The following is a 111983-nucleotide window of genomic DNA, read 5'->3' as shown; positions in this document are numbered from 1 at the left end:
TCTACCACATGCGTGGCGTGACGGCCGGCATCCTGTGGGTGGAAGCGATCCGCGTGGCGCAGGAAAAATTCGGCAAGGGCAAACCGATCACGGGCGAGCAGATGCGCTGGGGCCTGGAAAACCTGAACGTCGACGATGCGCGCCAGAAGGCCGTGGGCGCGCTGGGCATGTTCCCGACCGTGAAAACTAGCTGCGACGACCATGAAGGCTCGGGCGCCGTGAAAGTGCAGCAGTGGGATGGCAAGAAGTGGACCGCCATCACGCCGAAATGGATCGTCGGCGACAAGGCCCTGGTACGCAAACTGGTCGAGGAATCGTCCGGCAAGTACGCCGAAGAGAAAAAGATCACGCCGGCGTGCATGAAGTAAGCCGCGTTCGGGATGGTGTCGGGTTACGCGCTACGCGCTAACCCGACCTACCTGGATACGACGTAGGTCGGATTAGGTCGCAGGCCGTAATCCGACAAGCACCAACATCACATGAAAACGAAGCAGCCATGACACCCACTGCCACGCAAACACCGGACACCGCACCGCCCTATCTGTCGGTGAACAATATCGAAGTCATCTACGACCACGTGATCCTGGTCCTGAAGGGCGTGTCGCTGCAAGTCCCGCAGGGCAAGATCGTGGCGCTCCTGGGCGCCAACGGCGCCGGCAAGTCGACCACCCTGAAAACCATCTCGACCCTGCTGCGCGGCGAACGCGGCGACGTCACCAAGGGCGAAGTCCAGTTCAAGGGCGAGCGCGTGGACCAATTGACGCCGAATGAACTGGTCAAGCGGGGCCTGTCGCAAGTGATGGAAGGCCGCCACTGTTTTGGCCACCTGACCATCGAGGAAAACCTGCTGACGGGCGCCTACACGCGCAGCCTGTCGCGCGGCGAACTGAAAGACGCGCTGGACAAGGTCTACCACTACTTTCCGCGCCTGAAAACGCGGCGCAGCAGCCAGGCCGGCTATACCTCGGGCGGCGAACAGCAGATGTGCGCCATCGGCCGCGCGCTGATGGCCAAGCCGTCGATGATTTTATTGGACGAGCCGTCGATGGGTATCGCGCCGCAGATCGTCGAAGAGATCTTCGGCATCGTCAAGGATTTGAACCACAAGGAAAACGTCTCTTTCCTGCTGGCCGAACAGAACACCAACGTGGCGCTGCGCTACGCCGACTTCGGCTACATCCTGGAAAACGGCAGAGTCGTGATGGAAGGGCAAGCGCAGGAACTGGCCAGCAACGAAGACGTCAAAGAGTTTTACCTGGGCGTGTCCAGCGCCGGGCGCAAGAGCTTCCGCGACATGAAGTTCTACCGCCGCCGCAAGCGCTGGCTGGCCTGATATCGGAGCTGCCGTCATGGACCTGGAACGGGCGAAGCAAGTGTGCCGCGGCTTTCCCGGCGCGACCGAAGACATCAAATGGAGCAACGTGCTGGCGTTTTCTGTCGGTGGCCGCCTGTTCGCGTTATGCGGCGCGGAAGCGCACGGCACGCGCGGCATGAGCTTCAAGGTCGATGCGGAGCGCTTCCTGGAACTGACGGACCGTCCCGGCTTTCGCCCGGCGCCCTATCTGGCGCGGGCCAAATGGGTGCTCGTCGCCAGTCCCGACGCCCTCGACGACGACGAAATGGCCGCCCTGCTGCACCGCTCATACAGCCTGATTTTTGCGGGGCTGACGAAAAAAATGCAACGTGACATTGGAGAATCCGCAACATGACCGATACGCTCGACAGTCTGGAAGCACGCGCCCCCGAAGCGCGCGAACGCGAATTGATGGCCGGCCTGCCGCAGCTGATCGCGCGCGCGCAACAGGCGCCGGGCTGGGCCCGCATCCTCGATGGCGTCAACGCGGCCGACATCAGCAGCCGCGCCGCGCTGGCGCAGCTGCCCGTCACGCGCAAGTCCGACCTCAAGCAATTGCAGCACGACGCGCTGCCGTTCGGCGGCTTGAACACGACGCCGAAGAACGCCCTGTCGCGCGTCTTCGTCTCGCCCGGCCCCATCTTCGATCCGGAAGGCCGCGGCCCCGACTGGTGGCGCTTCGCGCGGCCCATGTATGCGGCCGGCGTGCGCGCCGGCGGCTTGCTGCAGAACTGCTTTTCGTATCACTTCACGCCGGCCGCCTTCATGGTCGAAGGCGGCGCCGCGCGCATCGGCTGCACCGTCATCCCGGCCGGCATCGGCCAGACGGAAATGCAGGTGCAGGCGATGGTCGACCTGAAACCGGATACGTATATCGGCACGCCGTCATTTTTAAAACTGATCATCGAGAAGGCGCGCGAAATGGGCGCCGACATCAGCAGCGTCACCAAGGCCGTGATGGGCGCCGAAGCCCTGCCCGAATCCCTGCGCAGCTGGTTTGCCGCGAACGGCGTGCCGCATGTGTTCCAGACCTATGCCTCGGCCGATATCGGCAGCATCGCCTATGAGACGGCCAGCAATGGCAAACTCAATCCGGGCATGGTCGTTGATGAAAACATACTGCTGGAAATCGTCCATCCGGGCAGCGGCATTCCCGTCGCGCCGGGCGAAGTGGGCGAAGTCGTCGTCACCGTCTTCAATGCCGACTATCCGCTGATCCGCTTTGCCACGGGCGATCTGTCGGCCGTGCTGGTCAATACGCCTGAGTCGCCGTGCGGACGCACGAATACGCGCATCAAAGGCTGGATGGGACGCGCCGACCAGACCACCAAGGTGCGCGCCATGTTTGTGCATCCATCGCAGGTGCATGAAATCGCCCGCCGCCACCCGCAGATCAAAAAGGCGCGGCTGGTGGTGTCTGGCCGCATGGCCAACGACGAAATGACTTTGCATTGCGAAGTCGATAATCCTCATGACGCCAGCGGCACCGAGGCCATCATCGGCTCGATCCGCGAACTGACCAAGCTGCGCGGCGACGTGGTGCTGGTGGCCGTGGGCAGCCTGGCCCAGGATGGGAAAATAATCGACGACATGCGCGATTACAGCTAGGCGTAGCGCACGGATGGCGTTTGCGGGATAATACCCGCATTCATCATCAGCCCCATTCATCGCCATGCAAGAGTCCATGCAAGAATTTCATCACAATCGTGCCCGTGACCTGATCAAGAACGCGGAACTGCTGTTCGACCAAGACGCCGTGCAGGCGTCGATCACGCGCATGGCCGATGTGCTCAACACGCGCTTCAACGCCGAGGACTCGAAAGAGTTCCCACTGGTGCTGGGCGTGATGGGCGGCGCCGTCGTGTTTACGGGCAGCCTGCTGCCGCAACTGAGCTTTCCGCTCGAATTCGACTACATCCACGTGAGCCGCTACGGCGACGACGACAAGGGTGGCGAAGTGGTGTGGAAAGTCATCCCCCGCTCGAACGTGGCGGGCCGCACCGTCATCGTGCTCGACGATATTCTCGACGAAGGCGAAACCCTGGCGCACGTCAAGCAGCGCTTGCTGGACATGGGCGCTTCGGAAGTGATCCTGGCCGTGTTCGCCGACAAGGCCATCGGCAAGAAAAAGCCCGTGCAAGCCGACATCGTCGGCCTGGTCATCCCGAACCGTTTCGTCGTCGGCTTCGGCATGGATGCGTATGGCTACTGGCGCAACCTGCCGGGCCTGTGGGCCATCAAGCCTGAGGATTTGAAGCAGGAGTGATGGAAGTGTTGTCGGATTACGCGCTGCGCGCTAATCCGACCTACCTGTGCCCGGTGGCGTAGGTCGGATTAGGCCAAAGGCCGTAATCCGACAACTACCACCAGTGTTACAGCTTCAACCGCGCGCGCGCCGCATCGTATTCGGCTTTCAGGCGCGCCACCATCTCTTCCACGCTCGGCACGTCGTCCATCAAGCCCACGCCCTGGCCCGCGCCCCAGATGTCGCGCCAGGCCTTGGCGCTGCCGGAGCCGAAATTCATCGCGCTCTTGTCCGCTTCGGGCAAGGCTTCCGGATCGAGTCCGGCCGCTTCGATCGATTTTTTCAGGTAATTGCCGTGCACGCCAGTAAACAGGTTCGTGTAGACGATGTCCGCCGCGCTGGAATCGACGATGGCGTCGCGGTAGCCGTCGCTGACGTTCGATTCCTTGGTTGCCAGCCAGCGCGAGCCGATGTAGGCAAAGTCGGCGCCCATCGCTTGCGCGGCCAGTACGGCGTCGCCCGTGGCGATGGAGCCGGACAGCGCCAGCGGACCGTCGAAGAATTTGCGCACTTCGCCCACCAGCGCGAACGGTGACAGGGTGCCCGCGTGGCCACCGGCGCCGCTGGCCACCAGGATCAAGCCATCGACACCGGCTTCCAGCGCCTTTTTCGCGTGGCGGATCGAAATCACGTCATGCAGCACGATGCCGCCATAGCTGTGGATGGCGTCGAGCATTTCCTTGGGCGGCGCGCGCAGCGAAGAAATGATGATGGGGATCCGGTGTTTCACGCACACTTCCACGTCATGCGCGAGGCGGTCGTTCGACTGGTGCACGATCTGGTTGACGGCGATCGGCCCCACTTTTTTATCGGGATTGGCGGCCTGGAAGGCGGCCAGTTCGGCCTGCAGCTCCGTGAGCCAGGTGTCGAGCAATTCGGCGGGACGCGCGTTCAGGGCCGGGAAGGAACCGACGATGCCGGCCTTGCACTGCGCCGCGACGAGGGCCGGGCCGCTGGCGATGAACATCGGCGAAGCGATAACGGGTAAGGAGAGGTTTTGCAACGCAACAGGCAATGCCATGGCGGACTCGCTGGAAAGTTAATCGGGATGAGAAACACACTGAGGTTGATTATAGTTCAGAAAAAGTACGATCGTGCTGAATTTATCGCGACTGCGCTTCAACCTTCGTTAAGCAAGTACTCACCCTCGACGCGTGCCGCCGTGGCCCGCATCAACTGGGAAACGGCCCAGTCGGCCAGTGCGGCCGCCTCCTGGTGCAGGAAGCGCCGGTTGGCCTCTTCGAAGACAGGCATGCCGCGCAGCAGGGCCGGTATCTCGGCGAGGGCGATGCGCTGGCGTTCCAGCAGCAGGAATTTGAGCAGCACTTTCACCGCGTTCTGCGCATTGCGCACGGGATCGGACGACAGGTAATCGAGGCGCGAATAGGCGCGCTGCAGGGCACCGGTCGTATCCTGGAACGGCCGCCCGTGGCCGGGGATCACCACGCGCACGTCCAGACCGGCGATCAGATCCAGGGTGGCGCGCGCTTCACGAAAGCCGGAGCCGCCATCGAGTTCGGGGAAGATCACGCCAAAGCCGTTTTCCCACAGCGCGTCGGCGGAGATCAGGATGCCCTCGTCGACGCAGTAAAAAATCAGCGAGTGCGGGTCATGGCCTGGGGCTCCCAGCGCTTGCCAGCGCATGTCGGCCAAGGTCAACGTGTCGCCGGGCGAGACGGTGGCGTCAAAGCCGAAGCGCGGACATTGCTGGCCCGTGGCCTGGAAACTGAGGGCGTCCACATCCCAGGCGCGCACCTTGTCCGCCTCCGACACGGGAATGGCCGTATGACAGCCGTATTGTGCCTGCAGCAGCGCGTTGCCGCCGCAATGGTCGGAGTGCAAATGGGTGTTGAACAGGCGGTCCAGGGGACGGCCGGCAAGGCTATGGCGCAGCAGGGCCAGGGTTTGCGGCGCATGCGTGACATAGCCGCTGTCGATCAGGGCCGTGTCGTCCCGGCCCTGGAACAGGATGTTGTTCGACGAGAGCCAGCCGCGTTCGAACACCTGCATGGCATCGGGGAACAGCGCTGGCGATCGCGGCATGGCTTCCTCAGTAGTCGGGCTCGAAATCGAGCAGGGATTCGCGTCCTGGCAATTCGGCCCACACGGCGCGCTTGAAGTCGTCGTCGGCCTTGCTCCAGGCGATGATCTCGTCGAGCGTGCGCAAACAACCTTCGCACAAGCCGCTGTTGCGGTTCATCTTGCACAGGCTGACGCAGGGCGACGGTACCGGCGACGGCAAGGGAAGCGCAACGGCTGGCGGAGGTGGGGTAGCGACCATCATGGAGCGGCATCGGTAAACGTGAAGGCTTTCATTATGCCGCGAAACCGCGCCGGCGAGTCGGCGGCATCGGCATGTAATGTTTCTGTGGATATATTTTCCAAAATAAAAATGATCAAAAACACATCTTCCGGAAATTTATTTTGCGGTGCATTCTCACTCTGCGGGTGCCCGTCCTACAACATGATCAGGCCAGATCCTGCTTGACTTGAGATATTACACAACTATACTACCATCCATACAGATGGCAAATGGATGCCACGTGGAGTTTATGGAGAGATATGGCCAAGCAAGACAGCAAGCCCAAAATTGGGGAATCCGAGAAAATCACGATCAACCTCGGCTTGATCGACCTGGGGCAGATCGATCTGCTGGTCCAGGAGGGATTTTATTCCAACCGCACGGATCTGATCCGTACGGCCATACGCAACCAACTGGGTACGCACGCCGACGTGGTGAAACAAACCGTCGCCCGTAAAAGCCTGGTATTGGGCATGCAGCATTACTCGCGCGCCGACCTGGAGGCGATCCAGGCAGCCGGCCAGCGCCTGCAGATACAGGTGCTGGGACTGGCCAGCATCGCCAGCGACGTCTCCGTGGAACTGGCACTGGCCACCATCGAGTCGATTTTCGTATTAGGTGCCCTGCACGCCAGCACCGTCGTCAAGACGGCGCTCGCAGGGCGAATTCACTAGCGTATTGGTTCGCGGCGATGACCCGGCCGATGCGCGGCACCGTTAAGGATGGTCATGAAACTACCTCTCAACATGTTGGCGCAGATGCGCGCCGCAACCCGTAATCTGATGGGCAGCGGCCCCGCCGCCGCCACCGAAGCGATCCAGCAAGCGCTGTCCGCCGCCGGCCTGGCGCCGCAAACGGCAGCCACGCAAACGCCGCCACCGCAGCCGATGCGCGACATTAATCCGCCACCTGCGCCGCCACCTGCGCAAGCCCGAGCCGAGCAGCCGCAAGCCGCCGCCGCACCAGAAACGCCTGCCGCCCCTCCCACGCCCGCACAGGCGGCGCAGGACTTCGCGCAGGATTTCATGTCGCGCCTGGGCGTGCCCGCCGGCCTGGGCCAGCACAGCTTCGACATGCCCAGCTTCGAACTGCCGAATTTCCACTCGCCCGGCTTCAACGCACCGGCCGCCACGCCGGTGGAGATCCCCGCAGGTGCGCAGTTCATCGACGGCGTGTACCGCAACCATGCGGGCACGCGTTCGTACAAACTGTACATCCCCAGCAGCTATCACGGCCAGGCCATGCCGCTGATCGTCATGCTGCACGGCTGCACGCAAAATCCCGACGACTTCGCGGCCGGCACGCAGATGAATGCGCTGGCCGAAGAAAAGGAATGCTTTGTCGTCTACCCGGCGCAAACGCAGGGCGCCAACAGTTCGCGCTGCTGGAACTGGTTCAACGCCATCGACCAGCAGCGCGACCAGGGCGAACCGTCGCTGATCGCCGGCATCGCCCGGCAAGTGATCGACGAATACCCGGTCAACGAGCGCGAAGTGTTCGTCGCCGGCCTGTCGGCGGGCGGCGCCATGGCCGTCATCGTCGGCACCTTGTACCCGGATTTGTTTGCCGCCGTCGGCGTGCATTCGGGCTTGCCTTTCGCTTCGGCGCAGGACTTGCCGTCGGCGCTGGCCGCCATGAAGGGCGGCGCCATGCCCAATGCCCAGCGCAAGGCGCCGGCCGGCGGCGTGCCCATCATCGTCTTCCACGGCGACCGCGACACCACCGTCAACCCGCGCAATGGCGATGAACTGATCGCCCAGGGCGTGCGCAGCCAGGCGGGCGGCAAGGCGGCGAAAGCCGCTTCCATCGACGGCAGCGTGCCGAATGGCCACCGCTATACGCGCACCACGCACAGCCAGGCCGATGGCTCGCCGCTGGGCGAGCACTGGGTCATCCACGGCGCCGGCCATGCGTGGTCCGGCGGCAGCGATAACGGCAGCTATACGGATGGAAAAGGGCCGGACGCGAGCCGCGAGATGCTGCGCTTCTTCAAGACCGTCAGCTGATGTTGTCGGTGTAGGGCGCGATCTGCCGCTGCTTGTCGGCGATCTCGCACACGCCATCGGCATAGCGGTGGGAGATGGCGATGAACTGGTCCTGGATCTGCAAAAAGGCGTCGACGATCTCGGCGTCGAAATGCGAGCCGCGTCCTTCGACGATGATCCGCACGGCCTGCGCATGGTCCATGCCCTGCTTGTAGATGCGCCGGCTGATCAGGGCGTCGTACACGTCGGCCAGCGCCATCAAGCGCGCCGAAATCGGGATGTCTTCGCCAGCCAGCCCTTGCGGGTAGCCGCTGCCATCCCATTTTTCATGGTGGCTGTAGGCGATCTCTTTCGCGTACTTGAGGAAATCGACTTCGATGCCCAGCTCGTGCTCGGCCGCCAGGATGGCGTCTCGCCCCAGGGTGGTGTGCGTCTTCATGATGGCCATTTCGTGCGGCTCGAAACGCCCCGGCTTGAGCAGGATATGGTCGGGGATGCCCACCTTGCCGATGTCGTGCAGCGGCGCCGTCTTGAACAGCAGTTCGATATTCTTGTCCGTCAAAAAATCGCGGAAGCGCGGCAAGCCGCGCACCTTCTCGGCCAGCGCCTTCAGGTAGTGCGAGGTGCGGCGGATATGGTTGCCCGTCTCGCTGTCGCGCGTCTCGGCCAGCGAGGCCATGGCGTGGATGGTGACGTCCTGCAGCGCCGCCACTTCCTGCACGCGGCGCTCCACTTCCGTTTCCAGGTACTGGTTCTGGTCGCGCAGGAAATCCTGCATCTGCTTCATCGCCAGCTGCGTCTTGATGCGCGCCAGCACGATGGGCGCCGAGATCGGCTTGGTGATGTAGTCGACGGCGCCCAGGGCCAGGCCCAGCTGCTCGTCGGCCACTTCGCTCATGGCCGTAACGAAAATCACGGGGATGCCGGCCGTGGCGGGATCGGCCTTCAGCGCGCGGCACACGTCGTAGCCGCTCATGCCCGGCATCATGATGTCGAGCAGGATCAGGTCGGGCTGGTCGCTGCCGGCGGCGATCTTCAGGGCGCGCTCGCCATTGACGGCGATCTTGGTGCGGTAATCGTCCTCCAGCACCGCGCGCAGCAGATCGATATTGTCTGGCGTGTCGTCGACCACCAGAATGGTTGGCTTGCTTGCCGACGCTCTCATGCCCATCCTTCGTTCCGCATCATTATCCTTGTCACAGTGTCAGCTCCAGCGCATCGGCCACCTCGCCCAGCTGCGCCAGCGCACCTTCGAAATCGTATTGTCCCAGCATGCGCTTCAACTGGCGCGCGTGCTCCGCTTGCCCCGCCGCGACCAGCACGGGGCCGATGCCGTCGAGGTGCTTGACGGCTTGCGCATCGTCCTGCAGCAGCAGCTGCGACAGTTCGCGCAAGCCCGCTTCCAGGCGCGCCCGGTCCACCGGCGCCACGTGCGCCACCGCCGCGCCGCCCGCCTCGGCCGCATGGCCGCGCGACTGCATGGCCAGCACGATCTTCGGCACCAGTTCGTCGAGCGCCAGGGTGCAGGCGGCCAGCGCCTGCGGCAAGCCGTCGTGCGAGCCCAGGCTGAGCAAGTGCTCGACCCGCGCAGCGCTGTCGGCCAGGCCGCCGGCGCCGATATTGCCGGCCAGGCCCTTCAGGGTATGCGCTTCGCGGATCGCCGTTTCCAGCTGGTTGTTCTCGATGGCGGCAACGATGCGCTGCATGGCGTCGAACTGGGTTTCCACGAAGCGGTCCAGCAATTTTCGCATCAAAGCGGCATTGCCGCCCACGCGGCGCATGGCTTCCGCCATTTTCAGGCCGGCGATCACGGGCAGCTCCGCTTCCGGCTGCGCCACCACCGCCGCCATTTCCTGCGGCGTGGCCGGCGCGATCCAGCGCGCCAGGGTGCCGAACAGCTGCGCCACGTCGATCGGCTTGGCGATGAAATCGTTCATGCCGGCGTCCAGGCATTTTTCCTTGTCGCCCACCATGGCGTTGGCCGTCATGGCGATCACGGGCAAATTCGAATAACGGGGATCCTGGCGCAGCTTGCGCGTCGCCTGGTAGCCATCCATCACCGGCATCTGGCAATCCATCAGCACGCCGTCATAGGCGTTTTCCGCGATCTTCGCCAGCGCGATGGCGCCATTGCTGGCGATGTCGACGCGAATGCCGGCGTCGTTCAGGATATGCTGCGCCACTTCCTGGTTCACTTCATTATCCTCGACCAGCAGCAGCCAGGCGCCGCGCAGGGCGCGTTCGTCGTCGCGGTAGCTGCTCTGGCGCTGCGTCTTGCGGCTCTGCCCCGTCACGCCGCCAAACACGAAAGCAATCTGGTCGAGCAGGGTCGAGGCGCTGATCGGCTTGTTCAATACGCCGTCGAGCGGCAAGTCGCGCTGGCGCGCCGCCTCCAGCAGTGCTTCGCGATGGAAGGCCGTGACCATGATGCAGGCCGGCGTCGCATCGATGCCGGCGGCATCGGCGCGGATGCCGGCCAGGGTATCGAGGCCGTTCATGCCCGGCATTTTCCAGTCCATCAGCACCAGGCCGTACGGACGACCCTCGGTGCGCGCCTGCGCCACGGCGCCGATGGCCAGCGCGCCGCCAGACACGGCACGCGCCTCGAAGCCCAGCGCCGTCAGCATGCTGACGAAGATTTCACGCGCGCTGGGGTTGTCGTCGACCACCAGCACGCGCAGGCCGTGGAATTGCTGTGGCAATAGCAAATTATCGCGCGGCACGGCGGCCAGGCCGAAGCGGGCCGTGAAGAAAAAGGTGCTGCCCACGCCCGCTTCGCTGACCAGGTCGATCTCGCCTTCCATCATTTCCACCAGCCGCTTGCTGATGGTCAGCCCCAGGCCCGTGCCGCCATGGTGGCGCGTGGTGGACGTGTCGGCCTGCGTAAAGGCCTGGAACAATTTGCTGCGCTGGGGCGGCGTGAGGCCGATGCCCGTGTCGCGCACGTCCACGCGCAGCACAGCCGCATGCTCTTCCAGCTGCTGCAGGCGGATGGTAACGACGATCTCGCCCTTGTCCGTAAATTTGATGGCGTTGTTGGTCAGATTGATCAGCACCTGGCCCAGGCGCAGCGGATCGCCCTGCAAGGCGTTCGGCACGTCGGGGGCGATGTCGAACAGCAGTTCGAGTCCCTTGTCCTGCGCGCGCATCACGGACAGGTCGGCGATCTGCGCCAGCACGTCCTCGAGGAAGAAATCGACTTTTTCAAAGGCCATCTTGCCCGCCTCGATCTTCGAGAAATCGAGGATGTCGTCGATGATGGCCAGCAGGTTCTTCGACGCCGATTCCACCTTCTCCAGGTAGTTGCGCTGGGTCGACGTCAGTTCCGTCTGCAGCGCCAGGTGGGTCATGCCGATGATGCCGTTCATCGGCGTGCGGATTTCGTGCGACATATTGGCCAGGAAGTCCGACTTCATCTTGGTCGCATCCTCGGCCACCTCGACGGCGTGACGCAGGTCCTGCTCGACGGCCAGGCTGGTGCTCATGTCCTTGAGCGCCTGCAGCAATTCGCCCGTCTCGTCGCGCGACGTCACTTCGATGACGGAACTGAGGTCGCCATTGGCCACGCGCGTGGCGATCGCCACCGCCTCGCCCAGCGGACGCGTGATCGAGCGCGCCGACCAGGCAAAGGCGAGCCCCGTCAGCAAGGCCGCCAGGCCGATGCCGCCCATCAGCAGCAGCGAGGTGTCGATGTCGTTGCGGATCCTGGCCGCGCTGTCGCGGATCAACTGCTGCTGCAAGTCGTCGAGCTGGCCCACATACAGCAGCACTTTTTCCAGCACCGGCAAGGTCTGCGTCTGCATGGCCTGCTCGGCGCGGGCATGTTCGCCGCGCTCGACCAGTTCGAACATCGCCTTGAGCGACACATAGTAGTCGGCGCGTGCCAGGTGCATCTGTTCCAGCAGGCGCCGTTCCTCGGGCCGCCCATCGAGGCCGTCGAGGATGCGCACCTGCTCGTCGATGCCTTGCTTGATCGCTTCCAGGCGCGCCTGGTTCGCCTGGCGCAGCGCCAGCTCGTGCTGGTTCGGCAGGTTGCCGATGCGCGTGGCCGCTTCGCGGGCCAGCCCGTGGATCTTGCTGGTGGCCTTGGCGGCGACCCAGTCGCGCTGCAGGATATCGTCGGTCTCGGCGCGGATGGCATAAATGCGACTGCCGGACAGGACGATGACGACCAGCATCAGCACGATCAACATGGCATAACCGGCATTGATGCGCACGCCGATACTGATATCCCTGAAGCGCATGACTTTCCTATAAGAAATTCTTGAAAGTCGAAGTCTGAGCGTATTCCCCTACAAAATGCAAGGTCTTTTGCAAAGGAAAAGGTATGCCGATGCGCTTATTTGGCCGCAGTCGGGGCTTTTTCAGGCGACGTCAAAGTGGCGATATGGGCTTGCAGGCAGTCGGGACACCAGCATCCCGCAGCGCTGCCGGGCACGGGAACGGCCGGCGGCAGGGCCAGACACCAGCACGGTTGCTTGGCGTCCGGGTCGAGCTGGCCGCACTGGAAGGCGGCGCCGCACAGGCTGCACTGGCTCATGGCTGTGTGTGAATTGGCAAGTGTGTGTCATGCCGCGCCGGGATGGGACGCAGATGTAACGGGCAGTAAAAGGGCTGGCTGGGGGACATATCGGGCCAGACTATAGGATCATCAGGGAAAATACAACAAGATCGCCCTATAATGCCTCCAAGATTTTCTTCTTCCCTGTAAAATCGCACAAATCTATTTTCCGGACTCGCCATGAATCAACTAGCTAACTTGAACCTGGACATGAATGACGACTTGACGGCGGTGTCGCCGCAAATCAAGGCGCAGATTCTGGCCGAGGCCCTCCCTTACATCCGCAATTTCCACGGCAAGACCATCGTCATCAAATACGGTGGCAATGCCATGACGGACGAACGCCTGAAGCACGGCTTCGCGCGCGACGTCATCCTGCTCAAGCTGGTCGGCATGAACCCGGTCGTGGTGCACGGCGGCGGACCGCAGATCGACAACGCGCTGAAAAAAATCGGCAAGCAAGGCACCTTCGTGCAAGGCATGCGCATCACCGATGAAGAAACCATGGAAGTGGTGGAGTGGGTGCTGGGCGGCGAAGTGCAGCAGGATATCGTCATGCTGATCAACCATTACGGCGGCCAGGCCGTGGGCCTGACGGGCAAGGATGGCGGCTTGATCCGCGCGCGCAAGATGCAGATGCCGGACCGCGAACATCCAGGCGAATTCCTCGACATCGGCTTCGTCGGCGAGATCGACGCGATCAACCCGGCCGTCGTCAAGGCGCTGCAGGACGACGCCTTCATTCCCATCATTTCGCCGATCGGTTTCGGCCAGGATGGCCAGGCCTACAACATCAACGCCGACGTCGTAGCGGGCAAGATCGCGGAAATCCTGAAAGCGGAAAAGCTGATCATGATGACCAACATCGCCGGCGTCCAGGACAAGCAGGGCAACCTGGTGACCGACTTGTCGGCGCGTGAAATCGACGAGATGTTTGCCGATGGCACGATCTCGGGCGGCATGCTGCCGAAGATCTCGTCCGCGCTCGACGCCGCCAAGTCCGGCGTGAACACGGTGCACATCATCGACGGCCGCATCGAACACTCATTATTGCTGGAAGTGTTGACCGAGCAGGCTTTTGGTACTATGATCCGTTCGCACTAAAAAATAATTCGGCGCAATTCACCCAGCGCCGATTTTTTATGCCCTTGTAGCTCAGTGGTAGAGCACTCCCTTGGTAAGGGAGAGGCCACGTGTTCGATCCACGTCAAGGGCACCATCGACTTATCCCCGTATCTGAAAAATGTCCATGGCGGCGTTGCCTCTCCTCGCCGTACATTCGTACTGTCTTCGTCAGTCCGCCTTGCCCTGAACACTTTTCCATCTGCTCTGCTATCTGTCGCCCGCATCTCGTCCGCGTTTCAATACACCCGCTCGACCTTCAAGCCCTTCTGACGCAATAGCTCCGGCACGCTTTTCGCTCCGACCAGGTGCAGCACGCCGATGGCGGCCAGGCTGGACTTTTCGCGCGCAAGCAAGTTGGCGATGCCGTCGGCCAGGGCCGGGTTGCGGCCGTCCAGCAAGACCTTTTGCACGAACTGCGCGGCGAACGAGGGGTCTGTTGCCGCTTTGGCGGCCAGCTTGTCGAAGATGGCCGCGTCGGCCGTGCGCCACGCATCGGCGATCTCGCGCGCTTCCTGGCTTTGTTCCTGGTCTTCGATCGAGGCCACGCCGTCTTCCAGGAAGCGACACTGGTCGAGCGGCGACATGGCGCCGAACAGCGCCATCTGGCCTTCCATCGATTCGAGTTCCACCACGGGGATCTTGCGCGCCTTGGCTTGCTGCGACAGATAATTGTCGACGGCCAGATCGGAGCGGTAGCCAAGCGTGGAAAATTCGCCGATGGCCAGCACGCTGGCCAGCATCCACGGCTTCATCGGCGCCACCGCTGCGGGCGCGATGCCGTATTTTTGCAACAGCGGCGCAAGACGCGGCGCCAGGGTCTGGCGGCAGTCAGGCGGCACTTTGCTGCCCGGCGTCTCCATGCCGTATTTCAGCACGGCGCTGACGGCCTTGCGCGGATCGGCGCCGGGATCGATCTCCAGCGCCAGCGCGCCGGCGCCTTCCAATGCCTGCGTCACGGTCGGCTCGAGCGGATAAAAGTCGGGCGCGCCGACGTGGATGGTACCGAACAAAAACAGAGTGTGGCTGGCGTCCTGCACCTTGAACAGGGCGCCCCGGTTTTGTGCCACGGAAGGCGCTTCGGCCAAGGCCGACTGCAACGGCAGCAAGAATAATCCGCAAAACATCACTATAATCTGGCGTCGCATGGTTTTCCTGATTGTTGAATTTTTCATCTTCTCTCGCTAGCAAAGACTCCTGTGCCTGTGTCCCATCTTAACCGCTCGTCGCCGGTCTGGCTGTTTGACCTCGACAACACGCTGCACAATGCCTCGCACGCCATCTTCCCCACCATCACGGCCAATATGAATACCTATATTGCCCGCGTACTGGGCGACGGCGTGACGCCGGCCGACGACGCCATCGTCAATGCGGCGCGCGCGGCCTACTGGCGCCGCTATGGCGCCACCTTGCTGGGCATGGTCAAGCACCACCAGGTGCAGGCCGCGCATTTTCTGCACGAGACGCATGCGTTCGACGATTTGCGCGCGATGATACGCGCCGAGCGTGGGCTGGGGGCTTTACTCAAACGCCTGCCTGGCCGTAAAATTTTACTCACCAACGCGCCGCTGCGCTATTCGAGCGACGTGATGCGCCACCTGGGCTTGCGCCGGCACTTTTCACACCACGTCGCCATCGAGTCCATGCATGTGCACCGCCAGCTGCGGCCCAAGCCTTCGACCCTGATGTTGCGCAAACTGATGCGCAAGCACCACATCCGCCCTGGCCGCTGCATCCTGGTGGAAGATACGCTGGCCAACCTCAAAGGTGCGAAAAAACTGGGCCTGCGCACGGCCTGGATCACGCAATACCTGAAAATGGCCGATCCGATCGGCGTGGCGAAGTTGCCCAAGGCGTTAAATCGCCCCGCTTACGTCGATGTCAAAGTAAAATCTGTCCGGCATTTGGCACGCCGCCTTCACCGTCTGCGTTGAAGGGGATTCCTGGGCTTCCGGTTGACACTGGAAGCCGCACCGCTAGCGGCGGTGACGGACCTCCCCATCAAGGCAGCATTTTTTTTAACGACAAGAGAAAATATGGCAAGCACACCGCCGGGCCAACGCAGGCTACAAATTCTTCAGGCCCTCGCCGCAATGCTGGAGCAGCCGAAAGGCGAAAAGATCACCACCGCCGCACTGGCGGCCAGACTGACCGTATCGGAAGCGGCCCTGTACCGCCATTTCGCCAGCAAGGCGCAAATGTTCGAAGGGCTGATCGAATTCATCGAGTCGAGCGTCTTCGGCCTGATCAACCAGATCGCGGAAAAGCACAGCGACGGCATGACGCAGACGCGCGACATCATCGGCATGCTGCTCAATTTCGCCATCAGCAATCCGGGCATGACGCGCGTGCTGATCGGCGATGCGCTGGTCAATGAGGACGAGCGCCTGCAAGTGCGCATGAACCAGTTCTACGACCGCGTGGAACTGGCGCTCAAGCAGGCCTTGCGCGTGGCCGCCGCCGAAGGCCATGGCAAGGAAAGCGAAGTGGCGGCGCGCGCCACTCTGATCGTCAGCTTCGTCATCGGACGCTGGCACCGCTACGCCAAGAGCGGCTTCAAGATCAATCCATCCCAGGAAGCGGCGCTGCAAATCGCCATGCTGCTGGGGTAAGTCACCGCCGCGGCTGTTCCCATGCATACCGACTGCTTCGCCCTGCTCGACGACGCCAGCACCCCGGGCGCCGGTTCGCGCCTGTACACGGGCCTGGCGGCGGTCTTGCGGTGCAGCGAGGGGGGACAGTGGCCGGCCCTGCTCGAAGGGCTGCAAGAGGCCTTGCAACGCGGCCAGTACGCCGTCAGCGTGTGCAGCTACGAGCTGGGGGCCCACTTGCTGGCCATGCCGCCGCGCGCGGCCGGCCTTGATACGCCGCCGCTGGCGCAAGTGCTCGTCTTCGAGCATTGCACGCAGCTGTCGCAGGACGAGGTGGCGCAGTGGCTGGACTCTCGCGTCGACGCGGACGCCGCGCCGGCCGGCGTGGCCGGTATCCGCGCGAACGTGGATCAAGCCGAATTCACGCGCGCGCTGCACCGCATCCACGACTACATCGTGGCCGGCGACACCTATCAGGTCAACTACACGTACCGTTTGCGCTTCGACGCCTTCGGCTCGCCCCTGGCCCTGTATGCGCGGCTGCGCGCGCGCCAGCCCGTGCCCTACGGCGCGCTGGTGGTGCTGCCCGATGGCGGCGCCCTGCTGTCGCTGTCGCCGGAGCTGTTCGTGCGCCACGCGCAAGGCGAGCTGACGGCGCGTCCCATGAAAGGCACGGCGCCAGCCGCCCCAGCCGAACAGGTGGAAGAAAACGCGCGCCGCGCCAGCGCCCTGGCCAACGACCCGAAGAACCGCGCGGAAAACCTGATGATCGTCGACCTGCTGCGCAACGACATCGGCCGCATCGCCGTCACGGGCTCCGTCAAGGTGCCGGCCCTGTTCGAGGTGACGCGCTACAGCAGCGTGCTGCAAATGACGTCCACCGTGCAGGCACGCCTGCGCGACGATGCCAGCCTGGCCGACATCTTCCAGGCCTTGTATCCGTGCGGCTCGATCACGGGCGCGCCGAAACGCCGCACCATGGAAATCATCGCCGAACTGGAACCGGCGCCGCGCGGCATCTACACGGGCGCCATCGGCTGGTTCGATCCGCCAGCCGCCGGCGCCGCCCACGCCGTGGGCGACTTCTGCATGTCCGTGCCGATCCGCACCCTGGCCTTGCAGCCGGCGGGCCCTGACGGCATCCGGCGCGGCGAGATGGGCGTGGGCGCCGGCATCGTCCTGGACAGCGACCCGCACGAGGAATTTGCGGAATGCCAGCTCAAGGCCCGCTTCCTGACGGGCCTGAGCAACGACTTCGAACTGTTCGAGACCCTGCACGCGAGCCGCGACCATTGCTGCCGTCTGCAAGAGCGCCACTTGGCGCGTCTGGCCGCCTCCTGCGCCTATTTCGGTTTTGCCTGGGATGCCAACGCTGCCCGCGCCGCGCTGCAGGCGGCCTGCGCGGCACGCCCCGACGATGTCCCTTTCCGCCTGCGCCTGGCGCTGCGCCAGGATGGCCAGTTGACGACGCAAAGCGGCGCGCTCAGCGCTTTGCCGGGGACGGTCAACGTCATGCTGGCGCCCGATACAACGACGGCCGGCGACCTGTTCCTGCGCCACAAGAGCAGCGTGCGCACGCGCTATGACGCGGCCTGGCGCGCGGTCGAGGCGCAAGGCGGCTTCGACATGCTGTTCTTTAATGAACGGGGCGAGCTGACGGAGGGCGGACGCTGCAATGTCTTCGTGCAGCTGGACGGCCGCTGGCATACGCCGCCCCTGTCCTGCGGCCTGCTGCCCGGCGTGCAGCGCGCGGCCATGCTGGCCGATCCTGCCTGGAACGCGCAGGAAACCATCATCACGCGCGCCATGCTGGCGCGGGCCGAAGCGATCGTCGTGTGCAATGCGCTGCGCGGGGCGATCCCCGCGAAGCTGGTTATTTGATATCTACCTGCATCTCGTAACCACCGTAGATCATCCGCTTGCCATCGAACGGCAATTTTTCCGGATCCATCATCTCGGCCAGGCGCGGGTCTTTCATGACCTTGTCGTTGATTTCATCGCGCTTGGCGCGCGATTCATACACGATCCAGGAAAACACCACCACTTCGCCATCCTGCAAGTCCACCGCCTGCGGGAACGAGGTCAGCTTGCCCGGCTTGACATCGTCGCCCACGCATTCGCGAAATTCCAGCGCGCCGTATTCGCGCCACACGGCGCCGCAACTGCGCGACATGGCCAGGTAGTCATCGAGCCTGGCTTTCGGTACGGGCACCACAAATCCATCGACATACGCCATGATGTTCTCCTTTGTTGTGACAAACGCGAACAACCAGCTTAGGACAATGATGGCAAGAGGACAAGCGCGGCATTAAAAAAGCAGGCGTTCCAGCCTGCTTCGGTGCCGGCAACTTACAGCGCCAGCGCTTTTTCCACCGCGCCAACGAGTTTCTTGTCGTCCGGCGTCACCTTGCTGGGGAAGCTTTCCACCACTTTGCCGTGGCGGTCAATCAGGTATTTGTGGAAATTCCAGGCCGGGGTCTTGCCCGTCTGCTTGATCAGGTCCACGTACAGCGGATTCGGCGCAGGGCCGGAGACGACCGACTTCGAAAACATGGGGAACTTCACGCCATAGGTGTTGTAGCAGAAATCGGCGATTTCCTTGCTGTTGCCCGGTTCCTGCTTGCCGAAATCGTTCGACGGGAAGCCCAGCACCACCAGGCCCTTGCTGCCGTACTTGGCGTACAGCGCCTCGAGCCCTTCATATTGATTGGTAAAACCGCAATAACTGGCCGTATTCACCACCAGCACGACCTTGCCTGCGTACTGGCACAGGTTTTGCGGCGCTTCATCCTGCAGGCGGTTGAAGGTCTGCTTGAGGATGGCCGGGCAGGCGGCGGGTGCAGCGGCAGCTGTCGCGGTGTCGGCGGCATGGGCCGGCATGGCCAGGCTGGCGCCGGCGGCAAGGGTGGTCAGTGCAAACAGCTGGGCAAAGGTCTTGAACATGAAGGGCACCATGGTTGAACGGAAAAAAACCATTCTATGTCAAACGCCGCGCGCGCGTACAAGACGAACAACAACAGCGATGGCTTGAGCGACATCAATGACCGTGCAGTACTTGCCCAGCGCACAGTTTTTTTACCTATGCTCGGCCTTCCTGTCCCTTTCCTCGCCTTGTGGAGCTGCCATGCCCTTCCCGCACCTGACCGCATTACCCACCGCCCTGCTGGCCGCCAGCCTGCTCATCCTGGTGCCGGCCTGCGCGCACGCCGCCACGACGGCCAAAGCCGCCAAGCCCGCCGCGACCAAGGACGCGCCCGCCCTGCCCCCCTACCAGGCTGACCTGAGCCAGACCACGGTGTCCGGCCTGTCCTCGGGGGGCTTCATGGCGGCGCAGTTTGCCGTCGCCTACTCGGCCACGGTGGCCGGTGCCGGCATCATCGCGGGCGGCCCGTATTTCTGCTCGGGCCAGCCGGGCCGCTTCCCCTACATTCCCTACCTGACGAATGCCTTGAGCACCTGCATGAATCCGGGCAGCGCGCAGGTGGCGCCGCCCGTCGCCAGCGAATTGCTGCGCGCGGCGAACGATTTTGCGCGCGAGCGTCTCATCGACGACACGGCCAACCTGAAACGCCAGCGCGTATATCTGTTCAGCGGAACGAAAGACCAGACCGTGACGCGGCCGGTGGTGGAGCAGGTGGGGAAATTCTATCAACTGGCCGGTACGCCGGCGGCGCAGATCCGCTTCGTCGACACGCTAGTCGCGGGCCACGCCATCCTCACCGACAGCAACGCCGACAAGCCTTGCGCCGTGACGGAGTCGCCGTTCATCAACGACTGCGACTACGTGCAGGCGCGCGACATTCTGCAGCACCTGTACCCGGATTTGCAGCCGTCGGCGACCGCCCTGACGGGCAAGTTGATCGCCTTCAACCAGCGCAGCTTCATCCAGAACGCGTACTCGAGCATGAACAATACGGGCTACGCCTACATTCCGAAAGCGTGCAACAGCGAGAGCTGCCGCGTGCACGTGGTGTTCCACGGCTGCCTGCAAACGACACAGGCCATCGGCGACCGTTTTTATACGAGCACCGGCTATAACCAGGTGGCGGACGCCAACAAGATCATCGTGCTGTATCCGCAAGCCGAACCGAGCCCCGTCTACCCGTACAACCCGAAAGGCTGCTGGGATTTCTGGGGCTACACCAGCATCAATCCGATCGACCCGGATTTCTACCGCAAGAGCGGCACGCAGATGGAGGCGGTCAAGGGCATGCTGGACCGGTTAGGATCGGCTCGCAACAGCCATCGATAACGGACGTAACGGATGCTTGAGAAAATCGTAGCGAGCGGCAACGATTTCTGGCTAAGAAGCGCAGCTGTACTTTAGTACAGCGAGCATCGCAGGCCGGAAAGCGCGCCGCGCAGTAGATTTAATCAAGCATTCTATATCCCGCCCATGCAGATATATTTGATGACGAGATAGTCTTCGATACCGTAGGTCGACCCTTCACGGCCCAGGCCCGATTGCTTAACGCCGCCGAAGGGCGCGATCTCGTTCGAGATCAGGCCCGTGTTGACGCCGACCATGCCCGTTTCCAGGCCTTCGGCCACTCGCCAGATGCGGCCGATGTCGCGCGAATAGAAGTAGGCGGCCAGGCCGAACTCCGTGTTGTTGGCCAGGCCGATGACTTCCTCGTCCGTCTTGAAGCGGAACAGGGGTGCCAGCGGACCGAAGGTTTCTTCGGTGGCCACGCGCATGTCGTTCGTCACGTCGGCGATGATGGTCGGCTCGAAGAAGCCATTGCCCAGCGCATGGCGCTTGCCGCCGGCCAGCAGGCGCCCGCCCTTGCCCAGCGCGTCGGCCACGTGTTCTTCCACCTTGGCCACGGCCTTGGCGTCGATCAGCGGGCCTTGCGTGACACCGGCCTCGATGCCATTGCCCACCTTCAGCTTGGCCACGGCGGCCACCAGCTTTTCGGCAAACGCTTCATACACGCTGTCCTGCACGTACAGGCGGTTGGCGCAGACGCAAGTTTGGCCCGCGTTGCGGTATTTCGAGGCGATGGCGCCTTCCACTGCGGCGTCCAGGTCCGCGTCGTCGAAGACGATGAACGGCGCATTGCCGCCCAGTTCCAGCGACAGTTTCTTGATCGTCGGCGCGCACTGCTCGGCCAGCAAACGGCCCACCTGGGTCGAGCCCGTAAACGTCAGCTTGCGCACGATGGGGTTCGACGTCATTTCGCCGCCGATGTCTTTCGGTGCACCCGTGACGATGCTGAACACGCCGGCAGGCACGCCCGCGCGCTCGGCCAGCACGGCCAGCGCCAGCGCGGAAAACGGCGTTGCTTCCGCCGGTTTCAATACCATCGGGCAACCGGCGGCCAGGGCCGGGCCGACCTTGCGCGTGATCATGGCGGCGGGGAAGTTCCACGGCGTGATGGCGGCGCACACGCCGATCGGCTCCTTGGTGACGACCAGGCGGCGGTCCGGCCACGGCGATTGCAGGGTGTCGCCCGCGACACGCTTGCCTTCTTCCGCAAACCACTCGATGAACGAAGCGCCGAACTGCACTTCGCCCTTCGCTTCCGGCAAGGGCTTGCCCTGCTCGGTGGTCATGATCAGCGCCAGGTCGTCGGCGTTTTCCAGGATCAGGTCGTGCCAGCGGCGCAGCACGGCCGCGCGTTCCTTGGCCGTCTTCTTGCGCCAGGCGGGCCAGGCGACATTGGCCGCCTCGATGGCGCGGCGCGTCTCGGCTGCGCCCATCAGGGGCACCGTGCCGATATGCTCGCCCGTGGCGGGATTGTTCACGTTAATCGTCTGGCCACCATCGGCATCGACCCAGGCTCCATTCACGTAAGCCTGGTGACGCAACAAGGTAGGATCTTTCAACTGCAGCATATGGATCTCCGGTCTGGTTTGAATTATCGACGAGGGATACTATGCCACAGCGCGGCCGATTCCGCAGGCGCGGAACGGATTTACTCGACCTTGAAAGACGACAGTTTCGGATCCGGCGCCGGGTATTCCAGCTTCATGCCCTGCAGGGTTTCCAGCAGCAGGGAGGCGACCACCAGATTACGCTGGGTCTTGGAGTTCGATGGCACCACGTACCACGGCGCGTGACCGGCATCCGTCTCGCGGATCGCCGTTTCATAGGCGCGCTGGTAGCCATCCCACTTCTTGCGCTGGGCGATATCGTTGGGGTCGAACTTCCACTGGCGGTCGGGATCGTCAAGCCGCTCCTGCAGCCGTCCCCGTTGCTCGTCCTTCGAGATGTGCAGGAAGATTTTCAGGATGACGGTGCCCGTTTCGCTCAGCATGCGCTCGAAATCGCGGATCTGCGCGTAGCGGCGCTGGCATTCGGCCTTGTCGATCATGTCCTGCACGCGCGTGATCAGCACATCTTCGTAATGGCTGCGGTTGAAGATGGCGATCTCGCCCTTGACGGGCACGTGCTGGTGCACGCGCCACAGGTAATCGTGCGCCAGTTCGATATCGGTGGGGCCCTTGAACGCGATGGCACGGATGCCCATCGGGTTGATATTGCTGAAGATGGCCTTGACCGTGCCATCCTTGCCCGACGTATCCATGCCCTGCAAGACCAGCAGCACCTTCTTTTTGTGCTGCGCGTACAGCATGCTCTGGCACTCAGCGATCTGCGCCGTCAGGGCCACGGTTTCCTCGCGGTCCATGGCCTTGCACTGGGCCGGCGTCAGCTTCTTGTTCGCCGCCTTGGTGGCGGCGCCCAGCAGGCGCTTGCCGGCAAAATCCTCGTTCAGCTCGAAGTCCTTGCCGGCGCGGAATTGCGTGCGCGCCTTCATGCCGCCACCGCCAGCTTGCGGTGCTCGATTTTTGTGCAGTGATCCATCACCACGTCCAGGCCCGCCGCCCGCGCCAGCTGCGCCGCCTGCCCGTTGACGATGTCGAGCTGCAGCCACAGACAGCCGGCCTTGACGGCGATGGCCTCCTCGGCAATGGGTACGATGTCTTCGGATTTGCGGAAGCAGTCGACGATGTCGATGCGCGCCGGCGCGACGGCAGCCGCCGCCTCCGTCAGATTGGCGTAGGCGCGCTGCCCCAGCACGTCGCGCCCGGCCAGGGCCGGATTGACGGGCAGCACGCGGTAGCCATGGCGCAGCAGGTAGTCGGCCACTTCATGGCTGGCGCGTTCGGGCTTGTCGGACATGCCGACGATGGCGATGATGCGGCTGTCTTGCAGGATGCGGGCGATGTTGGACATGGTTTCTATAGTCAGGCGTGCGACATTGCCCGCCTAGCGTAGCAGAAAAAACCTACTGCGCGGCGCGATTTGCGGCCTCCGATGCTCACTGTGCATTCGCACAGCTCCGCCTCTCAGCCACAACTCACATCCGCTCGCTACGGTTTTCTCAGCAGGACGTTACTGAGAACGCACGGCCGCCATCTTCGCCACGAAAGCCTGCGCGCGCGCCGTCACGGCCGCGTAATCACCCGTGGCGCCCGGGCCACTGAGGCTGCTGCCGATGCCCACGGCCACGGCGCCGCTGGCAAACCATTCATTGAGGTTCTCCACCGTCACGCCGCCCGTCGGCATCAACGGCGCTTGCGGCAGGGGCGCGCGCAGGGCCTTGATGTAGGCGGGGCCGAACATCTCGGCGGGGAAGACCTTGACGATGTCGGCGCCCGCCTGCAGGGCCGTGACGATTTCCGTCGGCGTCATTGCGCCCGGCATGGACAGCACCTGGTAGCGCTGGCACAGCGCGATGGTGTCCACGTTGACGCTGGGAGAAATGATGAACTGGGCGCCGGCCAGGATGGCGGCGCGCGCCGTCTCCGTATCGAGCACGGTACCCGCGCCCAGCAGCACGTCAGGGCCATGGCGTTCGCGCAGCTTGCGCAGCACGCCCAGGGTGTCGGGCGTGGTGAACGCCACTTCCAGCGCCGTGATGCCGCCGGCGATGCACGCCTCGGCGATCTGCAGCGCCGCATCGGACGAATCGGCACGCACGATGCCGACCATGCCCCGTTCGAGGATGCCATTGAAAACCATGTGTTTTTGCATATGCTCTCTCCTGTCAGGCCGGCAGGGCGCCAAAGCGCACTTCCGGCAAACCGCGCACGCCCACCTGGCGCGCATGAAACAATCCGCCGGCCAGCGGTTCGCCCGCCAGCTGGGCCGGGGTCAAGTTCTCCTGCGCCGTCGTGACGAACAATTCGTCATAGTGCGGGCCGCCCAGGCTCACGCAGCTGGGCTGCGAGACGGGCAGGCTGATCTTGCGCTCGATGCTGCCGTCCGGCGCGAAGCGCAAGACCCTGCCCGCGCCCCACTGCGCGCTCCACAGGTAGTCATCCGCATCGATGGTGGCGCCATCGGCGGCGCCCGGTCCCGGGTCGAGCACGGCAAACACGCGCACCCGGCTCGCGTCGCCGCCCAGGTAATCGTCCCAGCGGTAGATCGCCCTCTTCATCGAGTCGCAGAAATACATGGCCGTACCATCGACGCTGAAGCAGATGCTGTTCGAGATAGCGATCTGCGGCAGCGGCAAGCGCTCCAGGGTCAAGTCCAGGTTGAGGCGGTAAAAGCTGCCGATCGCATCGCGGCACGGGCGTTCATCGAGCGTGCCGAAGACAAAGCGTCCCTGGCGGTCGCAGCGGCCATCGTTCAGGCGCGTCATGGGCAAGTCGCCCTCCACCGTGTGCAAGCGCGTGACGGCCCCGCTGCGCGCGTCAAACCACGCCAGCCCGGAGGCCAGTCCCAGCAACAGCACCTCGTCGCTGTCCGTCAGCGCGAAACACGCCAGGCGCTCGGGCATGGCCCAGCTCTGGCGCTCGCCCGTGGCCAGCACCAGCGCATGCAGCTGGCAGCCTTCGATATTCGTCCAGAAAACGCGGCCGCTGCGTTCGCACCAGCGCACACCCTCGCCCAGGAAGTTTTGCGCATCGACCAGTAATTGCGCCTGTGTCCCCATCATTTTTTTTCCTTCCCTTCAATGTGACTCGCGCGGAACGGCCGAACCCCGGCAGCCGACGAGGAAGTCCAGGTCCGCGCCTTCGTCGGCCTGCGTCACGTGCTTGATGTACATAGACTGGTAGCCGCCCTTCATGGCCGGAAGCGGTGCGCTCCACTCGGCGCGCCGGCGCGCCAGCTCTGCTTCGTCGACGTCCAGGTGCAAACGGCGTCCCGCCACGTCCAGTTCGATCATGTCGCCATCGCGCACCAGGGCCAGCGGCCCGCCCACAGCCGCTTCCGGCGCCACGTGCAGCACCACCGTGCCGTAGGCCGTGCCGCTCATGCGCGCGTCCGAGATGCGCACCATGTCGCGCACGCCCTGCTCCAGCAGTTTTTTCGGCAGTCCCATATTGCCCACTTCGGCCATGCCCGGATAGCCCTGCGGGCCGCAATTTTGCAGCACCATCACGCAGCTGGCATCGATATCGAGCGCGGGATCGTCGACACGCTTTTTGTAGTGCTCGATGCTGTTGAAGACGACGGCGCGGCCGCGGTGCTGCATCAGCTCGGGCGAGGCGGCGGATGGCTTGATGACGGCGCCGCGCGGGGCCAGGTTGCCATGCAGGACGGCGATGCCGCCTTCGTCCTTGAATGGCTGCGCCAGCGGCGTGATCACCTCGGGGTTGAAATTTTCCGCTTCGGCCACGTTGACGGCCATGGTCGCGCCCGTGACGGTGAGCGCCTCGCCATGCAATTTTCCCAGCAAGTCGCGGATGATCACGGGCAGGCCGCCCGCATAGTAAAAATCTTCCATCAGGTACTGGCCCGACGGCATCAGGTTCAGCAGGCAGGGAATGTCGCGCCCCAGGCGGTCCCAGTCGCCCAGGCGCATGTCCACGCCGATGCGCCCGGCGATGGCCAGCAGGTGGATCACGGCATTGGTCGAGCCGCCGATGGCGCCGTTGACCATGATGGCGTTTTCAAACGCTTCGCGCGTGAGGATCTGCGACAGTTTCAGGTCTTCATGCACCATGTCGACGATGCGCCGGCCCGTCAGCTGCGCCTGCAGCTTGCGGCGCGCATCGACGGCGGGAATGGCCGCGTTGCCGGGCAAGGTCACGCCCAGCGCTTCGACCATGCTGGCCATGGTCGAAGCCGTGCCCATGGTCATGCAATGGCCGGCGGAACGCGACATGCACGATTCGGCCTGCTTGAATTCGGCCGAGGTCATGCGCCCGGCCCGCACGTCCTCGGAAAATTTCCATACGTCGGTGCCCGAGCCGATCGGCTTGCCCCGGTAATTCCCGTTCAGCATGGGGCCGCCCGACAGCACGATGGTGGGCAAGTCCACGCTGGCCGCGCCCATCAGCAGGGCCGGGGTGGTCTTGTCGCAGCCCGTCAGCAGCACCACGCCGTCGATCGGGTTGGCGCGGATCGATTCCTCGACATCCATGCTGGCCAGGTTACGGAACAGCATGGCCGTCGGGCGCAGATTCGTCTCGCCCAGCGACATGACGGGAAATTCGACGGGGAAGCCGCCCGCCTCAAGCACGCCGCGCTTGACCATCTCGGCCAGGTCGCGGAAATGGCCATTGCAGGGCGTCAGCTCGGACCAGGTATTGCAGATGCCGATGACGGGACGGCCATCGAAGGCGTCGCTGGGATAGCCCTGGTTCTTCATCCAGCTGCGGTGAATAAAACTGTCCTTGTCGTCGCCACCAAACCACGATTGCGAACGCAAGGGGCGCTTGTTCTTGTTGCTGCTCATACTGTCTCCTGCGGGGAAATCAAGCCGCGCGCGGCGGCGATCAGCAGCGCACCGTGACCGGCCAGATTGGCTTGCTGCTGGTCGTCGACGATGATGCGCTTGCCATAAAAAAATCCGTGTTCTTCGATCAGCAGCCCGAGCGCCTGGCGCAGCATGGGCTTGCCGGTAATGACGAGCGGCGTATCGGGCCGCATCTGGATGGCGGTGCTGTTGCGCAGCGCCAGCAGGTCGCCGCTGAGGACCGCGCCCATCAGGAAATTGGCCCGCTCATTGCATTCGATGGCGCTGAACTGGCCCAAGGTGCGCACGCTGAAGCAGGCGCGCGCCAGCCCCGTTTTTTGCGCCGCGGCCGCGCCGGCCAGCAGCATTTTCGGCACCAGGGTTTGCGCAAAACCGCCATCGACCGATTGCTTGATCAGGGTGTGCTGCGTGATCGCCTGCAGCAGCTCGCCGGCAATGGTGGTGCTGCAGCCGAGGATGCGGCGCTGCTCGTCCACACTGATCAACTTGGTATGCGAACCGGGCATGATCAGGGTCGCCGCGCCCCGCAATTGCAGGCGCTCGAGCAGCGCGACGACTTCCGTCTCTTCGCCGCGCATCATGTCCATCGCTTCGACGTTATGCAGGCCGACGGCGCCATGCTGGTTGCGCACGCCGGGAATCAGCCACAGGGGCTGCGCCAGCACGTCGGGCAAGTCCACCGCCTGCATGCCTTGTGCCAGCTGGGCCAAGCCTGCGGGCGCCGGCAAATGCGGCACTTCCTGGACGCCCATGGGCGAAGTAATCATGCCCGAGGCCAGCGCCAGGTTTACCTCGGACGGCGCGATGCCGGCGCTGGCCAGCACGCTGGCGATGGTCTCGCGCAGCGCCTGTTTTAGCGCGCCGTTATGGCCATCGATGGCGGTATTGCGCACGCCCGTTTCCAGCTGCGCCTGGGCGACGACGGCGCCTGCGCGCCACAGCAAGGTACGCGTATTGGTGGTGCCGGCATCGATGGTGAGTATGTTCATGGACAGGTTCGCAGCGTCGGTCAGGACAAAAATGAATGAGGGAAAAACTACCCCATGGTAGAACTGCCCCGCATATCTGACCAATCACTTATTTGACATCATTGATACCGGTTCGGATATGTCAAACGCATCGATATCCTGCACGCCCAAACGGTAGGCAAGATTGAAGCGCCTCACTTGTCCCGGCTGCAATTGCACACCCTGCGCCAGCAGGGAAAAACAGCGCGCATCGGAATATAAATGGCAACTGTCCTGGGTGCTGGAAAAACGCAGGACCCGCCCCGAAGCGGGGTCGGCAACCCGCGCCGCCTCGCGCAGCTGGCCGCTGCCCGTCCAGTAAAAATCATGCCGGAATCCCGGCAAGTGCACGAGCGCGGGCCAGGCCAGGCGTGTAGCGAGCGGCGCCGGCTGGCGGAAGTCGAACGCGCTGCCCGCCACATCGAGCGGAGCGCTGCACGAATGCCCGCCGGGCCAGTAGCGGTCGGCGGCCAGACGCAGCACATGATCACCCACGGCGGCGCGGCCGCCCTGCAGATTGAACAGGGGCGCGGCCAGCGCAAAACGGGAAACCGTCTCGGCCGTGGCGACGCAGTCGAGGTGCAGGCTGCCATCCTCGTCAAGCCGGTAGGCCAGGCGCACCGACAGGCCGTCGTGCGCCAGGTGCAGCAGCAAGTGGCCGTCGTCCGGCGGCGCGCACTGCCAGACGGTGGACGAGCGTGCCGCAGGGGGCGCGGCGCCCAGCACGTCGGCCAGGCGGCCATAGCGGTCGGGCGCCCACCAAGCCCGCACGCTGGCATCGTGCGCGTCGATGGCCACGCGCATGCCGCGCGCATTGCGCAGCAGATGCATCATGGCGCCTGCCCGGGGGCTGGCGGTGGCCGGCTGCGCTGCTGGAATTCGCGCGGCGTGCAACCGAGTTCGCGCTTGAAGACGGCATGCATGTACTGCACCGTGGTAAAGCCGCAACGCACGGCCACCTCGGCCACCTGCCCTGGTCCGCGCGCCAGCAGGGTCTTGGCCGCATCGAGCTTGAAATGCAGGATCTCGTCGTGCACGCTGCGCCCCAGCTCGTGGCGAAAATGCGCTTCGAGCGAGGAACGCGACACGCCCACGTAATCGGCCACCTGCTCCGTCTTGATGCCCTGGCAGGCGTACTGGCGGATGAAGTGGCGCGCCTGCATCACCTGCGGATGCTGGAAGGGCTGGTGGCGCGTGGAGGCGAGCACGTTCAGGCCGGCCGGCGGCACGAGGATGCGCGTGCCGGACAGGCGCGCGCCATTCAACATCTGATGCAGCAAATGCGCGGCCGTGCGGCCCATTTCTTCCGTGCCCTGGATGACGGAACTCAATGGAATGCGCGTGAGCATGCGCGCCAGCGGGTCGTTGTCGATGCCGATCAGGGCCACCTGCTCCGGCACGGCGATCCCCGCGTGCATGCACGCTTGCAGCAGCTGGCGCGCGCGCGCGTCGCTGACGGCGATGATGCCGACGGGTTTTTCCAGGCTGTTGAGCCAGGCAATCTGCTGCTCCACCGCTTCGTCCCAAGACGGCGCGCTGGTGGCGACGCCCCGGTATACGTCGGCGCGCATGTGGTCGCGCTCCATCAAGGCGCAAAACGCCGTTTCGCGTTCCTGCGCCCAGCGGTTGACATCAGCCTCGGGCAGGCTGAAACAGGCGAAACGCGTCAGGCCCGCTTCCACCAGGTGTTCATAGGCCAGCTTGACGATCTTGAAATTGTCGGTCGCCACATAGGGGATGCCGGCCGGGTAATCCTCGGCGCGCGCATACGAGCCGCCCACGGCCACCACGGGCAGGCGGCTGTGGGCCAGCGCTTCGCAGACGGCGGGATCGTCGAAATCGGCGATGATGCCGTCGCCCTGCCAGCGTTCGATGCCGGGCAGGCGGCAGCGAAAATCCTCTTCCAGGAACAGGTCCCACGACACCCGCGTCGTGTTCAGGTAGGCGGCGATGCCCGCGATGATGTCGCGGTCGTAGATTTTATTCCCGTTAAACAGCAGCGCGATCCGGTGCGCGGTCGGCAATTTCATGCTGGTGTCTCCTCCATGTGGCAGCCAGGCCTTTCGGGGCCTCGAAAAACCGTAGCGAGCGGTGCAATATCGCCTTGAGTAGCGCAAGCGTACGGAGGTACGCTGAGCAACGCAGAAGCGATAGTGGGACGCGCAGTAGGTTTGTCGAGGTTCCCCGCTATCGGCGTCCGGCGCGCGTGCTAACATCGACCCACACGGCCAAAGTGAGGATACTGCCTTTCACGATCATCTGCCAGTAGGTGTCCACGTCCAGCATGGACATGCCGTTATCGAGGCTGGCCATCACCAGCGCGCCGATCAGGGCGCCGTACACGGTGCCCGAGCCGCCGCGCATCGAGGTGCCGCCGATGAAGCAGGCGGCAATCGCATCGAGTTCGCTGAAGGTGCCGGCCGATGGGGAACCTGCGGCCAGGCGGCCCGTGTTGATCAGGCCTGCCAGCGCGCACATCAGGCCCATGATGCCGAAGATCCACAACTTGACGGCTTTTACGTTGATGCCGGACAGGCGCGTCGCTTCCATATTGCTGCCGACGGCGTAGATGCGGCGGCCGAACACGGTCTGGCTCGTGATGTAGCTGAACAGTCCCAGCAAGGCCAGCAGCAACAGCACGGGCAGCGGAATGCCTTCATAGCCGTTCAGGGTTTGCACGAAGGCATACAGCACGGCGCCGATGACGGCCAGGCGCAAGCCGTCGGCCCAGGGCGCCGTCTGCGGCAAGCCATGCTGGGCGCGACTGGCGCGCGCGCGCCACGTCAAAAAGGCGGCCAGCAGGAACAGGCCGATGCCCAGCACGATGCCGGGGACCGCGGGTAGGTAGCCCTGTCCCAGGTAGACCATCGGCTCGGAGACGGGCGCGATCGTGATGCCGCCCGTGATGCCCAGCAGGATGCCGCGGTACGCCAGCATGCCGCCCAGCCCGACGATGAAGGACGGGATGCCCCGGTACGCCGTCAGATAGCCATTGAGCAAACCGATCACCAGGCCGCAGCCGAGTACGGCCGCCAGGTTCAGCGCCAGCGGCCAGTGCTGCGTGACGTCCAGCACGGCGGCGATGCCGCCGAGCAGCCCCAGCAGGGAGCCGATCGACAAGTCGATCTCGCCGGCGATAATCACCAGCACCATGCCGCAGGCGAGGATGCCGGTGACGGACATCTGGCGCAGCAGGTTAGACAGGTTGCGCGGCGTGAGGAAACTGCCCTCCGTCTTCCATGAAAAGAAAGCCCAGATCAGCGCCACGGCGATCAGGAGGGCCAGCATCTTGTATTGGGTGAACAGCTGTTTGATACTGTGCGGTTTCATGCTGCGGTTTCCTTGTTTGCGATGTTGGCGGCGGGCGCCGGGCGCTGGTCGAGCGCCGCCGCCAGCACGGTTTCCTGGCTCAGGCCATCGTTGATAAAGTCGCCGCGCAGGCGGCCTTCGCCCATCACCAGCACGCGGTCGGACACGCCCAGCACTTCGGCCAGTTCCGACGAGACCATGATGATGGCCACGCCCTGGTCGGCCAGCGCCAGCATCAATTTGTAGATTTCATATTTGGCGCCCACGTCGACGCCGCGCGTGGGCTCGTCGAGGATCAGCACGCGCGGACGCGTCAGCAGCATCTTGGCCAGCACGGCCTTTTGCTGGTTGCCGCCCGACAGGCTCGTGATGGACAGCGACGGGCTGGCCGCCTTCAGTTCCAGCTTCGCGATCTCGCCGCGCACGGCCGTCAATTCCGCCTCGCCGTCGATGCGCGTGGCGCGCGCGAATTCCTCCAGCACGGCCAGGGTGATGTTCTGCCCCACATCGAGGTCGGGCACGATGCCGTGGTGCTTGCGGTCTTCCGGCACCATGGCCAGGCCCATGGCGATGGCCTTTTGCGGCGAGCGGGTATCGATCTTGCGGCCATCGAGCCACACTTCGGCCTGGCACGGCCCCTGATAGGCGCCGAACAGGGCCGAGACGAGTTCCGTGCGCCCCGCCCCCACCAGGCCGGCGATGCCGAGGATCTCGCCCTTGCGCAGGCCGAATGACACATCGTCGACCCGCTTGCGCTGCGGGTTGTCGGCGTCGATGCAGGTCACGTGGCGCGCCTCGAACAGCACTTCGCCGATAGGTGCCGGCTGCGCGCGTTGCGGGTACAGCTGGCTCATTTCACGGCCCACCATCTGCGCGATGATGCGCTCGACGTTCATCTGCGCCATCGGCGTGGTGGCGATATGCTTGCCGTCGCGGATGACGACGATGGTGTCGCAAATGGCCGCCACTTCATCGAGCTTGTGCGAAATGTAGATACAGGTGACGCCCTTGGCCTTCAACGCGCGCAGGATATCGAGCAACACGGCGATTTCCGACGCCGTCAGCGACGACGACGGCTCGTCGAGGATCAGCAGGCGCGCATTCTTGTTGAGCGCCTTGGCGATTTCCACCAGCTGCTGGTGGCCGCCGCCGTAATTCATCACGGGCTGCGCCACGTTTAGTTCGGGAATTTTCAGTTCGCGCAGCAGCTCGTCGGCGCGCTTGTACATGGCCGCGTAGTGCATGCGCCCGCCGGGCAGGGTGAGTTCGCGGCCCATGAAGATATTCTCGGCCACGGACAGCTGCGGCACCAGCATCAGTTCCTGGTGGATGATGATGATGCCCGCGTCTTCCGTGTCGCGGATCGATTGCGCGCGCAGGGGCTGGCCATCCCACAGGATCTCGCCATCCCAGGTGCCATGCGGGTACACGCCGGACAGCACCTTCATCAGGGTCGACTTGCCGGCGCCATTCTCGCCGCACAAGCCGATGCACTCGCCGGCCCGCACCTGCAGGTCGATGCCGTCAAGCGCGCGGACACCGCCAAACTGTTTGACGATGCCTTTCATTTCAAGCAGATAGTCGGACATGCTCACTCTCGTTGCGGATACGGGGGAAATGTCGGATTACGCGGCGCCCATGGCGCCGCTAATCCGACCTACGGCCGGTGCGGACGGCCGACACCGCCACCGGCGTTTCCGGAGCCGGCGATTGTCGGATAACGGCCGATGCGGGCAATCGTAGGTCGGCTTGGCGCGCAGCGCGTAAGCCGACATCAAGCGGGTAATCAATTACCCAGCTGCGCCTTGGTATAGAAACCGTCATCGACGAGAATGTTCACATTCGCCTTGGTCAGCGGCGTTGGTTTCAGCAGCACCGTGCTGACCTTTTTCAGGCCGTTGTCATAGCTGGAGTTGTAGGCCGGCTTTTCATTGCGCGCCAGTTGCACGGCCAGCTTGGCCGCTTCCGCAGCGATGGTTTTCAACGGTTTGTAGACGGTCATCGACTGCGTGCCGGCGATGACGCGTTTCACGGCCGCCAGATCGGCGTCCTGGCCCGAGACCGGCACCTTGCCGGCCAGTTTTTGCGCGGCCAGGGCCTGGATGGCGCCGCCGGCCGTGCCGTCGTTCGAGGCGACGATGGCGTCGATCTTGTTGCCGTTGGCCGTCAGCGCGTTTTCCACGATGGACAGCGCTTCGGTGGCGCTCCAGTCCTTCACCCACTGCTGGCCGACGATCTTGATGTCGCCCTTGTCGATGAACGGTTTGAGCACCTTCATCTGGCCTTCGCGCAGCATCTTGGCATTGTTGTCGGTCGGCGAGCCGCCCAGCAGGTAGTAATTGCCCTTCGGTTGCAGCTTGGTCACGCCTTCGGCCTGCATCTCGCCCACTTTCTCGTTGTCGAACGAGATATACGCATCGATATCGGCGTTCAGGATCAGGCGGTCATACGACAGCACCTTGATGCCGGCCTTTTTCGCTTCCTTGACGGTGTTGTTGAGGACCGTGGCGTTGAACGGCACGATCACCAGCACGTCCACGCCGCGCGAGATCAGGTTTTCGATCTGCGAAATCTGGCGCTGCTCGCTGGCGTCTGCCGACTGCACGAAGACCTTGGCGCCCTGCTTTTCGGCGGCGGCGATGAAGAAATCGCGGTCGCGCGTCCAGCGTTCCACGCGCAAATCGTCGATGGAAAAGCCGATTTTCGGGTTTTTCGCATCGGCCAGGGCGGCGCTGCTGCTCAATGCCAGCATGGCGGTCATGATGGCTGCACTGATGATCTTGTTCATTGTGTGTCTCCTTGTGGATTTTATTAACAACGTTTTTTAACTGCGGGTACTGCTGAAAAATTTTATGTCTGTGGTGGTGTCGGCTTACGCGCGGAGCGCTAAGCCGACCTACATCAATGGTTGTGGCGTGGCAGGGTCTGGCCCACGGCGCGGTATTTCAGCGCCAGCTCCATGCAGGCGCCCGTTTCCAGCTGACCCACGCTGGCGCGGTAGATTTCCTGCCACGGCGTGGCGCTGTCGTTGACGGGCGGCGGCAGTTCCTGCGCGCGGCGCGCCAGTTCGTCAGCATCGACCAGCATGTCGCACTGGCCGCCGTTCAAGTCCACGCGGATGATGTCGCCCGTGCGCAGCAGCGCCAAACCGCCGCCCACGGCGCTTTCCGGCGACGCGTTCAGGATCGAAGGACTGTCCGACGTGCCCGACTGGCGCCCGTCGCCCAGGGTCGGCAGGTTCAGAATGCCGGCCTTGAGCAAGGCGTCGGGCGGCTGCATGTTGACCACTTCGGCCGAACCGGGCCAGCCCACGGGACCGGCGCCGCGCATGACCAGCATGCAGCTGTCGTCGATGTTGAGCGCGGGGTCGTTGATGCGCGCGTGATAGTCGCTTGAACCATCGAAGACGATGGCGCGCGCCTCGAACACGCCCTCGCTGCCGGGACGCGACAGGTAGCGCTCGCGGAAAGTAGGCGAGATCACGCTGGTCTTCATGATGGCGAAGTCGAACAGGTTGCCCTGCAAGGCCATGAAGCCGGCCTTTTCCTTCAGCGGCGCGGCAAACGGGCGGATCATCTCGCGGTCCGCGCTCTCGCGCCCCGCCAGGTTCGCCGCCATGCTCTGGCCCGTGACCGTCAAACGGTCCGCGTGCAGCAAACCCGCCTGCTGCAACTCCCACATCACGGCCGGCACGCCGCCGGCGCGGTGGAAGCGCTCACCCAGGTATTTTCCGGCCGGCTGCATGTTCAGCAGCAGCGGCACGTCGTAGCCGTGTTCCATCCAGTCGCTCGAGTGCAATTCCACGCCCGCATGGCGCGCCATGGCCATCAGGTGCGGCTGGGCGTTGGTCGAGCCGCCGATGGCCGCGTTGACGATGATCGCGTCCAGGAACGCCTCGCGCGTGAGAATGCTCGACGGGCGCACGTCGTCATGCGCCATGGCGACGATGCGGCGCCCCGTTTCATAGGCGATCTGGCCCCGCTCGCGGTACGGCGCGGGGATGGCCGAGCAGCCCGTCAGGGACATGCCCAGCGCCTCGGCCAGCGCATTCATGGTCGATGCCGTGCCCATGGTGTTGCAATGGCCGGCCGATGGCGCCGAGGCGGCCGCGATCTGCAGGAATTTGTCGTTGTCGATCAAGCCGGCGGACAGCTGGCGGCGGCCCTTCCAGATGGCCGCGCCGGAACCCACCAGTTCGCCGTCCATCCAGCCGTCGAGCATGGGGCCGCCCGACAGCACGATGGCGGGAATATCCACCGTGGCGGCGGCCATCAGCTGGGCCGGCGTGGTCTTGTCGCAGCCCGTCGTCAGCACCACGGCGTCGATCGGGTAGCCGTGCAAAATCTCCACCAGGCCCAGATACGCAAGGTTGCGGTCCAGCGCGGCCGTGGGACGGCGGCAGTTCTCGAAGATCGGGTGCAGCGGGAATTCCATCGGGATGCCGCCCGCATCGCGGATGCCGTCGCGCACGCGCTGGGCCAGTTCCAGATGGATGCGGTTGCAGGGACTGATATCGCTGCCGCTTTGCGCAATGCCGATGATGGGCCGGCCCGAACGCAGTTCCTCGGCCGTGATGCCGTAGTTCATGAAGCGTTCGAGGTACAGCGCCGTCATGTCGATGTGGTCGGGATTGTCGAACCAGTCCTGCGAGCGGAAGCGCCGCGCCTGGCGGTTGCCTGCGGTGCTCATGCGCCGTACCATCCTGCGTCGACGTAGTATTCGCGTCCCGCGCACTTGGCCGCGTTGTCCGACGCGAGGAACAGCGCCAGCGCCGCCACGTCTTCCGGCTCCACGCGCAGCTGCAGGCATTGGCCCTGCAGGATCACGGCTTCCGCTTCCGGCGTATGCCACAGCTTTTCCTGGCGCGGCGTGCGCACGGCGCCGGGAATGATGCAGTTGACGCGGATGCCGTCGACGCCCAGGTCGCGCGCCAAGCCACGCGTCAGGCCCTCGATGCCGGCTTTGGCCGTCATGTAGATCGACAGGCGCGCTTGCGCCAAATGCCAGGAAATCGACCCCAGGTTGAGAATCACGCCGCTGCCCTTGGCGCGCATGGCCGGCGCTACGGCCTGGGCGCAGAAATACTGGTGGCGCAGGTTCACGGCCATGCGCTCGTCCCAGTAGGCGGGCGTGACGTCCTGCAGTTCGTGGCGGTCGTCATTGGCCGCATTGTTGACGAGGATATCCGTGGCGCCCGCGCTGTGTGCGATCTCGGCGAAGGTGGCGGCCAGCGCGCCCAGGTCCGTCAGGTCGCAATAGCGGAAAACGGGCGGCTGCGGCAGGTGGGCCAGCTTGTCCTGCAGCGCCAGCGACGCCTCGCGGGCGATGTCGAGAAAGGTGACGTGGGCGCCCTGGCGCGCGAACGCCTCGACGATGGCCACGCCGATGCCGGTGCCGCCGCCCGTGATGACGACCCGCTTGCCGGCCAGGCTGGGATAGATTGCATGTTGCATGGTATCTCTCTTTTTAGAAACGCATAACCAAACCTACTGCGCGTCGAGATTTGCGGCCTCCGATGCTCACTGTGCATGCGCACAGCTCCGCTTCTCAGCCACAACTCTCATCCGCTCGCTACGGTTTTGTTAAGCGTTCCAAGTTAATAAATAATCAAAGCAAGCCACGCTGGGCCAGGTTCTGGTACAGCGCGCGCACGCCGAACGTCCAGGGAGGAATCGCATCGCAGCGCTGCACTTCGTTGACCAGCGCGCCCAGCGAGGCGCTGGCAATCGTCACGCGGTCGCCCAGGTGGTGCGTAAAGCCGCCGCCCTGCGCGCCGCGGTCCTTTACGGGCGAGAACATGGTCCCGAGGAACAGCATGAAACCGTCCGGATACTGGTGGTACTGGCCTGCCGTCTGGCGCACCAGGTCAAGCGGGTCGCGGCTGATTTCGCGCATGAAGCTGGCACCTTCGAGCACAAAGCCGTCGTCCGCGCCTTCGATCAGCAGCGACACTTCCGCCTCGCGCACGGTGTCGAGCGTGAAGTGCTCGTCGAACAGGCGGATGAAGGGGCCGATGGCGCAGGAGCCGTTGTTGTCCTTGGCCTTGCCCAGCAAGAGGGCGCTGCGCCCTTCGATGTCGCGCAGGTTGACGTCGTTGCCCAGGGTCGCCCCCAGCACCTCGCCACGGCTGTTGACGGCCAGGACGATCTCGGGCTCCGGGTTGTTCCAGGCGGACGATGGCAGCAAGCCCACTTGCGCGCCGCAGCCCACCGACGACATCGGCTGCGCCTTGGTAAACACTTCCGCATCGGGGCCGATGCCCACTTCCATGTATTGCGACCAGGCGCCGCGCTGCTGCAGCTGCTGTTTCAGGCGCTGCGCCGCGTCCGAGCCAGGCGTCAGTGCCGACAAGTCGCCGCCCAATGTCATTTGCAGGGCGGTGCGCAAGCTCGCCGCGCGCGCCGCGTCGCCGCCCGCCTGCTCCTCGATCACCCGTTCGAGCAGGCTGACGGCAAAAGTCACGCCGCAGGCCTTGACGGCCTGCAGGTCGCACGGCGCCAGCAGCAGCGGCTCGCCGGCCGGCGCGGCCAGCGCCTGCTCCAGCAGCGACTGCACGGGGCCGAGCGCGATGCCGGGCGCATGGCGGACGATCTCGAGCGCATCGCTGCGCTCAAACAGCTCGGCCACCGTCGCCACCGTCTGCGTGATGTCGACCACTTCGCCGCCGCGCACGGCGACGACGCACGGGCCGTCACGCCAGATGCGGCCGACAAGGAGGGCCTGCGCCAGGTCGGCGGGCAACAGGGAGGCGGGGGAAATCGGCTGCATGGCAAGCTTTCAAAAGGTCGTGACGGGATGGCCGGTGTTCAAGTTCGGACCGATTCTGCGCGCCGCCCTGTGTCGCCGCAATTACGAAAATCACCAAATTGAATGATGATTATTGGTATTGCAGCGCACCAAAAAAAGCCGCCGCGCGGCCCCTGTTTCCGCCCTCTCAGCAGGCGGAAAGGCGTGCCATGGCGCATTGCATCAATTGACCCGTCGATATCGTTTTGGATATCAGCAATGCGAAAAAAGTGATTGGTGAGGGATGGATGGACAAACTAGTATCAGCCGTGGCCTGCAATCGGCCATTCGCACGGAGCCCGCCCACTGGACGACGGCCCTGGCACATTCAACTATCGAAGACGGTGGAGACCTGAAATGAAAACAACAATGAAAATGCTGACCGCGAGCCTGGCGCTGGCCATCTCCGGCATGGCGGTAATGCCCGTGGCAAGCGCCGCAGACAAGGGCGCAATCGGCATTTCGATGCCGACCAAATCGTCCATGCGCTGGATCGCCGACGGCGACAACATGGTCAAGGTATTCAAGGAGCGCGGCTACAAGACGGACTTGCAGTTTGCCGACGACGATATCCCGAACCAGCTGGCGCAGGTGGAAAACATGATCACCAAGGGCGCCAAGGTGCTGGTGATCGCCGCCATCGACGGCACCACCCTGTCGAACGTGCTGCAAAAAGCGGCCGACAAGGGCATCAAGGTCATCTCGTATGACCGTTTGATCCGCGGCACGAAAAACATCGATTACTACGCCACCTTCGACAACTTCCAGGTCGGCGTGCTGCAAGCGGGCTATATTGAATCGGCGCTGAAACTCAAGGAAGGCAAGGGCCCGTTCAATATCGAACTGTTCGGCGGCTCGGCCGACGACAACAATGCGCACTTCTTCTACAACGGCGCGCTGTCGGTGCTGAAACCCTACATCGACAGCGGCAAGCTGGTGGTGCGCTCGAAGCAGATGGGCATGGAAAAGGTCGCCACCCTGCGCTGGGATGGCGCCGTGGCGCAGGCCCGCATGGACAACCTGCTCAGCGCCTACTACGGCAATGCCCGCGTCGACGCCGTGCTGTCGCCATATGACGGCTTGAGCATCGGCATCCTGTCCTCGCTCAAGGGCGTCGGCTACGGCACGCCGAAGCAGCCGTTCCCGGTGGTGACGGGCCAGGATGCGGAAATCCCGTCGGTGAAATCGATCATCCGCGGCGAACAGGCATCGACCGTGTTCAAGGACACGCGCGAACTGGCCAAGGTCACGGCCAACATGGTCGACGCGATGATGAGCGGCAAAACGCCGACCGTCAACGATACGAAGACCTATAACAACGGCGTGAAAGTCGTGCCGTCCTACCTGTTGAAACCGGTCACAGTCGACAAGGCGAACTGGAAGCAGGTGCTCGTCACCGGCAGCGGCTACTACACGGAAGCGCAAGTGAAATAAGCATCCAAGGTACTGAAGGCCCGGCGCAGCCGGGCCTTTCGCTTCACGCACTATCAAGAACAAGACTGCCGCACGACCGATGCCGACCAGCGCGGCCGTGCCAGAGAGGTTATATGACGAACACTATCCTGGAAATGCGCGGGATACGCAAAACATTCCCGGGCGTCGTTGCGCTCGACAATGTCAACCTGCGGGTACGCAGCGGCGAGATCCACGCCATCGTCGGCGAAAACGGCGCCGGCAAATCGACCCTGATGAAAGTGCTCAGTGGCGTCTACGGCCATGGCAGCTATACGGGCGACATCGATTACCTGGGCCAGACGCGGCACTTCCGCGGCATCAAGGACAGCGAAGAAATCGGCATCATCATCATCCACCAGGAACTGGCGCTGGTGCCCCAGTTGTCGATCGCCGAGAATATCTTCCTCGGCAACGAACCGTCCAGCATGGGCGTCATCGACTGGGAATACGCGCAAAGCAAGACGCGCGAACTGCTGCACAAAGTCGGCTTGAAAGAGTCACCTGACACCCTGATCACCAACCTGGGCGTGGGCAAGCAGCAGCTGATCGAGATCGCCAAGGCGCTATGCAAGGACGTCAAGCTGCTGATCCTCGACGAGCCGACGGCCAGCCTGAACGAAAGCGACAGCGCGGCCTTGCTGGACCTGCTGCTGGGCCTGAAAGCCCAGGGCATCGCCTCGATCCTGATTTCGCACAAGCTCAATGAAATTTCAAGAGTCGCCGATGCCATCACGGTGCTGCGCGACGGGAACACGGTTGACAGTTTCGACTGCCGCGTGGAGCCCGTCAGCGAAGACCGCATCATCGAAAAAATGGTCGGACGCGAAATGGCCGACCGCTATCCGCCGCGCACGCCGACGATAGGCGAGACCATTTTCGAAGTGCGCGACTGGCGCGTCTTCCATCCCGAGCATGCCGACCGTCCCGTCATCAAGGGCATCAATATGCACGCGAAAAAGGGAGAGATCATCGGCATCGCCGGCTTGATGGGCTCCGGGCGCACGGAACTGGCAATGAGCATTTTCGGCCGCGCCTACGGCCAGCGCATCAGCGGCACGGTGCTCAAGAATGGCCAGGAGATCGACGTCAGCACCATCGGCAAGGCGATCGCGCACGGCCTCGCGTATGTGACGGAAGACCGCAAGGGCCTGGGCCTGATCCTCGAGGAAGACATCCAGAAAAACACCAGCCTGGCCAACCTCGATGCGATTTCCAAACACATGGTGATCGACGAGCAGCGTGAATTCAGCGTGGCCGAGGATTTCCGCCGCAAGCTCAAGACACGTTGCTCGAGCGTGGCGCAGAAGGTGGTCAATCTGTCCGGCGGCAACCAGCAGAAAGTGGTGCTGGCGAAGTGGCTGTTTTCGCGCCCCGACGTGCTGATCCTCGATGAACCGAGCCGCGGCATCGACGTGGGCGCCAAGTACGAGATCTACAGCATCATCAGCGACCTGGCCGCGGAAGGCAAATGCATCATCATGATCTCGTCGGAAATGCCGGAATTGCTGGGCATGTGCGACCGGATCTATGTCATGAACGAAGGCCGCTTCGCGGCAGAACTGAGCGCGGCAGAAGCATCGCAGGAGCGAATCATGCGCGCGATCGTTACACACGGAGAAAACAATGGACAATAAATTGACAGCAGGCGCGCCGGCAGCAGCAGCGCCAGCGGCCGCGCCGCAAGCGAAAAGCTATGCCGGCTTTTTGAAGAACAATATGCGCGACTACGGCATGCTGCTCTCGCTGATCGTCATCATGGGCTTTTTCCAGTACATGACCGACGGCACCCTGATGCAGCCGCTGAACCTGACCAACCTGGTACTGCAAAACAGCTACATCGTCATCATGGCGCTGGGCATGCTGATGGTCATCGTGGCCGGCCATATCGATTTGTCCGTCGGCTCGGTGGTCGGCTTCGTGGGCGCCCTGGCGGCCGTCCTGATCGTCAACTACAACATGAATTTTGTCGCCGCCAGCATCCTCTGCCTGCTGGCCGGCGCCGTCATCGGCGGTGCGCAAGGCTATTTCGTCGCCTTCTTCAAGATCCCGTCCTTCATCGTCACCCTGGCCGGCATGCTGGTGTTCAAGGGCCTGACCCTGGCGCTGCTCGCTGGCCAGTCGGTCGGCCCCTTCCCGGAAGGCTTCCAGATGCTCAGCTCCGGCTTCCTGCCCGACCCGTTCGGCGGCGAAAACCTGCGCGGTCTGTCTCTGCTGCTGGGCGTGATCGCCGCCGCGGCGCTGATCATCACCTCGCTGCGCAGCCGCGCCAAGCAACTGAAGCACGGCATGGAAAACGAGCCGCGCGCTTTCTTCCTGCTGAAAAACGCGGTCTTTGCCGCCGTGATGGTGTATTTCAGCTATCTGCTGGCGTCGTACCGCGGCTTCCCCAACGTGCTGGCCGTCATGTCGCTGCTCATCGTCGCCTACACCTTCATTACCAACCGCACCGTGCTGGGCCGGCGCGTGTATGCCGTGGGCGGCAACGAAAAGGCGGCGCGCCTGTCCGGCATCAAGACGGAACGGGTCAGCTTCTACACCTTCGTCAACATGGGCATGCTGGCCGCGCTGGCCGGCCTGATCTTCGCGGCGCGCCTGAATACGGCCACGCCGAAGGCCGGCACGGGTTTCGAGCTGGACGTGATCGCCGCCTGCTTCATCGGCGGCGCCTCGGCCTCGGGCGGCGTGGGCAAGGTGATGGGTGCCGTCATCGGCGCCTTCATCATGGGCGTGATGAACAACGGCATGTCCATCATGGGCATCGGCATCGATTACCAGCAGGTGATCAAGGGCCTGGTGCTGCTGGCGGCCGTCTTTATCGACGTGATTAATAAAAATAAATGAGAAGAACAAGGAAGCACAGGTTCGAGCCTTAGGGGGCTCTGGCCGGCGCTTGCGCCGGCCTTTTTTATGCGGCGGCTAAGCGCGCCGCACGGTCGCCCCACCACGCCGCTTCCTCGAACACGGAAAAGCCCGACAGATCGGCATGCGCGAACAGGATGGCGCCGTCGTGCTCGCGCAGCGCTTTCAGCCCCGCATTGCTGCGAAATCCCGGCAACGGTGCCGCCATGGCGTGGCCGCGCACGGTGATGTCGACCCGTTCGACGCAATTGGCAAAATCGCGTCCATACGCCGTCTTCAAATCGACGCTGGCCAGCGCCAGCAATTCTTCGGGCGTGGCCGTATCGAGCCATTTGCGCGCTTGCTGCGGCGTGCGGTCGGATAAGGCCACGTAGGCGCTGAAGACGGTTTTCTCGGGCGGGCGCACGCGGATGTCCTGGTGCGTGGAGACGACATAGCCGAGGCCCGGCTCCTGGTACACGACGTTGTCCCAGCACAGCGGTGCATGCGGCAGTTCGTCGGGAAAGCGTTTAAGTAAAAAATTGGCCACCATCCACGGCGCATACGCGGGCGTGTGGCACTTCGCGTCAAAGCCATAGGCGGCGATGTTGTCCACCACACGCGCCGCGACATACAGCGGCATGGCGCAGATGGCCTTGCGCGCCTTGACCAGGTAGGTGCGCGGCTGGCCGTCGACCAGTTCCAGGCACAGCGCCTCCACGCCGCTGGCCGTCGTCGTGAGGGAAACCACCGTGCCCGCATGGCGTTGGACGCCCGAGGCCTGCTCCATGGCCGTGGCGACCGGCTGCATGCCGCCCGGCCAGGTCAGCCAGGCGCCATTGCCCGCGTTGGCCGCTTGGCCCCAGCGGCTGCAGTAGTAATGCAGGCCGGCCCAGGCCGAGACCTGGTCGTAGCGCGTGCCGTAGTCGTCGCGGCAGCAGTAATTCAAATACCAGTGCAAGGTGGGCGAGGTATAGCCTTCGCGTTCCATCCACTGTTTTAAGGTGATGCTATCGAGCGCCTGCCAGGCCGGGTCTTGCGACGATTCCACGGTAGGAAAAACGAAGACGCGCTTGCCATCGTTGCCATGCGCCTGGCGCAGGCGCCGCACATCGGAAAAGAAGCGCTCGTGCTGCGCCAGTTCATCGGCGGAGATGCCTTCGGTGGGAATGAAGCCATCCTGCCACTGGCCGTTGAACAGCAAGCGCTCCTCGGGCGCATGCAGGATGTAGCGCTCGTCGTAAGTGGGCTTTTCCGCCTGCGGATCGCGCTCGATGATGCCCAGGTCGAACAGGATTTCGCGCACATGCGTCGATTCGGGCGACGGTAGCGGCAGGTAGTGGCCACCGGTCGGATAAGCGAGATCGCCGAAATGGCCGCCGGCCGCGTTGCCGTAGGGCTGGGGGCCGTCGATCATGAGGAAATCCTTGTGCCCCAGTTTATTCAGACGCCAGGCGGCCGTCAGGCCGGCGATGCCCGAACCGAGGATGGCCACGTCGGTGCGCAAGGTGCGTGAAGGTGGCGGCAGCGCCTTGCGTTCACGCAGCAGCTCACGCAAATAGTGGCCCTCGCTGCGGCCCGGGTACAGCACCTTGGGCGTGATTTCCTGCCAGCGCAGGTAGGCGGCGATGCTGCCGATGCCGGCGGCGGCCGCCGCTGCCGTGCCGCCGGCGGCCCACAGCATGAAGGAACGGCGCTGCATCAGCGGATCACCCGGTTCCAGTCCTGCTCGAATTCATGCACGAGCGACTGGGTATTGAGGCGATTCGGTGCCATCGGCAGCGGCTGCATGTCGGGCGGGAAGATGAACATTTCACGCGTGGTGTCCGCATTCAGGTAGCGCATGGGCAGGCGGTATTTCGTCGGCGGTGTGTAGTCGAGCTGCGGCGAGGCGAGGATAAATCCCCATTCGCCGAACGAGGGCACGTAGGCGTGGTAGGGCCAGGTGCGCATGCCCACTTCGCGCAGGGTCGAATTGATGGTCCAGTAGGCGTGCGGGGCAAAGAACGGCGACGTCGATTGCACCACCATCAAGCCCTTGGCCGCCAGGTGCTTTTTCACCAGGTCGTAGAACGGCACCGAATACAGTTTGCCGAGCGCGAAGCTGGACGGATCGGGGAAATCGACGATGGCTGCATCGAACATGTCGCCGTTGTTGCGCAGCCAGACGGCGGCATCGACATTGACGACGGTGACGCGCTTGTCCGAGAACGAATTATTATTCAGCTTGGCCAGTTCCGGGCGCGTGGTAAACGCGGCCGTCATGGCGGGGTCGAGGTCGACCACAGTGACGTGTTCGATGTGGGGATAACGGAGGATTTCGCGCAGGGCCAGGCCATCGCCGCCGCCCAGCACCAGCACGCGGCGCGCCCACGGCAGCGCTTCCAGCACCGGATGCACGAGCGCCTCGTGGTAGCGGTACTCGTCGCGCGAGGAAAACTGCAGGTTGCCGTTGATGTACAGCCGCGTATCGTCCTTCCAGCGCGTGATCACCAGGCGCTGGTAGGGCGTGGTGGTGGAGTACACGATCTGGTCGCCGAACAGGCCATGTTCTCCCCAGGCCACCATGCGGTCGGACATGGCAAAGCCGGCAATCAGCAGCAGCATCACGGCGCAGGCGCGCAGCAAACGCCCCGTGAGGTTCTTCAGTTCCGCGCGGAAGACATAGATGCTCCACAGGCCCACGCCCACGTTGAGCATGCCGAACAAAAAGCCCGTGCGCACCAGGCCCAGATACGGCGACAGCACGAGCGGGAACAGCAGGGAGACGGCCAGCGCCCCCAGGTAGTCGAAGGTGAGCACGCGGCTGACCAGTTCGGAAAATTCCGTCTGGCGCGTGTTCAGGGCGCGCATCACCAGCGGCACTTCCATGCCGACCAGTGCGCCGATCAGGAACACCATCACATACAATAAGGTGCGAAATGGCGCGGCCATCCACGAAAAGGTCATGAACAGGATGGCGGCCGACAGGCCGCCGATCAGGCCCACGGCCAGTTCGATGTCGACGAAGCGCGAGAGCACGTCGTCGTCCTTCACGTACTTGGAAAAATGAGCACCTATGCCCATGGCAAACAGGTAGCAGCCGATGATGGTGGAAAACTGCAGGATGGAGTCGCCGAGCAGGTAGCTGGACATGGCGCCAGCGATCAGTTCATACGCGAGGCCGCAGGAGGCGACCACGAAGACGGACAAAATCAGAATCTTTTTGTTCATTGGACTTTTTTTTGTTCTAATATGCGTTGACGTTATCAAATACTCATTGCGAGGAAAGCCGTGCCCGCCATCCTAAACTATCTGATCCATCTTATACTGGCCGCCGCGCTGCTGATTGCCTTTTTTATCATCTACACGCGCGTCACGCCGTATAACGAAGTGCTGCTGATCCGCCAGGGCAACCAGGCGGCGGCCCTGTCGCTGGGCGGCGCGCTGCTAGGCTTTTCCGCCACCATCGCCTCGTCCCTGATGCACACGGCCGACTACCAGCAATTCTTTGCCTGGGCCTTCGGCGCCATGGTGGTGCAATTGCTCGCCTATGTGGTGACCACGCGTTTGCTGCGCATGTCGAAGGACCAGATCGAATCGAACAACAGCGCTTTCGGCGGCCTGCTGGGCGCCATTGCCCTGTCGATCGGCGCCATCAACGCCGCCTGCATTTCCTGACACCGCTTTATCTTTTTCAAGGACATTCATCATGAGCCTCGGCAGCTTTATCAAGAAGCAGTTTATCGACGTACTGCAGTGGAACGAAGAGACGGAAGGCGTGCTGGCCTGGCGCTTCCCCATGCAGGATTTCGAGATCCAGAACGGCGCCATCCTGAATGTGCGCGAATCGCAGGTCGCCGTCTTCGTCAATGAAGGCAAGATCGCCGACGTCTTCGGTCCCGGCACGCACAAGCTGACGACACAGACCTTGCCGTTGCTGACCAACCTGAAAAACTGGGACAAGTTGTTCGACTCGCCATTCAAGTCGGACGTGTATTACTTCAGCACGCGCGTGCAGACTGGCCGCAAGTGGGGCACGCCGCAGCCGATCACCATCCGCGACAAGGATTTCGACATGATCCGCGTGCGCGCCTTCGGCATGTACTCGTACCGCATCGCCGACGCCCGCACCTTCTTCACCGAGATCAGCGGCACGCGCGAAGTCTACACGCGCGACGAGGTGGAAGATCAATTGCGCGGCATTCTGATGTCGAGCATGGCCAGCTCGCTGGGCGGCGCGAACGTCCCCTTCCTCGACATGGCGGCCAACCAGGCGCTGATGGCGCAGGAAGTCAAGGATGGCCTGGTACAGGCGTTTGCCCGCTATGGCGTGGGCCTCGATGAATTCAACGTGGCCAGCATCAGCCTGCCCGAGGAATTGCAGGCGGCGCTCGACGAACGCATCTCGGCCGGCATGAAGGGCGGCCTGGGCGCCGACAAGATGAGCGGCTACACGAAATTCCAGGTGGCCAATGCGATCCCGCTGGCGGCGCAAAACGAAGGCGGCATGGCCGGCATCGGTGCGGGACTGGGCGCCGGGCTGTCGATCGGCCAGGTGATGGCGCAAAGCATGGGCGGTGCGCTGCAGCAGCCGGCGCCGGCGCCGGCGGCGCCGCCAGCCCCTGCGGAGGAACCGATCGAGGCGCGCCTGGAAAAACTCAAGGGTCTGCTCGACAAGGGTCTCATTTCGCCGGCCGACTACGATGGCGCCAAGGCTGAACTGCTGAAAAAACTGATCGGCTAAGCGCGACTGCATGCAAACTGTTTCCTGTCCCAGCTGCGGCGCGGAAGTCCGCTTCCGCTCGCACGCTTCCGTGCTCGCCGTGTGCGAGTACTGCCACAGCACCATCCTCAAGGACGCCGATTCCGTCAGGGACGTGGGCAAGATGTCGGCCGTCCTGGAAGACTATACGCCGATCCAGATCGGCACGGCCGGCGTGCACGATGGCATGCACTTCACGGTCGTCGGGCGCATCCAGCAGCGCTACAGCGCCGGCACGTGGAACGAGTGGTATCTGCTGTTCGATGACGCCAGCACGGCGTGGCTGGGCGACTCGTCCGGCCTGTACACCCTGACGCGCGTGCGCAGCACGCAAGACACCCTGCCCGTCTTTGGCGAGCTGGCGCCGGGCAAGCGCTACACGATCTGCGGCGAGCCGTACACGGCGGCCGAGATCCGCAACGCCGAATGCATCGCCGGCCAGGGCGAATTACCGTTCAAGGTGGGCGCCGGCTGGCGCATCCAGGTAGCGGACTTCCGCAACTACGCCAGCTTTGTCACGCTCGACTACACGGATGGCCCGCAACCGGTCGTCTACCAGGGCGTTGCCGTCACCCTGGACAGTTTGAAGTGCCAGTTGCTGCGCGACGATGACGCCATCGCCAAAAGCGCCGGCAAGTACCGCGGCAAGCTCGATGCGCTCGACTGCCCGTCCTGCGGCAGCGGCATCCACTATGTGCCCGGTGCAGCGGCGCAGCTCGTGTGCCCCGCCTGCCACGCGCAGCTCGACGCCAGCGGCCCGGAAGCGCAGGTGCTGGCCATCGGCAAGCAGGTGCACGACAACGCCGACATCTCCCTGGAACTGGGTGCCGGCGCGAAGATCAGCAATGTGGACTTCACGGTGATCGGCATGATGCGCCGCGCCGACGACGAAGGCAGCGAGTGGAACGAATACCTGCTATACAACGCGCGCGCCGGCTTCTTCTGGCTGGTGGAGACGGACGATGGCTGGTCGCGCTCGAACGTGCTGCCGAACTGGCCCAACTGGGCGTCGCTGGACGCCGATACCTGCACGCTCGATGGCGCCACATACCGCAAACTGTATGACTACGGCTCGCAGGTTGTATATGCGGCGGGCGCCTTCAACTGGAAGGTGGCCGTCGGCGACAGCACGCATGTGCATGAATTCGAACAGGGACAGACCAAACTGGCGGCCGAGATCACCGGCGAGGAAATGACCTGGTCGCGCTCCGTGCCCGTCGCCCACGACCAGATGGCCGCCTGGTTCGGCGCCGCCTTCCATGGCGGCGACCAGGTGCAGAATATCCAGCTGAGCCACCGCGGCATCGCCAAGGTCTTCATCGTCATCGTGCTGGTATTGAACGCGATCCCGATGTTCGTCTCGTTCTCCAGTACCTTGATGTGGAGTTTGCTGGGCTGCCTGGCGCTGTTCCTGCCCGCCGCTTTTCTCGACAAGAATGCAAAGAATCCCCCATGAGTAAATATGTGATCTATGCCCTGATGGTGACCTTCAGTGTCACGGCCGCCAACTGGGTGCGCATGTTCAAGGTGGCCGGCAGCGGCAGCGGCAGCAGCTGGAGTTCGCGCACGGGCAGCGGGGGCGGCAGCTATGGCGGCGGATCCAGCGGCGGGAGCCACAAATAAGCATGGCGTCCACACCCCATCTGCCCCTGGGCACCCATCTGCTGGCCGACCTGTCGGGCGTCACGCCGGAACGCCTGCGCGACTGCGCCGCGCTCGAGCGCCTGCTCCGCAACGCCGCCATCGCGGCCGGCGCGCAAGTGCTGCACGGCCATTTCCACAGCTTTGGCCCGGGCCAGGGCGTCACGGGCGTGCTGCTGCTGGCCGAATCGCACATCTCCATCCATACCTGGCCGGAATGCGGCTTTGCCGCCGTCGATATCTTCATGTGCGGCGCGGCCCGGCCGCAGCTGGCGCTCGATATCATCAAGGAGGCGCTGCAGGCGGCGCATTGCCAGCTGCAATCCGTACGCCGCGCGCCGCCCGGGCATTCCTAGCGCCGCTGGTGGATCGCGTGGGGATCGCTTACACTGTCGGCTCATTCCCCCAACCGTGACTCCCATGCGCCGTTCCGCCCTCCTTGCCCTGCCCCTGCTGCTGCTGGTTTCCGCCTGCGATGACTACACGGCGCCCAGCCTGTACCAGGCCACCACGCCCGAGTGCAAGACGTGGACGGAGGGCTCGCGCTTCGAGCTGCCGCGCGGTATCAGCATCTACGCCACGCCGCCCGTCACCCTGAAGGAAGGCGGCACGGAACTGGCGCTGATTTTTACCTTGCCCGTCGGTACGCAAGCCAGTTTTACGCGCCTGTCCTTCCTGCTGGAAGAACCGAAACAGCCGCCCTTCGCGCAGGCCAAGATACTCACCATTTACCAGCGCGGCATGAACCAGAAGGCGGAGATCGTCGACGTCATCGAGCAGCTGCCCATCATGTTTTCCGCCGTCGGCAACAGCAAGGAAACCCAGTGGCGCCTGCGGTTGCAACTGCCGCGCAAGCTGCCGCAGCGCTTCGATCTGTCGATGCCCGACATGCTCGTCGGCGGCAAGCGCTACCCGGTGCGCACGTTTACGTACCGCTATTTCCCCGAGCGCCAGGCTTACGGCATGTGCAGCTGAGCCACACCCTCTGTTGACGGCGGCGCAGGCCGCTGGCACACTGGTGTTTTCCATCACACAACAGGAGTAGACAACATGCGCCATTCGGATACTGCCGTGCTGTCGGCTGCCTGATCACCGTTTTTCCCCGCTAAGATTTTTAGCCCGCACTTCCCCATACGCTGATCGCGTAGCCGACGTTCCCCTTCTTTCGTGCCAGTCATCGCGACTGGCGGTGCCTGCACGCGCAGGCTACACGTCCGCATGCGGACGACAGAATTTGGAATCACGCTACCATGATCGCATTCGATTTTGCACAACTACGCCTTATCGGGCTGCAGCAGGCCATCGCCAGCGCAGCCACCCAGCTCGACATCTCTTCCCCCGCCGCGCAGCTGATGCGCGTTTGCGCCGTGCACCGCGACAGCATCGGCGTGCACGACGGCATCCTGGAACAGCCGGCGCAGATCCTGCCACGCCTGCTGCACGAACTGCAGGCGCTGGACACCATCCTCACGGTGGGCGACTGGGTCGCCGCCGAAGCCGATGGTCACGGCACGCTGTGGATAACGGCGCACTTATTCCCGGTCACGCAGATTGCGCGGCGCGGCAATGACGGCCGGCGCCAACTGCTTGCCAGCAATGTCGATACGGCCCTGCTGGTGATGGGACTGGACGAGGATTTCAATCCGCGCCGCCTGGAGCGCTATCTGGCCATCGTGCTGGCGGCGCAAGTGGCGCCCGTGGTCGTGCTGAGCAAGGCCGACGTGGCCGACGACGTGCCGGGCAAGCTGGCGCAGCTCAAGCACCGTCTGCCGCCCCACGTGCCGCTGTGTGCCATCGATACGCGCCATGCGTATGACGTGGCCATCCTGGAACCGTGGTTGAGCGCCGGCCAGACCCTGGTGCTGCTCGGTTCATCGGGCGCCGGCAAGTCCAGCCTGACCAATACCTTGTGCGCGGTGGAGCAGGCAACCAACGGCGTGCGCCATGGCGACGGGCGCGGCCGCCACACGACGACGGCCCGCTCGCTGCACCTGTGCGCCAGCGGCGCCTGCATCATCGACACGCCGGGGCTGCGCAGCTGGCGCGCCGATGCCGATGCGCAAACCTTGGCGGCCACGTTTGACGACATCGCGGCGCTGGCGGCGACGTGCCAGTTCCGCGATTGCCGGCATGCCAGCGAACCCGGTTGCGCCGTGCGTGGCGCCGTCGATGGGGACCGCCTGCGCAATTATCACAAGCTGCTGCGGGACGCGCACCGCATCGACGAGACGCCGCTTGAGCGCATTGCAGCGCGCGCCAAGTGGAAGACGGTATTGAAGGCGGGACTGGAAAGGGGCAAGGACAAGCGCCGCTAATTTTTACTGAAATTCGTTTGCTGAAAAAAAAGGCAGCCCGAAGGCTGCCTTTCTTGCGCGGCGCAAATTGATTACATCTTGCGCAGCTTCTGGATCGCTGCCAGTTGCGCAATTGCGCTGGCCAGCTCGGCTTGCGCTTGCGCGTAGTCGATGCCCGAATCCTTGTTGTGGATATTTTCTTCCGCCAACTTCTTCGCTTCCAGCGCTTTCGCTTCGTCGAGGTCGTGACCGCGAATCGCGGTATCGGCCAGGACGGTCACGGTATCCGGTTGCACTTCCAGCAGGCCGCCGGCAACGAAGACGAACTCTTCTTCAGCCTGGCCGACTACCTTGATGCGGACCGCGCCCGGACGGATGCGGGTAATCAAAGGCGTGTGGCGTGGGTAGATACCCAGCTCGCCCTGTTCACCCGGCAACGCGACGAATTCTGCTTCGCCTGAAAAAATCAGTTCTTCAGCGGAAACCACGTCAACGTGAATTGTGTGTGCCATGTGTGTCCTATCGGGTTGAAGAACCCCGCCGTGTAACGGGCGGGGTTAGGCCCAGACTTAACTTAGTTAAGTTTCTTGGCTTTTTCGATTGCTTCTTCGATCGTGCCGACCATGTAGAACGCTTGTTCCGGCAGGTGATCGAGTTCGCCCGAAGCGATCATTTTGAAGCCCTTGATCGTGTCTTTGAGCGAAACGTATTTACCAGGCGCGCCGGTAAAGACTTCAGCGACGTGGAAAGGCTGCGACAGGAAACGCTGCATCTTACGTGCGCGGGCGACCAGCAGTTTGTCTTCCGGTGCCAGCTCGTCCATACCCAGAATCGCGATAATGTCGCGCAATTCCTTGTAGCGTTGCAGGGTCGTTTGCACGGCACGCGCGGTGTCATAGTGCTCTTGACCAACGATCAACGGATCCAGCTGACGCGAGGTCGAATCCAGTGGGTCCACGGCGGGGTAGATACCCAGGGAAGCGATGTCACGCGACAGCGCAACGGTCGAATCCAAGTGAGCAAACGTGGTAGCAGGCGACGGATCGGTGTAATCATCGGCTGGAACGTAGACGGCCTGGATCGAGGTGATCGAACCGGTCTTGGTCGACGTAATACGCTCTTGCAGACGGCCCATTTCTTCAGCCAGGGTCGGTTGGTAACCCACAGCCGACGGCATACGGCCCAGCAGTGCCGATACTTCGGTACCAGCCAGCGTAAAGCGGTAGATGTTGTCGACGAAGAACAGAACGTCTTTGCCTTCATCACGGAACGATTCAGCGATCGTCAGGCCGGTCAGCGCAACGCGCAGACGGTTACCTGGCGGTTCATTCATCTGACCGTAGACCATCGCGACTTTGGAGTTCTCCGGGTTTTCCAGATCGACCACTTTCGCGTCAGCCATCTCGTGGTAGAAGTCGTTACCTTCACGAGTACGCTCACCAACACCGGCGAACACGGACACGCCGCTGTGCGCTTTGGCGATGTTGTTAATCAGTTCCATCATGTTCACGGTCTTGCCTACGCCAGCGCCGCCGAACAGACCAACTTTACCGCCTTTTGCAAACGGGCAAACCAGGTCGATCACCTTGATGCCGGTTTCCAGCAGTTCTTGCGATGGCGACAGTTCGTCGTATGCGGGAGCGGTGCGGTGGATCGACGCGATCTGCTCGTGCGACACGGGGCCGCATTCGTCGATCGGATTGCCCAGCACGTCCATGATGCGACCCAGGGTTGCTTTACCGACTGGCACCATGATAGGTTTGCCGGTGTTCTGGATCATCATGCCGCGACGCAGGCCATCGGACGAGCCGAGTGCAATGGTACGGACAATGCCGTCGCCCAACTGCTGTTGTACTTCCAGGGTCAGTTCCGAGCCTGCCATCTTCAAGGCATCAAATACCTTAGGCATCGCGTTGCGGGGAAACTCAACGTCCACCACAGCGCCGATACACTGAACGATTTTGCCATCAGCCATGTTCGTTCCTTCAATATAGTTAAATTCGTTTAAACCGCAGCCGCACCGGCGACGATTTCGGAGAGTTCTTTGGTAATCGCAGCTTGGCGGGTCTTGTTGTAGATCAGCTTCAATTCGCCGATCACACTACCCGCGTTGTCGCTTGCAGCTTTCATCGCGACCATCCGTGCCGATTGCTCGGACGCCAGATTCTCCGCGACAGCCTGGTACACCAGCGCTTCTACATAGCGCTCCAGCAATTCGTCGATGATGCTTTGTGCATCCGGCTCGTAGATGTAATCCCACGAGTGAGCGCTCTTGTCGGCGACCATCTTGTCGGCCGTCAATGGCAGCAACTGTTCGACCACTGGTTCCTGCTTCATCGTATTGATGAATTTGGTGTAGCACAGGTACACTGCGTCGAGCTTGCCAGCCTGGAACTCTTCGAGCATGACCTTGACAGGTCCGATCAATTTTTCCAGGTGGGGCGTATCACCAGTCTGAATGGCAGAGGCGACGATCTTGACGCCGATGCGATTCAAAAAACCCAAACCCTTGTTACCGATGGCAACTGCTTCAACCCGGTTGCCAGCTGCTTCCAGCTCGCGCGACTTCGACGTCACCTGGCGCAGGATGTTGGTATTCATGCCGCCGCACAGACCCTTGTCGGTCGTCACAACGATGAAACCCACTGCCTTCGCTTGCGTGCCCTGGGCAGCTGCCAGGAACGGGTGCGTGTATTCCGGATTGGCATTCGCCAGATTGGCGGCGATATTCCGAATCTTGTCACTGTAGGGACGGGCGGCCCGCATCCGGTCTTGCGCCTTGCGCATTTTGGACGCGGCGACCATTTCCATCGCCTTGGTGATCTTCTTCGTATTCTCTACGCTCTTGATCTTGCCTCGTATCTCTTTGCTTGATGCCATGAGTCCTTACTCCTTCTGCGCGTAGGGCGGCGCCTCACTCGAGGTGGGCGCCGCCTGGCCGCTTAATATGCGCCGGATTTCTTGAAATCAGCAATGGCCGCCGACAGAGTTGCTTCGCTGTCTTTGTCGAGTTGCTTGGTTTCTTCGATCTTGGCCAGCAGAGCAGCTTGCTTGGTCTTCATGTAAGCGTGGACACCAGCTTCGAACGACAGCACTTGCTTGACTGGCACGTCGTCCATGAAGCCTTTGTTCACCGAGAACAGCGATACGGCCATCAGCGAGATCGACAGTGGCGAGTATTGGGCTTGCTTGAGCAATTCCGTTACGCGGGCACCACGGTCCAGCTGCTTGCGGGTCGATTCATCGAGGTCCGAAGCGAACTGCGCAAACGCGGCCAGTTCACGGTACTGCGCCAAGTCGGTACGGATACCGCCGGACAGGTTTTTGATGACCTTGGTCTGGGCGGCGCCACCGACGCGCGATACGGAAATACCGGCGTTAATTGCAGGACGGATACCGGCGTTGAACAGCGAGGTTTCCAGGAAGATCTGACCGTCGGTAATCGAAATCACGTTGGTTGGAACGAATGCGGACACGTCGCCAGCTTGCGTTTCAATGATCGGCAGTGCCGTCAGGGAACCGGTCTTGCCTTTGACGGCGCCGTCGGTGAACTTCTCGACGTAGTCGGCGTTCACGCGTGCTGCGCGTTCCAGCAGGCGGCTGTGCAGGTAGAACACGTCGCCTGGGTACGCTTCGCGACCTGGTGGACGGCGCAGCAGCAGCGAGATTTGACGGTATGCAACAGCTTGTTTGGACAGATCATCGTAGACGATCAGTGCATCTTCACCGCGGTCACGGAAGTATTCGCCCATGGCGCAACCGGAGTACGGCGAGATGTATTGCATGGCGGCCGATTCCGAAGCGGAAGCGGCGACGACGATGGTGTATTCCATCGCGCCGTGCTGTTCCAGCGAGCGCACGATGTTCTTGATCGACGAGGCTTTTTGGCCAATCGCGACGTAGATACATTTCATGCCCTGGCCTTTTTGATTGATGATCGCATCAATCGCCACAGCCGACTTGCCGGTTTGACGGTCGCCGATGATCAGTTCGCGTTGGCCGCGGCCAACTGGAACCATCGCATCGATCGACTTCAGGCCGGTTTGCATCGGTTGCGAAACGGATTCACGGGCGATCACGCCCGGGGCGATTTTTTCAATCGCGGCCGTCAGTTTGGTTTCGATGGCGCCTTTGCCGTCGATCGGCTGGCCCAGCGCGTTGACAACGCGGCCGAGCAGCTCAGGACCGACTGGCACTTCCAGAATGCGGCCGGTGCATTTCACCGTGTCGCCTTCGGAGATGTGCTCGTAGGCACCCAGAATCACGGAACCGACGGAGTCGCGTTCCAGATTCATTGCCAGGCCAAACGTGTTGCCTGGGAATTCCAGCATCTCGCCTTGCATCACGTCCGACAAACCGTGGATGCGGCAGATACCGTCGGCGACGGAAATAACCGTGCCTTGATTACGCACTTCAGCGCCGCCGTCAAGACCTTGGATCCGGCTCTTGATCAACTCGCTGATTTCAGATGGGTTGAGTTGCATACTAACTCCTAAAAGTGTTTCTCTCAGCTTGCGCGAGGGGTAAGGGTCTGTCTAAGCTGGCCTGCCGAAGCGCGTGTCTTACGACACCAGTGCAGCGTGCAGTTGCTGCAACTTGGCGCGCACCGAGGTATCGAGCACCTGGTCGCCAACGACCACGCGCACGCCGCCGAGCAGCGATGGATCCACTGTGACGGCAGGGTTGAGCTTACGACTGAATTTCTTTTCCAGCGTTGCGACCAGCTCGGCCGTTTGGCCTTCGCTCAGATCGAAAGCGCTCGTGATCTCGGCGTCAGCCGCACCTTCCAGGCCATTTTTCAAGGCATGGAATTGCGCGCCGATTTCCGGCAGCAGGCTGATGCGGCCATTTTCGATCAACATCGTGACGAAGTTTTTCACTTCCTCATTGAGCGGCGATTTCAACAACGACAGGATGGTGGCGGCGACGTCGCTTTCCGAAACTTTCGGATTGCGCGCGTACGCCTGTACCTCGGGGTGGCTACCGATCTGTGCCAGTTCGGACACCAGCTCGGACCACGCCGCGAGGTTGCTTGACTCCTTACCAGCTTGGGCTACGCGGAACAAAGCTTCCGCGTAGGGACGGGCGACGGTTGCGAGTTCTGCCATGATTACAGCTCGACAGCAAGACGCTGCAACATTTCGGCGTGAGCCGTAGCGTTAACTTCACGCTTCAAGATCTGCTCGGCACCCTTGACAGCCAGGTCAGCCACCTGAGCGCGCAATTGTTCGCGTGCTTTCGACAGTTGCTGTTCGGCGTCCGACTGGGCTTGCGCAATGATACGCGCAGCTTCAGCTTGTGCATTTTGCTTGATCTCTTCAGCAACCAGCTGCGCGCGCTTTTCAGCGTCCGCAACGCGTTGCGACGCTTCTTCACGTGCACTGTTCAATGCCTCTTGCGCACGCTTTTCAGCGACTGCCATCGAAGCTTGACCTTGATCGGCCGCAGCCAATCCATCCGCGATTCGTTTGGCACGCTCATCCAGCGCATTGTTCAGCGCTGGAAATACGAACTTCATCGAGAACCAGACCAACACCGCGAAGGTGATCATCTGGCCGATGAGCGACATATTGATGTCCATACCTTTGCTCCTAACTAAAAGTTTCTCCTAGGGTTGGAGCGAATTACTGAGCAACAGCCGTCAGAGCGGACAGGAACGGGTTAGCGAACGTGTACAGCAGAGCAACACCAACGCCGATCATCGAAATAGCATCCAGCAGACCAGCGATAACGAACAGTTTGGTTTGCAGTTGTGGCATCAGTTCTGGTTGACGTGCCGAAGCTTCCAGGAATTTGCCACCCAAGATAGCGAAGCCCAGAGCGGTGCCGATTGCGGCCAGGCCGATGATGATTGCTGCTGCCAGAACGGTCATGCTTTGTACTTGTGCGATCAGAGCTTGCATAAAATTCTCCTAAATTTAAAAACGAAAGATACTAAAAAAACAAAATATAAAGTTAATGATTAATGTTTCTCAACCGCAAGGCTCAGATACACAACCGTCAACGCCATAAACACAAAAGCTTGCAAAGTTACAATCAAGATATGGAAAATTGCCCATGGACCACCCAACGCCCACTGTGCCCACCAAGGCAACAACGCGATCAAGATGAAAATCAGTTCGCCGGCATACATATTGCCGAACAGTCGCAGCGACAGGGAGATCAGTTTTGCAACCAGCTCAACCATTTGCAGCAAGAAATTGACAGGTGCCAAGGCGATCGTGCCGATCAGGCCGCTCGCGTGGAACGGTGCCGTGAACAGTTCCTTGATCCAGCCGCCCAGGCCCTTGGCCTTGATCGAGAAGGCGATCACGCACAGCACGACCGACAGCGACATGGCGAAGGTGTGGTTGACGTCGGCGGTCGGCACGGCGCGCAGTTTATGCACGCCAAACCAGCTCAGAATCTTCGGCAACAGGTCAACCGGCAGGAAGTCCATCGCGTTCAGCAACCAGACCCACACAAAAATAGTGATGGCCAGCGGCGCGATGACCTTGCTTTTCGCGTGGAAGGCCCCATTAATAGTGTCATTGACGATTTCCATGACCATTTCGACGAAGTTTTGCAACTTGCCAGGGACACCAGCCGTCGCGCGGCGCGACGCCATATAGAAAACACCCAGGAAAACAAAGCCCAGAATGGCCGAAATCCAGAACGTATCCAGATTGATCATGCCGTCGGCACTTCTCAGGTGGGCCAGATGGTGACTGATGTATTCTGTGGCGTTGGCCGGGGCAGCATGGCCCGCTTCAATAGCGTGTTCTGTGGTCATAATGAATTTAGATTTGTCGTTTCAGAGCTCAACAGGCCCCAAAACCAATGATTAAACAGCGAGCAATGAAAACCAGTATGCTAAGGTTGCCACCGCGAAACCCAAGATCAGCCATAACCAGGCGGCCGACTGAAACAACACCAGTGCCAATATAAACAGCACCGCTGTGATAAATATTTTCACCACTTCTGCGCGCAAATGCGCCCGGAATGCCTTATTGGCGTCGCTAGAACCGCGAACCACCAACAGGGCATACACCAGGCTACCGATGACTGCGATAGCGCCGCCGTATGCGGCGGACCAGCCTCTGACACTGCCACCGAAAAACAGGGTGACCGTGGCAAAACTGATAGCGATTGCTAGCTGCAAGGCAACTACTTTGTAGACTGGCTTGGCAATACTTTGTTGTGAATCACTCAATTGCCAAGTTCCCAGAAAAATCTACACACGCAAAGACACGGGATTATAGTTGGCTTTGATCTATAGAGTCAAACGTTGCTGCACCGCAGCAGGGCAATTGCTGCGTGAAACTGACGCTTTACCGACTATTCGCCGCCATTTGCACCACTATATGGCAAAGCCGCTTGTCTGGCCGCTCCCAGCCGTGTTATCAAGGAATCACGTGCTGCATCCGGAAAGCATGGCCCGATTATCCACACCCGCATGGGCCCTGTCTTTGCGGCTTGCTATTTAACCACGCAAGCGGGTCAACAAACCATCGAGTACGTCAAGATCGGCAAAATCAATCACCAATTGGCCACGGCCCTTGTTCCCCATCTTGAACACCACGGGCGTGGCCAGCGCATCGGACAGCTCTTCTTCCAGGCGCGCGATGTCGCCGGACTTTTCCTTTTGCCGCGGCTCGACCGGGTGGGCCGCTTCCTCGACCGTGCGGGTAACGAGCTTTTCCGTTTCGCGCACGGACAGGCGCTTGGCCACGACCTGGTTCGCCAGGGTGATCTGGCTGGCCGCATCGACGGCCAGCAGCGCGCGCGCATGGCCCATGTCGATATCGCCGGCCATCAGCATGGTTTGCACGGGAGCGGCCAGGTTCATCAAACGCAACAGGTTCGACACGGCGCTGCGCGAGCGTCCCAGCGCAGTGGCCGCTTGCTCATGCGTAAAACTGAAGTCGGCGATCAGGCGGTGAATGCCCTGCGCTTCTTCCAGGGGATTGAGGTCTTCGCGCTGGATATTCTCGATCAGCGCCATGGCCGCGGCGGCCAGGTCGTCCACATCGCGCACCAGCACCGGCACTTCCGTCAGGCCGGCCAGTTGCGAGGCGCGGAAACGGCGTTCGCCGGCGATGATTTCATATTTGACAAGTCCGCTCAAGGTGTCTTGCCCGATCGGGCGCACCAGGATCGGCTGCATCAGCCCTTGCGCCTTGATCGAGGCGGCCAGTTCATTCAAGGCCCCCTCGTCCATGCGCGTGCGCGGCTGGTATTTGCCCGCTTGCATTTGCGACACGGGCAAGTTCGACGGTTGATTCGTGTCCGGACTGGCGAAGTCGCCACCACCGCCGCCCAACAGGGCGTCGAGTCCGCGACCTAGTCCTTTTAATTTTTTCGTAGCCATGCTGTCCTAATCGTGTTTTCAGAGTAAGCGCTCACACCATATTGTGCAGACGCTCGCCCCTTGTTTACATATGTTTGATGCGTTCGACCATCTCGGCGCCGAAGGCGATATACGCCTGGGCACCTTTCGAGCTGGGGTCGAAGGTCACGCCGGGCAAACCGTACGACGGCGCTTCGGCCAGGCGCACGTTGCGCGGGATGATGGTATTGAACACCTTGTCGCCGAAGTGCTGTTCCAACTGGGCCGATACTTGTTGTGATAATGTCATGCGTGGATCGAACATCACGCGCAGCAAGCCGATAATCTTCAGATCCGGGTTCAAGTTCGCATGCACCTTCTTGATGGTGTTGACCAGGTCGGACAAGCCTTCCAGCGCGTAGTACTCGCACTGCATCGGGATGATCACGCCATGCGCGGCGCACAGGCCGTTCAGAGTCAGCATCGATAAGGCCGGTGGGCAATCCACTAATATGAAATCGTATTCGCCGTCCACTTCGGCCAGTGCATCCTTCAGGCGGCGTTCGCGGTTGTCGAGCTCGACCATCTCCACTTCCGCGCCGGCCAGTTCGCGGTTCGACGGCAGGACGTCGAAGCGCCCCGCTTCCGAACGCTGGCGTGCCGTCTTGACATCGGATTCGCCCAGCATGACTTCATAGGTCGACGCCTTCAGACCGGCCTTGTTGATGCCGGCGCCCATGGTCGCATTGCCCTGCGGGTCGAGGTCGACCAGCAGCACGCGCTGGTTCAACTTGGCCAGACCGGCGGAGAGGTTGACGCTTGTTGTGGTTTTACCAACACCACCCTTTTGATTTGCTACACAAAAAATTTTGGCCATGTATCTTCTAATTGTAAAGAGATGCAAACTTCATCATGCGCCCCGGCATCCTGCCGAAACGATTTATACTGTTTATTTTATTTATACGATATAAATCGTTTATACGGTTTATATTATTTATACCGTATAAACTGTTTATATTATTTATTTTCGACTTTCAAATTCTTGCTATAAAGACCAGATGACGCTCTGCATTTAGCCCTGGCACCTGGATTGCTCGTAATTCCGTTACGTTCCAGTCCGCCGGCAGTCGCTCGCGCTCGTCTGGCGGTGCCACCCCTTTTAAGGCGATGAATTGCCCGCCCTCGGCCAGCACGTGGTTCGACCAGTTGACGAAGTCGGACAGGTCGGCAAAGGCGCGCGAGGTGATCACGTCGAATTTCTGCTGCACTTCCAGCTGTTCCACCCGTTTCGTGTACACGGTGACGTTGCTCAGTCCCAGTTCGGCCTTCACTTGCGTCAAGAATGCCGTCTTTTTATGCACAGTGTCGATCATCGACACCTTGATATCGGGCCGCGCGATGGCCAGGACCATGCCCGGCAAGCCGCCGCCCGCGCCCACGTCGAGCACATTCTTGGCATCCGCGAACGCCGGTACGGCGGCCAGCGAATCGAGCACGTGCAGGGTCAGCATTTGCAGGGGATCGCGCACCGACGTCAAGTTGTACACGCTATTCCATTTGGCCAGCAAGGCCAGGTAATCGAGCAGTTTTTCCGTCTGATCCGCGCTCAGGTCCAGCCCCAGCGCGGCGATACCTTCGTTCAAAATGGGGGCCAATGCGGCCCGGTCAAACTGCTTCATTCAACAACCTCGTCCTTTAAAGTGGTGGTCTGTATTTCGGCCTGACCTGCACCAAAGCCGCGCTTTTTCAGGTGCACCAGCAGCAGCGAAATGGCCGCCGGCGTCACGCCCGAAATGCGCGATGCCTGGCCCAGGGTTTCCGGGCGCTGCTTGTCGAGTTTTTGCCGCACTTCGACCGACAGTGCGCCGATATCGAGGTAATTGAAACCTTCTGGCAAGGCCAGGTTTTCATAGTGTTCATGGCGCTCGATTTCCTTGCTCTGGCGCTCGATATAGCCCGCGTATTTGAGCTGGATTTCCACCTGTTCGCGCACGGCCGCATCCTCCACGCCGGGGCCGGCCAGGGCCTGGCCTTCCATGCCCGTCATGCTCATCAAAGTGTCGTAGGCGACGTTCGGGCGGCACAGCAGGTCCGCCAGCGAGTACTCGCGTTCGATGGCCTGGCCCACGATGCGTTCCGATTCGGCGGCCGCCAGGATGCGCGGATTGACCCACGTGGAACGCAAGCGCTGCAGTTCCAGCGCCACCGCTTCACGCTTGGTCTCGAACGCTTGCCATTGGGCGTCGCCCACGCAGCCCAGAGCGCGGCCGATTTCCGTCAGGCGCATGTCGGCATTGTCTTCGCGCAGGCTCAAACGGTACTCGGCGCGGCTGGTGAACATGCGGTACGGTTCCTGCACGCCCTGGGTGATCAGATCGTCGACCAGCACGCCCAGATAGGCCTCGGAGCGGCCCGGTACCCAGGCTTCCTTGTCCTGCGTCAGCAAGGCCGCATTCAGGCCCGCCAGCATGCCTTGCGCGGCCGCTTCCTCGTAGCCGGTGGTGCCATTGATCTGGCCGGCGAAGAACAGGCCGGCGACGGCCTTCGTTTCCAGCGATGCTTTCAAGCCGCGCGGATCGAAATAATCGTACTCGATGGCGTAGCCAGGGCGCAGGATGTGGGCGTTTTCCATGCCCTTCATCGACTGCACCAGGGCGATCTGCACGTCGAACGGCAGGCTCGTGGAAATGCCGTTCGGATAGAACTCATGCGTCGTCAAGCCTTCCGGTTCGAGGAAGATCTGGTGCGATTCCTTGCCCGAGAAACGGTGGATCTTGTCTTCGATCGACGGGCAATAACGGGGGCCCACGCCCTCGATCACGCCCGTGTACATGGGGCTGCGGTCAAGGCCGGCACGGATGATGTCGTGCGTCTGGCTATTCGTGTGCGTGACCCAGCACGGTACCTGGCGCGGGTGCATGGCCGTGTTGCCCATCACGGAGAACACGGGCACGGGATCGAGGTCGCCCGCCTGTTCCTGCATGACGGAAAAGTCGATCGTACGGCCATCGATGCGCGGCGGCGTGCCCGTTTTCAAACGGCCCTGCGGCAGTTTCAGCTCTTTCAAGCGGGCCGACAACGAGATGGCTGGCGGGTCGCCAGCGCGGCCAGCCGAATAATTATTCAGGCCCACGTGGATCTTGCCGTCGAGGAAAGTACCGGCCGTCAGCACGACGGCGCGCGCAAGAAACTTCAGGCCGATCTGCGTCACGGCGCCGACGACCCGGTCGCCTTCGACGATCAGGTCATCGACCGCTTGCTGGAACAGCCACAGGTTAGGCTGGTTTTCCAGGCGCGTGCGGATGGCGGCCTTGTACAAAATACGGTCGGCCTGGGCGCGCGTGGCGCGGACTGCCGGGCCTTTCGAGGAATTCAGGATGCGAAACTGGATGCCGGATTCGTCGGTGGCAATCGCCATCGCGCCGCCCATGGCATCGACTTCCTTGACCAGATGGCCCTTGCCGATGCCGCCGATGGAGGGGTTGCACGACATCTGGCCCAGTGTCTCAATATTATGCGTGAGCAATAGCGTCTTCTGCCCCATACGGGCGGAAGCGAGGGCCGCCTCGGTACCGGCGTGACCACCGCCGACAACGATGACGTCGAATTCTGTAGGAAATAACATGATAAATAGGTAACAGTGCAAGTAAAAATGCGGGAAGAGAGCTCCGATTATAGAGTCTTTTTGCAAGCGCAACCTTCCACGGGCCAATTTTTGCTTAATTTTTACTCAGCAAGGGCAAGTCAGCGGCGATTTTTGTTTCACGTGGAACACGCAGCGGTGCCAGGACAGGCCCCGCGTTGGGGCTGCGGCATCCGGCAATGTTTGCTACAATTGCCGCATCGTCCGCATCCGTGGCCACGTCTGTGGCCATCGTGACGATCATCCAGGAGGACGGCCTCCCCCATCATGGGAACACACCGGGACGGCCCGCTCTGTATAAGGAGCCGCCATGGCCTGGATACTATTACTCATTGCCGGCATGTTTGAAGTCGTGTGGGCATACTCAATGAAACTCTCCGAGGGTTTCACCAAACTCACTCCCTCCGTCCTTACCATCGTCATGATGATCGCCAGCTTCGGCTTGCTGTCGCTGGCCATGCGCACCCTGCCCTTGGGCACGGCCTATACGATCTGGACGGGCATCGGCGCCGTCGGCGCCTTTATCGTCGGCATCGTTTTTCTGGGCGAGCAAGTCAACACCCTGCGCGTGTGCGCCGCCGTCCTCATCGTGTGCGGCATCGTGCTGATGAAACTGTCGTCCAGCCACTGAGAGGAATCCCCATGCTCCTCGAAAACTATTTTCCCGTTCTGCTGTTCATTCTGATCGGCATCCTCGTCGGTATCGTGCCCATGCTGCTGGGACGCGCGCTCGGTCCGCACAAACCGGATGCACAAAAACTGTCGCCGTACGAATGCGGCTTCGAAGCATTCGGCGACGCGCGCATGAAGTTCGACGTCCGCTTCTATCTGGTCGCCATTCTGTTCATCCTGTTCGATATCGAAGTCATCTTTCTGATGCCGTGGGCGGCCAATGTCAACGAACTGGGCCTGGTCGGTTTCTGGGCCGTCATGGGCTTTCTCGCCGTGCTGACCATCGGACTAGTCTATGAGTGGAAGAAAGGCGCGCTGGACTGGGAGTAAGCGACGGATCTGGTTCCACGTGAAACAGGCGCGGGGCTGGAAAGCGGAGTAAGCTTGGCTTCTGTCCTTACTGTCAGGAGTCTGCATGTCCGCCTTCCAGTTTCGCACCGTGCCGCATCTGATCGTTGAACCGGGCGCCGCCGCCCAACTGGGCACGCACATCGCCCACCACTTCCCCACCGTACGCCGCGCCCTGCTCGTCACCGATGCGGGCTTCTTGCGCACGGGTCTGGCCGACGCCTCCCGGCACAGCTTGCAGGCGGCCGGCATCGAAGTCCACGTCTTTTCCGACGTGCAAGCCGATCCGCCCGAAGCCGTCGTACTGGCCGGCGTGGCCCAGGCGCAGATGTTTCACGTGGAACTGATTATCGGCCTCGGTGGCGGCAGCTCGCTGGACGTGGCCAAGCTGATCGCCTTGCTGGCGCCAGGCCACCAAGAACTGGCGCAACTGTATGGCATCGGTAATGTTCACGGCCAGCGCCTGCCCCTCGTGCAATTGCCGACCACGGCCGGCACGGGCTCGGAAGTGACGCACATCGCCATCGTCACCACAGGCGCCACCAGCAAGATGGGCGTGGTCGCGCCGCAACTGTATGCGGACCTGGCCATCCTCGACGCCAACCTGACCCTGGGTTTGCCGCCCGCCGTGACGGCCGCCACCGGCATCGATGCCATGGTGCATGCGATCGAAGCGTACACCAGCCACCTGCTGAAAAATCCCTTGTCCGACATGCTGGCCACACAAGCGCTGTCGCTACTCTCCAATAACCTGGTCACCGCCTGCCGCGATGGCGCCAACTTGCCGGCGCGCCAAGCCATGCTGCTGGGCGCCATGCTGGCCGGCCAGGCGTTTGCGAACGCGCCCGTGGCCGCCGTGCATGCGCTCGCCTATCCCATCGGGGGACTGTTCCACGTGCCACACGGCTTGTCGAATGCACTGGTGCTACCGCACGTGCTGCGTTTTAATCTATCCCACGCAGCGCCCCTGTATGCGCAACTGGCCACCATCCTGCAGCCCGGCATCGCGGGCAGCGAGGAAGCGCGGGCCGTGGCCCTGATCGAGGCCATGCAGGAAATCGCCGTGGCCACGGGCATCGCGCGCACCCTGCGCGAGGTGGGCATCGCAGCCAGCGACCTGGACCGCCTGGCCGATGAAGCCATGCTGCAGACGCGCTTGCTGGGCAACAATCCCCGGCCCGTCACGCGCGCCGACGCGCGCGCCATCTATGCGGCCGCACTGTGAGCCAGCAGACGGAGTCCGCCACCCCACCCTGCTACACTGCCGCCATGACGCCTCCCGACATTCCCATCCATCCCGACAGCACCAGCTTTCCATACGGTGCCTGTGCGGGCTGCCACGACAGCGCGCCGCTGCCGTTCGCCTTCGAGTATGCGTATCAGCCCATCGTCGACCTGACCACGCGCAGCATTTATGCGCACGAGGCGCTGGTGCGCGGCCCCAACGGCGAAAGCGCGGCCAGCGTGCTGGCGCAAGTCAACGACGACAACCGCTACCGCTTCGACCAGGCCTGCCGCGTCAAGGCGGTGGCCGGCGCTGCAAGGCTGGGTATGCAGGGATTTCTGTCGATCAACTTCCTGCCCAACGCCGTCTACCGTCCTGAAGTGTGCATCCGCAGCACCCTGGAAGCGGCCAAGCTCCATCGCTTCCCTACCGACAAAATCATCTTTGAAGTGACGGAAGGCGAACGCGTGCAAGACCGGCCCCACCTGGTCGAGATCTTCCGCGCGTACCGGCGTTTCGGTTTCCAGACGGCCATCGATGATTTCGGCGCCGGCTATGCGGGCTTGAACTTGCTGGCCGAATACCAGCCCGACATCATCAAGATCGACATGGACCTGGTGCGCGGCATCGATACGCACACGCCGCGCCAGGCCATCGTGCGGGCTATCGCCAGCCTGTGCCGTGAACTCGGTATCCGGGTGCTGGCCGAAGGCATCGAGACGCGCGCCGAGCGCGATTTTCTTTCCGGCTGCGGCATTTCCCTGATGCAGGGCTACTGGTTTTCCAAGCCAGTCTTCCAGGGACTGGGCCACATCGCCGAGTCGGCCTGGGAATAAAAACGGCCACGTGAAACGTGGCCGCAAGTTCCACAGACGCTACAGCCTAGTTGGGAATATCGACGACAGTGCCCGCCACACTGATGACATTGCCGGGCGCCGGCGCCGTGGCGATCGCTGGCACGTTGACATTCGTGATCAGGGTCGACGCATCGGCACGCGTCACCGTGCGTACCACCTGCGATGGCGGCAAGGCTTGCTTGGCATTCAAGTGCGCATACATGGCGTCCAGCGCCCGGTTCAGGTACACGTGCAGCGGCACGATCAGGGTCGGCAAGGCGCTGCTGAAGGAATCGAAATGGTTGGCGTTGGTCACCTCGATATAGCGCAGCTGGCTATTACCCCCTTCCATGGCGGCGTTAAGTCCCACGTAAGCGCGCGACGCGTGATTGACGGGAATCAGGGTATCGCTGCGCCCGTGCACGATGATGGCTGGTTTGCCATTCAATTTGCCGCTGGCCGCGACCTCGGCCACGCCCGCCCGCACGCGCACGCTTTGCGTGGCCAATGTCCCTTGCAAGTTGGCGCCGCTGACGGTGTCGCGCCCCGTCGCCAGGCTGCGCAGGCACAGGAAGCCGTCGAGCGACTGGTCCGCCAAGCTGCTCGACGGCGACACGCCGGCCGTGTACACCTTGGCGCCGCCCACGCTGTTCTCGTACACGACATTGCCGAGGATGCCGTTTTGCGCGGCAAAGCTGGCCGCCTTTTGCACCGACGTGAACGCGATCGGATTGCCGCTGCCATCCGTCTGCGCAAACGTGAAACCGCACACTTTATCGGTCACGGAGAATTTGCCGTAGGCATACGCATACGTGACGGCCACGAGGATGTTCGTGCCCGCATGTGCTGCCTGCAGCGGATCGGAGTCGGACAACCAGCCATACGTGCGCAAGCGCTGCCTGGCGTCCGCCTGCTGAGCCGCCAGGTCGGCGCCGTTCAATAGCCCCTTGGCGACGAGCGCCGTGCAGCGCCCCGCATTGCCGACCACCGAGGCGATGCACGGCTGATACAGGGCCGCATAGGTAGCGTAGTCGAACAGCGCACGGCCGGGATTGGCCACCACCGCCCCACCCTGGCGCACAGTGTAGGCGCTCGATGCCGCCGGCTGGACTTGCGGCTCGCTGGCCGCCACGCCGCTGATCAAGCCCTTGCTATCCTGCTCCGCCGCCAGCAAGGCCGAGCCGGCGCCGTTCGAAATGCTCGAGGCGATCGTGATGGTGTTCTTCGGCGTCAGCCGCACGATGCGCGAACTGCCGTCGCGGGCCAGCACGCCATAGCGCTCGTTCAACACGTAATACGCCATCTCGACGGCCTGCAAGGTCACCTTGCCCCAGTCCTTCTCGGGGTTCTGCTGCGAGTGCGCATGCTTGAAGGCGATGCGGTTCGGATTGCTACCAGCCCAGGCCAGCCGCTCGGCGTCGCTCAGGTCCGGTGCGAAGAGCGCATTCTTGCCGGCGGCCACCCTGCCCGCGCGCAGGCCGTTCTGCAGGTTGACGCTGTCGTCTTCAAACACATACAAGCCCGTGCCGGAACCCTTGTCCGCATACGCCACGGCGCAGCCTTTTTTCAAGCCCCATTCACCGGAGCTGCCGATGGCGCCGTAGATGCCGCGCGAGCCGCTCGACGTGCCGGTGACGATGCAGGCATGGTCAGGGTCGAAGCTGGCCGGCACCTGCACCATCAAGGTGACGTTCTTCTTGCCCGTGCCATCGTCGGCATAGGCGATGTATTCACTGCCCGCGACCAGGCCCTCGCCCGTGCCCGCGTTGCCGGACGCATCCACGTTCGGTCCGTACAGGGAGCCGTAGCCGCTGTTGGCGGCAATGTCGAGCACGGCACGGTAATTGGCGTAGATGGCATTGCGGCGCAGTTCAAGCGGCGTCGGCTGTTCCACGTTCGCATACGCGGGAGTTGCTCCCGCCAGCCCCGTCTTGCCAAGGCCAGCCGTGAGCAGATCGTTCGTCTTGCCGTCGTAGTCGGCCCGCGTGATGGTACCCAGGTAGCCGGGTATCTGGTTCAGTTCTTCCGGCGCATGGTTGCTGCCGCAGGCTGCCAACACCAGCACGGTGCACAGACTGCTCCCCGCGCGCGTGATCGTCATTTGCATGGTGGTACTCTCCGTTGAAGTAACAGTGGACGCACAATGAAAAACGCCGGACGATCCGTCCGGCGTTGCTTGAAAATCAGACCGCGGCTTTGGCAGCCCTGCCGCCGAAGCGCGCGATGGCTTCGCCGACGATGCCGCGCCGGAACATCAGCACGCAGATGACGAAGATCACGCCCGTCACCATGCCCACCGATTCGCCCAAGGTGCCGAACCACTCGATGCCCGTGTGCGTGGCCAGGTAGGTACCAACATCGCCCAGCTTGTTTTCCAGCGCAATGATCAGCACGGCGCCGAGGATCGGGCCGGACAAAGTGCCCATGCCGCCCACCAGGGTCATCAGCACGACCAGGCCCGACATGCCCCAATAGACATCGGTCAGGGTTTCAAAGCCCAGTACCAGGGTCTTGGTGGCGCCGGCCAGCGCAGCCAGAGAAGCGGACAACACGATGGCCATCAGCTTGTACTTGTTGACGTCGTAGCCGAGCGAGATGGCGCGCGGTTCGTTTTCCTTGATCGCCTTGAGCACTTGGCCGAACGGCGAGTGGATGGTGCGCACGATCAGGGCGAAGCCGGCAACAAAGATGGCCAGCACGACATAGTACAAGACGGTGTCATTGCCCAGGTCTATCGTTCCCAGCAAGGTTCCACGTGGAACACCCTGCAAGCCATCCTCACCGCCTGTGAACGGCAGTCGCAAGGCCAGGAAGTACACCATCTGCGCCAGCGCCAGGGTGATCATCGTAAAGTAGATGCCTTGGCGGCGGATCGCCAGGCCGCCGATCACCAGGCCCAGCAAGGCACCCGTAGCGACACCAGCCAGCAAACCGAGTTCCGTTGGCCAGCCCCAGGTGCGCAGCGCGTAACCGGTGACATAGCCCGCGCCGCCGAAGAAGGCCGCGTGACCGAACGACAGCAAACCCGTATAGCCGATCAGCAAGTTGAAAGCGCAGGCAAACAGGGCGAAGCACAGCAACTTCATCAGGAAGACGGGATAGCCGTAAAACGGGGCCGCCAACGCCAGCAGCAGGGCAATGGCGTAGCCTACATTCTTATTCATCGTGGTAGCTCCAATACATGACTGATGAGGATTACTTTTCTTTGCCGAACAGGCCGGCGGGACGCAGCAGCAACACGATGACCATCACCACGAACACCACGGTGGCCGAGCCTTCCGGGTAGAACACGCGGGTCAGGCCCTCGATCACGCCCAAGCCCAGGCCTGTCAAGATGGAGCCCATGATGGAACCCATGCCGCCAATCACCACCACGGCAAACACGACGATGATCAGGTTCGAGCCCATCAGCGGCGAAACCTGGATGATCGGCGCCGCCAGCACGCCGGCAAAACCGGCCAGCGCCACGCCGAAACCGAACGTCAACGTCACCATCAGCGGCACGTTGATGCCGAACGCTTCCACCAGTTTCGGGTTTTCCGTGCCGGCCCGCAGGTAGGCTCCTAATTTGGTTTTTTCGATGACGAACCAGGTGGCCAGGCATACGGAGAGCGAAGCGATCACGACCCAGGCGCGGTAGTTCGGCAAGATCATGAAACCGAGGTCCGTCGCGCCGGCCAGCGCTTCGGGCACGGCATACGGCTGGCCCGAGACGCCATAGAACGAGCGAAACACGCCTTCCATGATCAGGGTGATGCCGAAGGTCAGCAGCAAGCCATACAGGTGGTCGAGTTTATACAGCCAGCGCAGCATGGTCTTTTCGATCAGGATGCCGACCAGGCCGACGAGGATCGGGGCGATGACCAGCATGGCCCAGTAATTGATGTCGAAATAGCTGAGGCCCATCCAGGCCAGGAAGGCGCCCATCATGTACATGGCGCCGTGCGAGAAATTAATAACGTTAAGCAAGCCGAAGATGACGGCCAGACCGAGGGACAACATGGCATAGAACGAGCCGTTGACGAGACCCAGCAGCAGCTGGCTCATCATCGCTTGTATTGGAACGCCGAAAATTTCCATGGCATCACAGTATAAAAAGCACCGCCGGATAGCGGTGTGGTATCAAGGGAAACGCGCCGCCGCAAACGGGTGCGGCGGCGCAAGGCGAACCCTGCGGGCGAAGCATGCAGGACAGAGCGCCCGCGCGCAGGCGGGCACTCTGTGGAGGTTGCTACAGCGTTACTTCCACAGCGAACACTTCGACTCGGCCTTGGTCACATACGCTTGCGCGCCGGGCACGGTGGCGACCACCTTGTAGTAATCCCATGGGTATTTCGACTCGGACGGTTTCTTCACTTCCATCAAATACATATCGTGCACCATGCGGCCATCGGGACGCACTTCGCCGTTCTGTGTGAACATGTCGTTGATCTTGGTCTTTTTCAGGTAGGCCATGACCTTCTCGGTGTCATCCGTACCGATCGCCTTGACGGCTTTCAGGTAGTTGGCGGCCGCCGAATAGTCGGCTGCCTGCAGCATCGATGGCTCCTTCTTCATCTTGGCGAAATAGCGTTTCGACCAGGCGCGCGTGTCCGCATTCAAGTCCCAGTACCAGCCATCCGTCAGGTACATGCCCTGCGTCAGGTTCAGGCCCAGCGAATGGATGTCATTGATGAAGATCAGCAAGCCGGCCAACTTCATGGACTTCGTCAAACCGAACTCGTTGGCCGCCTTGATGCTGTTGATGGCGTCGCCGCCGGCATTGGCCAGGCCGAGGATTTGCGGCTTGGACGATTGCGCCTGCAGCAGGAAGGAAGAGAAATCCGAAGCGCCCAGCGGATGCTTGACGCTGCCCAGCACCTTGCCGCCGGCCGCCTTGACGACCTCGGCCGTGTCTTTTTCCAGCGAGTGGCCGAACGCATAATCTGCCGTCATGAAATACCAGTTCTTGCCGCCCTGCTTGACGATGGTGCCGCCCGTACCGCGCGCCAGCGCTACCGTATCGTAGGCGTAATGGACTGTGTAAGGTGTGCACTCTTCATTCGTCAGGCGCGAGGAGCCGGCGCCGATGGCGATGAAGATTTTTTTCTTTTCCGCCGCGACCTTGGCCATGGCCAGGCTGGCGCCGGAATTGGTGCCGCCGATCAGCATGTCGACGCCCTGCTGGTCGAACCATTCGCGCGCCTTCGAAGCGGCGATGTCGGCCTTGTTTTGATGGTCGGCGGAAATGAATTCCACCTTTTTTCCGGCCAGTACCACGCCGGCATCGGCGATCGCCATCTTGATGGCTTCCGCGCCGCCGAGGCCGTCGACGTCGGAATACACGCCCGACATGTCGGAAATAAAACCGATCTTGATGGTGTCGCCCGATACCTGGGCGTGCGCGGCGGCGGAAAAGCCCAATGCGCAAAGAGTGGCGGTGGCAATGGCGATAGCGTTACGTTTCATGGTGTCTCCGTTGGGATTATTGTTTGCTATTCAGACGATTGCTGGTCGATGACGAGTAAAACACACTACATGGGGACTACACGCCAAGCAGCTCGGTCAATACCGGCATCTTGGCCTCCAGTTCGGATGCAGCAAAAGTCTCGACGATCTGACCGTGCTCCATCACATAAAACCGGTCCGCCAGCGGCGCGGCAAACCGGAAATTCTGTTCCACCATGACAATGGTGTAGCCCTTCGCTTTCAGGGTGGTAATCATGCGCGCCAGCCCTTGCACGATAACGGGCGCCAGGCCTTCGGATATTTCATCGAGCAGCAGCAGGCGCGCGCCCGTGCGCAGGATGCGCGCCACGGCCAGCATCTGCTGTTCCCCGCCCGACAGGCGCGTGCCTTGGCTGTGGCGGCGTTCCTGCAAGTTCGGGAACATGGCGTAGATTTCCTCCACCGACATGCCCTTCTCGCCGCTGGCCAGGGTCGGCGGCAGCAGCAGGTTTTCCTCGGTCGACAGCGAGGAAAAAATACCGCGCTCTTCGGGACAATACCCGATGCCCAGGTGGGCGATTTTGTGCGTGGCCAAACCTATCGCTTCGACGCCATTGACTTTGATGGAGCCCGTGCGTGCGCCCGTCAGCCCCATGATGGCGCGCAAGGTGGTCGTGCGGCCGGCACCGTTGCGGCCCAGCAAAGTGACCACTTCACCCTGCGCCACTTTCAGGTTCACGTCGTGCAGGATGTGCGATTCGCCATACCAGGTGTGCAGTTGCGTAATTTCCAGCGCGGGTGCGCCGCCATTCACTTGTGTCGCCATCAATGCGCCCCTTCCAGTTCCGCGTGGGTGGTGCCCATGTACGCTTCCATCACTTGCGGATTGTGCGACACTTCCGCGTAACTGCCTTCGGCCAGCATGGCGCCGCGCTGCAGGACGGAAATCTTGTCGCAGATGCCAGAGACCACGCTCATATTGTGTTCCACCATCAAAATCGTGCGGCCGGCCGACACTTTTTTAATCAGTTCCGTCACGCGGTGCACGTCTTCGTGGCCCATGCCCTGCGTCGGTTCGTCGAGCAGCATCATTTCCGGCTCCATCGCCAGGGTGGTGGCAATTTCCAGCGCCCGCTTGCGCCCGTACGGCATGTCGACCGTGATGGTGTCGGCAAACTCCGTCAGGTCGACTTCGGCCAGCAAGGCCATGGCGCGGTCGTTGAGCTGGTTTAATGCCCGTTCGCTTTGCCAGAAGTGGAACGAGGTTCCCAGCTGGCGCTGCAGGCCGATACGCACATTCTGCAGCACGGATAAATGGGGGAAGACGGCGGAAATCTGGAAGGAACGGATCACGCCCATGCGCGCGATCTGGGCCGGTTTGGCGGCCGTGATATCTTTCCCATTGAACAGGATCTGTCCGGAAGTGGGGACCAGGAATTTGGTGAGCAAGTTAAAGCACGTGGTCTTGCCGGCGCCGTTCGGGCCGATCAAGGCGTGGATATGGCCGCGCTCTACCTTCAGGTTCACGTCGCTCACAGCGGTGAAACCCTTGAATTCCTTGGTCAAATTTCTTGTTTCCAAGATTACGTTTGACATCGTGTCTCCTAGTTGTACTTTTTGTACTACTTAGTCATTTTTATAATACACAACTTAAATTTAACGCACAATACAGTATAACTACGGGGATTTTTCACCGGCCCGAATGGCGCAAACTCGCGCCTTTGCCCAGTAATTTCCAGCTATTTCCAAGCCGCGTGTATCATTTGCGCCGCTTTTTCCGCGATCATCACCGTGGGCGAGTTCGTGTTACCAGAAGTAATGTACGGCATGATCGAGGCATCGACGACGCGCAGGCCCGCCACGCCGATCACGCGCAACTGGCTGTCGACCACGCTCGAGGCCTCGCTGGCCAGTCCCATGCGGCAAGTGCCCACCGGGTGGAAGATGGTGGTGCCGATCTGGCTGGCCGCCTGCGCCAGTTCTTCCTGGCTCTGGAATTGCATGCCAGGCTTGTATTCTTCCGGCGCAAATTTTTTCAGGGCCGGTGCGGCGGCGATGGTCCGTGTCAGGCGCAAGGCGTCGGCCGCCACGGCGCGGTCCTGCTCCGTACTGAGATAATTGGGCATAATCTTTGGCACCGCATAGCTGTCGGCCGATGCGATCTGCACGTGACCACGCGACGTGGGACGCAAATTGCAGACGCTGGCCGTAAACGCGGGAAACGCGTGCAAGGGTTCGCCGAATTTGTCGAGCGACAAGGGCTGCACGTGGTATTGCAGGTTCGGCGTGGCTTGCTGCGGATCGGACTTGGCGAACGCCCCCAGCTGCGACGGCGCCATCGACATGGGCCCGCTCTGGAACAGTGCATATTGCAAGCCGATCTGCATCTTGCCCAGCATATTGCCCGCCATGATGTTCAGCGTTTTCACGCCCTGCACTTTAAAGACCATGCGCAGCTGCAGGTGGTCCTGCAAATTGCCGCCCACGCCAGGAGCGTCCAACACGGGCGCGATGCCATGCTGCTGCAGCAAGGCGGCCGGGCCGATGCCGGACAATTGCAGCAATTGCGGCGAACCGATGGCGCCCGCCGTCAGCAAGGTTTCCCGCTTGGCCGTCGCTTGCCACTGCGTGCCGCCGCCCGTAAACACGATGCCCGTGCAACGGGGTCCCGACTCCGAAGTCCCTATCAACAGGCGTTCCACGTGGCAGCCCGTCATGATGGTCAAATTCGGGCGGCGCGATGCCGGTTTCAAAAATGCTTTCGAGGTATTCCAGCGGATGCCGCGGCGCTGGTTGACGTCGAAATACGCGCTGCCGCTATTGTCGCCGCCATTGAAATCGCTGGTTTTCGGGATGCCGACCTGCTGCGCCGCATCGCGAAACGCGTTCAGGATATCCCATGACAGCCGCTGTTTTTCCACTCTCCACTCGCCGCCCACGCCATGGTTTTCCGAGGCGCCGCCGTAATAATCCTCGCTTTGCTTAAAGAGCGGCAAGACTTTGTCCCAGCGCCAGGAAGCGTCGTCCGTCAGGTCGGCCCAGTGGTCGTAATCGCCGGCCTGGCCCCGCATATAGATCATGCCGTTGATGGAAGAACTGCCGCCCAGCACTTTTCCGCGCGGATAGATCAGGCTGCGCCCGCCCAGTCCCGCGTCCGCCTGCGTGGAATACAGCCAGTCCGTGCGGGGATTGCCGATGCAATGCAGATAGCCGACAGGGATGTGGATCCACACATAGTCATCCTTGCCGCCCGCTTCCACGAGCAAAACATTGGCGTCCTTGTCCCGTGTGAGCCGGTTGGCCAGCACGCAACCTGCCGTGCCGCCGCCCACGATGATGTAGTCGTATTCGCCTGCCGATTCCAATGAAGCTCCTTTCGGTATGCCATCAAGCTGTCGCGCGGCGTATCTCCTCGCCGCGTTCCGCTACCAGAGTCTGTCTTTCTTCATGCATGCATGGCTGCTGAGCCGCCTTGAGATTACCACCAGTGCCGGGCCAGGGCGACATTAATCGTTGCCTGGGATACGAACAAGCGTCACGGCAAGGTAAAAAAGCATCAAAAGCAGGGGCTGCAAGCTGTGGATAACCGTATGGATATCCACAGGGACGATATGTGTGTAAACGAAAAAATTTTTCAGCGGCTTTTTTTTGTCCAGAAACCGTCCCAGGCAGATACAACCTTTACTCAGCGCTTATCCGCACGCCAAGCGATTGTTTACAAGGATAAATCGGGACTTATCCACAGAAGATGCCGCCGTTAACTACTATTACTATTCTTGTATACGAACTTGTTAAGGTAAACCCGACAACGCACGCTTTGCCTACCCTACGCCTTAGCGAACCTTCACAAGCCCGTCTTCAAAAACCCAGGCAGCAGCGTTGGCTGACAAAAAAAAATCGCGCCAACAACTGAGCGACGAAAACCGGCACGGCCAGCATCACGCAGACAGCACTGCCAAACCGTTTTGCAAAATGGAAACGTCAACAGACCTGAGCAGGCACAGTGCCAGCAGGCGGTTCGATGTCGAAAAAAGGGGAATGTGAGACGATTGTGGATAAGTCACTTGATATCCACAGGATGACTTGTGCGTAAACACGAACTTTTGCACAGGTCCGCATTTTATACAATTTTGCTCCTCGCGTGATACAGCGATTATGCACGCTTTATTTTGCGTGTAAACGATTGATTCTGTTGAAAAAAAGCGACTTATCCACAGAAAAAAACGCGTTTACTATTACTACTATTTTTATATATATAGATCTATTGTAAACCGACAAAAAAAGCGGAAGTCCGGGGATATTTCCAAAAAGCACGCAACACCGTCAAAAAAAAAGCCAACGGCGACATCGCGACCCACTTCCAAACCGTCTTCCAGGAATCAACTGAACGCTCACGTCAATGAGAGAACAACGTTCGTAGTCGCTCACTGTTGATTGCCAGACATGGGGCTATGCAGACGAAGCACTTCAAACATGCCACTACAGCAAGAAAAACCGCGATTTTTGCGTGCCGGTGTGGATAAGTGCCTGCATATCCACAGGATGAGATGTGGGAAAAGTCGATCTTTGTCCACAAGCCAATTTTTATCCCAAACAAGTCCTCCGTGGATACAATGCTTGTGCGCCTACTTTTTTGTGCGCTAAGTCGATGATTTTTCAATGGTATACCGGCTTATCCACAAAAAAATGGCCGTTTACTATCACTACTATTTTTATGTATACATCTTTATTTAAAACACAGAGACAAATGCGAACAGTGGAAAAGTCGCCGAAACGGCTGTTTTCACCATATAAACCGTTTTGCAATTCAAAAAACCTGTAAAAACAGCATGCATACACATCAAAAAATGCGTTTAGGCATCATCAGTGCCTTGCACGAAGAACAGCAGGGGCTGGTAGAAGCCATGCAGAGCCCCCAGAGGCATTCGCACGGCATGCGCGACTACACCCTGGGAACCCTGTGGAATATCGACGCTGTGTGCGTCCTGTCGCGTCTGGGCAAGGTTGCCGCCGCCATGACAGCTTCTATCCTTGTGGAAAAGTACGGAGTTACCCACATCGTCTTTACCGGCGTGGCCGGCAGTGGGGATAAACACGTGAAAGTCGGCGATATTGTCGTGGCCGAATCGCTGTTGCAGCACGATATGGACGCTCGTCCCTTGTTTCCCCGTTTTGAAGTGCCATTGACGGGCCTGCAGCGCTTTGCCACGGACTTGGAACTGAGCACGCAACTGGCTGGCGCCGCGGAAGATTTCCTGCGTGACGATGTGTCCAGCGTACTCAAGCCGGCAGATATCGCGGCATTTGGCTTGCAGCACGTGCGAGTGCACCGCGGCTTGATCGCCAGCGGCGACCAGTTCATCAGCAGCGCCGCGCATCTGAACCAGCTCAAAGTAGATATCCCCGACCTGCTGGCCGTGGAAATGGAAGGCGCCGCCGTGGCGCAAGTGTGTTTTGAGCTGGGCGTGCCGTTTACCGTCATGCGCACCATTTCCGACAACGCCAACGAAGAGGCGGCCGTCGACTTCATGCGTTTCGTGCAAACCGTCGCCTCGCCGTATGCGTTTACGGTGATCCAGCAATTGTGCCAGCGTCTGGCTGGCTGATTTTTTATCCAGCTGGCATAAAAAAAGGGCAGAACCACTGGTTCTGCCCTTTTGCGTTGACTGCCTGCTTAAATGTTAGACACTGAGCATCATCAGGCTGGCATTCCCACCGGCCGCTGTCGTATTCACGCACAGCGCCCGCTCAGCAACCAGGCGCCACAGGGGGATGGCACCGTCCTGCGTGGTTGCAATCGTGGCCACCAGGGGCCCTTCCCGTGCCGCCAGCAGCGGTTTGAGCTGGCCATCGAGGCCAGGTTCGATCATGGCGATCTGGAAATCATGCTTGACCGACTCCAGGTTCGTAATGATCTGGATGCGGTCTTTCAGTGCGGCCGGCAAGTCGCCCGGGATCAGCTCCGGCGCTTGCGCCAGCACCAGAGCCTGGTTACCGGTGGCCAGGACGGCGGCCAGCTGGTTCATCAGCGTGCCGGACGTGGCGGCCGCGCACAGAATCGTGCCGCGCGCGGCAAAGCTCAGGGTATTGCGCTCGCCTGTCGGGCCTGGCAAGACGGTGGTGCTGCCCAGCAAGGTGGTGCGTGCGTATTCCTGCGCCAGTTGCTCGACCTTGTCGTGGCCATGCATCTTTGCCCACACGGTCAGCGCATCGAGTGCTGGCGGCGCCTGGCGCTGGTGCTGCGCGCCGGCTGGCGCATTGCGCTGCAGGCGTTTCAGGTACAGGGGGCCGCCCGCCTTGGGGCCGGTGCCTGATTTGCTTTCGCCGCCGAACGGCTGCACGCCGACGACGGCGCCGACGATGTTGCGGTTCACATAAATATTGCCCACATGCGCGCGCTTGGTGATGAAATCGATCGTTTCATCGATGCGCGTATGGATGCCCAGGGTCAGGCCATAACCGCTGTCATTGATCGATTGCACCAGTTGCGGCAGCTCGGACCGCTTGTAGCGGATTACGTGCAGCACGGGGCCGAAGACTTCCTGCGTCAATTGCGCCAGCGACTTGATTTCCAGCACGGTCGGGGCGACGAACGTGCCTTTGACGGTCGGCAAATCGAGCGAATAATGGTCGATGGCCATGGTTTTCATCTTGTTGATGTGCGCCAGCAAGTTACCTTGCGCTTCCGCATCGATGACGGGACCGATATCGGTCGCCAGGCGGTCAGGATTGCCGACGCGCAATTCCTGCATGGCGCCCTTGAGCATGTGGATGGTTTTGTCGGCGATTTCCGCTTGCAGGAACAGCACGCGCAAGGCCGAGCAGCGCTGGCCGGCGCTGTCAAAGGCGGACGACATCACGTCTTGCACCACTTGCTCCGGCAAGGCGGACGAATCGACGATCAGGGCATTCTGGCCACCCGTTTCGGCGATCAGGGGAATGTCGATGCCTTCGGCCACGGCGCGCGCGGCCAGGTTGCGGTTGATCAATTGCGCCACTTCCGTCGAGCCCGTGAAAATCACGCCTTTCACGCGTGCGTCATTGCACAGGCCGGCGCCAACGACCTCTCCGCTACCGGGCAAGAATTGCAGCGCGCCGCGCGGTACGCCCGCCGCGTGCAGCAATTGCACGGCGCGGTGGGCGATCAGCGGCGTTTGCTCGGCCGGCTTGGCCAGTACCACGTTGCCTGCGGCCAGGGCGGCGGCCAGCTGGCCCGTAAAGATGGCCAGCGGGAAGTTCCACGGGCTGATGCAGGTGACGGGACCGAGCGCCAGGGTGTTTGGCGCGTGTTCCACCTGCGCCGCGTAGTAGCGCAGGAAGGCGACGGCTTCGCGGATTTCCGCGATTGCGTTCGGCAGGGACTTGCCCGCTTCGCGCACGGCCAGGGCCATCAGCTCGATGTGGTGTTCCTCGAACAGGTCGGCCGCGCGCAGCAACGCTTGCGCGCGGATCGACGGTTCTGTTGTTTGCCAATCCATGGCGTAGGCGCTGGCGCTGGCCAGGGCTGTTTCCACGTCGGCCGGACCGGCTTCCATGACCTTGCCCACGACATCGTCGTGCTGGGCCGGATTGTGCAGCATATGCGTGGGGCCATTCAGGCTGACGGCGCCATCGATCAGCGGCGCTGCCTGCCATGTCTGCTGTTGCGCCAGGCCCGTGGCCAGCGTGCGCAAAGTATCTTCATTCGACAGGTCCAGGCCGGCCGAGTTCCTGCGTTCGCTGCCAAACATGTCCAGCGGCAGCGGAATCGACGGATGCGGCAAGCCGCCCTGCAGGCGCGCCTGCTCGAGCGGATCGCGGATCAGGCTATCGATGGCCACGCTTTCGTCGACGATCTGGTTGACGAACGAGGAGTTGGCGCCGTTTTCCAGCAGGCGGCGCACCAGGTAGGCCAGCAGGGTTTCATGCGAGCCGACGGGCGCGTAGATGCGGCACGGCTTGTCGAGATTCTCGGGGCCGACGACCTGGTCGTACAGGGTTTCACCCATGCCGTGCAGACACTGGAATTCGTAGTCGGTAATGCCGTCGCGTTTCGCCCAGGTATAAATGGTCGACAGGGTTTGCGCGTTGTGCGTGGCAAATTGTGGATAGATCAGGCTGCTGGCGGCCAGCAGTTTTTGCGCACACACGAGGTAAGAGACGTCCGTGTAGACCTTGCGCGTGTAGACGGGATAGCCTTCCTGGCCGTCGACTTGTGCGCGTTTGACTTCCGCATCCCAATACGCGCCCTTCACCAGGCGCACCATGAACTTGCGGCCGCTGCGGTGCGCCAGGTCGATCAGGAAATCGATGGCGAACGGGCAGCGTTTTTGATACGCCTGCACCACGTAGCCGATGCCGTCGAAGCCGGCCAGATCCGCATCGAAAGCCAGTGCTTCCATCAGGTCGAGCGACAATTCCAGGCGGTCCGTTTCTTCCGCATCGATGTTGAAGCCGATGTTGTACTGTTTGGCGAGCAACAGCAGGGCTTTGACTTTTGGCAGCAATTCTTCCATGACGCGGGCGCGCTGGGCGCGGCTGTAGCGCGCATGCAGGGCCGACAGTTTCACGGAAATGCCGGGACCGTTGCGGATGCCGCGGCCGTTCGACGCCTTGCCGATGGCGTGGATTGCCGTTTCGTACGAGGCGTAGTAGCTGGTCGCATCCTGCTGCGTCAGGGCCGCCTCGCCCAGCATGTCGTAGGAGTAGCGGTAGCCGCGCGTTTCATTCTCGCGGCTGTTTTTCAACGCTTCCTCGATGGTTTGGCCTGTAACAAACTGGTTGCCCAGCATGCGCATGGCCAGGTCGACGCCCTTGCGGATCAGTGGTTCGCCGCCTTTGGCGATGAGCTTGGTCATGGCCGAACCGAGGCCCGATTCGCTGCTGGTACTGACCAGTTTGCCCGTAATCAGCAAACCCCAGGTGGCCGCGTTGACGAACAGCGACGGCGATTCGCCCAGGTGTTTCTTCCAGTCACCCTTGCTGATTTTGTCGGCGATCAAACGGTCGGCTGTCTGACTGTCGGGTATACGCAACAGCGCTTCAGCCAGACACATCAATGCAACACCCTCTTCCGACGATAGCGAGAACTCGTGCATCAGTGCATCGACGCCGGACGCGCGTGTGCGTTTTTGGCGCACGTTCGAGACCAGGCGGTGCGCCAGCGCTTGTCCTTCGGCCGTCGTTTCGGTGCTGCTGGGGCGCACTTGTTGCAACAGCCACTGCACGGCGGAAACCTCGTCGCGCCTATAGGCAGCGGTGATGGCGGCGCGTTGTGGAGTCGCTTCGGGCAGGATTTCTGCCTGGAACGCAGCAAAAGGAATCGGGGTAAAAGCCGAGGGGCCTGCAGGGTGCATAAGTGCTCTTTACAAGGAAAAAGGGGACGAAAACTGACGTAATTCTTGCTCTTTTTTGGTGCAAAAAAATACAGAAAGTCGGACGTTAAGATGATTCGATTGTAAAGGGGATTCTTATGGATTAATTCTGGTAATACAGGGGACTAGCAATAGATAGTTTTTGATGCGACAATTTAACCAAATAATATTAATTTGGGGGTGATGGAAATGCTGGACAAGATCAGTAAGAAAATCCTGATGGAATTGCAGAGCGATGGACGCATCAGCAATGTGGAGCTGGCCGCGCGCGTGAACCTGTCGCCGGCCGCTTGCCTGGAGCGCGTGCGCAAGCTGCACGAATCCGGTTACATCATGGGCTATACGGCCCAGTTGAACCCGCAGCTGCTCGACGTTTCGCTGCTAGTGTTCATCGAAGTGGTGCTCGATCGCACGACACCGGAAGTGTTCGACGCCTTCAAGCATAGCGTACAAATCATTCCAGAGGTACTGGAATGTCATATGGTCGCTGGCGGTTTCGATTACCTGGTCAAGGCGCGCGTCAAGGATATGGCCGCTTACCGCGAATTCCTGGGCAAGACGCTGTTGCAGAAAGGTGTGCGGGAAACCCACACTTATGCCGTCATGGAAGAGGTCAAAAACACCACCAAATTGCCAATTAAGTGACCCTGGTGTAGCCGTCCCGTTTTTCTGATTGAGCTATCGGAACAAATGTTGTAGGGTAGAACTACAATTCTGCTATCCGGTAGCCGGCCTGAAAACGACGCGCAGACGTTGTGTTCAGGGTGCAAGGTGGGCAATCGTGCCCATCCGCATACGGCCACAGCACGTCCCTCCAGGGACGTGACGGGTTCGCGCAGCGGGGGACAAATGAAGCAGTTGCAGCATCAGCTGATGCGTTTCTTTGTATTCACGATCCTGGCAATGGCCGTGGCCTGTTGCCTGGCCTATCTGCTGCTGCTGTTGGGCGGCGACCATCCTTATTTGATTGCCTGCGTGGCCGCCGCCATCGGCGCCGCGCTGCTGGCGTTTGCCGGCCGTCCGCGTGGCGAACCGGGTTTGCACCAGTTCGCCGACACGGTGGGCAATGCCATCGATGCCATCATGATCGGTGCGGCGGAAACCTCGTATTTTGTCGATTCCGTCAAACAGAAGGTGGAACTTGATGTCCGCACGGCCAGCGACATTGCCGACAGTTCTGTACAAAATGCCGCGATGACGGAAAAGATCGCCGCCAATGCGGAACGGGCCGCCAAGGTAGCGGCCGGCGTGCGCGTGGAAAGCGTGGCGGCGCGTGCCGAAGTGGACCAGGGCTTGCGCCGCATCAATACGGCACGCGAGGAAGCGCAAGGCGCGTCCAGCACCATGCTGAGTCTGCAAGAAAAATCCAAACGCATCACGGGCTTTACGGAAGCCATTTCCGATATTTCCGCGCGCACCAACTTGCTGGCGCTGAACGCCGCCATCGAAGCGGCCCGTGCCGGCGAACATGGCCGCGGTTTTGCCGTCGTGGCCGGTGAAGTGCGGCAATTGGCGCAGCGCACCAAGGAAGCTTCCGATGAAATCAGCGTCATGGTGCGCGAAATCAATGAACAGTCGGAAAAAGCCGCGCGCGGCATGAGTTCGCTGGCGGCCGGCGTGACGGAAGCGGCGCGCAATGTGGAAAGCGTGCATGCTTCACTGAGCCATATCGAGCAATCGTCGGGCGAATCGGAAGACGAGATCGGGCAAATCGCCCGCGCCTCGCGCGAACACGTCGACACGACGCAAGTGATCGCCGACGCCATCTTGCAAATCCGCGACAGCATGCTGTCGACGAATGCCGAATTGCCGCGCGCCACGCAATCGGCCATGGCCCTGGCCGAGCGGGCCGAAGTGATCGCCGGCGCCCTCGGTGAATCGAGCGTGGCCACGCCGCATGACGAGATCCGCGAGGCGGCCCAACGCGCCGCGCGCGAGGTGGGCAAACTGTTCGAGCAAGCGATCGCGTCGGGCCGCATCACGCGCGAAGCCCTGTTCGACCGCCACTACCGCCCGATTCCCAACACCAATCCGCCCAAGCACAACACGAAGTTCGACGCGTTTACGGACAAGGTGCTGCCCGACCTGCAGGAAGGCGTGCTGGCCGCCCTGCCCCATTTGGCGTATGCGGGCGCCGTCGACAACAATGGCTATTTTCCGACGCACAACAAGAAGTTTTCCCAGCCGCTGACGGGCGACTACGCCACCGATATGGTCAATAACCGCACCAAGCGCATCTTCAGCGACCGCACGGGCAAGCGTTGCGGCAGCAATACCAAGGCCTTCCTGTTGCAGACGTATAAGCGCGACACGGGCGAAGTCATGCACGATTTGTCCGTGCCCATCCACGTCGATGGCAAGCACTGGGGCGGTTTTCGCATCGGTTATCGCTCCAGCAACCACGCATAGCAAAACGCCTGATGAGAGATCATCAGGCGTTTTTTCTTGTGCAGGCGACGCTTACTCGATATGCGGCTTCGGTGCCACGCCGCCGCCGGCCGCCGTGGCCGTGCGCAGGGTGGGCGTGTTCATGCTTTCCAGATGATTACGCAGCCATTTGTGGGCGGGGCTGCGGGCGTCGCGCTCGTGCCACAGCATGTCCAGGTGGACGGCTGGCAAGGTCAATGGCAAATCCTTGTACAGCAGGGACTCTGTCATGCCCGTCGAGGCGATCAAATGGCGCGGCAAGACCGTGATCAGGTCGGAATTGGCGACCACTCTGCCTGCCGTGAAGAACTGGTTGACCGTCAACAAAATGCGCCGTTCGCGGTGGATCTGCGACAGCGCTTCGTCGATCAAGCCATGCGCGCGGCCGGAAAAGCTCACCAATAAATGGTTTGCCGCGCAGTAGTTATCCAGGGTCAATTCCTTGTCGGCCAGCGGATGGCCGCGCCGCATCACGCATACATACTTGCCGGAATACAGGCGCTCGTGGCGGATCGGCGAACCCGTTTCGCTCGACAATTGCGCCGCCACGCCGGGAAAGAAGCCCACGGCCAGGTCGATATCGCCGCGCAGCAGCATCGGGCGCGGTTCACGAGTGGTCAGCGGCATCATGCGCACGTTGACGCCCGGTGCTTCCCGTTCGATCGAGCGCATCAGCGAGGGCAGCCAGAACGCAGCCGTCGCATCTGCCATCGCCATGCGGAACGTGGCGTGGGTTTTCGACACGTCGAAAGTTTCCGGCGTGACGGCCGCTTCCAGGCTGGCCAGGGCCGAGCGCACGGATGGCCACAGGGCTTCGGCGCGGGGCGTGGGTTTCACGCCGTAGGCCGTGCGGATCAGCAATTCGTCACCGAGGCTCTCGCGCAGGCGTTTGATGGCGTTCGATACCGCCGGCTGCGTCATCGCCAGGTGGCCGGCTGCGCGCGTCAGGTTTTGTTCCGTCATGACGGCGTCGAAAACACGCAGCAAGTTCAGATCCAGCGTCAGAAAACTCATGGAAAGCCCAAGATAAAAGTTGAATTGATTACTTAAAATTGATTACTTAGGAGTGTAAACCGCGCCGGGCACGAATATTTTCACTCGTTAAAAAATATTACAGTTTTCCATTCACGATTCATATAATTGGTATCAAGAAATGGAATTAGATTTATATGTTGCACTGCACTATAGTACTGGCAAATTCTATAATGCACTGGAACACTATGTCTACCTTCGCCTCCGCCCTGTACGCAGTATCCGCACCCGTGCTGGAGATTTCTCTGCTGAACGCCCTGCAACTCGTGCTGGTGATCGTCGCCGTGGGCGCGTTCGCCCTGCTGTTCAAGCCTTTGCTGGTGGGAATCGCCCGCGCCATGATGCTGGTGGTGCGTCCCAAGCTGAGCCGCGAAGAGCGTCTGGCGCGCCAGCAGATGCGCGAAGCGCAAGCCTTGAAGCGCACTTTGGGCAAGATGGATGGCGTGTCGCCAAGCAACGCCGCCGAATTGCGCGCCCTGTCGACACGCGCATAAGCTCGCTGTTACAGATGACAAGCCGGCGCGAGCCGGCTTTTTTTACGCCCGCGTTTTGCTTCAGGCCATGTCACCCAGTAAATGCGCGCGCAACAAGGTGTCGGCAGGATGGGCGCCGATCCAGATTTTCAGCAGCGCATTGTAAAAGGCCAGGTCCGGCACCATGTCGCCCACCTGCTTGCCGTTCAGTTTGCACAACGTTCCCTCTTCCGGCAGCCAGTCCACGGTCAGGATGTCGCCCTTTTTCAGGCCGGGTACCATTTCGAACATGGCGCCGAACTGCATCGTCTGGCTCAGCAGGCGCGTGCGGTCGGCCTGGTCGGAACTGCGCTTCAAGCCTTGCATGAAGGCTTGCCCCAGTTCGTCGGAAGTGATGTCGCGCAGCATGACGATTTCCAGACGGCGCGGTCCGGGCAACATCAGGATGTCGGCCAGCTGGGTTTTCTTTTCCGGCAGGTACAGCGCGATCGTGTAGACCTTGAAGATGACTTTGTAGCGCACGCCGGCGCCGTTGAGTTTCAACTCGCGGCTGGCCAGCTGTACCGTGTCGTCCAGCTTGACGCCGCCCACTTCAACGGCCAGCGCCGTTTGTGCCATGCAGGCGCACAGGCAGGCGGCTGCGAGGGAACGGCCGAAACCGGATGTGCGTATTTGCATCTTCTACCTCCGTGGATACCATGGGCTGTGGATAAGTCAGCACACAGTGTAGAACAGTTGGCAGAAGCTGGCGCCACGCAGAAGTGGTCCAGAAGTGGCGCGGGAGAAAAGCTTAGGTTTTGGCGGCAGGCAGCTCAGCCTGCAGGCGTTCGTACTTGGCCATCAATTGTTCCGGGCTTTCGCGCCAGGCGGGATTGAAGGGGATGCAGCTGACAGGGCACACTTGCTGGCATTGCGGCTCGTCAAAGTGGCCCACGCATTCGGTGCACTTGTTGGGATCGATTTCGTAGATTTCCGCGCCCATGTAGATCGCGTCATTCGGGCACTCGGGCTCGCAAATGTCGCAATTGATGCATTCGTCGGTGATCAGTAATGCCATGATTTCACTCTTACTTATTGCGATGAGGCAGCGTTGGCGGCAATCTTGTTTTGCAGCCAGCGGTTCACCGAGGGGAAGACAAACTTGGAGACGTCGCCGCCCAGCGCCGCGATTTCGCGCACGATGGTGCCCGAAATGAACTGGTACTGGTCGGACGGCGTTAGGAACATGGTTTCGACATCGGGCAGCAGATAGCGGTTCATGCCCGCCATCTGGAATTCGTATTCGAAGTCGGAAACGGCGCGCAAGCCGCGCACGATGACTCTAGCTTCATGCTTGCGCACGAAATCCTTGAGCAAGCCGGAAAAGCTTTCCACTTGCACGTTTGGATAGTGGCCAAGCACTTCGTTGGCGATTTCCAGGCGTTCGTCGAGCGAGAAAAACGGTTGCTTGTTCTTGCTGTCGGCCACACCGACGATCAGCTTGTCAAACAGACCCGATGCGCGGCGCACCAAATCTTCATGACCGCGCGTGAGCGGATCGAATGTTCCTGGATAAACGGCTACAACCATTGCGGCTCCCTGACGATGCACCAATATAGACGCGCATTATGCCTGAAATTGGTGCTACGCCTCGGGCCAGGGAGCCTTTTTGCCTTATTTATAGGCAGATTCAGGCAGTTGCCGGCACTTTGTTGTAAGTTAGCAAATGATAATAAACGGTGCCCGCTTTGTCGGCACGGATGACTTCCCACGGCGCCATCCACTCAGGTTTTTCCAGTGCACTGGTTTCATCGAAGACCAGCGGCAAGCCCGACTCCGCGTACACCATGCCGCCTTCCTTGAGCAGGTTGGCGCACAGAGGCAACACTTTCGCCAGGAAATCCTGCTGGTAGGGCGGATCGAGGAAGATCAGGTCGAAACGCTGGCCGCGCGCTGCCAGGCCTTGCGCCGTCAGCAGGGCGTCGCCGCGCAGCAGTTGCACATTGTCGGCACGCAATTTCGTCTTGTTCTCTTCCAGCTGGCGGATCACGGGCGTGTGCGTGTCGACCATGGTGACGGAGGCGGCGCCGCGGCTGGCCGCTTCAAAACCGAGCGCGCCGCTGCCGGCGAACAGGTCTAGTACCTGGGCGTTGGCCCAGTCGCCGTCGCGCAAGTGATTGATCCAGTTAAATACGGTTTCGCGCACGCGGTCCGGTGTCGGGCGCAAGCCCAGTGCCTGCAAAACAGGCAGCACGGAGCGTTTCCACTGGCCGCCGATGATGCGCACCTGGTTCGGTGGCGGCGCGTGATGGACGGGGACTTTGGCGGGTTTTTTAATCTTCTTTTGCATGGGGATTTCTTCAATTCGATGGCGGCCACTATAGCATATGGCCCCCTCCCCCCTGCTGGCGCTGCCCCGCTATTTGGGTTGTGTGGCCAGGGAATTGAAATCGTCGATCCAGCCCTGCATGCGCTTGACGGCGTGGGCCTTTTGCGCCGGCGTGGCGATCTTTATCACCGTCAAGACCATCTGCGCCGTGCTGCTTTCGTAGGCATCAAAGAAGGCCTTGCGCTCCGAATGTTCGAGGCGCTCGAAACTGTCCTTGATCAGGGTCGTGATCAAGACCACGGTGGCGTCCTTGCCGAGTTTTTCCTGGTGGACTTTCTTGACCAGATTCAACACATTCTGCTGGCGCCGCATGCGTTCATCGAGCCAGATCTCATTGTTCAGCGGACGCGCGTCGGACGCCTTGCGGATGATGGCTTCCTGCTCGCTGCTGAAGCTGCCGAACCATAGTTCGAATTGCTCCATGGCTTTCTTGTAGCGCAGTTGCTGGCGCTTCTCCTGGTCGCCGCTCAGATATTTCTTGCGGTAATCATCATTGTTCGACTTGAACTTCTTTTCCATTTGCGCGATCTGCTCGGGTTTGAGCGAACGGGCCAGGTCGGCCAGTTCGGGTGCCGCCTTCAGCAGCAGCGCCTGGGTGCGCTGCTTGATTTCGCTGTAATCGGCCATCAGGTCCGGCTGCGTGATATTGCCTTGCAGCTGCTTCTGGCCCGTGCGCAGGATTTCCACGTAATCCTTCAATTGCGTCTTGCGGTGCCAGTCGAACAGCTTGTCGATATCCTCGCGCACCCAGCCTTTCTGGTCGCGGTCCAGGTCGACATACGCGTTCAGCCACCAGTACAGCACGGTATCGCCATTGTTGTAGGCCAGGCGCAAGCCGCTGCAGCCGGCCATGACGACGAGCATGATGGCCAGCACGGCGTAACGAAAGCGGCTGGAGAACGAGACCTGCGTGTTAAACTTTTTCATATTCTTAACTTATAAAAATTACGGTCTATGAACGTTGTCATTCTCGCTGCCGGTATGGGCAAACGCATGCAGTCGGCACTGCCCAAGGTATTGCACCCGTTGGCGGGCAAGCCATTGTTGTCGCACGTCATCGACACGGCGCGCGGCCTGGCGCCGTCCCGATTATGCGTGATTTACGGGCATGGGGGCGCAGCGGTGCTGAAGTTGCTCGACGGCTACAAGGTGAACCATGCCGTGCAGATCGATGCCGCTGAGCAGGCGCAGCAGCTGGGCACCGGCCATGCCGTCCAGCAAGCGCTGCCTTTGCTGGACGACAGTGTGCCGACCCTGATCCTGTACGGCGACGTGCCGCTGACCAGCGCTGTTTCCCTGCAGCAACTGATGGATGCGGCTGGCAACGATAAGCTGGCCATCTTGACCGTGGAACAGGACGATCCTTTCGGCCTGGGCCGCATCGTGCGCGAGAACGGCGCCATCGTGCGCATCGTCGAGGAAAAAGATGCCACGCCAGCAGAGCGCGCCATCCAGGAAATCAACAGCGGCATCATGGTCGCGCCCACCGTGCAACTGAAGCAATGGCTGTCGGCCTTGTCGAATGACAATGCGCAAGGGGAATACTATCTGACCGATATCGTTGCCCAGGCCGTCGCCGACGGCGTGGCCGTCACCTCCGCCCATCCGGCTGCCGTGTGGGAAGTGGCGGGTGTCAACAGCAAGGTGCAGCTGGCCCAGCTGGAACGCATCCACCAGAACAATATCGCGCAAGCGTTGCTCGAGCGGGGCGTGACCCTGTTTGACCCGGCCCGCATCGACGTGCGCGGCGAACTTATTTGCGGCCGCGATGTCACCATCGACGTCGGCTGCGTGTTCGAAGGCAGAGTCGAACTGGGCGATGGCGTGCGCGTGGGCGCCAACAACGTCTTCATCAATGCCACGGTGGCGGCTGGCGCGCACATCAAGCCCTTCTGCCATATCGAGGAGGCCGTCGTCGGCGCTGCTTCCATCATCGGCCCGTACGCACGCCTGCGTCCAGGCACGGTCCTGGCGGAAGACGTGCACATCGGTAACTTCGTCGAAGTGAAAAACAGCCAGATCGCCGCGCACAGCAAGGCGAATCACCTGGCCTACATCGGCGACGCCACCATCGGCTCGAAGGTCAACATTGGCGCCGGCACGATTACCTGCAACTATGACGGCGTGAACAAGTTCCGCACGGTGATTGAAGACGACGCTTTCATTGGCAGCGACAGCCAGCTGATCGCGCCCGTCACCGTCGGCAAAGGCGCTACCCTGGGCGCCGGCACGACCTTGTCGAAAGATGCGCCGGCGGGCAAGCTGACCGTTTCGCGCGCGCGCCAGGTCACCATTGACGGCTGGACGCGCCCCGTGAAAATCAAGAAATAAGCGCGCCTTCCTCGGTACGCATGACGCCGTCAGCCTGTCCGGGCCGGCGGCGTTTTTTTATACCTGTGGATAATCCTGTGGAGAGTTGGCTGACAACCCGGGATAAGTTCTGCCACTTTCCCCATCCCGTATTTTCTCCGTATTGTTGTGTGTGGATAAGCATGTGAACAAGCATGCGGACAAGTGATGGATAAGCCCGGTATAAGCTGCGTATAAATGGTAAAAAACCTGTGGAAAAGACGGGATAAGTTTTCTGGTCCAGCTTGCCGCTCCAGCGTACAAGCCAGTCTGGGCAGACTGAAAAAGCATCACCGATTTTTTGCTTGCCTGGACTGTGGGTAAGCTTGTGTGCAATCTACGGATAAGTGATGAATAACTTATAACTCATTGTATTGTAAGGGTATTCAAGAGTTATTCGTAAGTGTGGGCTGTGGGTAAAGCTGTGCAAAAGCCTGTGATTAAAGCGTGGGTAAGCGATGGATAAGCCGGGATAAGTTTTGCCCGGCAGCCGATCTGCATTTATTCAGAGGCCTCCTGCGAGGCCCGATGTGGCAGCCGTAGAAATCCGTGATTTTTATACTGTGGATAAACTTGTGTATAAGCATGCGGAAAAGTGAGGATAAGCAGGGATAACTTTCTGCCAGCCTGCTTCACACCGCGATGCGCGTCTCGAATTTGCTGCGGAACGTGGAAAAATAGCTTTTCACGTTGCGCACATTCGCGTGCGCGGCAAACAGGCGGTGCGCCAGCGCGTGGTAGGCGGGCATGTCGGCCACCTGCACCATCAGCACGAAGTCTGGCCCGGGCGAGACGCGGTAGCATTGCAGCACAGCCGCTTCCTGCGCCACCAGTTGCTCGAATTCCGCCATGCGCTCGGCCGCCTGCACGTCGAGCGTGATTTCCACGATGGCAGTCAGGCGCGCGCCCACCAACTGCGGCGCGACGATGGCCACTTGCCGCTCGATGACGCCGCTTTCCCGTAAATGCTTGACCCGCCGCAAACACGTGGGCGCCGAGACGTGCACCGCTAGCGCCAGTTCACTGTTGGTTTGCGATGCATCAATTTGCAAGGCGTTCAGGATGCGACGATCGATTTCGTCGAGGGTAATGTTGTCTTCGCTCATGGTCTTGAAAAATTAGAAAATATATCGAGTATAAATGAAATAATATTTCATGAAAAAATAGAAGTGAAATATTCAGTCAAATATATATAGATTTAGAAAGCATATTTCATGCACTCTGCATTAGCATGCATGCATTGATTAAATTTTAGACAGAGGTTTCCATGTGCGGCATCGTCGGCGCGGTAGCGCAACGTAATATCACTCCCATCCTGGTCGAAGGCTTGAAGCGCCTGGAATACCGCGGCTACGATTCCTGCGGCATCGCCCTGCATGCGGATGGCCGTTTGCAGCGTTCGCGCTCCACCTCGCGCGTGGCCGAGCTGGAAAAGCAGATCGGCGAAGAAGGCTTGAGCGGTTTTACGGGCATCGCCCACACGCGCTGGGCCACGCATGGCGCCCCTGTCTCCTTCAATGCCCACCCGCACTTTTCCCCAACGGAGGAAAACGCCCGCGTGGCGCTGGTGCATAACGGCATCATCGAAAATCACGACGAACTGCGTGCCGAACTGACGGCCTTGGGTTACGTCTTCCAGAGCCAGACGGACACGGAAGTGATCGCCCACCTGGTCGAGCACATGTACAACGGCGACCTGTTCGAGACCGTGCAGCAGGCCGTGAAACGCCTCGACGGCGCGTATGCGATCGCCGTGTTCTGCCGCGACGAACCGCACCGCGTGGTCGCCGCGCGCCAGGGTTCGCCCCTGATCGTCGGCCTGGGCAATGGTGAAAACTTTGTCGCGTCCGACGCCATGGCCCTGGCCGGCACGACGGACCAGATCATCTACCTGGAAGAAGGCGACGTGGTCGACCTGCAACTGTCGCGCTGCTGGATCGTCGACGTCGATGGCAAGCCCGTCGAGCGCGAAGTGAAAACCGTGCATGCGCACACGGGCGCAGCCGAGCTGGGCCCGTACCGCCACTACATGCAGAAGGAAATCTTCGAGCAGCCGCGCGCCATCGGCGACACCTTGGAAGGTGTGACGGGCATCATGCCGGAACTGTTCGGCGACGACGCTTATAAAATCTTCAAGCAGATCGACCGCGTGCTGATCCTGGCTTGCGGCACCAGCTCGTACGCGGGCATGACGGCGAAATACTGGATCGAGTCGATCGCCAAGGTACCCGTCAGCGTGGAAGTGGCCAGCGAATACCGCTACCGCGACAGCGTGCCGCACCCGAACACGCTGGTGGTGACCATTTCGCAAAGCGGCGAAACGGCCGACACCCTGGCCGCGCTGAAACATGCGCGCAGCCTGGGCATGCAGCATACCTTGACCATCTGCAACGTGGCCACCAGCGCCATGGTGCGCGAATGCGCGCTGGCCTACATCACGCGCGCCGGCGTGGAAGTGGGCGTGGCATCCACCAAAGCGTTCACGACACAGCTGGCCGGCTTGTTCCTGCTGACCCTGTGCCTGGCGCAAGTCAATGGCCACCTGTCCGAAGAACAGGAAGCGGCGCACCTGAAAGCCATGCGCCACCTGCCCGTCGCCATCGCGTCCGTGCTGGCGCTGGAACCGCAAATCATCGCCTGGTCCGAAGAATTCGCGCGCAAGGAAAACGCCCTCTTCCTCGGTCGCGGCATGCACTATCCGATCGCCCTGGAAGGCGCCTTGAAGCTGAAGGAAATCTCGTACATCCACGCCGAAGCGTATCCGGCCGGTGAGCTGAAACATGGCCCGCTGGCCCTGGTAACGAATGAAATGCCGGTCGTCACCATCGCGCCAAACGACGCCCTGATCGAAAAGCTGAAATCGAACATGCAGGAAGTGCGCGCCCGCGGCGGCCAGCTGTACGTCTTCGCCGACGTCGATTCGCGCATCAGCTCCGGCGAAGGCCTGCACGTCATCCGCCTGCCCGAGCACTACGGCGATCTGTCGCCGATCCTGCACGTGGTCGCGCTGCAATTGCTGGCGTATCACACTGCGCTTGCGCGCGGCACGGACGTGGACAAGCCACGCAATCTGGCCAAGTCGGTGACGGTGGAGTAAGCAGGGCGGATGGTGCCTTTCTCTGGTGGCGCGACGCTGCCAGAGAGGCGGTCGTCGCACAGGATGCTCAAGGGCCTGGGTCGGTACGAGCACGGTACTGCTCTATCCACTTCACCGACTGTGCGATGCCGCCAAAGGGAAAGAAATGCAGGCTGACCTTGCCATGCGCTGCTGTCAGGCCGGCGGCCAGGCGCTCGACAAACAGATCGGGTCCCGCCGTGCCGAACAGCTTGCCGATGGAGACGCCGTACTTGGACCACATCGATGCGCAGGCGCCCACGCCGCACACTGCGGCATAGCGCGTCAGCACGGCGATGCTTGCGGGGCCCGGCACGCCCACGCGCACGGGATGGGTTATGCCGCGCGCGCGCAGGGCTTGCAACCACGTCAACACGATGTCGGCATCAAACGCAAACTGGGTGACGATCAAGGGCGTCATGCCATGCATCTCGATGCTGTGGCACTTGCGTTCAAGCACCTCCCACTGCTCAGCCTTGCTCATCACCGGATGGCCTTCCGGGTGGCCACCCACGCCGATCACCTTCATACCCGCGCGCTCGAAAACGCCTGTGTCGATCAGCGCGGAACTATCGGAAAACGGCCCCATCGGTGTGGGTGGATCGCCAGCGATGACGAAGCAGCGCCCGACTCCCGCTTCGGCGGCCGCGCGCTGGACGAAGGACTCGAATCCGGCGAGCGAAGCGATACGGCGCGCGGACAAGTGCGGCATGGGCTCAAAGCCGAGGCTGCGCACGGCCCGTGCCGCGGCCAGCCGCGCGTCGTCGTCCTCGCGTGCCAAGTAGGGAATGGCAATGGTGGACCCGGGCAATATCCGCGGCGCCGCCGCGCTCATTGCAGCAATGTCCTTCGTACTGGCTTCCAGGGAATAGGCGTGCGTGATGTTGCCAGCGGGCCAGGGCTGAGCGGGATGCATCAAGGGGCTGACCATAGCTTCACTGCGCATGAGCGATGGCAGGCTGGCGGGCCAGTGCGATGAAGGCCTTGACGTAGTCGATGGCGGTGTCCGTCTCGCGTGCGCCCAGGAAGATCTGCTTGGCGATGCCGCGTGCGCCCAGCCGCACAGGCACGACGTCCATCTTGGCCGCGTATTCCTCGACCAGCCAGCGCGGCAGGGCGGCTACGCCACGGCCGCTGGCCACCATCTGCAGCATGATGTCGGTCGTTTCGATGGCTTTGTGGCGCTTGGGCGTGACGCCGGCCGGCAACAGGAACTGGTTGTAGATGTCCAGGCGCTCGATGTCCACGGGGTAGCTGATCAGCACTTCCTGCGTCAGTTGCTGGGGCTTCACATAGGCCGCCGACGCCAGGGCATGGCCCTTGGCCACGACGAGCACCTGCTCGTAGTCGAACACGGGTTCGAATGTCAGCCCCGGCTTGTACAGCGGGTCGGGCGTGACCAGCAGGTCGATCTCGTAGCCGAAGAGCGCGCCGATCCCGCCGAACTGGAACTTCTGCTTGACGTCGACATCCACGTCGGGCCACGCGGCCAGATAGGGGGACACCACTTTGAGCAGCCACTGGTAGCAAGGATGGCATTCCATGCCGATGCGCAACGCGCCGCGCTCACCCTGCGCGAACTGGCCCAGGCGCTCTTCGGCCAGGTCCAGTTGCGGCAGCACCCGGTTCGCCACCGCCAGCAAATACTGGCCGGCCTGCGTCAGGCGCAGGTTGCGCCCTTCGCGCAGCCAGACGTCGGTGCCCAGTTGCTGCTCCAGCTTCTTCATGCTGTGGCTCAAGGCCGACTGGGTCAGGTTCAGCACGCCTGCGGCGGCCGTCAAGGACCCTTGTTTCTCGACTTGCTGGACGATGCTGAGGTGGATACGTTCAAGCATTGAAATGAGCCATATTCATGGATGTATGAAATAAGACCATTATACTTCATCGATACCCCCCGTTATCATCCATCCTCTTGCTGCTGGCATTCTTCGCCCTCGCGCATCACTCCCTATGAAAGCAAACATGACACGTCCACTTCGCTTAGTCGCCGTTTCCGGCGGGCTGCAACGCCCTTCCAAGGCTGCCGCCCTGGCCGAGCACCTGATGGACCTGATCGCTGAGGAAGTGCTGTGCGAACAGCGCCTGGTCGAACTGGGCCAGCTCGCGCCGCAGCTGGCCGGCGCAACCTGGCGCTCCCATCTGCCCGAGACGGTGGAGCGGGAACTTGCGGCGGTCGAGCAAGCGGACATCCTGGTGGTGGCAACCCCGGTCTTCCGCGGCTCGTACACGGGCCTGTTCAAGCACTTCTTCGACTTCATTGACCAGGATGCCTTGATCGACAAGCCCGTCTTGCTGGCGGCCACCGGCGGCAGCGAGCGCCATGCCCTGATGATCGACCACCAGTTGCGGCCGCTCTTCAGCTTCTTCCAGGCACGCACATTGCCGCTGGGCGTCTACGCGACCGACAAGGACTTTACCGACTACCGCCTGCAGGACGAGGCCCTGATCCAGCGCGCCACCTTGGCGGTGCAACGGGCATTGCCCTTGATCGGCTTGACGCGCCATGCGAGATCCGCCACCGCTGAAGAGCTGGTCGCGGCCTGATACGCATCACCACGGTCAATCAACATATTCACCTTTTCGCAGACATCAGGACAGATCACCATGAGCAAAGATTTTGTATTCAGCATCAAGAGCATTGTTTTCGATGAAAACTATCACCCATCGGACAGCACGCGCCTGACGACCAATTTTGCCAATCTGGCCAGAGGAGAGCGTCGCCAGGAGAACTTGCGCAACACCCTGAAAATGATCGACAGCCGCTTCAACAACCTGGCGCATTGGGACAACCCGAAGGCAGACCGCTACTCCGTCGAGCTTGAAATTATTTCCGTCGCGTTGAATATCGATGCCGAAGGCGACAATATTCCACTGATCGAGATATTGAAGCCGAACATCATCGACAAAAAAACCAATGAGCGCATCGATGGCATCGCCGGGAATAACTTCTCCTCCTACGTGCGCGATTACGACTTCAGCGTGCTGCTGCCAGAGCACAACAATAATAAATCCACGTTTGGCACGCCGGACAATTTCGGCGATTTCCATGGCAAGCTGTTCAAGCACTTTGTCAGGTCAGACACCTATAAAGCGCACTTCAGCAAGCCGCCGGTGATCTGTATCAGTGCCTCGAGCAGCAAAACCTATCAACGCACTGAAAACCAGCATCCCATCCTGGGTGTCGAGTACCAACAAAATGAGTTCTCGTCGACGGATGAATATTTCGAAAAGATGGGGATGCAGGTGCGCTACTTCATGCCGCCGAACAGCTCCGCGCCGCTGGCTTTCTACTTTATCGGCGACCTGCTGGCCGACTACAGCAATCTTGAACTGATCGGTACCATCAGCACGATGGAAACGTTCCAAAAGATCTACCGGCCCGAAATTTACAACGCCAATTCCGCGGCGGGGAAGTTGTATCAGCCCAGCCTGAAGAACCAGGATTACTCATTGACGCAAATTGTCTATGACCGGGAAGAGCGCAGCCAGCTGGCGGTCAAGCAAGGCAAATACACAGAAGAGCACTTCATCAAGCCCTACCAGAATGTTCTTGAACAATGGGCTGCGAATTACGCGCTCTGATCTAAAATAAACGAAAGCATTCATCATGAAAAAATTATTGCCTACTTCCACTGCCGGCAGCTTGCCCAAACCTTCCTGGCTGGCACAGCCTGAAAAACTGTGGTCGCCGTGGAAATTACAGGACGAGGAATTGATCGAGGGCAAACAGGATGCTCTGCGTTTGTCGCTGCAGGAACAGCAGCAGGCAGGCATCGATATCGTCAGTGACGGCGAGCAAACCCGCCAGCATTTCGTCACCACATTTATCGAGCATCTGAGCGGCGTGGATTTTGACAAACGCGAGACCGTCAGGATCCGCGACCGCTACGATGCGAGCGTGCCGACCGTCGTGGGCGCCGTGAGCCGCCCGAAGCCGGTTTTTGTAGAAGACGCCAAGTTTTTACGCCAGCAAACCAGCCAGCCGATCAAATGGGCCCTGCCAGGTCCGATGACGATGATCGATACGCTGTATGACAGCCACTACAAGAGCCGTGAAAAACTGGCTTGGGAATTCGCCAAGATCCTCAATCAGGAAGCGAGGGAACTGGAGGCGGCCGGCGTCGACATCATCCAGTTTGACGAACCCGCATTCAATGTCTTCTTTGATGAGGTCAATGACTGGGGGATTGCCACCCTGGAAAGGGCGATCGAAGGACTCAAGTGCGAAACCGCCGTCCATATTTGCTACGGCTACGGCATCAAGGCCAATACGGACTGGAAAAATACGCTGGGGTCCGAATGGCGCCAATATGAAGAGTCTTTCCCGAAGCTGCAGAAATCGAATATCGACATCATCTCGCTGGAATGCCACAACTCGCGTGTGCCCATCGACCTGATTGAACTCATTCGTGGCAAAAAAGTGATGGTCGGCGCCATCGACGTGGCCAGCAATACGATTGAAACGCCGGAGGAAGTCGCCAACACCCTGCGCAAAGCGCTGCGCTTTGTCGATGCCGACAAACTCTACCCGAGCACCAACTGCGGCATGGCGCCCCTGGCGCGCCGGGTAGCAAGAGGCAAATTGAATGCGCTCAGCGCAGGTGCGGAAATCATCCGGGGAGAGCTTTCCTAGCCGGCTGGTGAAGTTACGCCTGCGCCTAAGCCAGGCGCAGCAGCATTGTCCGCAAGCGCTCCGCCATCCGTGCCCGCAAGGCTGCGTTCAGCAGCGGCGCCACCTGCGCAAAAGCTTTGTCGATGCGCGCCAGCAGGGTATCGACATAATCTTCCGCCTGCCCGCGTGTGGCGAAACCGAAACGGGTCACATCGCGCAGCATGGCGTCGCGCGTGATGTCGCGGCGGCCTGCGCTCACTTGCATGACCAGCGCTGGCGGGTCGTCTTCCGTATCCGGCACGACATCGAAGGCGGGCGAGAGGCGCCAGCGTTGTTCGTCCAGGTCGAACAGCACGGCGTGGTTGCGCGGATGGTCGTCGTTGTTGCCGACGACGCCGTTGAAGACCATGCGGCCGAACAGTTCGATGCCGTCTTCCGGCGGTGCGCCGATGCGCCGCAGTTCTTCGGCCAGGCGGGGATAGCTGGCGCCATCGCTGTCGGCCGCTTCCACCGGCGGATATTGCACTTGCAGCAGCGAGGCGGCGCTGGCCGTCATGATGCGCCGCGCGCCGCGCCGGTCGTAGCGCAAGATGCGCACCACGCTGCGCTCGGCCGTCAAGGCATGGTGGCGCGTGTCGGCGAAACGCAGGCCGGCCGCCCTGCCCCATTGCATCGTCGCGTGTTCCAGCAGCGCCAGGTCGACCGTATCGGTCATCAGGCCCGGTTTCACCAGCCAGTAATCATTGCCGTCCTGCACCGTTGCCTTGGGGCGCGCGCCGCCCATGCTGGGGGTGGCGAACAGGCGCTTGCGCAGGGGCGCATGGACGGCTGGCCGGCTTTCAGCAATCGCAAGCACTTCCTGCACCAGCGCATCCAGGTGATGCAGTCTGGGGCTGGCCAGTTGCGCTATGTTCGGTTTGGGCGTGTCACCCACGGCCAGCGCACCCCAGCGGTCGCCGTTGCCCGACAGACGCAAGAACTGGATCGCCGTGGCTTTTTCGCTCAGCTGGTGTTCGCGGCGTATCAGCATCTGTCCCCAGGAATCGGGACTGGCGTCGCGCAGCACGTCATGCAGGCCGCCATAGCGGCGCGCCAGGTGTTCCATGCCGGGAATGAAGGGCAGATTGACGGGATCGATGGCCCAGGACAAGCCTGCATCGGCATAGCTGGGCGCGTACAGAAAGCTGCCGATGCCGGTGCGCGCATCGAGCACATAGCGGCCGGCCACCACCCATTCGCCGTTGTCGGGCCGTTGCAGATAGACAAACAGGGGACGGCTAGAAGTAGCCATCATCACCCTCGTTCAAAGTGGGGCGGCTGCGGATGTTGGCGCTGTCCATTTGCCACAGCGCCGCGTCGGGTTCCGGCGCCGTGATGGCAAGAATGCCGAGCACGTGGAAGGCGGCCAGGAACAGGCCCACGTTGACGGACGCCTCGCCCCGTTCCATGCGCTGCAAGGTGGGGTGCGAAATGTCGAGGCGGGCGCACAGGTCGCGTGCCGTGATGTTTTGCCGCACCCGCTGCTTGCGCACGCACTGGCCCCATATCCTGAGCCGCTCGTTGACGAGCGTCGGCATGGCATCTTCCGGGCGGGCACGTTTTGTCATGATTGGGAAGTGAACATGGAGGTGAACATATTTTTTATATTGTAGTCCTTAATTGAAAGGATATGAGCGTAATAGTTAATCTTTAAGGCAAACATAAAATTGAATTTAATGTCAATAAATTCAATCTTATGTTCATGTGATCCGTCGTCGCGCTATTCTAGAATTCCTCCCACTGAGCCGGCGCGGCTGTCACGGCCATGCGCATTGCCGTGCCGGCCGCTGGCCGCGCGGCAGGTGTTGGCAAGGTCGCCGCTGGCACGCCGCCCAGTTTAAATGCGCTCACCACCTGCGCCAGGGTCGCCGCCTGCTCCTGCATGGCCGCCGCAGCGGCCGCCGATTCTTCCACCAGGGCCGCGTTTTGCTGGGTGACGTTGTCCATCTCGCTGATGGCCTGGTTGATTTGCTCGATGCCGGCCGTCTGTTCCGCGCTGGCCGAGGTGATTTCTTCCATGATGTCGGTAACGCGGCGCACGCTGTCGACCATGTCGGTCATGGTGTTGCCGGCTTGATGCACGAGCTCGCTGCCGGCCGCCACGCTTTGGGTCGAGTCGTCGATCAGGGTCTTGATTTCCTTGGCCGCGGCAGCCGAGCGGTGCGCCAGGCTGCGCACTTCCGTGGCCACGACGGCAAAGCCGCGGCCCTGCTCGCCTGCGCGCGCCGCTTCCACGGCCGCGTTCAAGGCCAGAATGTTGGTCTGGAAGGCGATGCCATCGATGACGCCGATGATGTCGGCGATCTTGTTCGACGAGGCGTCGATTTGCCGCATGGTCGCCACCACTTGCGCGATGACGGCGCCGCCGCGCTGCGCCACGCTGGAGGCCGTGTCCGCCAGCACATGCGCCTGGCGCGCATTGTCGGCATTCTGCTTGACGGTCGAGGTCAGCTCTTCCATGGAAGAGGCGGTCTCTTCCAGCGAGCTGGCTTGCTGCTCCGTGCGCGCAGACAGGTCCAGGCTGCCCGCCGCCACTTCGGACGAGGCCGAGGCGATCGTTTCCGTGCCGGCGCGCACCGTGCCCACCGTTTGCGCCAGGTTGTCGTTCATGCGCTTGAGCGCCTGCAACAGTTGCCCCATTTCATCGCGCGACTGCACCGTGATCTGGCTGCGCAAATCGCCTGCGGCCACCGTGTTGGCCACCTGCAGCGCCGTGGCGACGGGGCCGGTGATCGAGCGCGTGATGCCATACGCCAGCGCCGCCGCGATGGCCAGTGCCGCCAGCGACATGCCGATCAGCAAGGTGCGCGTGTTGGCATAGGTCGCATTGGCATTGTCGCCCGCCGTGTTGGCCAGGGTGTTTTGCAAGCTGATCTGTTCAGCAATCAATTGCTTGTAGACGAGCAAGACGGGGCGCAACTGGCCGTACAGGTAGGCGCTGCTGTCGTCCGGCGTGCCGCTCCTGATCAGTTCCAGCAAGGTCTCCTGCCCCTGCGCGTAGCGCGTGTTGGCGTCGTTCATCTTGGCCATCAGCGCGCGTTCACGGTCCGAATCGAGCATGTTCGCGAGCTTGCCGAGATTGCCGGCCGCCGCCTGGCGCGCGGCCAGGATGGCGTCCGTTTGCTTGCGCTGGTCGGCCGGATCGGCGCTGAGCATCATGTTGCGCAGGGCAATGGCGATGTCGTTGATGTTGGCCGATACGCTGTTGGCGAGCTCGATCTTCGGCATGCTGTCATGCACGATATGGCCGGTGCCCTGGTTGATCTTGCCCAGCATGGCAATGCCCAGGCAGGAGATGATGATCAGCATGGCGCCGATGGCGCCAAAGCCCACGGCGAGGCGGGTGCCGATGGTCAGGTTGGATAAAAACTTCATGGCGGTCTCAATACGGAGGGAATGGTCAAAAGGTCGGCGGCTGCGGATTGGGGGCCGCGCCGCCAAGCGGAGGACGATCCTAGACCTTTTTATGTGATATTTCCATAGGGCAATATGCCTAGTCGCGCCCTTGAATGCACGCCGGTTCCGCCTGTTCTGCGGCTTGCGCGTGTTTTCAGCTATATTGGCAGGCACCCGCCGGGCGGCAGGCCATGACCGGCGTCGCCGCCGATTCGGCAATTTTTTCCATTTTCAGCCTTAGGTCCGCATGACTTCTTTCCGTCTCCGTTTCTTCCCCTTCCTGCTGGCGTTGTTGCTGGCCTGCTCGCTGGCCCCGCCGCCCGCCTGGTCGCAGCCCGTCGACGATGCGGCCACGGCCGACCAGCGGCTCGATGGCTTGCGCAAGCAGATCACCGGTATCCAAAAGGCGCTCGATGGCGAGGCGGAGCTCGATGACGCGACCCTGTCGCAGATGCGCGCCGATGCCTTGGCGGCCAGCGCCGAGGCGGACAAGGTGGCCGATGCGCTCGCGCCTACGCTTTCCAGCGTGCAGGCGCGGCTGGCCGAGCTGGGCAAGCCGGCGGCGGGGATCAAAGATGCGCCCGACGTGGCGGCGCAGCGTAGCCAGCTGGACCGCACCAGCAGCGCGCTCGATGCGCAAGTAAAACTGGCGCGCTTGCTGGCCGTGGAAGCGACGCAGGCGTCGGAGCAGGTGTCGACGGTGCGCCGCGCGCAGTTGCAGGCGCGCCTGGGCGAGCGCACGGCCTCGATTCTGGCCGGTTCGTTCTGGAAGCAGCTGCATGCGGAACTGCCGCAGAACCTGCAGCGCTTGCGGGCGCTGGAGCTGGAATTGGCGAACGCGGCAAGCGCTACGCCGTGGTCGGCCTGGGGCGGCTTGCTGGCCGCCATCGTGGCCGTGATCGGCGCCAGCGTCTGGATTTCGCGCTATTTGCTGGTGGTGACGTCCACGCGCGTGCCGCACGGCCGCTTGCGCCGTTCGCTGCATGCGCTGGCCGTGCTGGTGCTGGCGCTGGCCACGCCGGGCCTGGTGGCGGAATTGCTGGCCATGGGCTTGCGCTGGGAGGGCGGCCTGTCCGAAAAGACCTCGACTTTCCTCAGCAGCTTGATCGGCATCATCTGTTTTGCCGGCTTTACGGCGGGACTCGGCCATGCGCTGCTGTCGCCGCGCCGCGTGTCGTGGCGTTTGCTGCCCCTGCCCGATGCGCTGGCGCACCGCATGCGCAATTTTCCATCGATGTTTTCCTTCATCGTCGTGCTCGTGTGGGCGACGGAACGGGTCACCATCGTCATCAATGCGGGCCTGTCGACGGCCGTGGCCGTCAACTGCATCGTCGCCCTCGTGATGAGCACGACCATCGCTTACGGCCTGATGCGGGCCGAGCGCTGCTGGCGCCAGTTGCGCGATGCCGATCCCGCCACCCTCGTCACGCCGCTGTGGCTGCGCTGCGTCACGGTGCTGCTGTGGCTGGCGCTGGCGTCCAGTGTCATCAGCTTGCTGGTCGGCTATGTGGCGTTCGGCAGTTTTGTCGCCAAGCAAATCGCCTGGGTCATCATCGTGGTGTGCAGCACGTATTTGCTGACGGTGCTGGTCGACGATATCTGCATGCTGCTGGCGTCCACTCCACCGCCGCCGGACGCGGCCCATCCCGTGCTGGCCACGCCCAAGGCGCGCGACCAGGCGGCCGTGCTGCTGTCGGGCATCGGCCGCGCCATTGTCGTGCTGCTGGCCCTGATGTTGCTCTTGGCGCCGTTTGGCGAAGGTCCGGGCGAGTTGTTCCAGCGCGTCGGCAAGCTGCAGGATGGCCTGGCCATCGGCGAAGTGGCGATTCGCCCGGCCGCCATGATCCAGGCGCTGCTGGTGCTGGTCGTCGGCTTTATCGCGCTGGGTCTGTTCAAGCGTTGGCTGCAAAACAGTTATTTGCCGACCACCAATCTCGATACGGGCATGCAAGTGTCCTTCATCACCCTGTTCGGCTACATCGGCGGCGTGCTGGCCGTGGCGCTGGCCCTGTCGGCGGCCGGCATCGGCCTGGAACGCATCGCGTGGGTGGCGTCGGCCTTGTCGGTGGGTATCGGTTTTGGCTTGCAGGCCGTGGTGCAGAACTTCGTTTCCGGCCTGATCCTGCTGGCTGAGCGTCCCGTCAAAGTGGGCGACTGGGTGTCCTTGGGCGGCGTGGAAGGCGATATTCGCCGCATCAATGTGCGCGCCACGGAAATTCAGCTGGGCGACCGCTCCACGGTGATCGTGCCGAATTCGGAATTCATCACCAAGACGGTGCGCAACGTGACCCTGGCCAATCCGCTGGGCCTGGTGCAGGTCAAGCTGCCGCTGCCCTTGGGCACGGATGCGCAGGCGGCGCGCGCGCTGATCCTGTCCGTCTTTGTCGACAATCCCGACGTGCTCGACACTCCGGCCCCCAGCGTGCAGCTCGATGGCATCGACAATGGCCTGTTGTTGTTCAACGCCACCGGCTTTGCCTCGTCGCCACGCCTGACGTCGGGTATCCGCAGCGCGCTGCTGTTCGAATTGCTCAAGCGCCTGGACGAGGCGAACATCGCGATCGCCAAGCCCAGCACGATGGTGCTGAGCACCGTGCCGGCGCAGCCCGAGGCGCCGGCCATGTCAGCCGTTGCGCCGGCGCCCGCACCGGTACCGCCGCTGACGTCTTAACGCACGGTCGACCACAGCAGGGCCGCCAGGTACAGGCCGACACCGAACGCCGTGTGGGCCATCAAGCTGCGCAGGCGGGCCGCGTTTGGGTGCGGCGTCTTGCTGGCGGCCAGGCCGGCACCCATGCCCGGCTGCAAGATGCAAAATGGCGCGGCCACGCTCACGAGGCCCGCCAGCAGCGCCGGCGCGAACGTCGGCTGTTGCACCCACTCCTGTCCCACCAGCGCCAGCAGCACGGCCGCAAACAGCACGCCGATCAGGTAATGGGCCGTCCAACCCAGGATGGCTTCATCGCGCACGGGCGCCGCCTGGGAAATATTGGTGTGCGTCACGGTGCCGCGCGGCAGATGGCCGAGCCAGCGCCCCACCATCGCAAAGTTCAGCGAGGGGATGCACCAGAAGCGTTTCAAGGCCACTGCCCACACATCCATCACCGCCGTCGCGCCCACGCCGATTGCCAGTGCATCGAGCCAAAGTATTTGCATTGCCGCTCCCCAAACATTCAATTGATTGCTTGAATGTTATAAGGGTGCTAGCATCGTGTCAATGAAAAATGCCGATATCGAATTCCTCACCGGTTCCGCCGGGTTTGCCCATATTTTAGGCAGCGCGCCGCGTTTGCGTCTGCTCGAGCAGATCGCGCATGGCGAATATGCGGTGGAGCAGCTGGTGGAGTTGACGGGCTTGTCCGTGGCCAATACCTCCCAGCATTTGCAGCAGTTGCGGCGTGCCGGTTTCGTGCAGGCGCGGCGCGACGGCAAGCGCGTGCTGTATCGGCTCGGCAGCGGACCCATCGCGCAACTGCTGGCCGCGCTGGACGTGTATGCGCAGCACCAGCGCAGCGAGTTGCAGGCGCTGGGCCGGGGCGACCACGTGGAAGCGATCACGGGCGACGAGCTGTTCGAGCGCATGCGCGAAGCCAGCATCACCGTGCTCGACGTGCGGCCCGCGCAGGAGTTTGCCGCCGGCCACTTGCCCGGTGCGGTCAATATTCCTTTTGATGACTTGCAGCGCCGCCTGGACGAATTGCCCGCGAACGCAGAGATCGCCGCCTACTGCCGTGGCCCGTATTGCGTGCTGTCCGTGCAGGCCGTGGCGGCCCTGCGCCAGCACGGCTTGCAGGCGCGCCGTCTCGGCAGCGGCTACGACGATTGGCAGGCGGCCGGCTTGCCTGTCGTCAAGGCGGCGTGATGGCGGTCCCCAACAGCAAGCAGGAACTGCTCGACGCCATCAACGGCACGTATGCGAAACTGGTGCAGGAGCTGGCGCGCGTGCCGCCGGCGCTATCGCGCGAGCCCGTGCTGGAAGGGCAAGTGGCAGGCACGCGCATGAGCGTGTGCGATCTGCTCGCCTACCTGGTGGGATGGAATGAGCTGGTTTTGCACTGGCACGCGCAGCTGCGCGACGGCAAACGCATCGAGGACATCGCTTTTCCCGCCGAAGGTTTCACGTGGAACGCTCTGGGAAAACTGGCGCAGCGCTTCTATGCCGACTATGCTGAACTGGGCATGGACGACTTGCTGCAGCGTCTGGAGCAGGCGAAAAACCAGCTGCTGGCGCTGGTCGAAAGCCATGATGACGCCCAATTGTATGGCCAGCCCTGGTACACGCATTACACGATGGGACGCATGATCCAGTTCAACACGGCGTCGCCATATGCGAACGCGCGCACGCGCTTGCGGGCCTGGCTCAAGACCGTGTAACACCCTCATCGGCAGGCTTGCACGGTTGCATCAGTACGCTCAGAAAATTTTTCAGGCAGGATAGTGGTTTCAAGCGCAACCAACTGAAGGATCGCCATGCTGACCATCGCCCTCGCCCAGATGAATCCCACCGTGGGCGACTTCGACGCCAATTGTGCCGCCATCATCGCGCGCATGCAGCGCGCCAGCGAGGAAGGCGCGGACCTGCTCGTCTGCCCGGAACTGTCGCTGTGCGCGTATTACCCGGGCGACCTGTTCGAGGATGCCGCCTTCCTGCGCGGCATGCAGCAGGCGCTCGACACCGTGCTGCAAGCGTCCACGCGCTGGCCGGCACTGGTCACCGTCATCGGCACGGCGCGGCCGAACTCCGGCGTCGGCAAGCCCCTGTACAACGCCTTGCTGGCGATGCGCGACGGGTGCATCGTGGCCGAATACTACAAGCAGCTGCTGCCCACCTACGGCATCTTTGACGAAGGCCGCCATTTCGAGCCGGGCCCGCCCGGCGCCTGCACCTTGACTATCGCCGGCTGCAAGGTCGGCTTCATGATTTGCGAGGATGGCTGGAACGACGACGGCCGCGCCTACGCCGTCAACCCCTTCGACGCCCTGCACGCGGCGCGGCCCGACCTCGTCGTCAGCATCAACGCCAGCCCGTCCGACATCGGCAAGCGCGCGCAGCGCCACGCCGTGTTTGGCGCCGCCTGCAAGCGCGTCAATCTGCCCCTGCTGTTCGTCAACCAGGTGGGCGGCCAGGACCAGCTCGTGTTCGACGGCGCCTCGTTCGCCATGTCGCCGAGCCAGGGCGTGCAATTCGAAGCGGCCCGCTTCGTCGAGGATTTTCCATTGCTGCGCTTTGCCGATGGCCGTTTCGCGCAGCCCGATGGCCAGCCCTTCCCCGTGCCCGACCCGGACGGCATCCCCGCCGTGGAATTTGCGCGGCGCCAGATCGTGCTGGGGTTACGCGACTACGCGCGCCGCTGCCGCTTTACGCAAGTCGTCGTCGGCTGCTCGGGCGGCATCGATTCGGCGCTGACCCTGGCCCTGGCCGTCGAAGCGCTCGGCGCCGACAACGTCGTGGGCATCACCATGCCATCCGTGTTTTCCAGCGCCGGCTCCGTTACCGATTCCGTCGCCCTGTGCGCCAACCTCGGCATCGCCCTCTACACGCATCCGATACGCGACATCGTGGCGCAATATGAAGCCGGCTATGCGCAAGCCTTCGACGGCAAGCTGCAAGGGCTGCCGTTGGAAAACCTGCAGGCGCGCGTGCGCGGCACGATATTGATGGAGTATTCGAACGCGTTTGGCGCCCTGCTGCTCACCACCGGCAACAAGAGCGAAATCTCGGTTGGCTACTGCACTTTGTACGGCGACACGAATGGGGGACTGGGCCTGATCGGCGACCTGTATAAAACGGAGGTGTTCGCCCTGTCGCGCCACATCGACGCCAGCGCCGGGCGCGAACTGATCCCCGTCGCCGTGCTCGATAAACCGCCATCGGCGGAACTGGCGCCGGGCCAGCGCGACACCGATAGTCTGCCGCCGTATCCCGTGCTCGATGAAATTCTCAAATGGCATATCGAGGGACGCCGCCTGCCGGCGCAAGAAAGCGCGCAAGCGTTGACCCTGGTCGACCAGCTGCGCGAGACGGACGAAGGGCGCGCCCTCGTGACGCGTATCCTCGGCATGGTCGCCCGCAACGAATACAAGCGGCGCCAGGCGGCGCCCATCATCCGCGTGCGTTCGCGCGCTTTTGGCAGCGGGCGTCAATTGCCGATCGCCGCCCACTACCCCACCGGAGACGACGCATGACCCCATCCTATCCTGCCGACGCGGCCATCCTGATCGGCCGCTTCCAGCCTTTTCACAATGGCCATGCGGGCTTGCTGCAAAAGGCCCTGACGACGGCCGCGCAAGTGGTGGTGGTGCTCGGCTCGGCCTTCCATGCGCGCAGCCCGAAGAACCCGTTTACGTGGCAGGAGCGGGCCGCCATGATCGCCGCGACCTTGCCCGAGGCGCAGCGCGCGCGCGTGCATTACGTGGCCGTGCGCGACTACTACGACGATGGCCTCTGGGCCGACGCCGTGCGGCACGCTGTGGCGGGCGCCGTGCCGAAGGCGCAGCGCGTGATGCTGGTGGCCTGTTTCAAGGACGCCACCAGTTACTACCTGCATCACTTCCCGCGCTGGCAGCTGCTGAACCTGGAGATCGACCCTGGCGCGCCCATCGGTGCGACGGCCATCCGCAACGTGCTGTTCGAGGCCGAGGACGTGGACGTGTCGCTGAGCGCCGTGGCGCAGCTGCTGCCGGCGGCCATCGGCCAGTATGTAAAAGCGTGGACCTTGTTGCCGTGGTACGCGCCGCTGGTGCAGGAATACCGCGCCATCGAAGCGTATAAAGCGCGCTGGCGCGCGGCGCCGTATCCGCCCATCTTCACCACCGTCGACGCACTGGTGCAGACGGGCGGCCACGTGCTGCTCGTGCGCCGTGGCGGCTATCCGGGCAAGGATTTATGGGCCTTGCCCGGCGGCTTCCTGGAACCGCGCGAACGCCTGCTGCAGGGCGCCCTGCGCGAACTGGCGGAGGAAACCCAGCTGGGCGTGCTGGCGCCCACCCTCGTCGAGGCCTTGGTTGGCGTGGCCGTGTTCGACCACCCGGACCGCAGCCAGCGCGGGCGCACCATCACGCATGCGCATTACTTCGATTTGAAGACGCGCCAGCTGCCGGCCGTGGCGGCGGCCGACGACGCGGCGCTGGCGCAATGGGTGCCCGTGGCGTCGCTGCCGGCCATGGAAGAGCAATTCTTTGAAGACCATTTTCACATCCTGAACCACTTCCTCAAGCTCACGCACGAGGGGCGCTGAGAGGGGCCTCCTCCCCGCGCGTCAGGACGTCACGCGTTCCCAGCCATGCTTGACGGCCGCCTTGAACTTGTCCCACGCCGATTGCGGATACGTGTGCTCCCACGTGGAACGCAGGTCCGCTTCCACGTCGTCCCATGGGCGGCCCCGGTAGCTGTCGCTATTCGCCATCGAATGGCCATAGCGGTAGGCGGGATCGTAGTCCTCGAAACGCGCGCCGGTGGTGACATAGGTGGCGCTCCAGTGACTGCGATAGTACTGCTCGTCGTCGTAATTGGTGCCGGGCAGGTTGTCGGCGCCGGGATAGCGGCGCACGTTGGCGCCCGCGCTGGACGGCGGCGGGGCCATGTCGGTGGCAAATTGCTGCGACCCTGGCGCCTCGTTCATGCTGCCCTGCTGCGATGGCGTATCCGACTGCATGCTGGCGCCCTGGCGCATCGCGCTGGCGTCTTGCGGCGCGCCTTGCCAGCCGCCGGCGCGCCAGTGGTCCGCGTGCGCATCGATGTCGAGCGGCGCGTAGCGTTCGACGATGTCGGTGGCGCGCTGGATGTCGGCGTCGCTCGCTCCTTCCAGCGTCAGCACGACATTCCCGCGCCGTACGGCTTCCGCATAGATGTGGCGGTCGGCGTGGCTGCCGAACAGGTCGGTAAAGAAATGCTTGATGCTGTCGAGCAGGCTGTCGTTGTCGTCGCGGCGGAGGTTTTCCGCGGCGGACATGTCGTCACTGCCCGCATCGTGCAGGCGGATGCTGGCGCCGGGGAAGCCAGCCGTGATCAGGTCGTGCCGGGCGCGCTCGGCCATATCGCGCGCGGCGAAAACTACTGCCAATGTATGTGCCATGATGGTCTCCAATTGGTGAACAACGTCCTTCCAGTGTAGGCCGCGAAAAACAAAAGTGGCGCCCGTTTGCCCTCTGGAAATCGTTGTGATCAACAAATATTGACGACGTGAAACCTCAGTCCGGCGTGCCTACGAACGCGCGCAAAAAGTCGATAAAGGCGCGCACCTTTTCCGCGATATGCTGGGTGTTCGGATACACGGCATACACGCCCTGCTCCGGGAAGACGACGTCGGGCAGCAGCCGGCGCAGGCGTTCCGCGCGCACTTCCGCCTCCACCTGCCACTGCGGCAGCAGGGCCACGCCGCAGCCGCCCAGCGCAAAGCCCAGCAGGGCCGAAGCGGAGTCGGAATGGATGGCGGCGTCGTCCTGGGCCGTGAAGGCGGCGGGGCCGTCCGGTGTCTGCACGTCCCAGCGCAGCGGCGCGGCCAGGCGGCTGTGCGCCAGCCAGCGCGCGCATTGCAGCTCGTCCAGACTGGCGATGCCCTTGGCTGGCAGGCTGGCCAGGTAGGCGGGCGAGGCGACGGGCCAGATCGCATATGGCTCGATCAGCGCGGCGCGGTAGCTCGAATCGTTGAGGGAACCCATGCGGATGGCCAGGTCATAGCCGCCCGAGATCAGATCTTCATGCGAGGACGACGAGGAATGCTGGATCTGCAGTTGCGGATGGGCGGCGGCAAAGGCGATCAGCGCGGGGATCACCGTGCGGCTGCCGTATTCGACGGTGGTGGTCAGGCGCAGGGTGCCGCGCAAGCCCTGGTGGCCCTGGCGCGCCGTTTCGATGGCGCCCTGCGCTTCGCTGAGCACGCGCTGGCAGTCTTCATAAAAGCGCCGTCCCACGTCGGTCAGCGCCAGGCTGCGCGTGCTGCGCGTGAGCAGCGACACGCCCAGCTCCGCCTCCAGCTGTTTCAAATTAAAACTGACGACGGCCTTGCTCTGGCCCAGCACGGCGGCGGCCGCCGTCAGCGAACCGGCGTCGACGATGGCGATGAAAATACCCAGGCGGTCAAGACTGATCATGGAGTGAAGTGAGAAAAGAGGCGGCTTGCAGGGCTTTGTCAAAATGGATTTGACAGTGTAATCGGGGCTGGCCCGTTATGCAAATGGCGATGAAAGCTTAAGCTGGCCGTTTGCCATTTGGAGCACCATGGACTATCGCAAAAAGGTCGCGGCCATCTATCTGCTGGGGTTCTTCGTCGACCTGATCAACATGTTCATCACCAGCGTCGCCTATCCCGACATTGGCCATGCCCTGCACGCCTCGGTGGCGCAGCTGGCCTGGATCAGCACCGCCTACATCCTCGGCCTGACCATCGTCATCCCGGCCAGCGCCTGGCTGGCTGCCTGTTATGGCAGCAAAACCGTGTTCATGGCATCGTTGCTAACTTTTTTATGCGCAAGCATCGGCGCCGGTCTGGCGCCATCGATCGAGGCGCTGATCGCCTGGCGCTGCGTGCAGGGCGTGGGCGGCGGCTTGCTTATTCCGCTGGGACAAAGCATGACTTATCAGCTGTACCAGCCTGCCGAGCGACCGGGACTGTCCTCCGTCATCATGCTCGTGGGCTTGCTCGCGCCCGCCCTGTCGCCCGCATTGGGCGGCGTCATCGTCGACAGCCTGTCGTGGCGCTGGATTTTCTATTTGAACGTGCCGTTTGCCGCGCTGGCGCTGCTGCTGGCCGCCTGCTGGCTGCGCCCCGACCCGCCCCGCGCACAAGTACCCCGCCTCGACGTGGGCGGCCTGCTGGCGGGCAGCACGGCGATTTTGCTGCTGTTACTGGGCTTGACCATGCTGGGCACGCCGGACGAGCTGCTGGCCGGCGCCGGCGTGCTGGCGCTGGGCGTTGTCTGCGCCTGGGGCTACGTGCGCGGCGCGCTGCGCAAATCGACGCCGCTGCTCAACCTGCGCCTGGCCGCCGAACCGCTGCTGCGCATTGCCATGCTTGTGTATCTGCTGGTGCCGGGCGTTTTCATGGGCGTGAGCCTGCTGGCCATGCTGTATCTGCAGGGCGTGCTGGGCATGTCGGCGTCCAAGGCGGGCGCGCTCATGCTGCCGTGGGCGCTGGCTTCGTTTGCCGCCATTTCGCTGACCGGCAAAAGCTACCGCCGCGTGGGTCCGCAACCGCTGTTCATCTTTGGTGCCCTGCTGCAGGCGGCGGGCATGCTGATGCTGCTGCGCGTGGATGCGGCCGATCAGCTGTTCTGGCTGGCCGGCACGTATGCCGTGATGGGTTTTGGCGGCGGCTTGTGCAGCAGCACGGCGCAAAGCACGGCCTTCTTGCGCACGCCGGACGGGCAGTTGAGCCAGGCCAGCGCCGTGTGGAATATCAACCGCCAGCTGGGCTTTTGCCTGGGCGTGGCGCTGCTCAGCGTATTACTGAATGGCTTGCTGGCGGCGCAGGGCATCGCATCGCTGGACGACCCCGCCCAGCATCTGCGTGCGGCGCAGGTGTTCCACTGGTGCTTTGCACTGGCCGCCGCCTCGTGCTTGCTGCCTTTGGCACTGTGCCTGCGCATCGACAACCGCGCCGTTCTCGACCTTTTACAACACCATGGAGCTAGCAAAAAATGACTGCAACGAACCCCTATTTTGACGACGTTTTATCCACGCATGTGCTGATCCGCGCATGGCTTTCTGGCGAGGCGGCAGCGGGAAACTGCGCGCAATTGCTGGCGCGGTTTTCGCCCGACTTTACGATGGTGGCGCCGGGCGGGATGCGGCTCGATCGCGCCGGATTGACCGGATTTTTCCAGGGCGCTGGCGGCAGCCGCCCGGGCCTTGCCATGCGCATCACCGACTTGCAGCTGATCCAGGAAAGCGCCGCCGGCGCTACCGTCTCCTACCGCGAATTCCAGTCGTTGCCGGGCGCGGAAAACACCGAGCGCTGGTCCACCGTCGTGTATGAAAAAACGCCCGATGGCGCTTTGCTGTGGCGCCACCTGCATGAAACGTGGGCCGCGCGGGCGGATTGATCCTACAGCGTGGCGGCAGGCGCGCCGATGGACAATGGCGCTGCGGCGGCTAGGCTGACAAGGTCCCCTCGTTCATCAGGAGCGCCTCATGACCAAGCAAAAATCGCAGGCCGGCCAGAACCGCCAATCGGCCGGCCCCACGGAAGACAAAAGCAGCACCGACAATGATATTGGCAAGCGCGGCAAGGATGCGGCCAGCCATACGAAGGCCGGTTCCGGCAAGGGTGCCGGCGGCGGCAAGAAGCAGGCCCGCAAACACTGACGCAAACCCCGTGATGCGCGCTCAGGCCGGCTTGGCCGTCATCAGGTAAAACACGACGATGAAGGCGAAGAAGGCGGGCACGCCCAGCGCCGCCCAGATGCGC

The 111983-nt window shown here is 62.0% G+C and carries 106 protein-coding genes and 1 tRNA gene (2 of these 107 only partly in view); 44 read left to right on the top strand and 63 right to left on the bottom strand.

Going from position 1 to position 111983, the window contains the following annotated elements; genetic code table 11:
- The 5 genes from ACQ4WO_RS15475 to ACQ4WO_RS15455 form a co-directional block, all read left to right on the top strand.
- Positions 1-368: the final stretch of an ABC transporter substrate-binding protein gene (locus ACQ4WO_RS15475; protein WP_034752814.1), read on the top strand. The gene continues 952 nt to the left of window position 1, outside the view; only the last 368 of its 1320 coding nucleotides appear in the window; its start codon lies beyond the left edge, outside the window; it ends in the stop codon at positions 366-368.
- 128 nt (positions 369-496) lie between these two features.
- Positions 497-1333, top strand: a complete 837-nt coding sequence (locus tag ACQ4WO_RS15470; RefSeq protein ID WP_058049338.1) for an ABC transporter ATP-binding protein — start codon at positions 497-499, stop codon at positions 1331-1333.
- 16 nt (positions 1334-1349) lie between these two features.
- Positions 1350-1709 (top strand): MmcQ/YjbR family DNA-binding protein, encoded by a 360-nt coding sequence (locus tag ACQ4WO_RS15465; RefSeq protein ID WP_436482218.1) that lies wholly within the window; start codon positions 1350-1352, stop codon positions 1707-1709.
- Positions 1706-2962, top strand: coding sequence for a phenylacetate--CoA ligase family protein (locus ACQ4WO_RS15460; RefSeq protein WP_436482217.1), 1257 nt, complete (start codon positions 1706-1708; stop codon positions 2960-2962). The genes ACQ4WO_RS15465 and ACQ4WO_RS15460 overlap by 4 nt, the downstream gene beginning before the upstream one ends.
- Positions 2963-3038: 76 nt before the next feature.
- The gene (locus ACQ4WO_RS15455) at positions 3039-3620 is read left to right on the top strand and encodes a hypoxanthine-guanine phosphoribosyltransferase (RefSeq protein WP_058049341.1); all 582 of its coding nucleotides are present in this window, start codon (positions 3039-3041) and stop codon (positions 3618-3620) included.
- Between the two features lie 106 nt (positions 3621-3726).
- Here the strand turns inward: ACQ4WO_RS15455 and ACQ4WO_RS15450 are convergent, their stop codons facing one another.
- From ACQ4WO_RS15450 to ACQ4WO_RS15440, 3 genes are all read right to left on the bottom strand, one after another.
- Entirely contained in the window at positions 3727-4680 is a 954-nt protein-coding gene (locus ACQ4WO_RS15450; protein ID WP_035823538.1) for an NAD(P)H-dependent flavin oxidoreductase, read from the bottom strand.
- Between the two features lie 98 nt (positions 4681-4778).
- Positions 4779-5702 (bottom strand): MBL fold metallo-hydrolase, encoded by a 924-nt coding sequence (locus ACQ4WO_RS15445; protein WP_436482216.1) that lies wholly within the window; start codon positions 5700-5702, stop codon positions 4779-4781.
- Positions 5703-5709: 7 nt separating this feature from the next.
- Positions 5710-5943, bottom strand: a complete 234-nt coding sequence (locus ACQ4WO_RS15440) for a DUF1289 domain-containing protein (protein ID WP_436482215.1) — start codon at positions 5941-5943, stop codon at positions 5710-5712.
- A 278-nt stretch (positions 5944-6221) separates the two neighbouring features.
- On the opposite strand from ACQ4WO_RS15440, the gene ACQ4WO_RS15435 reads away from it, so the two are divergent.
- The gene (locus ACQ4WO_RS15435) at positions 6222-6635 is read left to right on the top strand and encodes a ribbon-helix-helix domain-containing protein (protein WP_034752801.1); all 414 of its coding nucleotides are present in this window, start codon (positions 6222-6224) and stop codon (positions 6633-6635) included.
- 54 nt (positions 6636-6689) lie between these two features.
- Positions 6690-7967: an extracellular catalytic domain type 1 short-chain-length polyhydroxyalkanoate depolymerase gene (locus tag ACQ4WO_RS15430; protein WP_436482214.1), complete on the top strand. Its 1278-nt coding sequence runs from the start codon at positions 6690-6692 to the stop codon at positions 7965-7967.
- On the opposite strand, the gene ACQ4WO_RS15425 is transcribed toward ACQ4WO_RS15430, so the two are convergent.
- From ACQ4WO_RS15425 to ACQ4WO_RS15415, 3 genes are all read right to left on the bottom strand, one after another.
- Complete coding sequence (locus ACQ4WO_RS15425) at positions 7960-9111, bottom strand: response regulator (protein WP_436482213.1); 1152 nt, start codon at positions 9109-9111, stop codon at positions 7960-7962. The two genes, ACQ4WO_RS15430 and ACQ4WO_RS15425, sit on opposite strands and share 8 nt — an antisense overlap.
- Positions 9112-9142: 31 nt before the next feature.
- Positions 9143-12190 carry a response regulator gene (locus ACQ4WO_RS15420; protein WP_436482212.1) on the bottom strand — a complete coding sequence of 1016 codons (3048 nt, stop codon included), beginning with the start codon at positions 12188-12190 and terminating at the stop codon, positions 9143-9145.
- Positions 12191-12285: 95 nt separating this feature from the next.
- Positions 12286-12486 (bottom strand): cysteine-rich CWC family protein, encoded by a 201-nt coding sequence (locus tag ACQ4WO_RS15415; protein WP_436482211.1) that lies wholly within the window; start codon positions 12484-12486, stop codon positions 12286-12288.
- Between the two features lie 231 nt (positions 12487-12717).
- Here ACQ4WO_RS15415 and argB point away from each other — a divergent pair, with 231 nt between their 5' ends.
- Both argB and ACQ4WO_RS15405 read left to right on the top strand, forming a co-directional pair.
- On the top strand, positions 12718-13611 hold the full coding sequence (gene argB / locus ACQ4WO_RS15410) for an acetylglutamate kinase (protein WP_010393729.1): 894 nt from the start codon (positions 12718-12720) through the stop codon (positions 13609-13611).
- A gap of 40 nt (positions 13612-13651) precedes the next feature.
- A tRNA-Thr gene (locus tag ACQ4WO_RS15405) sits at positions 13652-13726 on the top strand.
- 142 nt (positions 13727-13868) lie between these two features.
- Here the strand turns inward: ACQ4WO_RS15405 and ACQ4WO_RS15400 are convergent.
- A complete protein-coding gene (locus tag ACQ4WO_RS15400; RefSeq protein WP_436482209.1) occupies positions 13869-14738 on the bottom strand; it encodes a TraB/GumN family protein in 870 nt (289 codons plus the stop codon).
- 90 nt (positions 14739-14828) lie between these two features.
- Between ACQ4WO_RS15400 and ACQ4WO_RS15395 the strand changes: the two genes are divergently transcribed.
- The 3 genes from ACQ4WO_RS15395 (at position 14829) to pabB (ending at position 18101) form a co-directional block, all read left to right on the top strand.
- Positions 14829-15563, top strand: a complete 735-nt coding sequence (locus ACQ4WO_RS15395) for an HAD-IA family hydrolase (RefSeq protein ID WP_436482208.1) — start codon at positions 14829-14831, stop codon at positions 15561-15563.
- A gap of 102 nt (positions 15564-15665) precedes the next feature.
- Positions 15666-16241, top strand: a complete 576-nt coding sequence (gene slmA, locus ACQ4WO_RS15390; protein ID WP_034752791.1) for a nucleoid occlusion factor SlmA — start codon at positions 15666-15668, stop codon at positions 16239-16241.
- 21 nt (positions 16242-16262) lie between these two features.
- Positions 16263-18101, top strand: coding sequence for an aminodeoxychorismate synthase component I (gene pabB / locus ACQ4WO_RS15385; protein ID WP_436482207.1), 1839 nt, complete (start codon positions 16263-16265; stop codon positions 18099-18101).
- Here pabB and ACQ4WO_RS15380 read toward each other — a convergent pair.
- Positions 18094-18456, bottom strand: a complete 363-nt coding sequence (locus ACQ4WO_RS15380; protein ID WP_436482205.1) for a DUF1428 domain-containing protein — start codon at positions 18454-18456, stop codon at positions 18094-18096. The genes pabB and ACQ4WO_RS15380 overlap by 8 nt on opposite strands.
- 113 nt (positions 18457-18569) lie before the next feature.
- Positions 18570-19163 carry a glutathione peroxidase gene (locus ACQ4WO_RS15375; RefSeq protein WP_436482204.1) on the bottom strand — a complete coding sequence of 198 codons (594 nt, stop codon included), beginning with the start codon at positions 19161-19163 and terminating at the stop codon, positions 18570-18572.
- A 181-nt stretch (positions 19164-19344) separates the two neighbouring features.
- Here ACQ4WO_RS15375 and ACQ4WO_RS15370 point away from each other — a divergent pair, with 181 nt between their 5' ends.
- Complete coding sequence (locus ACQ4WO_RS15370) at positions 19345-20472, top strand: extracellular catalytic domain type 2 short-chain-length polyhydroxyalkanoate depolymerase (RefSeq protein ID WP_436482203.1); 1128 nt, start codon at positions 19345-19347, stop codon at positions 20470-20472.
- A gap of 131 nt (positions 20473-20603) precedes the next feature.
- Here ACQ4WO_RS15370 and gabD read toward each other — a convergent pair whose 3' ends face one another.
- From gabD to ACQ4WO_RS15295, 15 genes are all read right to left on the bottom strand, one after another.
- Positions 20604-22058 carry an NADP-dependent succinate-semialdehyde dehydrogenase gene (gabD, locus tag ACQ4WO_RS15365; protein WP_436482201.1) on the bottom strand — a complete coding sequence of 485 codons (1455 nt, stop codon included), beginning with the start codon at positions 22056-22058 and terminating at the stop codon, positions 20604-20606.
- 80 nt (positions 22059-22138) lie between these two features.
- Positions 22139-22981 (bottom strand): PPK2 family polyphosphate kinase, encoded by an 843-nt coding sequence (locus ACQ4WO_RS15360; RefSeq protein WP_436482200.1) that lies wholly within the window; start codon positions 22979-22981, stop codon positions 22139-22141.
- Positions 22978-23400: a CoA-binding protein gene (locus ACQ4WO_RS15355; protein WP_436482199.1), complete on the bottom strand. Its 423-nt coding sequence runs from the start codon at positions 23398-23400 to the stop codon at positions 22978-22980. The genes ACQ4WO_RS15360 and ACQ4WO_RS15355 overlap by 4 nt, the downstream gene beginning before the upstream one ends.
- Positions 23401-23559: 159 nt before the next feature.
- Complete coding sequence (locus ACQ4WO_RS15350; protein WP_436482198.1) at positions 23560-24201, bottom strand: bifunctional 2-keto-4-hydroxyglutarate aldolase/2-keto-3-deoxy-6-phosphogluconate aldolase; 642 nt, start codon at positions 24199-24201, stop codon at positions 23560-23562.
- A gap of 13 nt (positions 24202-24214) precedes the next feature.
- The gene (locus tag ACQ4WO_RS15345; protein ID WP_436482196.1) at positions 24215-25111 is read right to left on the bottom strand and encodes an SMP-30/gluconolactonase/LRE family protein; all 897 of its coding nucleotides are present in this window, start codon (positions 25109-25111) and stop codon (positions 24215-24217) included.
- Between the two features lie 15 nt (positions 25112-25126).
- A complete protein-coding gene (gene araD / locus ACQ4WO_RS15340) occupies positions 25127-26857 on the bottom strand; it encodes an L-arabinonate dehydratase (RefSeq protein WP_436482194.1) in 1731 nt (576 codons plus the stop codon).
- Entirely contained in the window at positions 26854-27867 is a 1014-nt protein-coding gene (locus tag ACQ4WO_RS15335) for a 2-dehydro-3-deoxygalactonokinase (RefSeq protein WP_436482193.1), read from the bottom strand. Before ACQ4WO_RS15335 ends, araD begins: the two co-directional genes overlap by 4 nt.
- A gap of 84 nt (positions 27868-27951) precedes the next feature.
- Complete coding sequence (locus ACQ4WO_RS15330; protein WP_436482192.1) at positions 27952-28719, bottom strand: aldose epimerase family protein; 768 nt, start codon at positions 28717-28719, stop codon at positions 27952-27954.
- A complete protein-coding gene (locus ACQ4WO_RS15325) occupies positions 28716-29915 on the bottom strand; it encodes a XylR family transcriptional regulator (protein WP_436482191.1) in 1200 nt (399 codons plus the stop codon). Before ACQ4WO_RS15325 ends, ACQ4WO_RS15330 begins: the two co-directional genes overlap by 4 nt.
- 157 nt (positions 29916-30072) lie before the next feature.
- Positions 30073-31215, bottom strand: coding sequence for a sugar ABC transporter permease (locus ACQ4WO_RS15320; RefSeq protein WP_034783811.1), 1143 nt, complete (start codon positions 31213-31215; stop codon positions 30073-30075).
- A complete protein-coding gene (gene xylG, locus ACQ4WO_RS15315; RefSeq protein WP_436482190.1) occupies positions 31212-32783 on the bottom strand; it encodes a D-xylose ABC transporter ATP-binding protein in 1572 nt (523 codons plus the stop codon). Before xylG ends, ACQ4WO_RS15320 begins: the two co-directional genes overlap by 4 nt.
- A gap of 197 nt (positions 32784-32980) precedes the next feature.
- Positions 32981-33955 carry a D-xylose ABC transporter substrate-binding protein gene (gene xylF / locus ACQ4WO_RS15310; RefSeq protein ID WP_099377905.1) on the bottom strand — a complete coding sequence of 325 codons (975 nt, stop codon included), beginning with the start codon at positions 33953-33955 and terminating at the stop codon, positions 32981-32983.
- A 140-nt stretch (positions 33956-34095) separates the two neighbouring features.
- Entirely contained in the window at positions 34096-35883 is a 1788-nt protein-coding gene (locus ACQ4WO_RS15305) for an IlvD/Edd family dehydratase (protein ID WP_436482189.1), read from the bottom strand.
- The gene (gene xylB, locus ACQ4WO_RS15300; protein ID WP_034752740.1) at positions 35880-36647 is read right to left on the bottom strand and encodes a D-xylose 1-dehydrogenase; all 768 of its coding nucleotides are present in this window, start codon (positions 36645-36647) and stop codon (positions 35880-35882) included. The genes ACQ4WO_RS15305 and xylB overlap by 4 nt, the downstream gene beginning before the upstream one ends.
- 154 nt (positions 36648-36801) lie before the next feature.
- The gene (locus ACQ4WO_RS15295) at positions 36802-37962 is read right to left on the bottom strand and encodes a fumarylacetoacetate hydrolase family protein (protein ID WP_436482188.1); all 1161 of its coding nucleotides are present in this window, start codon (positions 37960-37962) and stop codon (positions 36802-36804) included.
- A 429-nt stretch (positions 37963-38391) separates the two neighbouring features.
- On the opposite strand from ACQ4WO_RS15295, the gene chvE reads away from it, so the two are divergent.
- The 3 genes from chvE (at position 38392) to mmsB (ending at position 42276) form a co-directional block, all read left to right on the top strand.
- A complete protein-coding gene (chvE, locus tag ACQ4WO_RS15290; protein ID WP_223278970.1) occupies positions 38392-39414 on the top strand; it encodes a multiple monosaccharide ABC transporter substrate-binding protein in 1023 nt (340 codons plus the stop codon).
- 113 nt (positions 39415-39527) lie between these two features.
- On the top strand, positions 39528-41069 hold the full coding sequence (gene mmsA, locus ACQ4WO_RS15285) for a multiple monosaccharide ABC transporter ATP-binding protein (RefSeq protein ID WP_436482186.1): 1542 nt from the start codon (positions 39528-39530) through the stop codon (positions 41067-41069).
- Positions 41059-42276, top strand: coding sequence for a multiple monosaccharide ABC transporter permease (gene mmsB / locus ACQ4WO_RS15280; protein WP_436482185.1), 1218 nt, complete (start codon positions 41059-41061; stop codon positions 42274-42276). The genes mmsA and mmsB overlap by 11 nt, the downstream gene beginning before the upstream one ends.
- Before the next feature lie 64 nt (positions 42277-42340).
- On the opposite strand, the gene ACQ4WO_RS15275 is transcribed toward mmsB, so the two are convergent.
- The gene (locus ACQ4WO_RS15275; RefSeq protein WP_436482184.1) at positions 42341-43975 is read right to left on the bottom strand and encodes an NAD(P)-binding protein; all 1635 of its coding nucleotides are present in this window, start codon (positions 43973-43975) and stop codon (positions 42341-42343) included.
- Positions 43975-45486, bottom strand: a complete 1512-nt coding sequence (locus ACQ4WO_RS15270) for a polyamine aminopropyltransferase (RefSeq protein ID WP_436482182.1) — start codon at positions 45484-45486, stop codon at positions 43975-43977. Before ACQ4WO_RS15270 ends, ACQ4WO_RS15275 begins: the two co-directional genes overlap by 1 nt.
- A 60-nt stretch (positions 45487-45546) precedes the next feature.
- On the opposite strand from ACQ4WO_RS15270, the gene ACQ4WO_RS15265 reads away from it, so the two are divergent.
- The 7 genes from ACQ4WO_RS15265 to rsgA all read left to right on the top strand — a co-directional run bounded on the left by ACQ4WO_RS15265 (position 45547) and on the right by rsgA (position 50973).
- The gene (locus ACQ4WO_RS15265; protein WP_070303236.1) at positions 45547-45933 is read left to right on the top strand and encodes a DUF350 domain-containing protein; all 387 of its coding nucleotides are present in this window, start codon (positions 45547-45549) and stop codon (positions 45931-45933) included.
- 31 nt (positions 45934-45964) lie between these two features.
- Entirely contained in the window at positions 45965-46999 is a 1035-nt protein-coding gene (locus ACQ4WO_RS15260; protein WP_436482181.1) for an SPFH domain-containing protein, read from the top strand.
- Between the two features lie 10 nt (positions 47000-47009).
- Positions 47010-48473: a DUF4178 domain-containing protein gene (locus ACQ4WO_RS15255; RefSeq protein WP_436482180.1), complete on the top strand. Its 1464-nt coding sequence runs from the start codon at positions 47010-47012 to the stop codon at positions 48471-48473.
- Positions 48470-48640, top strand: coding sequence for a hypothetical protein (locus ACQ4WO_RS15250; protein ID WP_219134107.1), 171 nt, complete (start codon positions 48470-48472; stop codon positions 48638-48640). The genes ACQ4WO_RS15255 and ACQ4WO_RS15250 overlap by 4 nt, the downstream gene beginning before the upstream one ends.
- Before the next feature lie 2 nt (positions 48641-48642).
- Entirely contained in the window at positions 48643-49014 is a 372-nt protein-coding gene (speD, locus tag ACQ4WO_RS15245; protein WP_436482179.1) for an adenosylmethionine decarboxylase, read from the top strand.
- Between the two features lie 64 nt (positions 49015-49078).
- Positions 49079-49633, top strand: coding sequence for a hypothetical protein (locus ACQ4WO_RS15240; protein WP_436482178.1), 555 nt, complete (start codon positions 49079-49081; stop codon positions 49631-49633).
- Between the two features lie 275 nt (positions 49634-49908).
- Positions 49909-50973, top strand: coding sequence for a ribosome small subunit-dependent GTPase A (rsgA, locus tag ACQ4WO_RS15235; RefSeq protein WP_436482177.1), 1065 nt, complete (start codon positions 49909-49911; stop codon positions 50971-50973).
- 71 nt (positions 50974-51044) lie between these two features.
- Here the strand turns inward: rsgA and ACQ4WO_RS15230 are convergent, their stop codons facing one another.
- The 13 genes from ACQ4WO_RS15230 to mnmG form a co-directional block, all read right to left on the bottom strand.
- Complete coding sequence (locus tag ACQ4WO_RS15230) at positions 51045-51464, bottom strand: F0F1 ATP synthase subunit epsilon (RefSeq protein ID WP_034752707.1); 420 nt, start codon at positions 51462-51464, stop codon at positions 51045-51047.
- A 62-nt stretch (positions 51465-51526) separates the two neighbouring features.
- Positions 51527-52927 (bottom strand): F0F1 ATP synthase subunit beta, encoded by a 1401-nt coding sequence (atpD, locus tag ACQ4WO_RS15225; protein WP_034752705.1) that lies wholly within the window; start codon positions 52925-52927, stop codon positions 51527-51529.
- Positions 52928-52956: 29 nt separating this feature from the next.
- Complete coding sequence (atpG, locus tag ACQ4WO_RS15220) at positions 52957-53832, bottom strand: F0F1 ATP synthase subunit gamma (RefSeq protein WP_102293016.1); 876 nt, start codon at positions 53830-53832, stop codon at positions 52957-52959.
- 62 nt (positions 53833-53894) lie between these two features.
- Entirely contained in the window at positions 53895-55436 is a 1542-nt protein-coding gene (atpA, locus tag ACQ4WO_RS15215; RefSeq protein ID WP_034752701.1) for a F0F1 ATP synthase subunit alpha, read from the bottom strand.
- Between the two features lie 78 nt (positions 55437-55514).
- On the bottom strand, positions 55515-56060 hold the full coding sequence (locus ACQ4WO_RS15210; protein ID WP_034752699.1) for a F0F1 ATP synthase subunit delta: 546 nt from the start codon (positions 56058-56060) through the stop codon (positions 55515-55517).
- 2 nt (positions 56061-56062) lie between these two features.
- Entirely contained in the window at positions 56063-56533 is a 471-nt protein-coding gene (locus tag ACQ4WO_RS15205) for a F0F1 ATP synthase subunit B (RefSeq protein WP_034752697.1), read from the bottom strand.
- Positions 56534-56576: 43 nt separating this feature from the next.
- Positions 56577-56855, bottom strand: coding sequence for a F0F1 ATP synthase subunit C (gene atpE / locus ACQ4WO_RS15200; protein WP_034752695.1), 279 nt, complete (start codon positions 56853-56855; stop codon positions 56577-56579).
- A 59-nt stretch (positions 56856-56914) separates the two neighbouring features.
- A complete protein-coding gene (gene atpB, locus ACQ4WO_RS15195) occupies positions 56915-57724 on the bottom strand; it encodes a F0F1 ATP synthase subunit A (RefSeq protein ID WP_436482175.1) in 810 nt (269 codons plus the stop codon).
- Positions 57725-57775: 51 nt separating this feature from the next.
- Positions 57776-58144: an ATP synthase subunit I gene (locus ACQ4WO_RS15190; protein ID WP_034752692.1), complete on the bottom strand. Its 369-nt coding sequence runs from the start codon at positions 58142-58144 to the stop codon at positions 57776-57778.
- A gap of 270 nt (positions 58145-58414) precedes the next feature.
- Positions 58415-59302: a ParB/RepB/Spo0J family partition protein gene (locus ACQ4WO_RS15185; RefSeq protein ID WP_436482173.1), complete on the bottom strand. Its 888-nt coding sequence runs from the start codon at positions 59300-59302 to the stop codon at positions 58415-58417.
- A 64-nt stretch (positions 59303-59366) separates the two neighbouring features.
- Positions 59367-60137 carry a ParA family protein gene (locus ACQ4WO_RS15180; protein WP_034752687.1) on the bottom strand — a complete coding sequence of 257 codons (771 nt, stop codon included), beginning with the start codon at positions 60135-60137 and terminating at the stop codon, positions 59367-59369.
- A gap of 157 nt (positions 60138-60294) precedes the next feature.
- Entirely contained in the window at positions 60295-60939 is a 645-nt protein-coding gene (gene rsmG / locus ACQ4WO_RS15175) for a 16S rRNA (guanine(527)-N(7))-methyltransferase RsmG (RefSeq protein WP_436482172.1), read from the bottom strand.
- Positions 60936-62885, bottom strand: coding sequence for a tRNA uridine-5-carboxymethylaminomethyl(34) synthesis enzyme MnmG (gene mnmG / locus ACQ4WO_RS15170; RefSeq protein ID WP_436482170.1), 1950 nt, complete (start codon positions 62883-62885; stop codon positions 60936-60938). Before mnmG ends, rsmG begins: the two co-directional genes overlap by 4 nt.
- A 328-nt stretch (positions 62886-63213) precedes the next feature.
- Here mnmG and ACQ4WO_RS15165 point away from each other — a divergent pair, with 328 nt between their 5' ends.
- The 4 genes from ACQ4WO_RS15165 to ACQ4WO_RS15150 all read left to right on the top strand — a co-directional run bounded on the left by ACQ4WO_RS15165 (position 63214) and on the right by ACQ4WO_RS15150 (position 65984).
- Positions 63214-63534 (top strand): DMT family transporter, encoded by a 321-nt coding sequence (locus ACQ4WO_RS15165; RefSeq protein ID WP_319992000.1) that lies wholly within the window; start codon positions 63214-63216, stop codon positions 63532-63534.
- Positions 63535-63545: 11 nt separating this feature from the next.
- Positions 63546-63905 (top strand): NADH-quinone oxidoreductase subunit A, encoded by a 360-nt coding sequence (locus ACQ4WO_RS15160; RefSeq protein ID WP_139092060.1) that lies wholly within the window; start codon positions 63546-63548, stop codon positions 63903-63905.
- Between the two features lie 85 nt (positions 63906-63990).
- Positions 63991-65148 carry an iron-containing alcohol dehydrogenase gene (locus tag ACQ4WO_RS15155; protein WP_436482168.1) on the top strand — a complete coding sequence of 386 codons (1158 nt, stop codon included), beginning with the start codon at positions 63991-63993 and terminating at the stop codon, positions 65146-65148.
- Positions 65149-65192: 44 nt separating this feature from the next.
- Positions 65193-65984: an EAL domain-containing protein gene (locus ACQ4WO_RS15150; RefSeq protein ID WP_436482167.1), complete on the top strand. Its 792-nt coding sequence runs from the start codon at positions 65193-65195 to the stop codon at positions 65982-65984.
- A gap of 46 nt (positions 65985-66030) precedes the next feature.
- Here the strand turns inward: ACQ4WO_RS15150 and ACQ4WO_RS15145 are convergent, their stop codons facing one another.
- The 7 genes from ACQ4WO_RS15145 to ACQ4WO_RS15115 all read right to left on the bottom strand — a co-directional run bounded on the left by ACQ4WO_RS15145 (position 66031) and on the right by ACQ4WO_RS15115 (position 74776).
- Entirely contained in the window at positions 66031-68085 is a 2055-nt protein-coding gene (locus ACQ4WO_RS15145; RefSeq protein WP_436482365.1) for a 3-hydroxybutyrate oligomer hydrolase family protein, read from the bottom strand.
- A gap of 82 nt (positions 68086-68167) precedes the next feature.
- Entirely contained in the window at positions 68168-69148 is a 981-nt protein-coding gene (locus tag ACQ4WO_RS15140) for a branched-chain amino acid ABC transporter permease (RefSeq protein WP_034752665.1), read from the bottom strand.
- Positions 69149-69179: 31 nt separating this feature from the next.
- Positions 69180-70064, bottom strand: a complete 885-nt coding sequence (locus ACQ4WO_RS15135) for a branched-chain amino acid ABC transporter permease (protein WP_034752662.1) — start codon at positions 70062-70064, stop codon at positions 69180-69182.
- Positions 70065-70223: 159 nt separating this feature from the next.
- The gene (locus tag ACQ4WO_RS15130; RefSeq protein ID WP_034752659.1) at positions 70224-71432 is read right to left on the bottom strand and encodes an ABC transporter substrate-binding protein; all 1209 of its coding nucleotides are present in this window, start codon (positions 71430-71432) and stop codon (positions 70224-70226) included.
- A 76-nt stretch (positions 71433-71508) separates the two neighbouring features.
- Positions 71509-72237, bottom strand: coding sequence for an ABC transporter ATP-binding protein (locus ACQ4WO_RS15125; RefSeq protein ID WP_034752656.1), 729 nt, complete (start codon positions 72235-72237; stop codon positions 71509-71511).
- Positions 72237-73007, bottom strand: coding sequence for an ABC transporter ATP-binding protein (locus ACQ4WO_RS15120; protein ID WP_436482166.1), 771 nt, complete (start codon positions 73005-73007; stop codon positions 72237-72239). Before ACQ4WO_RS15120 ends, ACQ4WO_RS15125 begins: the two co-directional genes overlap by 1 nt.
- Before the next feature lie 143 nt (positions 73008-73150).
- Entirely contained in the window at positions 73151-74776 is a 1626-nt protein-coding gene (locus ACQ4WO_RS15115) for a GMC family oxidoreductase (protein WP_436482165.1), read from the bottom strand.
- A gap of 1482 nt (positions 74777-76258) precedes the next feature.
- On the opposite strand from ACQ4WO_RS15115, the gene ACQ4WO_RS15110 reads away from it, so the two are divergent.
- A complete protein-coding gene (locus ACQ4WO_RS15110; protein WP_436482364.1) occupies positions 76259-77017 on the top strand; it encodes a 5'-methylthioadenosine/adenosylhomocysteine nucleosidase in 759 nt (252 codons plus the stop codon).
- Positions 77018-77092: 75 nt separating this feature from the next.
- Here the strand turns inward: ACQ4WO_RS15110 and putA are convergent, their stop codons facing one another.
- Positions 77093-80746, bottom strand: a complete 3654-nt coding sequence (putA, locus tag ACQ4WO_RS15105; RefSeq protein WP_436482164.1) for a trifunctional transcriptional regulator/proline dehydrogenase/L-glutamate gamma-semialdehyde dehydrogenase — start codon at positions 80744-80746, stop codon at positions 77093-77095.
- Between the two features lie 207 nt (positions 80747-80953).
- Between putA and ACQ4WO_RS15100 the strand changes: the two genes are divergently transcribed.
- The gene (locus ACQ4WO_RS15100; RefSeq protein WP_010393827.1) at positions 80954-81409 is read left to right on the top strand and encodes an Lrp/AsnC ligand binding domain-containing protein; all 456 of its coding nucleotides are present in this window, start codon (positions 80954-80956) and stop codon (positions 81407-81409) included.
- 204 nt (positions 81410-81613) lie between these two features.
- Positions 81614-83173 carry a methyl-accepting chemotaxis protein gene (locus ACQ4WO_RS15095; protein WP_436482163.1) on the top strand — a complete coding sequence of 520 codons (1560 nt, stop codon included), beginning with the start codon at positions 81614-81616 and terminating at the stop codon, positions 83171-83173.
- A gap of 51 nt (positions 83174-83224) precedes the next feature.
- On the opposite strand, the gene ACQ4WO_RS15090 is transcribed toward ACQ4WO_RS15095, so the two are convergent.
- The gene (locus tag ACQ4WO_RS15090; protein WP_034752642.1) at positions 83225-84205 is read right to left on the bottom strand and encodes a LysR family transcriptional regulator; all 981 of its coding nucleotides are present in this window, start codon (positions 84203-84205) and stop codon (positions 83225-83227) included.
- A 206-nt stretch (positions 84206-84411) separates the two neighbouring features.
- Between ACQ4WO_RS15090 and ACQ4WO_RS15085 the strand changes: the two genes are divergently transcribed.
- Entirely contained in the window at positions 84412-84717 is a 306-nt protein-coding gene (locus ACQ4WO_RS15085) for a hypothetical protein (protein WP_034752641.1), read from the top strand.
- A gap of 60 nt (positions 84718-84777) precedes the next feature.
- Here the strand turns inward: ACQ4WO_RS15085 and ACQ4WO_RS15080 are convergent, their stop codons facing one another.
- From ACQ4WO_RS15080 to ACQ4WO_RS15060, 5 genes are all read right to left on the bottom strand, one after another.
- Positions 84778-85374: a chalcone isomerase family protein gene (locus tag ACQ4WO_RS15080; RefSeq protein WP_436482160.1), complete on the bottom strand. Its 597-nt coding sequence runs from the start codon at positions 85372-85374 to the stop codon at positions 84778-84780.
- 112 nt (positions 85375-85486) lie between these two features.
- Entirely contained in the window at positions 85487-85753 is a 267-nt protein-coding gene (locus ACQ4WO_RS15075; RefSeq protein WP_034752637.1) for a YfhL family 4Fe-4S dicluster ferredoxin, read from the bottom strand.
- A 14-nt stretch (positions 85754-85767) separates the two neighbouring features.
- Positions 85768-86265, bottom strand: a complete 498-nt coding sequence (gene coaD, locus ACQ4WO_RS15070) for a pantetheine-phosphate adenylyltransferase (RefSeq protein ID WP_034752633.1) — start codon at positions 86263-86265, stop codon at positions 85768-85770.
- Between the two features lie 100 nt (positions 86266-86365).
- Positions 86366-87025 (bottom strand): 16S rRNA (guanine(966)-N(2))-methyltransferase RsmD, encoded by a 660-nt coding sequence (gene rsmD, locus ACQ4WO_RS15065; RefSeq protein WP_436482159.1) that lies wholly within the window; start codon positions 87023-87025, stop codon positions 86366-86368.
- A 69-nt stretch (positions 87026-87094) separates the two neighbouring features.
- Positions 87095-87991 (bottom strand): DUF6279 family lipoprotein, encoded by an 897-nt coding sequence (locus ACQ4WO_RS15060; RefSeq protein ID WP_436482158.1) that lies wholly within the window; start codon positions 87989-87991, stop codon positions 87095-87097.
- A 27-nt stretch (positions 87992-88018) separates the two neighbouring features.
- Between ACQ4WO_RS15060 and glmU the strand changes: the two genes are divergently transcribed.
- Complete coding sequence (glmU, locus tag ACQ4WO_RS15055) at positions 88019-89395, top strand: bifunctional UDP-N-acetylglucosamine diphosphorylase/glucosamine-1-phosphate N-acetyltransferase GlmU (protein WP_436482157.1); 1377 nt, start codon at positions 88019-88021, stop codon at positions 89393-89395.
- A gap of 650 nt (positions 89396-90045) precedes the next feature.
- Here the strand turns inward: glmU and ACQ4WO_RS15050 are convergent.
- The gene (locus ACQ4WO_RS15050; protein WP_436482155.1) at positions 90046-90519 is read right to left on the bottom strand and encodes an Lrp/AsnC family transcriptional regulator; all 474 of its coding nucleotides are present in this window, start codon (positions 90517-90519) and stop codon (positions 90046-90048) included.
- A gap of 161 nt (positions 90520-90680) precedes the next feature.
- Here ACQ4WO_RS15050 and glmS point away from each other — a divergent pair, with 161 nt between their 5' ends.
- A complete protein-coding gene (gene glmS / locus ACQ4WO_RS15045) occupies positions 90681-92510 on the top strand; it encodes a glutamine--fructose-6-phosphate transaminase (isomerizing) (RefSeq protein ID WP_128140719.1) in 1830 nt (609 codons plus the stop codon).
- Between the two features lie 67 nt (positions 92511-92577).
- Here glmS and ACQ4WO_RS15040 read toward each other — a convergent pair whose 3' ends face one another.
- A complete protein-coding gene (locus tag ACQ4WO_RS15040) occupies positions 92578-93459 on the bottom strand; it encodes a methylenetetrahydrofolate reductase (protein ID WP_436482154.1) in 882 nt (293 codons plus the stop codon).
- A gap of 4 nt (positions 93460-93463) precedes the next feature.
- The gene (locus ACQ4WO_RS15035; protein ID WP_436482153.1) at positions 93464-94363 is read right to left on the bottom strand and encodes a LysR family transcriptional regulator; all 900 of its coding nucleotides are present in this window, start codon (positions 94361-94363) and stop codon (positions 93464-93466) included.
- A gap of 127 nt (positions 94364-94490) precedes the next feature.
- On the opposite strand from ACQ4WO_RS15035, the gene msuE reads away from it, so the two are divergent.
- Genes msuE through ACQ4WO_RS15020 form a run of 3 tightly spaced genes read left to right on the top strand, consistent with a single transcriptional unit; the run spans position 94491 to position 97161 of the window.
- Positions 94491-95072: an FMN reductase gene (gene msuE / locus ACQ4WO_RS15030; RefSeq protein WP_436482152.1), complete on the top strand. Its 582-nt coding sequence runs from the start codon at positions 94491-94493 to the stop codon at positions 95070-95072.
- A 60-nt stretch (positions 95073-95132) separates the two neighbouring features.
- A complete protein-coding gene (locus ACQ4WO_RS15025) occupies positions 95133-96110 on the top strand; it encodes a DUF1852 domain-containing protein (protein ID WP_436482151.1) in 978 nt (325 codons plus the stop codon).
- 25 nt (positions 96111-96135) lie between these two features.
- Positions 96136-97161, top strand: a complete 1026-nt coding sequence (locus tag ACQ4WO_RS15020) for a methionine synthase (protein ID WP_436482150.1) — start codon at positions 96136-96138, stop codon at positions 97159-97161.
- A 25-nt stretch (positions 97162-97186) separates the two neighbouring features.
- On the opposite strand, the gene ACQ4WO_RS15015 is transcribed toward ACQ4WO_RS15020, so the two are convergent.
- From ACQ4WO_RS15015 to ACQ4WO_RS15005, 3 genes are all read right to left on the bottom strand, one after another.
- The gene (locus tag ACQ4WO_RS15015) at positions 97187-98434 is read right to left on the bottom strand and encodes a type II toxin-antitoxin system HipA family toxin (protein ID WP_436482149.1); all 1248 of its coding nucleotides are present in this window, start codon (positions 98432-98434) and stop codon (positions 97187-97189) included.
- Complete coding sequence (locus tag ACQ4WO_RS15010) at positions 98418-98717, bottom strand: helix-turn-helix domain-containing protein (RefSeq protein WP_436482148.1); 300 nt, start codon at positions 98715-98717, stop codon at positions 98418-98420. The genes ACQ4WO_RS15015 and ACQ4WO_RS15010 overlap by 17 nt, the downstream gene beginning before the upstream one ends.
- A 187-nt stretch (positions 98718-98904) precedes the next feature.
- Positions 98905-100554 (bottom strand): methyl-accepting chemotaxis protein, encoded by a 1650-nt coding sequence (locus ACQ4WO_RS15005; protein ID WP_436482147.1) that lies wholly within the window; start codon positions 100552-100554, stop codon positions 98905-98907.
- 268 nt (positions 100555-100822) lie between these two features.
- Between ACQ4WO_RS15005 and ACQ4WO_RS15000 the strand changes: the two genes are divergently transcribed.
- Positions 100823-103246, top strand: coding sequence for a DUF3772 domain-containing protein (locus ACQ4WO_RS15000; RefSeq protein WP_436482146.1), 2424 nt, complete (start codon positions 100823-100825; stop codon positions 103244-103246).
- Here ACQ4WO_RS15000 and ACQ4WO_RS14995 read toward each other — a convergent pair.
- On the bottom strand, positions 103243-103731 hold the full coding sequence (locus tag ACQ4WO_RS14995) for a DUF2938 domain-containing protein (RefSeq protein WP_436482145.1): 489 nt from the start codon (positions 103729-103731) through the stop codon (positions 103243-103245). The genes ACQ4WO_RS15000 and ACQ4WO_RS14995 overlap by 4 nt on opposite strands.
- A 61-nt stretch (positions 103732-103792) precedes the next feature.
- Here ACQ4WO_RS14995 and ACQ4WO_RS14990 point away from each other — a divergent pair, with 61 nt between their 5' ends.
- The 4 genes from ACQ4WO_RS14990 (at position 103793) to ACQ4WO_RS14975 (ending at position 107813) form a co-directional block, all read left to right on the top strand.
- A complete protein-coding gene (locus ACQ4WO_RS14990; RefSeq protein ID WP_436482144.1) occupies positions 103793-104437 on the top strand; it encodes an ArsR/SmtB family transcription factor in 645 nt (214 codons plus the stop codon).
- Positions 104437-104949 carry a ClbS/DfsB family four-helix bundle protein gene (locus ACQ4WO_RS14985; protein ID WP_436482143.1) on the top strand — a complete coding sequence of 171 codons (513 nt, stop codon included), beginning with the start codon at positions 104437-104439 and terminating at the stop codon, positions 104947-104949. Before ACQ4WO_RS14990 ends, ACQ4WO_RS14985 begins: the two co-directional genes overlap by 1 nt.
- A gap of 96 nt (positions 104950-105045) precedes the next feature.
- A complete protein-coding gene (locus tag ACQ4WO_RS14980) occupies positions 105046-106761 on the top strand; it encodes an NAD+ synthase (RefSeq protein WP_436482142.1) in 1716 nt (571 codons plus the stop codon).
- A complete protein-coding gene (locus ACQ4WO_RS14975; protein WP_436482141.1) occupies positions 106758-107813 on the top strand; it encodes a bifunctional nicotinamide-nucleotide adenylyltransferase/Nudix hydroxylase in 1056 nt (351 codons plus the stop codon). The genes ACQ4WO_RS14980 and ACQ4WO_RS14975 overlap by 4 nt, the downstream gene beginning before the upstream one ends.
- Positions 107814-107834: 21 nt before the next feature.
- Here the strand turns inward: ACQ4WO_RS14975 and ACQ4WO_RS14970 are convergent, their stop codons facing one another.
- Entirely contained in the window at positions 107835-108650 is an 816-nt protein-coding gene (locus ACQ4WO_RS14970) for a hypothetical protein (protein ID WP_436482140.1), read from the bottom strand.
- Positions 108651-108765: 115 nt separating this feature from the next.
- Positions 108766-109668 (bottom strand): LysR family transcriptional regulator, encoded by a 903-nt coding sequence (locus ACQ4WO_RS14965; RefSeq protein WP_436482139.1) that lies wholly within the window; start codon positions 109666-109668, stop codon positions 108766-108768.
- 127 nt (positions 109669-109795) lie between these two features.
- Between ACQ4WO_RS14965 and ACQ4WO_RS14960 the strand changes: the two genes are divergently transcribed.
- The 3 genes from ACQ4WO_RS14960 (at position 109796) to ACQ4WO_RS14950 (ending at position 111880) form a co-directional block, all read left to right on the top strand.
- Complete coding sequence (locus ACQ4WO_RS14960) at positions 109796-111217, top strand: MDR family MFS transporter (protein ID WP_436482138.1); 1422 nt, start codon at positions 109796-109798, stop codon at positions 111215-111217.
- On the top strand, positions 111214-111618 hold the full coding sequence (locus ACQ4WO_RS14955) for a DUF4440 domain-containing protein (RefSeq protein ID WP_436482137.1): 405 nt from the start codon (positions 111214-111216) through the stop codon (positions 111616-111618). Before ACQ4WO_RS14960 ends, ACQ4WO_RS14955 begins: the two co-directional genes overlap by 4 nt.
- 88 nt (positions 111619-111706) lie before the next feature.
- On the top strand, positions 111707-111880 hold the full coding sequence (locus ACQ4WO_RS14950; RefSeq protein WP_436482136.1) for a hypothetical protein: 174 nt from the start codon (positions 111707-111709) through the stop codon (positions 111878-111880).
- A 21-nt stretch (positions 111881-111901) separates the two neighbouring features.
- Here the strand turns inward: ACQ4WO_RS14950 and ACQ4WO_RS14945 are convergent, their stop codons facing one another.
- Positions 111902-111983, bottom strand: the 3' end of a protein-coding gene (locus tag ACQ4WO_RS14945; RefSeq protein WP_436482135.1) for a DUF2269 family protein. It continues 383 nt past the right edge of the window; only the last 82 of its 465 coding nucleotides appear in the window; its start codon lies off the right edge, out of view; its stop codon occupies positions 111902-111904.

It is taken from the genome of Janthinobacterium aestuarii, assembly GCF_051380835.1.
In the GTDB taxonomy this organism is placed as follows: domain Bacteria; phylum Pseudomonadota; class Gammaproteobacteria; order Burkholderiales; family Burkholderiaceae_D; genus Janthinobacterium; species Janthinobacterium aestuarii.
Note: the sequence above shows the minus strand (reverse complement) of the source record. Positions and strands in the feature narration are given on the sequence as shown.

What these genes read in the sequence shown, in the direction of transcription:
- ACQ4WO_RS15470 (WP_058049338.1), top strand. Translation starts at nt 497, where the DNA reads ATGACACCCACTGCCACGCAAACACCGGACACCGCACCGCCCTATCTG.
- ACQ4WO_RS15465 (WP_436482218.1), top strand. Translation starts at nt 1,350, where the DNA reads ATGGACCTGGAACGGGCGAAGCAAGTGTGCCGCGGCTTTCCCGGCGCG.
- ACQ4WO_RS15460 (WP_436482217.1), top strand. Translation starts at nt 1,706, where the DNA reads ATGACCGATACGCTCGACAGTCTGGAAGCACGCGCCCCCGAAGCGCGC.
- ACQ4WO_RS15455 (WP_058049341.1), top strand. Translation starts at nt 3,039, where the DNA reads ATGCAAGAATTTCATCACAATCGTGCCCGTGACCTGATCAAGAACGCG.
- ACQ4WO_RS15450 (WP_035823538.1), bottom strand. Translation starts at nt 4,680, where the DNA reads ATGGCATTGCCTGTTGCGTTGCAAAACCTCTCCTTACCCGTTATCGCT.
- ACQ4WO_RS15445 (WP_436482216.1), bottom strand. Translation starts at nt 5,702, where the DNA reads ATGCCGCGATCGCCAGCGCTGTTCCCCGATGCCATGCAGGTGTTCGAA.
- ACQ4WO_RS15440 (WP_436482215.1), bottom strand. Translation starts at nt 5,943, where the DNA reads ATGATGGTCGCTACCCCACCTCCGCCAGCCGTTGCGCTTCCCTTGCCG.
- ACQ4WO_RS15435 (WP_034752801.1), top strand. Translation starts at nt 6,222, where the DNA reads ATGGCCAAGCAAGACAGCAAGCCCAAAATTGGGGAATCCGAGAAAATC.
- ACQ4WO_RS15430 (WP_436482214.1), top strand. Translation starts at nt 6,690, where the DNA reads ATGAAACTACCTCTCAACATGTTGGCGCAGATGCGCGCCGCAACCCGT.
- ACQ4WO_RS15425 (WP_436482213.1), bottom strand. Translation starts at nt 9,111, where the DNA reads ATGAGAGCGTCGGCAAGCAAGCCAACCATTCTGGTGGTCGACGACACG.
- ACQ4WO_RS15420 (WP_436482212.1), bottom strand. Translation starts at nt 12,190, where the DNA reads ATGCGCTTCAGGGATATCAGTATCGGCGTGCGCATCAATGCCGGTTAT.
- ACQ4WO_RS15415 (WP_436482211.1), bottom strand. Translation starts at nt 12,486, where the DNA reads ATGAGCCAGTGCAGCCTGTGCGGCGCCGCCTTCCAGTGCGGCCAGCTC.
- argB (WP_010393729.1), top strand. Translation starts at nt 12,718, where the DNA reads ATGAATGACGACTTGACGGCGGTGTCGCCGCAAATCAAGGCGCAGATT.
- slmA (WP_034752791.1), top strand. Translation starts at nt 15,666, where the DNA reads ATGGCAAGCACACCGCCGGGCCAACGCAGGCTACAAATTCTTCAGGCC.
- pabB (WP_436482207.1), top strand. Translation starts at nt 16,263, where the DNA reads ATGCATACCGACTGCTTCGCCCTGCTCGACGACGCCAGCACCCCGGGC.
- ACQ4WO_RS15380 (WP_436482205.1), bottom strand. Translation starts at nt 18,456, where the DNA reads ATGGCGTATGTCGATGGATTTGTGGTGCCCGTACCGAAAGCCAGGCTC.
- ACQ4WO_RS15375 (WP_436482204.1), bottom strand. Translation starts at nt 19,163, where the DNA reads ATGTTCAAGACCTTTGCCCAGCTGTTTGCACTGACCACCCTTGCCGCC.
- ACQ4WO_RS15370 (WP_436482203.1), top strand. Translation starts at nt 19,345, where the DNA reads ATGCCCTTCCCGCACCTGACCGCATTACCCACCGCCCTGCTGGCCGCC.
- gabD (WP_436482201.1), bottom strand. Translation starts at nt 22,058, where the DNA reads ATGCTGCAGTTGAAAGATCCTACCTTGTTGCGTCACCAGGCTTACGTG.
- ACQ4WO_RS15360 (WP_436482200.1), bottom strand. Translation starts at nt 22,981, where the DNA reads ATGAAGGCGCGCACGCAATTCCGCGCCGGCAAGGACTTCGAGCTGAAC.
- ACQ4WO_RS15355 (WP_436482199.1), bottom strand. Translation starts at nt 23,400, where the DNA reads ATGTCCAACATCGCCCGCATCCTGCAAGACAGCCGCATCATCGCCATC.
- ACQ4WO_RS15350 (WP_436482198.1), bottom strand. Translation starts at nt 24,201, where the DNA reads ATGCAAAAACACATGGTTTTCAATGGCATCCTCGAACGGGGCATGGTC.
- ACQ4WO_RS15345 (WP_436482196.1), bottom strand. Translation starts at nt 25,111, where the DNA reads ATGATGGGGACACAGGCGCAATTACTGGTCGATGCGCAAAACTTCCTG.
- araD (WP_436482194.1), bottom strand. Translation starts at nt 26,857, where the DNA reads ATGAGCAGCAACAAGAACAAGCGCCCCTTGCGTTCGCAATCGTGGTTT.
- ACQ4WO_RS15335 (WP_436482193.1), bottom strand. Translation starts at nt 27,867, where the DNA reads ATGAACATACTCACCATCGATGCCGGCACCACCAATACGCGTACCTTG.
- ACQ4WO_RS15330 (WP_436482192.1), bottom strand. Translation starts at nt 28,719, where the DNA reads ATGATGCATCTGCTGCGCAATGCGCGCGGCATGCGCGTGGCCATCGAC.
- ACQ4WO_RS15325 (WP_436482191.1), bottom strand. Translation starts at nt 29,915, where the DNA reads ATGAAATTGCCGACCGCGCACCGGATCGCGCTGCTGTTTAACGGGAAT.
- ACQ4WO_RS15320 (WP_034783811.1), bottom strand. Translation starts at nt 31,215, where the DNA reads ATGAAACCGCACAGTATCAAACAGCTGTTCACCCAATACAAGATGCTG.
- xylG (WP_436482190.1), bottom strand. Translation starts at nt 32,783, where the DNA reads ATGTCCGACTATCTGCTTGAAATGAAAGGCATCGTCAAACAGTTTGGC.
- xylF (WP_099377905.1), bottom strand. Translation starts at nt 33,955, where the DNA reads ATGACCGCCATGCTGGCATTGAGCAGCAGCGCCGCCCTGGCCGATGCG.
- ACQ4WO_RS15305 (WP_436482189.1), bottom strand. Translation starts at nt 35,883, where the DNA reads ATGAGCACCGCAGGCAACCGCCAGGCGCGGCGCTTCCGCTCGCAGGAC.
- xylB (WP_034752740.1), bottom strand. Translation starts at nt 36,647, where the DNA reads ATGCAACATGCAATCTATCCCAGCCTGGCCGGCAAGCGGGTCGTCATC.
- ACQ4WO_RS15295 (WP_436482188.1), bottom strand. Translation starts at nt 37,962, where the DNA reads ATGCAGCCGATTTCCCCCGCCTCCCTGTTGCCCGCCGACCTGGCGCAG.
- chvE (WP_223278970.1), top strand. Translation starts at nt 38,392, where the DNA reads ATGGCGGTAATGCCCGTGGCAAGCGCCGCAGACAAGGGCGCAATCGGC.
- mmsA (WP_436482186.1), top strand. Translation starts at nt 39,528, where the DNA reads ATGACGAACACTATCCTGGAAATGCGCGGGATACGCAAAACATTCCCG.
- mmsB (WP_436482185.1), top strand. Translation starts at nt 41,059, where the DNA reads ATGGACAATAAATTGACAGCAGGCGCGCCGGCAGCAGCAGCGCCAGCG.
- ACQ4WO_RS15275 (WP_436482184.1), bottom strand. Translation starts at nt 43,975, where the DNA reads ATGCAGCGCCGTTCCTTCATGCTGTGGGCCGCCGGCGGCACGGCAGCG.
- ACQ4WO_RS15270 (WP_436482182.1), bottom strand. Translation starts at nt 45,486, where the DNA reads ATGAACAAAAAGATTCTGATTTTGTCCGTCTTCGTGGTCGCCTCCTGC.
- ACQ4WO_RS15260 (WP_436482181.1), top strand. Translation starts at nt 45,965, where the DNA reads ATGAGCCTCGGCAGCTTTATCAAGAAGCAGTTTATCGACGTACTGCAG.
- ACQ4WO_RS15255 (WP_436482180.1), top strand. Translation starts at nt 47,010, where the DNA reads ATGCAAACTGTTTCCTGTCCCAGCTGCGGCGCGGAAGTCCGCTTCCGC.
- ACQ4WO_RS15250 (WP_219134107.1), top strand. Translation starts at nt 48,470, where the DNA reads ATGAGTAAATATGTGATCTATGCCCTGATGGTGACCTTCAGTGTCACG.
- speD (WP_436482179.1), top strand. Translation starts at nt 48,643, where the DNA reads ATGGCGTCCACACCCCATCTGCCCCTGGGCACCCATCTGCTGGCCGAC.
- ACQ4WO_RS15240 (WP_436482178.1), top strand. Translation starts at nt 49,079, where the DNA reads ATGCGCCGTTCCGCCCTCCTTGCCCTGCCCCTGCTGCTGCTGGTTTCC.
- rsgA (WP_436482177.1), top strand. Translation starts at nt 49,909, where the DNA reads ATGATCGCATTCGATTTTGCACAACTACGCCTTATCGGGCTGCAGCAG.
- ACQ4WO_RS15230 (WP_034752707.1), bottom strand. Translation starts at nt 51,464, where the DNA reads ATGGCACACACAATTCACGTTGACGTGGTTTCCGCTGAAGAACTGATT.
- atpD (WP_034752705.1), bottom strand. Translation starts at nt 52,927, where the DNA reads ATGGCTGATGGCAAAATCGTTCAGTGTATCGGCGCTGTGGTGGACGTT.
- atpG (WP_102293016.1), bottom strand. Translation starts at nt 53,832, where the DNA reads ATGGCATCAAGCAAAGAGATACGAGGCAAGATCAAGAGCGTAGAGAAT.
- atpA (WP_034752701.1), bottom strand. Translation starts at nt 55,436, where the DNA reads ATGCAACTCAACCCATCTGAAATCAGCGAGTTGATCAAGAGCCGGATC.
- ACQ4WO_RS15210 (WP_034752699.1), bottom strand. Translation starts at nt 56,060, where the DNA reads ATGGCAGAACTCGCAACCGTCGCCCGTCCCTACGCGGAAGCTTTGTTC.
- ACQ4WO_RS15205 (WP_034752697.1), bottom strand. Translation starts at nt 56,533, where the DNA reads ATGGACATCAATATGTCGCTCATCGGCCAGATGATCACCTTCGCGGTG.
- atpE (WP_034752695.1), bottom strand. Translation starts at nt 56,855, where the DNA reads ATGCAAGCTCTGATCGCACAAGTACAAAGCATGACCGTTCTGGCAGCA.
- atpB (WP_436482175.1), bottom strand. Translation starts at nt 57,724, where the DNA reads ATGACCACAGAACACGCTATTGAAGCGGGCCATGCTGCCCCGGCCAAC.
- ACQ4WO_RS15185 (WP_436482173.1), bottom strand. Translation starts at nt 59,302, where the DNA reads ATGGCTACGAAAAAATTAAAAGGACTAGGTCGCGGACTCGACGCCCTG.
- ACQ4WO_RS15180 (WP_034752687.1), bottom strand. Translation starts at nt 60,137, where the DNA reads ATGGCCAAAATTTTTTGTGTAGCAAATCAAAAGGGTGGTGTTGGTAAA.
- rsmG (WP_436482172.1), bottom strand. Translation starts at nt 60,939, where the DNA reads ATGAAGCAGTTTGACCGGGCCGCATTGGCCCCCATTTTGAACGAAGGT.
- mnmG (WP_436482170.1), bottom strand. Translation starts at nt 62,885, where the DNA reads ATGTTATTTCCTACAGAATTCGACGTCATCGTTGTCGGCGGTGGTCAC.
- ACQ4WO_RS15165 (WP_319992000.1), top strand. Translation starts at nt 63,214, where the DNA reads ATGGCCTGGATACTATTACTCATTGCCGGCATGTTTGAAGTCGTGTGG.
- ACQ4WO_RS15160 (WP_139092060.1), top strand. Translation starts at nt 63,546, where the DNA reads ATGCTCCTCGAAAACTATTTTCCCGTTCTGCTGTTCATTCTGATCGGC.
- ACQ4WO_RS15155 (WP_436482168.1), top strand. Translation starts at nt 63,991, where the DNA reads ATGTCCGCCTTCCAGTTTCGCACCGTGCCGCATCTGATCGTTGAACCG.
- ACQ4WO_RS15150 (WP_436482167.1), top strand. Translation starts at nt 65,193, where the DNA reads ATGACGCCTCCCGACATTCCCATCCATCCCGACAGCACCAGCTTTCCA.
- ACQ4WO_RS15145 (WP_436482365.1), bottom strand. Translation starts at nt 68,085, where the DNA reads ATGACGATCACGCGCGCGGGGAGCAGTCTGTGCACCGTGCTGGTGTTG.
- ACQ4WO_RS15140 (WP_034752665.1), bottom strand. Translation starts at nt 69,148, where the DNA reads ATGAATAAGAATGTAGGCTACGCCATTGCCCTGCTGCTGGCGTTGGCG.
- ACQ4WO_RS15135 (WP_034752662.1), bottom strand. Translation starts at nt 70,064, where the DNA reads ATGGAAATTTTCGGCGTTCCAATACAAGCGATGATGAGCCAGCTGCTG.
- ACQ4WO_RS15130 (WP_034752659.1), bottom strand. Translation starts at nt 71,432, where the DNA reads ATGAAACGTAACGCTATCGCCATTGCCACCGCCACTCTTTGCGCATTG.
- ACQ4WO_RS15125 (WP_034752656.1), bottom strand. Translation starts at nt 72,237, where the DNA reads ATGGCGACACAAGTGAATGGCGGCGCACCCGCGCTGGAAATTACGCAA.
- ACQ4WO_RS15120 (WP_436482166.1), bottom strand. Translation starts at nt 73,007, where the DNA reads ATGTCAAACGTAATCTTGGAAACAAGAAATTTGACCAAGGAATTCAAG.
- ACQ4WO_RS15110 (WP_436482364.1), top strand. Translation starts at nt 76,259, where the DNA reads ATGCGTTTAGGCATCATCAGTGCCTTGCACGAAGAACAGCAGGGGCTG.
- putA (WP_436482164.1), bottom strand. Translation starts at nt 80,746, where the DNA reads ATGCACCCTGCAGGCCCCTCGGCTTTTACCCCGATTCCTTTTGCTGCG.
- ACQ4WO_RS15100 (WP_010393827.1), top strand. Translation starts at nt 80,954, where the DNA reads ATGCTGGACAAGATCAGTAAGAAAATCCTGATGGAATTGCAGAGCGAT.
- ACQ4WO_RS15095 (WP_436482163.1), top strand. Translation starts at nt 81,614, where the DNA reads ATGAAGCAGTTGCAGCATCAGCTGATGCGTTTCTTTGTATTCACGATC.
- ACQ4WO_RS15090 (WP_034752642.1), bottom strand. Translation starts at nt 84,205, where the DNA reads ATGAGTTTTCTGACGCTGGATCTGAACTTGCTGCGTGTTTTCGACGCC.
- ACQ4WO_RS15085 (WP_034752641.1), top strand. Translation starts at nt 84,412, where the DNA reads ATGTCTACCTTCGCCTCCGCCCTGTACGCAGTATCCGCACCCGTGCTG.
- ACQ4WO_RS15080 (WP_436482160.1), bottom strand. Translation starts at nt 85,374, where the DNA reads ATGCAAATACGCACATCCGGTTTCGGCCGTTCCCTCGCAGCCGCCTGC.
- ACQ4WO_RS15075 (WP_034752637.1), bottom strand. Translation starts at nt 85,753, where the DNA reads ATGGCATTACTGATCACCGACGAATGCATCAATTGCGACATTTGCGAG.
- coaD (WP_034752633.1), bottom strand. Translation starts at nt 86,265, where the DNA reads ATGGTTGTAGCCGTTTATCCAGGAACATTCGATCCGCTCACGCGCGGT.
- rsmD (WP_436482159.1), bottom strand. Translation starts at nt 87,025, where the DNA reads ATGCAAAAGAAGATTAAAAAACCCGCCAAAGTCCCCGTCCATCACGCG.
- ACQ4WO_RS15060 (WP_436482158.1), bottom strand. Translation starts at nt 87,991, where the DNA reads ATGAAAAAGTTTAACACGCAGGTCTCGTTCTCCAGCCGCTTTCGTTAC.
- glmU (WP_436482157.1), top strand. Translation starts at nt 88,019, where the DNA reads ATGAACGTTGTCATTCTCGCTGCCGGTATGGGCAAACGCATGCAGTCG.
- ACQ4WO_RS15050 (WP_436482155.1), bottom strand. Translation starts at nt 90,519, where the DNA reads ATGAGCGAAGACAACATTACCCTCGACGAAATCGATCGTCGCATCCTG.
- glmS (WP_128140719.1), top strand. Translation starts at nt 90,681, where the DNA reads ATGTGCGGCATCGTCGGCGCGGTAGCGCAACGTAATATCACTCCCATC.
- ACQ4WO_RS15040 (WP_436482154.1), bottom strand. Translation starts at nt 93,459, where the DNA reads ATGGTCAGCCCCTTGATGCATCCCGCTCAGCCCTGGCCCGCTGGCAAC.
- ACQ4WO_RS15035 (WP_436482153.1), bottom strand. Translation starts at nt 94,363, where the DNA reads ATGCTTGAACGTATCCACCTCAGCATCGTCCAGCAAGTCGAGAAACAA.
- msuE (WP_436482152.1), top strand. Translation starts at nt 94,491, where the DNA reads ATGACACGTCCACTTCGCTTAGTCGCCGTTTCCGGCGGGCTGCAACGC.
- ACQ4WO_RS15025 (WP_436482151.1), top strand. Translation starts at nt 95,133, where the DNA reads ATGAGCAAAGATTTTGTATTCAGCATCAAGAGCATTGTTTTCGATGAA.
- ACQ4WO_RS15020 (WP_436482150.1), top strand. Translation starts at nt 96,136, where the DNA reads ATGAAAAAATTATTGCCTACTTCCACTGCCGGCAGCTTGCCCAAACCT.
- ACQ4WO_RS15015 (WP_436482149.1), bottom strand. Translation starts at nt 98,434, where the DNA reads ATGATGGCTACTTCTAGCCGTCCCCTGTTTGTCTATCTGCAACGGCCC.
- ACQ4WO_RS15010 (WP_436482148.1), bottom strand. Translation starts at nt 98,717, where the DNA reads ATGCCGACGCTCGTCAACGAGCGGCTCAGGATATGGGGCCAGTGCGTG.
- ACQ4WO_RS15005 (WP_436482147.1), bottom strand. Translation starts at nt 100,554, where the DNA reads ATGAAGTTTTTATCCAACCTGACCATCGGCACCCGCCTCGCCGTGGGC.
- ACQ4WO_RS15000 (WP_436482146.1), top strand. Translation starts at nt 100,823, where the DNA reads ATGACTTCTTTCCGTCTCCGTTTCTTCCCCTTCCTGCTGGCGTTGTTG.
- ACQ4WO_RS14995 (WP_436482145.1), bottom strand. Translation starts at nt 103,731, where the DNA reads ATGCAAATACTTTGGCTCGATGCACTGGCAATCGGCGTGGGCGCGACG.
- ACQ4WO_RS14990 (WP_436482144.1), top strand. Translation starts at nt 103,793, where the DNA reads ATGAAAAATGCCGATATCGAATTCCTCACCGGTTCCGCCGGGTTTGCC.
- ACQ4WO_RS14985 (WP_436482143.1), top strand. Translation starts at nt 104,437, where the DNA reads ATGGCGGTCCCCAACAGCAAGCAGGAACTGCTCGACGCCATCAACGGC.
- ACQ4WO_RS14980 (WP_436482142.1), top strand. Translation starts at nt 105,046, where the DNA reads ATGCTGACCATCGCCCTCGCCCAGATGAATCCCACCGTGGGCGACTTC.
- ACQ4WO_RS14975 (WP_436482141.1), top strand. Translation starts at nt 106,758, where the DNA reads ATGACCCCATCCTATCCTGCCGACGCGGCCATCCTGATCGGCCGCTTC.
- ACQ4WO_RS14970 (WP_436482140.1), bottom strand. Translation starts at nt 108,650, where the DNA reads ATGGCACATACATTGGCAGTAGTTTTCGCCGCGCGCGATATGGCCGAG.
- ACQ4WO_RS14965 (WP_436482139.1), bottom strand. Translation starts at nt 109,668, where the DNA reads ATGATCAGTCTTGACCGCCTGGGTATTTTCATCGCCATCGTCGACGCC.
- ACQ4WO_RS14960 (WP_436482138.1), top strand. Translation starts at nt 109,796, where the DNA reads ATGGACTATCGCAAAAAGGTCGCGGCCATCTATCTGCTGGGGTTCTTC.
- ACQ4WO_RS14955 (WP_436482137.1), top strand. Translation starts at nt 111,214, where the DNA reads ATGACTGCAACGAACCCCTATTTTGACGACGTTTTATCCACGCATGTG.
- ACQ4WO_RS14950 (WP_436482136.1), top strand. Translation starts at nt 111,707, where the DNA reads ATGACCAAGCAAAAATCGCAGGCCGGCCAGAACCGCCAATCGGCCGGC.